106 protein-coding genes, 4 pseudogenes and 1 riboswitch (2 of these 111 only partly in view) are annotated in these 111,953 nt (G+C 72.7%); of the genes and pseudogenes, 53 read left to right on the top strand and 57 right to left on the bottom strand.

Features of this window, described 5'->3' with window-relative positions:
• On the top strand, window positions 1-475 hold the 3' portion of the coding sequence (locus DDP54_RS08720; protein WP_109130614.1) for an IS1380 family transposase. The gene continues 941 nt to the left of window position 1, outside the view; only the last 475 of its 1,416 coding nucleotides appear in the window; the start codon falls outside the window, past its left edge; its stop codon occupies window positions 473-475.
• A 524-nt stretch (window positions 476-999) separates the two neighbouring features.
• On the opposite strand, the gene DDP54_RS08715 is transcribed toward DDP54_RS08720, so the two are convergent.
• Complete coding sequence (locus DDP54_RS08715) at window positions 1,000-2,232, bottom strand: IS256 family transposase (protein ID WP_109130386.1); 1,233 nt, start codon at window positions 2,230-2,232, stop codon at window positions 1,000-1,002.
• A gap of 53 nt (window positions 2,233-2,285) precedes the next feature.
• Here DDP54_RS08715 and DDP54_RS18180 point away from each other — a divergent pair, with 53 nt between their 5' ends.
• Window positions 2,286-2,441: a hypothetical protein gene (locus DDP54_RS18180; RefSeq protein ID WP_158274494.1), complete on the top strand. Its 156-nt coding sequence runs from the start codon at window positions 2,286-2,288 to the stop codon at window positions 2,439-2,441.
• Between the two features lie 79 nt (window positions 2,442-2,520).
• Here the strand turns inward: DDP54_RS18180 and DDP54_RS08710 are convergent, their stop codons facing one another.
• Window positions 2,521-3,414, bottom strand: coding sequence for a helix-turn-helix transcriptional regulator (locus DDP54_RS08710; protein WP_197711350.1), 894 nt, complete (start codon window positions 3,412-3,414; stop codon window positions 2,521-2,523).
• 160 nt (window positions 3,415-3,574) lie between these two features.
• On the opposite strand from DDP54_RS08710, the gene DDP54_RS08705 reads away from it, so the two are divergent.
• A complete protein-coding gene (locus DDP54_RS08705) occupies window positions 3,575-4,669 on the top strand; it encodes a zinc-binding dehydrogenase (RefSeq protein WP_242448451.1) in 1,095 nt (364 codons plus the stop codon).
• A gap of 14 nt (window positions 4,670-4,683) precedes the next feature.
• On the opposite strand, the pseudogene DDP54_RS08700 reads toward DDP54_RS08705, so the two are convergent.
• Window positions 4,684-5,781 (bottom strand): annotated as a pseudogene (locus DDP54_RS08700) (IS110 family transposase); the annotation flags it as partial.
• 211 nt (window positions 5,782-5,992) lie between these two features.
• Here DDP54_RS08700 and DDP54_RS08695 point away from each other — a divergent pair.
• A pseudogene (locus tag DDP54_RS08695) lies at window positions 5,993-6,121 on the top strand (IMP dehydrogenase); the annotation flags it as partial.
• Between the two features lie 69 nt (window positions 6,122-6,190).
• Here the strand turns inward: DDP54_RS08695 and DDP54_RS08690 are convergent.
• Together DDP54_RS08690 and DDP54_RS08685 are read right to left on the bottom strand one after the other, a co-directional pair.
• Window positions 6,191-6,757 (bottom strand): GrpB family protein, encoded by a 567-nt coding sequence (locus DDP54_RS08690; protein ID WP_109131408.1) that lies wholly within the window; start codon window positions 6,755-6,757, stop codon window positions 6,191-6,193.
• A 32-nt stretch (window positions 6,758-6,789) separates the two neighbouring features.
• On the bottom strand, window positions 6,790-7,809 hold the full coding sequence (locus DDP54_RS08685; protein WP_109131407.1) for a patatin-like phospholipase family protein: 1,020 nt from the start codon (window positions 7,807-7,809) through the stop codon (window positions 6,790-6,792).
• A gap of 386 nt (window positions 7,810-8,195) precedes the next feature.
• Between DDP54_RS08685 and DDP54_RS08680 the strand changes: the two genes are divergently transcribed.
• Entirely contained in the window at window positions 8,196-10,010 is a 1,815-nt protein-coding gene (locus tag DDP54_RS08680) for an NAD-binding protein (RefSeq protein WP_158274493.1), read from the top strand.
• Window positions 10,011-10,050: 40 nt separating this feature from the next.
• Here DDP54_RS08680 and DDP54_RS08675 read toward each other — a convergent pair whose 3' ends face one another.
• Window positions 10,051-10,353 (bottom strand): helix-turn-helix transcriptional regulator, encoded by a 303-nt coding sequence (locus tag DDP54_RS08675; protein ID WP_109131405.1) that lies wholly within the window; start codon window positions 10,351-10,353, stop codon window positions 10,051-10,053.
• A 65-nt stretch (window positions 10,354-10,418) separates the two neighbouring features.
• On the opposite strand from DDP54_RS08675, the gene map reads away from it, so the two are divergent.
• A complete protein-coding gene (gene map / locus DDP54_RS08670; RefSeq protein WP_109131404.1) occupies window positions 10,419-11,201 on the top strand; it encodes a type I methionyl aminopeptidase in 783 nt (260 codons plus the stop codon).
• Between the two features lie 14 nt (window positions 11,202-11,215).
• On the opposite strand, the gene DDP54_RS08665 is transcribed toward map, so the two are convergent.
• Both DDP54_RS08665 and DDP54_RS08660 read right to left on the bottom strand, forming a co-directional pair.
• Window positions 11,216-11,788: a heme-binding protein gene (locus tag DDP54_RS08665; protein ID WP_109131403.1), complete on the bottom strand. Its 573-nt coding sequence runs from the start codon at window positions 11,786-11,788 to the stop codon at window positions 11,216-11,218.
• A 35-nt stretch (window positions 11,789-11,823) separates the two neighbouring features.
• A complete protein-coding gene (locus DDP54_RS08660) occupies window positions 11,824-12,975 on the bottom strand; it encodes an ROK family protein (protein ID WP_242448305.1) in 1,152 nt (383 codons plus the stop codon).
• Between DDP54_RS08660 and DDP54_RS08655 the strand changes: the two genes are divergently transcribed.
• The 3 genes from DDP54_RS08655 to DDP54_RS08645 all read left to right on the top strand — a co-directional run bounded on the left by DDP54_RS08655 (window position 12,950) and on the right by DDP54_RS08645 (window position 15,910).
• On the top strand, window positions 12,950-13,399 hold the full coding sequence (locus tag DDP54_RS08655; protein WP_158274492.1) for an ATP-binding protein: 450 nt from the start codon (window positions 12,950-12,952) through the stop codon (window positions 13,397-13,399). The genes DDP54_RS08660 and DDP54_RS08655 overlap by 26 nt on opposite strands.
• Window positions 13,300-15,582 (top strand): helix-turn-helix transcriptional regulator, encoded by a 2,283-nt coding sequence (locus DDP54_RS08650; RefSeq protein ID WP_109131400.1) that lies wholly within the window; start codon window positions 13,300-13,302, stop codon window positions 15,580-15,582. Before DDP54_RS08655 ends, DDP54_RS08650 begins: the two co-directional genes overlap by 100 nt.
• A 94-nt stretch (window positions 15,583-15,676) precedes the next feature.
• Window positions 15,677-15,910, top strand: coding sequence for a heavy metal-associated domain-containing protein (locus DDP54_RS08645; protein WP_109131399.1), 234 nt, complete (start codon window positions 15,677-15,679; stop codon window positions 15,908-15,910).
• Window positions 15,911-15,935: 25 nt separating this feature from the next.
• Here the strand turns inward: DDP54_RS08645 and DDP54_RS08640 are convergent, their stop codons facing one another.
• A complete protein-coding gene (locus tag DDP54_RS08640) occupies window positions 15,936-16,352 on the bottom strand; it encodes a DapH/DapD/GlmU-related protein (RefSeq protein ID WP_109131398.1) in 417 nt (138 codons plus the stop codon).
• A gap of 146 nt (window positions 16,353-16,498) precedes the next feature.
• On the opposite strand from DDP54_RS08640, the gene DDP54_RS08635 reads away from it, so the two are divergent.
• On the top strand, window positions 16,499-17,725 hold the full coding sequence (locus DDP54_RS08635; protein WP_109131397.1) for a glycoside hydrolase family 3 N-terminal domain-containing protein: 1,227 nt from the start codon (window positions 16,499-16,501) through the stop codon (window positions 17,723-17,725).
• Window positions 17,726-17,735: 10 nt separating this feature from the next.
• Here the strand turns inward: DDP54_RS08635 and DDP54_RS08630 are convergent, their stop codons facing one another.
• Complete coding sequence (locus DDP54_RS08630; RefSeq protein ID WP_109131396.1) at window positions 17,736-18,332, bottom strand: dihydrofolate reductase; 597 nt, start codon at window positions 18,330-18,332, stop codon at window positions 17,736-17,738.
• Between the two features lie 108 nt (window positions 18,333-18,440).
• On the opposite strand from DDP54_RS08630, the gene DDP54_RS08625 reads away from it, so the two are divergent.
• Window positions 18,441-18,911 carry a GatB/YqeY domain-containing protein gene (locus DDP54_RS08625; protein ID WP_109131395.1) on the top strand — a complete coding sequence of 157 codons (471 nt, stop codon included), beginning with the start codon at window positions 18,441-18,443 and terminating at the stop codon, window positions 18,909-18,911.
• Between the two features lie 41 nt (window positions 18,912-18,952).
• On the opposite strand, the gene DDP54_RS08620 is transcribed toward DDP54_RS08625, so the two are convergent.
• The 5 genes from DDP54_RS08620 to DDP54_RS08600 all read right to left on the bottom strand — a co-directional run bounded on the left by DDP54_RS08620 (window position 18,953) and on the right by DDP54_RS08600 (window position 24,376).
• Window positions 18,953-19,168, bottom strand: coding sequence for a PLDc N-terminal domain-containing protein (locus tag DDP54_RS08620; protein ID WP_158274491.1), 216 nt, complete (start codon window positions 19,166-19,168; stop codon window positions 18,953-18,955).
• 155 nt (window positions 19,169-19,323) lie between these two features.
• Window positions 19,324-20,334 carry an alcohol dehydrogenase AdhP gene (gene adhP / locus DDP54_RS08615; RefSeq protein ID WP_109132459.1) on the bottom strand — a complete coding sequence of 337 codons (1,011 nt, stop codon included), beginning with the start codon at window positions 20,332-20,334 and terminating at the stop codon, window positions 19,324-19,326.
• Window positions 20,335-20,420: 86 nt separating this feature from the next.
• The gene (locus DDP54_RS08610) at window positions 20,421-21,944 is read right to left on the bottom strand and encodes an aldehyde dehydrogenase family protein (protein WP_109131393.1); all 1,524 of its coding nucleotides are present in this window, start codon (window positions 21,942-21,944) and stop codon (window positions 20,421-20,423) included.
• Window positions 21,945-22,107: 163 nt separating this feature from the next.
• The gene (locus tag DDP54_RS08605; RefSeq protein ID WP_109131392.1) at window positions 22,108-23,508 is read right to left on the bottom strand and encodes a GAF domain-containing protein; all 1,401 of its coding nucleotides are present in this window, start codon (window positions 23,506-23,508) and stop codon (window positions 22,108-22,110) included.
• A gap of 124 nt (window positions 23,509-23,632) precedes the next feature.
• Entirely contained in the window at window positions 23,633-24,376 is a 744-nt protein-coding gene (locus DDP54_RS08600; protein ID WP_242448304.1) for a Clp protease N-terminal domain-containing protein, read from the bottom strand.
• 436 nt (window positions 24,377-24,812) lie between these two features.
• On the opposite strand from DDP54_RS08600, the gene DDP54_RS08595 reads away from it, so the two are divergent.
• Entirely contained in the window at window positions 24,813-25,307 is a 495-nt protein-coding gene (locus DDP54_RS08595) for an FBP domain-containing protein (RefSeq protein WP_109132457.1), read from the top strand.
• Between the two features lie 72 nt (window positions 25,308-25,379).
• On the opposite strand, the gene DDP54_RS08590 is transcribed toward DDP54_RS08595, so the two are convergent.
• The 3 genes from DDP54_RS08590 to DDP54_RS08580 are packed head-to-tail and all read right to left on the bottom strand — an operon-like array spanning window position 25,380 to window position 27,261.
• Window positions 25,380-26,003: a class I SAM-dependent methyltransferase gene (locus DDP54_RS08590; RefSeq protein ID WP_109131391.1), complete on the bottom strand. Its 624-nt coding sequence runs from the start codon at window positions 26,001-26,003 to the stop codon at window positions 25,380-25,382.
• Window positions 26,004-26,015: 12 nt separating this feature from the next.
• Window positions 26,016-26,396, bottom strand: a complete 381-nt coding sequence (locus DDP54_RS08585) for a hypothetical protein (RefSeq protein ID WP_109131390.1) — start codon at window positions 26,394-26,396, stop codon at window positions 26,016-26,018.
• A 10-nt stretch (window positions 26,397-26,406) separates the two neighbouring features.
• The gene (locus DDP54_RS08580) at window positions 26,407-27,261 is read right to left on the bottom strand and encodes a hypothetical protein (protein WP_146192400.1); all 855 of its coding nucleotides are present in this window, start codon (window positions 27,259-27,261) and stop codon (window positions 26,407-26,409) included.
• 173 nt (window positions 27,262-27,434) lie between these two features.
• Here DDP54_RS08580 and DDP54_RS08575 point away from each other — a divergent pair, with 173 nt between their 5' ends.
• The 5 genes from DDP54_RS08575 to DDP54_RS08555 all read left to right on the top strand — a co-directional run bounded on the left by DDP54_RS08575 (window position 27,435) and on the right by DDP54_RS08555 (window position 34,507).
• Window positions 27,435-28,451 carry an LLM class flavin-dependent oxidoreductase gene (locus tag DDP54_RS08575; protein WP_109131388.1) on the top strand — a complete coding sequence of 339 codons (1,017 nt, stop codon included), beginning with the start codon at window positions 27,435-27,437 and terminating at the stop codon, window positions 28,449-28,451.
• 106 nt (window positions 28,452-28,557) lie between these two features.
• On the top strand, window positions 28,558-29,007 hold the full coding sequence (locus DDP54_RS08570; protein ID WP_146192399.1) for a hypothetical protein: 450 nt from the start codon (window positions 28,558-28,560) through the stop codon (window positions 29,005-29,007).
• Window positions 28,971-30,734 (top strand): DUF5671 domain-containing protein, encoded by a 1,764-nt coding sequence (locus DDP54_RS08565; RefSeq protein ID WP_146192398.1) that lies wholly within the window; start codon window positions 28,971-28,973, stop codon window positions 30,732-30,734. The genes DDP54_RS08570 and DDP54_RS08565 overlap by 37 nt, the downstream gene beginning before the upstream one ends.
• Window positions 30,735-30,848: 114 nt before the next feature.
• The gene (locus DDP54_RS08560) at window positions 30,849-33,383 is read left to right on the top strand and encodes a circularly permuted type 2 ATP-grasp protein (RefSeq protein ID WP_109131385.1); all 2,535 of its coding nucleotides are present in this window, start codon (window positions 30,849-30,851) and stop codon (window positions 33,381-33,383) included.
• Complete coding sequence (locus tag DDP54_RS08555; RefSeq protein WP_109131384.1) at window positions 33,380-34,507, top strand: transglutaminase family protein; 1,128 nt, start codon at window positions 33,380-33,382, stop codon at window positions 34,505-34,507. Before DDP54_RS08560 ends, DDP54_RS08555 begins: the two co-directional genes overlap by 4 nt.
• Before the next feature lie 769 nt (window positions 34,508-35,276).
• Here the strand turns inward: DDP54_RS08555 and DDP54_RS08550 are convergent.
• Window positions 35,277-35,822 carry a DinB family protein gene (locus DDP54_RS08550; RefSeq protein ID WP_109132456.1) on the bottom strand — a complete coding sequence of 182 codons (546 nt, stop codon included), beginning with the start codon at window positions 35,820-35,822 and terminating at the stop codon, window positions 35,277-35,279.
• 47 nt (window positions 35,823-35,869) lie between these two features.
• Window positions 35,870-36,712, bottom strand: a complete 843-nt coding sequence (locus tag DDP54_RS08545; RefSeq protein WP_197711349.1) for a LysR family substrate-binding domain-containing protein — start codon at window positions 36,710-36,712, stop codon at window positions 35,870-35,872.
• A 58-nt stretch (window positions 36,713-36,770) separates the two neighbouring features.
• Here DDP54_RS08545 and DDP54_RS08540 point away from each other — a divergent pair, with 58 nt between their 5' ends.
• Window positions 36,771-37,166: a DUF5997 family protein gene (locus tag DDP54_RS08540; protein ID WP_109131382.1), complete on the top strand. Its 396-nt coding sequence runs from the start codon at window positions 36,771-36,773 to the stop codon at window positions 37,164-37,166.
• Between the two features lie 7 nt (window positions 37,167-37,173).
• Here the strand turns inward: DDP54_RS08540 and DDP54_RS08535 are convergent, their stop codons facing one another.
• Window positions 37,174-37,605, bottom strand: coding sequence for a VOC family protein (locus DDP54_RS08535; protein ID WP_109131381.1), 432 nt, complete (start codon window positions 37,603-37,605; stop codon window positions 37,174-37,176).
• A gap of 108 nt (window positions 37,606-37,713) precedes the next feature.
• Between DDP54_RS08535 and DDP54_RS08530 the strand changes: the two genes are divergently transcribed.
• The 3 genes from DDP54_RS08530 to DDP54_RS08520 all read left to right on the top strand — a co-directional run bounded on the left by DDP54_RS08530 (window position 37,714) and on the right by DDP54_RS08520 (window position 40,995).
• Window positions 37,714-38,319, top strand: coding sequence for a TetR/AcrR family transcriptional regulator (locus tag DDP54_RS08530; RefSeq protein WP_109131380.1), 606 nt, complete (start codon window positions 37,714-37,716; stop codon window positions 38,317-38,319).
• A gap of 74 nt (window positions 38,320-38,393) precedes the next feature.
• A complete protein-coding gene (locus DDP54_RS08525) occupies window positions 38,394-39,500 on the top strand; it encodes a methyltransferase (RefSeq protein ID WP_242448303.1) in 1,107 nt (368 codons plus the stop codon).
• Between the two features lie 88 nt (window positions 39,501-39,588).
• Entirely contained in the window at window positions 39,589-40,995 is a 1,407-nt protein-coding gene (locus tag DDP54_RS08520) for a sensor domain-containing diguanylate cyclase (RefSeq protein ID WP_158274490.1), read from the top strand.
• Between the two features lie 4 nt (window positions 40,996-40,999).
• On the opposite strand, the gene DDP54_RS08515 is transcribed toward DDP54_RS08520, so the two are convergent.
• A complete protein-coding gene (locus tag DDP54_RS08515; protein ID WP_109131378.1) occupies window positions 41,000-42,973 on the bottom strand; it encodes an NHL domain-containing thioredoxin family protein in 1,974 nt (657 codons plus the stop codon).
• A 117-nt stretch (window positions 42,974-43,090) separates the two neighbouring features.
• Between DDP54_RS08515 and DDP54_RS08510 the strand changes: the two genes are divergently transcribed.
• A complete protein-coding gene (locus DDP54_RS08510; protein ID WP_158274489.1) occupies window positions 43,091-43,459 on the top strand; it encodes a ribonuclease E inhibitor RraB in 369 nt (122 codons plus the stop codon).
• A 54-nt stretch (window positions 43,460-43,513) separates the two neighbouring features.
• On the opposite strand, the gene DDP54_RS08505 is transcribed toward DDP54_RS08510, so the two are convergent.
• Window positions 43,514-44,323, bottom strand: coding sequence for an MBL fold metallo-hydrolase (locus DDP54_RS08505; RefSeq protein WP_109131376.1), 810 nt, complete (start codon window positions 44,321-44,323; stop codon window positions 43,514-43,516).
• A gap of 172 nt (window positions 44,324-44,495) precedes the next feature.
• Here DDP54_RS08505 and DDP54_RS08500 point away from each other — a divergent pair, with 172 nt between their 5' ends.
• Window positions 44,496-45,215 (top strand): alpha/beta hydrolase, encoded by a 720-nt coding sequence (locus tag DDP54_RS08500; protein WP_109131375.1) that lies wholly within the window; start codon window positions 44,496-44,498, stop codon window positions 45,213-45,215.
• 12 nt (window positions 45,216-45,227) lie between these two features.
• On the opposite strand, the gene DDP54_RS08495 is transcribed toward DDP54_RS08500, so the two are convergent.
• The 4 genes from DDP54_RS08495 to DDP54_RS08480 all read right to left on the bottom strand — a co-directional run bounded on the left by DDP54_RS08495 (window position 45,228) and on the right by DDP54_RS08480 (window position 50,606).
• Window positions 45,228-45,458 (bottom strand): DUF6458 family protein, encoded by a 231-nt coding sequence (locus DDP54_RS08495; RefSeq protein WP_109131374.1) that lies wholly within the window; start codon window positions 45,456-45,458, stop codon window positions 45,228-45,230.
• Window positions 45,459-45,622: 164 nt separating this feature from the next.
• Entirely contained in the window at window positions 45,623-47,665 is a 2,043-nt protein-coding gene (locus DDP54_RS08490; RefSeq protein WP_242448450.1) for an alpha/beta fold hydrolase, read from the bottom strand.
• Between the two features lie 153 nt (window positions 47,666-47,818).
• Window positions 47,819-49,885 carry a cytochrome c oxidase assembly protein gene (locus DDP54_RS08485; protein ID WP_109132454.1) on the bottom strand — a complete coding sequence of 689 codons (2,067 nt, stop codon included), beginning with the start codon at window positions 49,883-49,885 and terminating at the stop codon, window positions 47,819-47,821.
• Between the two features lie 37 nt (window positions 49,886-49,922).
• Window positions 49,923-50,606, bottom strand: coding sequence for a copper resistance CopC family protein (locus DDP54_RS08480; RefSeq protein ID WP_158274488.1), 684 nt, complete (start codon window positions 50,604-50,606; stop codon window positions 49,923-49,925).
• 230 nt (window positions 50,607-50,836) lie between these two features.
• Here DDP54_RS08480 and DDP54_RS08475 point away from each other — a divergent pair, with 230 nt between their 5' ends.
• Complete coding sequence (locus DDP54_RS08475; protein WP_242448302.1) at window positions 50,837-52,555, top strand: MDR family MFS transporter; 1,719 nt, start codon at window positions 50,837-50,839, stop codon at window positions 52,553-52,555.
• A gap of 128 nt (window positions 52,556-52,683) precedes the next feature.
• Here DDP54_RS08475 and DDP54_RS08470 read toward each other — a convergent pair whose 3' ends face one another.
• The 4 genes from DDP54_RS08470 to hisC form a co-directional block, all read right to left on the bottom strand.
• Entirely contained in the window at window positions 52,684-54,144 is a 1,461-nt protein-coding gene (locus tag DDP54_RS08470) for a dihydrolipoamide acetyltransferase family protein (protein ID WP_109131370.1), read from the bottom strand.
• 31 nt (window positions 54,145-54,175) lie between these two features.
• Window positions 54,176-55,183 (bottom strand): alpha-ketoacid dehydrogenase subunit beta, encoded by a 1,008-nt coding sequence (locus DDP54_RS08465; RefSeq protein ID WP_109131369.1) that lies wholly within the window; start codon window positions 55,181-55,183, stop codon window positions 54,176-54,178.
• On the bottom strand, window positions 55,180-56,313 hold the full coding sequence (pdhA, locus tag DDP54_RS08460) for a pyruvate dehydrogenase (acetyl-transferring) E1 component subunit alpha (protein ID WP_109131368.1): 1,134 nt from the start codon (window positions 56,311-56,313) through the stop codon (window positions 55,180-55,182). Before pdhA ends, DDP54_RS08465 begins: the two co-directional genes overlap by 4 nt.
• Window positions 56,314-56,566: 253 nt before the next feature.
• Complete coding sequence (hisC, locus tag DDP54_RS08455; RefSeq protein WP_109131367.1) at window positions 56,567-57,631, bottom strand: histidinol-phosphate transaminase; 1,065 nt, start codon at window positions 57,629-57,631, stop codon at window positions 56,567-56,569.
• Window positions 57,632-57,698: 67 nt separating this feature from the next.
• Between hisC and DDP54_RS08450 the strand changes: the two genes are divergently transcribed.
• A complete protein-coding gene (locus tag DDP54_RS08450; protein WP_109131366.1) occupies window positions 57,699-58,082 on the top strand; it encodes a phage holin family protein in 384 nt (127 codons plus the stop codon).
• A gap of 33 nt (window positions 58,083-58,115) precedes the next feature.
• On the opposite strand, the gene DDP54_RS08445 is transcribed toward DDP54_RS08450, so the two are convergent.
• Both DDP54_RS08445 and DDP54_RS08440 read right to left on the bottom strand, forming a co-directional pair.
• The gene (locus DDP54_RS08445) at window positions 58,116-59,534 is read right to left on the bottom strand and encodes a hypothetical protein (protein WP_109131365.1); all 1,419 of its coding nucleotides are present in this window, start codon (window positions 59,532-59,534) and stop codon (window positions 58,116-58,118) included.
• Entirely contained in the window at window positions 59,531-59,806 is a 276-nt protein-coding gene (locus tag DDP54_RS08440) for a hypothetical protein (RefSeq protein ID WP_109131364.1), read from the bottom strand. Before DDP54_RS08440 ends, DDP54_RS08445 begins: the two co-directional genes overlap by 4 nt.
• A 158-nt stretch (window positions 59,807-59,964) precedes the next feature.
• On the opposite strand from DDP54_RS08440, the pseudogene purB reads away from it, so the two are divergent.
• Both purB and DDP54_RS08430 read left to right on the top strand, forming a co-directional pair.
• Window positions 59,965-61,400 (top strand): annotated as a pseudogene (gene purB / locus DDP54_RS08435) (adenylosuccinate lyase).
• Between the two features lie 294 nt (window positions 61,401-61,694).
• Window positions 61,695-62,537 (top strand): hypothetical protein, encoded by an 843-nt coding sequence (locus DDP54_RS08430; RefSeq protein ID WP_242448449.1) that lies wholly within the window; start codon window positions 61,695-61,697, stop codon window positions 62,535-62,537.
• A gap of 119 nt (window positions 62,538-62,656) precedes the next feature.
• Here DDP54_RS08430 and DDP54_RS08425 read toward each other — a convergent pair whose 3' ends face one another.
• Window positions 62,657-63,994 carry a glutamyl-tRNA reductase gene (locus DDP54_RS08425; protein WP_242448301.1) on the bottom strand — a complete coding sequence of 446 codons (1,338 nt, stop codon included), beginning with the start codon at window positions 63,992-63,994 and terminating at the stop codon, window positions 62,657-62,659.
• 45 nt (window positions 63,995-64,039) lie between these two features.
• Here DDP54_RS08425 and hemE point away from each other — a divergent pair, with 45 nt between their 5' ends.
• The 7 genes and pseudogenes from hemE to DDP54_RS18600 form a co-directional block, all read left to right on the top strand.
• A complete protein-coding gene (gene hemE, locus DDP54_RS08420) occupies window positions 64,040-65,104 on the top strand; it encodes a uroporphyrinogen decarboxylase (protein ID WP_109131362.1) in 1,065 nt (354 codons plus the stop codon).
• 16 nt (window positions 65,105-65,120) lie between these two features.
• Entirely contained in the window at window positions 65,121-66,734 is a 1,614-nt protein-coding gene (locus DDP54_RS08415; RefSeq protein ID WP_109131361.1) for an FAD-dependent oxidoreductase, read from the top strand.
• 184 nt (window positions 66,735-66,918) lie between these two features.
• A complete protein-coding gene (gene hemC, locus DDP54_RS08410) occupies window positions 66,919-67,896 on the top strand; it encodes a hydroxymethylbilane synthase (protein WP_109131360.1) in 978 nt (325 codons plus the stop codon).
• Window positions 67,893-68,762, top strand: a complete 870-nt coding sequence (locus DDP54_RS08405; protein WP_109131359.1) for a uroporphyrinogen-III synthase — start codon at window positions 67,893-67,895, stop codon at window positions 68,760-68,762. Before hemC ends, DDP54_RS08405 begins: the two co-directional genes overlap by 4 nt.
• Before the next feature lie 52 nt (window positions 68,763-68,814).
• Entirely contained in the window at window positions 68,815-69,816 is a 1,002-nt protein-coding gene (hemB, locus tag DDP54_RS08400) for a porphobilinogen synthase (protein WP_109132452.1), read from the top strand.
• Window positions 69,813-71,144, top strand: a complete 1,332-nt coding sequence (hemL, locus tag DDP54_RS08395) for a glutamate-1-semialdehyde 2,1-aminomutase (protein WP_109131358.1) — start codon at window positions 69,813-69,815, stop codon at window positions 71,142-71,144. The genes hemB and hemL overlap by 4 nt, the downstream gene beginning before the upstream one ends.
• 386 nt (window positions 71,145-71,530) lie before the next feature.
• Window positions 71,531-71,683, top strand: a pseudogene (locus tag DDP54_RS18600) (nickel-binding protein); the annotation flags it as partial.
• A 99-nt stretch (window positions 71,684-71,782) separates the two neighbouring features.
• Here DDP54_RS18600 and DDP54_RS08385 read toward each other — a convergent pair.
• A complete protein-coding gene (locus DDP54_RS08385; RefSeq protein ID WP_158274487.1) occupies window positions 71,783-74,632 on the bottom strand; it encodes a LuxR family transcriptional regulator in 2,850 nt (949 codons plus the stop codon).
• Between the two features lie 215 nt (window positions 74,633-74,847).
• Between DDP54_RS08385 and DDP54_RS08380 the strand changes: the two genes are divergently transcribed.
• Window positions 74,848-75,849, top strand: a complete 1,002-nt coding sequence (locus DDP54_RS08380; protein ID WP_109131356.1) for a ScyD/ScyE family protein — start codon at window positions 74,848-74,850, stop codon at window positions 75,847-75,849.
• 163 nt (window positions 75,850-76,012) lie between these two features.
• On the opposite strand, the gene DDP54_RS18175 is transcribed toward DDP54_RS08380, so the two are convergent.
• On the bottom strand, window positions 76,013-76,330 hold the full coding sequence (locus DDP54_RS18175; protein WP_158274486.1) for a YciI family protein: 318 nt from the start codon (window positions 76,328-76,330) through the stop codon (window positions 76,013-76,015).
• A 210-nt stretch (window positions 76,331-76,540) separates the two neighbouring features.
• Between DDP54_RS18175 and DDP54_RS18170 the strand changes: the two genes are divergently transcribed.
• On the top strand, window positions 76,541-76,930 hold the full coding sequence (locus DDP54_RS18170; protein WP_158274485.1) for a hypothetical protein: 390 nt from the start codon (window positions 76,541-76,543) through the stop codon (window positions 76,928-76,930).
• Window positions 76,931-77,004: 74 nt separating this feature from the next.
• A complete protein-coding gene (locus DDP54_RS18910; protein ID WP_109131354.1) occupies window positions 77,005-77,592 on the top strand; it encodes a hypothetical protein in 588 nt (195 codons plus the stop codon).
• Between the two features lie 12 nt (window positions 77,593-77,604).
• On the opposite strand, the gene DDP54_RS08365 is transcribed toward DDP54_RS18910, so the two are convergent.
• From DDP54_RS08365 to DDP54_RS08345, 5 genes are read right to left on the bottom strand one after another with little or no spacing between them, the layout of a single operon-like run.
• A complete protein-coding gene (locus DDP54_RS08365) occupies window positions 77,605-78,171 on the bottom strand; it encodes a dihydrofolate reductase family protein (protein WP_109131353.1) in 567 nt (188 codons plus the stop codon).
• A 48-nt stretch (window positions 78,172-78,219) separates the two neighbouring features.
• Entirely contained in the window at window positions 78,220-78,612 is a 393-nt protein-coding gene (locus DDP54_RS08360; protein ID WP_146192397.1) for a hypothetical protein, read from the bottom strand.
• Between the two features lie 12 nt (window positions 78,613-78,624).
• The gene (locus DDP54_RS08355) at window positions 78,625-79,521 is read right to left on the bottom strand and encodes an alpha-L-glutamate ligase (protein ID WP_109131351.1); all 897 of its coding nucleotides are present in this window, start codon (window positions 79,519-79,521) and stop codon (window positions 78,625-78,627) included.
• Complete coding sequence (locus DDP54_RS08350; RefSeq protein WP_109131350.1) at window positions 79,521-80,282, bottom strand: hypothetical protein; 762 nt, start codon at window positions 80,280-80,282, stop codon at window positions 79,521-79,523. The genes DDP54_RS08355 and DDP54_RS08350 overlap by 1 nt, the downstream gene beginning before the upstream one ends.
• A gap of 3 nt (window positions 80,283-80,285) precedes the next feature.
• Window positions 80,286-82,199, bottom strand: coding sequence for a M6 family metalloprotease domain-containing protein (locus DDP54_RS08345; protein ID WP_242448300.1), 1,914 nt, complete (start codon window positions 82,197-82,199; stop codon window positions 80,286-80,288).
• Between the two features lie 193 nt (window positions 82,200-82,392).
• Here DDP54_RS08345 and DDP54_RS08340 point away from each other — a divergent pair, with 193 nt between their 5' ends.
• From DDP54_RS08340 to DDP54_RS08320, 5 genes are read left to right on the top strand one after another with little or no spacing between them, the layout of a single operon-like run.
• On the top strand, window positions 82,393-82,674 hold the full coding sequence (locus tag DDP54_RS08340; protein ID WP_109131349.1) for a metal-sensitive transcriptional regulator: 282 nt from the start codon (window positions 82,393-82,395) through the stop codon (window positions 82,672-82,674).
• A gap of 47 nt (window positions 82,675-82,721) precedes the next feature.
• Window positions 82,722-82,955 carry a heavy-metal-associated domain-containing protein gene (locus DDP54_RS08335; RefSeq protein ID WP_109131348.1) on the top strand — a complete coding sequence of 78 codons (234 nt, stop codon included), beginning with the start codon at window positions 82,722-82,724 and terminating at the stop codon, window positions 82,953-82,955.
• Window positions 82,952-85,543, top strand: a complete 2,592-nt coding sequence (locus tag DDP54_RS08330) for a heavy metal translocating P-type ATPase (RefSeq protein ID WP_277949588.1) — start codon at window positions 82,952-82,954, stop codon at window positions 85,541-85,543. Before DDP54_RS08335 ends, DDP54_RS08330 begins: the two co-directional genes overlap by 4 nt.
• Before the next feature lie 50 nt (window positions 85,544-85,593).
• A complete protein-coding gene (locus tag DDP54_RS08325; protein WP_109131347.1) occupies window positions 85,594-86,379 on the top strand; it encodes a CPBP family intramembrane glutamic endopeptidase in 786 nt (261 codons plus the stop codon).
• Window positions 86,380-86,406: 27 nt separating this feature from the next.
• Entirely contained in the window at window positions 86,407-88,959 is a 2,553-nt protein-coding gene (locus DDP54_RS08320; protein WP_109131346.1) for a lysylphosphatidylglycerol synthase domain-containing protein, read from the top strand.
• On the opposite strand, the gene DDP54_RS08315 is transcribed toward DDP54_RS08320, so the two are convergent.
• Entirely contained in the window at window positions 88,868-89,350 is a 483-nt protein-coding gene (locus DDP54_RS08315) for a hypothetical protein (RefSeq protein WP_109131345.1), read from the bottom strand. The two genes, DDP54_RS08320 and DDP54_RS08315, sit on opposite strands and share 92 nt — an antisense overlap.
• A 132-nt stretch (window positions 89,351-89,482) precedes the next feature.
• Between DDP54_RS08315 and DDP54_RS08310 the strand changes: the two genes are divergently transcribed.
• Together DDP54_RS08310 and DDP54_RS08305 are read left to right on the top strand one after the other, a co-directional pair.
• Window positions 89,483-90,004 carry a sigma-70 family RNA polymerase sigma factor gene (locus DDP54_RS08310; RefSeq protein WP_242448299.1) on the top strand — a complete coding sequence of 174 codons (522 nt, stop codon included), beginning with the start codon at window positions 89,483-89,485 and terminating at the stop codon, window positions 90,002-90,004.
• Complete coding sequence (locus tag DDP54_RS08305) at window positions 90,001-90,711, top strand: zf-HC2 domain-containing protein (RefSeq protein ID WP_109131343.1); 711 nt, start codon at window positions 90,001-90,003, stop codon at window positions 90,709-90,711. Before DDP54_RS08310 ends, DDP54_RS08305 begins: the two co-directional genes overlap by 4 nt.
• A gap of 40 nt (window positions 90,712-90,751) precedes the next feature.
• On the opposite strand, the gene DDP54_RS08300 is transcribed toward DDP54_RS08305, so the two are convergent.
• The 3 genes from DDP54_RS08300 to DDP54_RS08295 all read right to left on the bottom strand — a co-directional run bounded on the left by DDP54_RS08300 (window position 90,752) and on the right by DDP54_RS08295 (window position 94,122).
• A complete protein-coding gene (locus DDP54_RS08300) occupies window positions 90,752-91,348 on the bottom strand; it encodes a Rieske (2Fe-2S) protein (RefSeq protein ID WP_242448298.1) in 597 nt (198 codons plus the stop codon).
• 172 nt (window positions 91,349-91,520) lie between these two features.
• Complete coding sequence (locus DDP54_RS18165) at window positions 91,521-91,691, bottom strand: hypothetical protein (RefSeq protein WP_158274484.1); 171 nt, start codon at window positions 91,689-91,691, stop codon at window positions 91,521-91,523.
• 16 nt (window positions 91,692-91,707) lie between these two features.
• Window positions 91,708-91,783, bottom strand: a riboswitch (cyclic di-GMP riboswitch).
• A gap of 371 nt (window positions 91,784-92,154) precedes the next feature.
• Complete coding sequence (locus DDP54_RS08295) at window positions 92,155-94,122, bottom strand: penicillin-binding transpeptidase domain-containing protein (protein WP_242448297.1); 1,968 nt, start codon at window positions 94,120-94,122, stop codon at window positions 92,155-92,157.
• Window positions 94,123-94,162: 40 nt separating this feature from the next.
• Between DDP54_RS08295 and DDP54_RS18390 the strand changes: the two genes are divergently transcribed.
• The gene (locus DDP54_RS18390; protein WP_197711453.1) at window positions 94,163-94,354 is read left to right on the top strand and encodes a hypothetical protein; all 192 of its coding nucleotides are present in this window, start codon (window positions 94,163-94,165) and stop codon (window positions 94,352-94,354) included.
• A gap of 49 nt (window positions 94,355-94,403) precedes the next feature.
• Here the strand turns inward: DDP54_RS18390 and DDP54_RS08290 are convergent, their stop codons facing one another.
• The 3 genes from DDP54_RS08290 to DDP54_RS08280 are packed head-to-tail and all read right to left on the bottom strand — an operon-like array spanning window position 94,404 to window position 96,818.
• The gene (locus DDP54_RS08290; RefSeq protein ID WP_109131342.1) at window positions 94,404-94,763 is read right to left on the bottom strand and encodes a cupin; all 360 of its coding nucleotides are present in this window, start codon (window positions 94,761-94,763) and stop codon (window positions 94,404-94,406) included.
• 45 nt (window positions 94,764-94,808) lie between these two features.
• Complete coding sequence (locus tag DDP54_RS08285) at window positions 94,809-95,852, bottom strand: alpha/beta hydrolase (RefSeq protein WP_109131341.1); 1,044 nt, start codon at window positions 95,850-95,852, stop codon at window positions 94,809-94,811.
• 48 nt (window positions 95,853-95,900) lie between these two features.
• Complete coding sequence (locus tag DDP54_RS08280; protein WP_109131340.1) at window positions 95,901-96,818, bottom strand: cation diffusion facilitator family transporter; 918 nt, start codon at window positions 96,816-96,818, stop codon at window positions 95,901-95,903.
• A 123-nt stretch (window positions 96,819-96,941) separates the two neighbouring features.
• Between DDP54_RS08280 and DDP54_RS08275 the strand changes: the two genes are divergently transcribed.
• Together DDP54_RS08275 and DDP54_RS08270 are read left to right on the top strand one after the other, a co-directional pair.
• Entirely contained in the window at window positions 96,942-97,715 is a 774-nt protein-coding gene (locus tag DDP54_RS08275; RefSeq protein WP_109131339.1) for a YciI family protein, read from the top strand.
• Window positions 97,703-98,953: a sigma-70 family RNA polymerase sigma factor gene (locus DDP54_RS08270; RefSeq protein WP_242448296.1), complete on the top strand. Its 1,251-nt coding sequence runs from the start codon at window positions 97,703-97,705 to the stop codon at window positions 98,951-98,953. The genes DDP54_RS08275 and DDP54_RS08270 overlap by 13 nt, the downstream gene beginning before the upstream one ends.
• On the opposite strand, the gene DDP54_RS08265 is transcribed toward DDP54_RS08270, so the two are convergent.
• The 3 genes from DDP54_RS08265 to DDP54_RS08255 are packed head-to-tail and all read right to left on the bottom strand — an operon-like array spanning window position 98,931 to window position 101,544.
• Window positions 98,931-100,667: a GMC family oxidoreductase gene (locus DDP54_RS08265; RefSeq protein ID WP_109131338.1), complete on the bottom strand. Its 1,737-nt coding sequence runs from the start codon at window positions 100,665-100,667 to the stop codon at window positions 98,931-98,933. The genes DDP54_RS08270 and DDP54_RS08265 overlap by 23 nt on opposite strands.
• 59 nt (window positions 100,668-100,726) lie before the next feature.
• Entirely contained in the window at window positions 100,727-101,191 is a 465-nt protein-coding gene (locus DDP54_RS08260; RefSeq protein ID WP_109131337.1) for an SRPBCC domain-containing protein, read from the bottom strand.
• The gene (locus tag DDP54_RS08255; RefSeq protein WP_242448295.1) at window positions 101,188-101,544 is read right to left on the bottom strand and encodes a metalloregulator ArsR/SmtB family transcription factor; all 357 of its coding nucleotides are present in this window, start codon (window positions 101,542-101,544) and stop codon (window positions 101,188-101,190) included. The genes DDP54_RS08260 and DDP54_RS08255 overlap by 4 nt, the downstream gene beginning before the upstream one ends.
• A 95-nt stretch (window positions 101,545-101,639) precedes the next feature.
• Here DDP54_RS08255 and arsM point away from each other — a divergent pair, with 95 nt between their 5' ends.
• On the top strand, window positions 101,640-102,383 hold the full coding sequence (gene arsM / locus DDP54_RS08250; RefSeq protein WP_109131336.1) for an arsenite methyltransferase: 744 nt from the start codon (window positions 101,640-101,642) through the stop codon (window positions 102,381-102,383).
• 70 nt (window positions 102,384-102,453) lie between these two features.
• On the opposite strand, the gene DDP54_RS08245 is transcribed toward arsM, so the two are convergent.
• Window positions 102,454-103,767 carry a TrpB-like pyridoxal phosphate-dependent enzyme gene (locus DDP54_RS08245; protein ID WP_109131335.1) on the bottom strand — a complete coding sequence of 438 codons (1,314 nt, stop codon included), beginning with the start codon at window positions 103,765-103,767 and terminating at the stop codon, window positions 102,454-102,456.
• Window positions 103,768-103,892: 125 nt separating this feature from the next.
• On the bottom strand, window positions 103,893-104,318 hold the full coding sequence (locus tag DDP54_RS08240; protein WP_109131334.1) for a DUF1232 domain-containing protein: 426 nt from the start codon (window positions 104,316-104,318) through the stop codon (window positions 103,893-103,895).
• A gap of 113 nt (window positions 104,319-104,431) precedes the next feature.
• Between DDP54_RS08240 and DDP54_RS08235 the strand changes: the two genes are divergently transcribed.
• Window positions 104,432-105,052 (top strand): GNAT family N-acetyltransferase, encoded by a 621-nt coding sequence (locus DDP54_RS08235; protein ID WP_109131333.1) that lies wholly within the window; start codon window positions 104,432-104,434, stop codon window positions 105,050-105,052.
• Between the two features lie 11 nt (window positions 105,053-105,063).
• Here DDP54_RS08235 and DDP54_RS08230 read toward each other — a convergent pair whose 3' ends face one another.
• Together DDP54_RS08230 and DDP54_RS08225 are read right to left on the bottom strand one after the other, a co-directional pair.
• A complete protein-coding gene (locus tag DDP54_RS08230; protein WP_197711348.1) occupies window positions 105,064-105,648 on the bottom strand; it encodes a 1-acyl-sn-glycerol-3-phosphate acyltransferase in 585 nt (194 codons plus the stop codon).
• A gap of 7 nt (window positions 105,649-105,655) precedes the next feature.
• Complete coding sequence (locus DDP54_RS08225; protein ID WP_109131332.1) at window positions 105,656-107,149, bottom strand: sensor domain-containing diguanylate cyclase; 1,494 nt, start codon at window positions 107,147-107,149, stop codon at window positions 105,656-105,658.
• Between the two features lie 279 nt (window positions 107,150-107,428).
• Between DDP54_RS08225 and DDP54_RS08220 the strand changes: the two genes are divergently transcribed.
• The 3 genes from DDP54_RS08220 (at window position 107,429) to DDP54_RS08210 (ending at window position 109,189) form a co-directional block, all read left to right on the top strand.
• Window positions 107,429-107,671 (top strand): hypothetical protein, encoded by a 243-nt coding sequence (locus DDP54_RS08220; RefSeq protein WP_158274483.1) that lies wholly within the window; start codon window positions 107,429-107,431, stop codon window positions 107,669-107,671.
• Window positions 107,668-107,937 (top strand): acylphosphatase, encoded by a 270-nt coding sequence (locus tag DDP54_RS08215; protein WP_109131330.1) that lies wholly within the window; start codon window positions 107,668-107,670, stop codon window positions 107,935-107,937. The genes DDP54_RS08220 and DDP54_RS08215 overlap by 4 nt, the downstream gene beginning before the upstream one ends.
• Window positions 107,938-108,064: 127 nt before the next feature.
• Complete coding sequence (locus tag DDP54_RS08210; protein ID WP_109131329.1) at window positions 108,065-109,189, top strand: PD40 domain-containing protein; 1,125 nt, start codon at window positions 108,065-108,067, stop codon at window positions 109,187-109,189.
• Between the two features lie 48 nt (window positions 109,190-109,237).
• On the opposite strand, the gene DDP54_RS08205 is transcribed toward DDP54_RS08210, so the two are convergent.
• The gene (locus tag DDP54_RS08205) at window positions 109,238-109,693 is read right to left on the bottom strand and encodes a YdeI/OmpD-associated family protein (RefSeq protein WP_109131328.1); all 456 of its coding nucleotides are present in this window, start codon (window positions 109,691-109,693) and stop codon (window positions 109,238-109,240) included.
• Window positions 109,694-110,103: 410 nt separating this feature from the next.
• Here DDP54_RS08205 and DDP54_RS08200 point away from each other — a divergent pair, with 410 nt between their 5' ends.
• Complete coding sequence (locus tag DDP54_RS08200) at window positions 110,104-110,634, top strand: hypothetical protein (protein ID WP_146192396.1); 531 nt, start codon at window positions 110,104-110,106, stop codon at window positions 110,632-110,634.
• 70 nt (window positions 110,635-110,704) lie between these two features.
• On the opposite strand, the gene dnaB is transcribed toward DDP54_RS08200, so the two are convergent.
• Window positions 110,705-111,953: the final stretch of a replicative DNA helicase gene (gene dnaB / locus DDP54_RS08195; RefSeq protein ID WP_109132444.1), read on the bottom strand. The gene runs 1,319 nt beyond the window's last position; 1,249 of the gene's 2,568 nt are visible here — the last part of the coding sequence; its start codon lies beyond the right edge, outside the window; it ends in the stop codon at window positions 110,705-110,707.

Below are 111,953 nucleotides of genomic sequence, written 5' to 3'. Positions count from 1 at the left end.
GCGCGTGATCGTGCGCCGCGAACGACCCCACCCCGGAGCCGGGGTGTCCCAGGGGCGCCTGGACGACGCGGGCGGCTACCGGCTGACCGCGTTCGTCACGAACACCACGACCGGGCAGCTGCAGGACCTGGAGCTGCGGCACCGCCGCCGCGCCCGCTGCGAGGACCGGATCCGCGCCGCCAAAGACACAGGACTGCGGAACCTGCCGCTGAAGAACTTCGGCGCCAACCAGATCTGGTGCGCGATCGTGGCACTGGCCTCGGACCTGACGGCCTGGACCCAGCTGCTCGCGTTCGCCACCACCGCGGCCCGCCGCTGGGAACCCAAACGCCTACGAACCCGGCTCCTGCACGTGCCCGCGACGCTGGCCCGGCACGCCCGCACCCTGATCCTGCACGTCAAGGACACCCACCCCTGGGCCGAGGTCCTGACCACCGGTCACCAACGACTGACCGCCCTACCCGCCCCGCCCTGAGCCGTCGACCTCGTCTCTGACCGCCACCAGCACCCGCACGACCGGCCGGAACCGGCGCCCACCGCGACGACACGCGGCCCTTCGTCGCACCCCGATGCCACAATCAGCACCGAACGCCGACAACGACGCCGCGCTCCAGACCGACCGAGCTCCATGAAAGATCCGGGCTAGTCCAGCAGGTCTCCGAGCTTGGGCGATAGGCCAATCGCATCTCGAACCTGCGGATTCAGCGCCTTATGGCATGCCATAACGTGCCATAAGGGGGTTCCGCAGGGTACATTGTGGTTCATCACCACGAACCCCCGCAAGCGTGTGACCTGCACTTTTACGATCTGACCAGGGCCCAGAACCCATTCGAGTTGGCTTCCCAAGCTGATAGCGCGAGTTCGATTCTCGTCACCCGCTCCATATTCTCCGCAGGTCACGGACCTGCAAGGTGCGCCGCACCACGACCGAGGCCGACACGGCGGTGACGTCCCGCTGAGTGGTGGAGTTTCTCGACACCGTGCGGGTCAGTGCTCAGATCATGCCGTGAGGAGTTCGGTGTGGTCCACCTCCTGGGTCGTCAGGGTCATGGTGGCGAGTTGGGCCATGGAGTTCTCGGATAGGTAGCGGCGGTCGGTGGCGGCCCATTCGTCGTGGGCCTCGACCAGGACGGCGCCGGCCAGGCGCAGCAGGGCGGCGGGGTTGGGGAAGACCCCCACGACGTCGGTGCGGCGTTTGACCTCCTTGTTCAGTCGTTCCAGGGGGTTGGTCGACCAGATCTTCTTCCAGTGGCTGGCGGGGAACGCGGTGAAGGCGAGCAGGTCCTCGCGGGCGTCGGTGAGCATGTGCCCGACCTTCGGGTGGGAGCGGGTCAGCATGGTCGCGATGACTTCGAACTGCTCGGCGACGTGGGCGGCGTCGGGTTGGGCGAAGATCGTGCGGATCGCGGCGGCGACCATCTCGGCGTTCGTCTTGGACACCGCGTCGAGGACGTTGCGGGTGAAGTGGACCCGGCAGCGTTGCCAGGACGAGCCGAGCAGGACCGAGGCGATCGCGGTCTTCAGGCCCTCGTGGGCGTCGGAGATGACCAGCGCCACACCGCCCAGCCCGCGGGCCTTGAGCGAGCGCAGGAAGCTGGTCCAGAAGGCGCCGTTCTCGGAGTCTCCGACGTCGAAGCCGAGGACCTCACGGTGCCCGTCGGCGCGGACCCCGGTGGCGATGACCACGGCCTGGGACACCACCCGGCGCCCGACCCTGGCCTTGCAGTACGTCGCGTCCAGGAACACGTAGGGGAACCCCGCGTCGGCCAGGGACCGGTCACGGAACGCCGAGACCTCCTCGTCCAGGCCCGCGCAGATCCGGGAGACCTCACTCTTGGAGATCCCGGTGTCGGCCCCCAGGGCCCTGACCAGGTCGTCGACCTTCCTGGTGCTGACCCCGTGCAGGTAGGCCTCCATCACGACCGCGAACAGTGCCTGGTCGACCCGGCGGCGCCGCTCGAGCAAGGACGGGAAGAACGACCCGGTGCGCAGCTTGGGGATCCGCAGGTCCAGGTCCCCGGCCGTGGTCGTCAACACCCGGTCCCGCGACCCGTTGCGCAACGCCGTGCGGGCCTGCGTGCGCTGCCAGGGGCCGGCGCCGATCACCGCGGTCGCCTCGGCGTCGATCAGCTCTTGATACAGGTGCTCGGTCGCGGTCCGGATCCGGTCGCTGACGTCGGTGTCCTTCAATGCGGCGAGCAGGTCGAGCAGGGCAGACTGGTCCATAGCCATCGTGCGATGTCCTTCCGTGAGTTCCCTAGTCCGGTCTCACCGACCATCGCACGATGGCCTTCTCCGTCGTGGTCACCACGACGAAGAAGATCGAGAACTACACCACCTCACGGGACGCCACCGACACGGCCCTGGCCCACGAGACCTCCCGGATGTCCCTCGGCACCTGGCACGACTCCTACCGCGGCCAGGAGCAGCTCGGGGCCTGACTCCGGGACTGGATCACCGGGCGGGTGCCTCGTGTCACGACCGCGTGTCGCGCGATCCGTCTCGTCCGAGTGACGGGGGCTACGTCGTGAGATCGCTGGGGACACCCGCGGAAGCGGCCGTCGCGGACCAGCTGGCGAGGAGTTTGAGCTTGTCCTCGGAGGTGCTCCCGGGCTCCGCGATGTACGCGGTCAGGGTGTGAGCCGCCCCCAGCGACGTGGCGAGGTCCAGCGGATGGTAGGTGAGTTCCAGGGCTCCGACCGCGCCGTGCTGGAACCGCTTCACACCCCCGTGGTGCAACCGCACATTGTGCTCGGCCCACCGCGTGCGGAACTCGGGACTGATCGTGGACAGCTCGCCGACCAGCTCACGCAGCGCCAGGTCGTGCGGGTACCGCCCAGCCTCGGCGCGCAGGAGCGCGACAGTCGTGTCGGCTGCTGCCGACCAGTCTGAGTAGAAGTCACGTGCCCCTGAGTCGAGGAATGCGTACCTGGCGAGGTTGGCGTTCCCGGTGGCCCCGGCGGTCGGACCGGTCAGCATCCCTGAGTACAGGGCGCGGCCGAGCGCGTTGGCCGCCACCATGTCGAGGCGGCCATTGCTGACGAACGCGGCGGACATCGTCATGGAATCAAGCAACCACTGCACGCTCGCCGGCACCTCGACCGCCCGGCGCCGCCTCGCGGGACTCTTCGGCCGAGCGGCCCGCGCCAGGTCGAGCAGGTAGACGCGCTCCTCCTCATCGAGCCGCAACGCCCGCGCGACCGCGTGCAGCACGTCATCGGAGACGCCGTCGATGTGCCCCTTCTCCAGGCGCGTGTACCACTCGGCGCTCACGCCCGCGAGCACGGCGACCTCTTCTCGGCGCAGGCCGGCGACACGGCGCCGCCCGCCGCCCGCAGATAGCCCCACCTGCTCTGGGGTGAGCCGGGCACGGCGGGTGGCGAGGAAGTCGCGGATGTCGGCTCGGTTGTCCACTCGCCAACGGTAGGCCCCGCCACCAGGGGAAGGGAGGTTGAGCTCGTCCCCCCCATACGTTCGGCCTCCCTCGCACACACGACCGCGCGTTTCACTAGGGGAGGCCGGACCTCGCAGTGGCCGGTTCCAGCTCAAGCACCTTCTAGCGATGGAGTACTTCATGCGCGGAGTAGTCATGCACGCGCCCGGTGACGTCCGGGTCGAGCAGCGCGCGGACCCGCAGATTCTCGAACCGACCGACGCGATCATCCGGACAGCTGCCGTCTGCATCTGCGGGTCGGACCTGTGGCCCTACCGCGGCATCGAGAAGCTCGACGGACCCACGCCCATGGGGCACGAGTACGTCGGCGTCGTGGAGCAGATCGGTGACTCGGTCAAGAACGTCAAGATCGGCGACTTCGTGGTCGGCTCGTTCTTCGCATCGGACAACACCTGCGAGATCTGCCAGGCCGGCTACCAGTCCCGGCGCGTGCACAACATCGGCATGGGTTCGATGGGCACGCAGGCCGAGCTCGTGCGCATCCCCCTCGCCGACGGCACCTTGGTCGCGACGCCTGGAATGCCCGACCCAGAGCTGATCCCGTCGCTGCTCGCAGCTTCTGATGTGCTGGGCACGGGCTGGTTCGCGGCCGTGGCTGCCAAGGTCGGTCCGGCGAAGACCGTCGCGGTCGTCGGTGACGGCGCGGTCGGCCTGCTCGGAATTCTCGCTGCCAAGCATCTCGGCGCCGACCGGATCATCGCGATGTCGCGCCACAGCGATCGGCAGGCGCTGGCCCGTGAGTTCGGCGCGACCGACATCGTCGAGGAGCGCGGTGACGCCGGCGTGGCCAGGATCAAGGAACTGACTGGCGGCCTGGGCGCGCACAGCGTCATCGAGGCGGTCGGTACCCAAGAATCCATGGAGCAGGCCATCCGGTCCACGCGACCTGGAGGTCACGTCGGATACGTCGGGGTGGCCTACGGGGTCGAGCTCAACGGCATGGACCTGTTCTTCTCCGGCGTGCACCTGCACGGCGGTCCAGCCCCGGTTCGCCGGTTCCTGCCCGAGCTGATTCAACTGACCCGAGAATGTCCGGAAGCGGGCGCGCGACCGCTCCGGGCGGAGCCCGGATGGTCGTTGATGGGGAGGGGCTGTCAGGCGACGGGGTCGAGGACGACGGTGTGGCCGAGGGCCTCGAGCTGGTTGACCAGGCGGCGGGTGCGGGCTTGTTCGGCCGCGTGGTCGGTGAGCCAGCCCGGTCCGAGGTCGACGTAGGTCTGGTCACGGACCAGCATCCAGTAAGCCGAGACGAGGATGGAGTGCGCGACCGCGACCGCGGCACGGTTGTGCCCGCGCCGAGAGGTCAGGTGCGCGAACTGGCTGGCGAGATAGGTGTCCTTCGTGTGGGAGGCAGACTGCGCGGCCTCGACGAGCATCGAGGTCAAGAACCTGTTCCCGTGCCGGGTGCCGACCGGTTGGCGACGCCCGGCGGACTCGTGCATCGCGGGTGCGACCCCCGCCCAGGAAGCCAGGTGTCCGGGGCTGGGGAACCGAGACATGTCCCCACCGGTCTCGGCGATGACCGTCCAGGCGACCAACCGCCCGACCCCCGGGATGGTGGTCAGCAGGTCGATCTCGTGCGCCCAGGGAGCCATCGCGACCTCCAGGTGCAAATCCAGGTCGGCGAGGGCTTGCTCGGTCGCGGCGATCCGGGCCAGCAGCTGACCGACGATCAGTGCGTGGTGGTCATCGAAGTGCCCGGTCAGGGCCTCGACCAGGTCGGGGATCTTGCGGCGCAGCTTGGTGCGCGCCAGGTCGGCCATCACCACCGGATCGCGCTGCCCGTCGACCAACGCGGACAGCATCGCCCGTGAGGACGTCCCGGTGATGTTCGACGCGACCGCGGAGATCTTGATCGAGGCGTCCTCCAACAACTTCTCCAGCCGGCCGGCATCACGGGTCCGGTCGCTTTGCAGCTGCAACCGGTAGCGGGTCAGGTTCCGCAGCCGGCGCACCGGGGCCTCGGGGACGAACGACGGGGCGACCAGGCCATGCTCGAGGAGCTGGGCGATCCACTCCGCGTCCCGCACGTCGGACTTGCGTCCCGGCACGGCCTTGATGTGCGCCGCGTTCAGCAGCCAGGTCGTCATCCGCTCTTCGAGGCAGTACAGCACCGGCTTCCAGTACGTCGAGGTCGACTCCATCGCCGCCAGCTCGACCCCGCACTCGACCAGCCAGTCGGCCATCAACCCCAGCGACCGGGTCATCGTGCGGAACGTGCGCGTCTCGGAGACCCGCCTGCCCCCGGGCCCGGGCATGCGCACACAGACCACGACGATCTTCTTGCCGATGTCCAGACCAGCGACCCGCTCAACCAGCACTTCCATCACGACCACCTCCGAGAGCTCGGCGACAGGCGCCGCCCGGAGGGGCCCTTGCGGTCGGAGACAGACCCGCGTGCTCAACGGCAACAATGCGACACACCCCGAGCCCCCGCGTCGTACTCATCTGCGGGCTCAACCGCACCAGAGTCATGCGACGTCGCCGGGCGACCCCACCATTCTCATCTCACCGACCGAACGACCAAGCCCGTGCCCCTTACTCATCTGGGACCGGGTGATCGACCCTGGCAAGGTCTTCGACCTCGCGCTCCCGCTCGACCGGGCGGCCAAGGGCTACACGGCTATGGACGAGCGTCGCGCCATCAAGGTCCTCCTGGAGGTCTGACCAGCCCCGCAGCTGCTGCCAGGCTGAGTGGGAACCACCCGCGCGGCCAGGACGAGTTCGGAGCCCCCCTCACAGTCCGCGAGCTGCTCTCGCTCGTGCCTTGATCGCAAGGATGACGTCGGTCTTGGCGTCGGCATAGTCGTTCATGTCGTCCCACCGCTTGCTGAGCAGGGCTCTCTTGGTGTCCTCGTAGAGGGCACGGTCTCTCGCATCGGAACGCAGGCGATCGCGAAGGAGAAGGTATTCGTCCACGGCAGGATCGTCTCGTTCGAAAAGGTGCACATGAACGTCGCGCGCTGGTGTGCGCACAAGGCGATGCCTCGGCTCGCGGACCCGCAGCTCGTATCCGGCGGCCAGGAGCGCATCGAGGTAGTCCTCTTCGGCGGTGATGTCGTCGACCGTGACCACGATGTCGATGATCGGCTTGGCTGCCAGCCCGGGAACTGACGTGGAACCGATGTGCTCCATCTCGACATCCGATGCTGCGAGAGCATCCCGGATCCGCCGCTGGTGATCGAGGTAGATGTCTGCCCACCGGTCGTCATAGCTGTGCAGCTCGACCGCGAGTGCCTCGACACCCCCCACCAGCTCGACCGTCGTGACGTCCGGTCGGCGCGGCTCGCGGTTCTTCCTCACGCGAACATCGTCGCATTGCGGGCTTCGGGCCGTCAGCGCCAGAAGTCGGCGAGCTGTTCGGCGAGGGCTCTGCCTTGCTCGTATCCGGCTCGAGCGGCAGGCGGACGCTGCGACAGATCCATCGCGTTGGCGCCGAACATGTGCTCGGAGGCGCTGTCCGGGAAGATCGTCTCGACTCTGCTGCCGCGTGCGCGCAGCTCGGCGAGCTGTGTTGCGAGATGCATGCCCCAGTCCACCGGAGTCAGTGACCTGCCGCCGAACGGTGACAGCACGAGCACCCGTGCGTATCCGGCTGCCAGATCGGCGTTCTCGGCGTTGGATCGGTAGCCGCCGTCGATGTAGCGGTGGTCCCCGATCCGGTAGGGAAGGCCACTGGCGCAGCTGGCGGCAACGGCGTCCGCCAGGTCGACCCCGCTGTGCCGGTCGAACACGACCGGTTCACCGGTCTGGGCATCGACGGCCGTGATGAGCACTGTTCGTCGCGGCCAGCGCTGACTGGGCAGCCGCGCGGCGACCGTGGCGCGCCACTGCGCTTGCCATGAGCCGTCCGACGCCGCATCCACGTCGAGTGCCGACGCGCCCAGCCGGGGGCGCAGGTCCGCCGCGTCCTCGGCGGCGGCGATGATCGCGCCGAGCCTCTCCAGATGGTTCGCCACGGCCCTGACCGGAGCCCGACCTCCGTCGGACCCGGCCGGACGGGACCGTTGCTGGGGGGCAGGGGCGAGAGTCGCCGCGAGCAGCTCGGTCGGCGTCGCGCCAGCGATCTGGGCCGCGGCCGTCGAGCCGGCCGACGTCCCGATGGTCAGGTCGGCTGTGGTCACGTCGAGCCCGGCGTCGAACAGGCCGGCGACGACCCCGATCAGCCACGCGTTGCCTGTCGATCCGCCGCCACCGAGGACCAACGCTCGATCGCCCTCGGCGCGCAGCCGCTGGGTGGCGTCGACCTCCGGCTGATCCTGGTCGGACCTCGACTGGTCGCCGTGCCGCGGCACGGCGCCGATGTCGGACGTCGTCGGGGCGGGGTGCGGAGCTGACGACGGTGTGGTGTTCATGGGGACGCGCCTTTCGCGGATGCGTGGGGTGGCGCTCCCGGCGGCGACTACCTCAGTCGCGCGATCGTGGACGGCTGGGGAGCGCCCACTGTGGTCACTGCGTTCATGGGTCTCACCTCCTGCCGACGGATCACGATCGCGGCGACGCTAGTACGCACGCGGAGCGGTGCGCAACGGGAATCATGCCGAGGCCATGTCGCGGTCGAACGCGCCGCAGACCGCTACACCCTCAGCTGCCGACGGCCCGCTGAACAGATCCGCGGCCGGTGGAACCGCTGCTCACGGTCTCCCCCAAGGGAGCGCGTGCTGTCGGGGGCGCAGGATGCCGCCACCAACAGTGCGCGGAGCCGGCCGCCTGCACCGGCGACATGCGGGATCATGCGGACATGAACCACCGCGTGGCGAGGCCTCCGGGACACGTGATCGTGCATGGGCTCGAGGGCCTCGGCCTCCGCGTCATCGAGCATCTCGTCGCCCTCGGCCTGGAGGTCGTCGCGGTGGACGACGGCGCCCGACCCGGCGCGGTCCAGGCCGCGTCCGCCATGGGCGCGACCGTCGTCCCGCACCACGACGGAGCAGCCGCCGCGCTCGGTGCCGCGGGCCTTCGCGACGCTCGTGCGGTCGTCTGCCTGTCTTCGACGGACCTCGGAGCGCTGGAGACCGCGCTGCTCGCCCGTCGGCTCCGACCCGAGCTGACCGTCGTGGCCCAGATCCGCAACCAGGCGGTCGCGCGCGCGGTACGGGCCGACGTCGGCATCCTCGTGCTCGACGTCGCGACGATCGCCTCGCCCGCGATCGTCGAGGCGTGTCTCGGCGAGCAGGGGCACGGGTTGCGGATCGCCGACGAGGTGGCACAGGTACGCACCGTGGCGGCGCCACGCGACGGCCTGCTGCGGGACCTGTTCGGTGAGGTCCTCGTCCCGTTGTGCGTGCAGCGGCTCGACGGCGCGGCGGAGTCGGTGGTCTGCCCTGGACGTGATCTCGAGGTGCACGCGGGGGACGCCGTGAGCATGCTCGGACCCGCGGCCGTCTGGGACGAGGTGGCCCCGTCGACCCGCTCGGCGGTCCAGTCCGCGACCGTTCGACCCTCCGGCCAGGCTCACGGCGAGCGCGAGGAGTCGGGCGCCGTGCGCCGGTGGGGCCGGGCCGTCGCCCAGGCCACCGACTTCCGGCTGCGCCGTGCTCTCGTGACGCTTCTCGGGCTGGCGCTGTTCTCGATCGCCGTGCTGATGATCGGCTACCGCGAGGCGGACGGCACGCGCATGACGCCGCTCGACGCCCTCTACTTCACCGCGGAGACCATCGGCACGATCGGCTACGGCGACTTCAGCTTCCGGGCGCAGCCGAGCTGGCTCCGCGCCTATGCGGTGCTGCTCATGGTGGCCGGGGCGGTTCTCGTGACCCTGGTCTACGCGCTGCTGACCAACCTGCTCGTCTCACAACGACTGCAGGAGGCGCTCGGCCACGGGCAGGTCACCGACCTGCGCGGGCACGTGATCGTCGTGGGGCTCGGCTCGGTCGGGGCGCGCGTGGTCGAGTCGGTCCTCGCTACGGGGACGCCGGTGGTCGTCGTGGAGACCGACGAGACGAACCGGTACCTGGCCCAGGTGCGAGGTCTGGGCGCCAAGGTCGTCCTCGGGGACGCCACGCTCGCCCGCACGCTGCAGCTCGTGAACCTCGACCGCGCCAAGGCCGTGGCCGTGCTCACCTCCGACGACCTGACGAACCTCGAGGTCGCCCTCGCGGTGCGTGACTGGCTCGGTGAGCGCACCGACGTCCCGGTCGCGATCCGGCTCGCCGACCGTCGCCTCGCGTCGACCGTGCGGCAGGCGTTCGGGTTCACGCACGTGCGGTCCACCGACGAGCTCGCTGCTCCGTGGTTCGTCGGCGCCGCTCTCGGGCTCGAGGTGCTGGGGACGTTCTTCGCGGGCGACGTCCCGTTGCTGTACGCACGGGTGCAGGTCACACCTGGCGGCGGTCTCGACGGCGCGCGCCTCGACGCGTTGACCGGGCGGAGCCGCGTGCTGTCGGTGCGCCACCGTGGTGAGCAGGAGGTGCACCGTGTCGCTCGACGGTGGACCACGCTCGAGGCGCACGACGAGGCGTTCGTGGTCGGTCCGCACGAGGAGCTGCTCGGGCTGCTGCGGCAGGACGCGCTGCCGTTGACCGCCCGACACCCCGGGCCGGCGACGAGCTCCTGAGCCCCGGTCGGTCGCTCCAGCGCGGCTGCGGGATCGGGACCTACGAGGCCAACCGCTCCCCCGTGTCGTGACCCGAACCGGCCGGTTCGGCACCGCGTTCGGGCTGGTTGATCTCGGCCCACACCGCATCGAGGGAGAGGTCGAGGACCGCGGCGATCGCGGCGATCGTCGGGAAGGCTGGAGTGGGCACGCGACCCGTCTCGATCTTCCGGAGGGTCTCCGGCGAGACGCAGGCGTCGAGCGCGGTCTCAAGCATCGAGCGCTCTCCCCTGGCGCGACGCAGGAGGGCGCCGAGGCGCTGACCGCGCTCCACCTCGGCGGGAGTGAGCGGCAGCCTGACCATCGTCCCATTCTAGTACCGGGATAGTATGGCCGGTATAGTTATTGGTCGAATGAGAAGGGCGCCGCATGATCGAGATCCTGAACCCCACCGAGCTGGCCCGAGCACGAGAGACAGGCGCGCTGGTCGCTGACATCCTGCAGACGCTGAAGAGTCGAACCCGGGTCGGCACGAGCCTCCTGGACATCGACCGGTGGGCGAAGGCCATGATCATCGAGGCCGGAGCGCAGTCCTGCTACGTCGACTACGCGCCGTCCTTCGGGCGCGGGCCGTTCGGCCACTACATCTGCACGTCCGTCAACGACGCCGTGCTCCACGGACTGCCCTTCGACTACAGGCTTGCCGACGGCGATCTGCTGACGCTCGACCTTGCCGTCTCCCTGAGCGGAGTCGCTGCCGACTCGGCCATCAGCTTCGTCGTGGGCGGCTCACGGCCCCCGGAGAGCGTCGCGATGATCAGCGCAACCGAACGCGCCTTGAGCGCAGGGATAGCCGCTGCCGGGCCCGGTGCCCGCATCGGCGACATCTCCCATGCCATCGGCTCGGTCCTCAGCGCGGCGGGGTATCCGATCAACGTCGAGTTCGGAGGTCACGGCATCGGATCGACGATGCACCAGGACCCGCACGTCTCCAACACCGGTCGGCCCGGCCGCGGGTACACGCTGCGCCCTGGGTTGCTGCTCGCACTGGAGCCGTGGGTCATGGCGGACACCGACGAGCTCGTCACCGATGCCGACGGGTGGACGCTCCGCAGCGCGACAGGCTGCCGGACAGCGCACAGCGAGCACACGATCGCCATCACCGACGACGGAGCCGAGATCCTCACCCTGCCGAGGCGCGCGCACTCGTGAGGTGACTCGCGGGCTCAGGCGCCGTCCGGCCAACGCACGTCCTGCACGACCTCGTTGCGCCGCAAGAACCACGGCTTGTACGGCGGGTCGAACCTCGCGAACCTCGGAGGACCCACGGGGAGCAGTCCCGCCAGCGCGATCTCGGCCTCGAGGTCGGCGAGGTGCCGGCGGTAGGCGGACTCGGCCCATCGGCCCGAGAAGCGCAGGGCCGCTGCCAGGCGCTCAGGCAGCGCTCGGACGCGCACCTGCGGGTTGGAGGGGACGGGCGCCGTCGCGGCCGTCAGCGTCGCGGGCAGCACGAAGGCGATGAGGAACTCGCCCTCGGCCGTCTCGGTCTGGACGACCGGCGCGGTCATCGCGACCCGCTCGGACCCGGCCATCTCCTGGACGACCGGCGCGGTCATGGCGACGGAACGCGCTGACTCGTTCTGCCCCGAGATGTAGCCGAACAGGACGCGGAACGCCTGGTTGCCCGCGCTCTCGAAGGACCCACGGACAGCGACCTCGGCCACGACGTGGGAAGGGTAGCGCCGCAGCTCGAACGCGGGGTACCGCTCGACGAGCTCGTACGGCTGTTGCTCCGTCACGCGTCCGACACTACGCACGTCGGGGCGGGCCTTCCTCAGGAGGCGGGCGGGTCGAGCTGGAGCCGGTCGACGGCATCCTGGATGGCGACGGCGGCCGCTCCCCTGGCCCAGGCTGTGAAGCCCGACTCGTCGACGTAGAGGTTGACGTCGTCGGCGCGGGGGTCGCGGTGCGCCGCGATCGCGGACCGGACGCGGTCCTCGGCGATGCCGAACAGCGCGATGCCTTCACCGGCGAGCACCGCTGCGGGCTGCATCGTCAGATTGGTGGCGAGGGCGACGAGCAGCCCCAGAGCGTCTGCTGCGGCATGGACCACGGCCGTCGCGGCAGGGTCTGCTGCCCGCGCCAGGTCAAGCACCTCGTCATAGTCGACAGGGCGCTGCAGAGCGGCCGAGACCTGAGCCGCGATCGATCCGGCCGTCAGCATCGCCTGTGCGCACCCGCGATGCCCCTCGGCGCACAGGGGTCCGGTGGCGCTCAACGGGATGTGGCCGCCGAGGCCCACACCGGCCTCGCGTGACCGCACGACCTCTCCGTGCACAACGAGGCCGTACCCGATGCCGGCCCCGATCGTGATGACGACGAAGCCAGGGATGTCCCGGCCGAGGCCGAACCACCGCTCCGCCTCGGCCAGGGCGACGAGGTCGTTCTCGAGGACCACCGGAACGCCCATCCGGTCCTCGACGAGCTGGGCGAACGGCACGTCGGTCCAGCCCAGGAAGGGTGCGAACTCGACACGCCCGTTGCTGACCGCGCCGCCCAGGGCGATGCCGACCGCCGTGACAGGTTCCACCTGGGCGGCACGCACAGCGGCGGCCACCGCGCTCGCGACGTCCTCGGGCCGGTGGCTCCGCAAGGTGTGCTCCCCGCTCGCGACCAGCCCGGCCCGCACATCCGTCACGGCCACGTACACGGTGTCAGCGGTGAGCTTCACCCCCGCGACGTGGGCGAGCCCCGGCGACACGTCCAGCGGTCGGACGGGCCGTCCGACGGACTTCGTCGACCGGTCGTCCACCTCGACGAGCAGGCCCCGCTCGAGGAACGGCTTCACGAGCCGGGTGAGGCTGGAGGACGACAGGCCGAGCATGCCGGCGAGCTCGACCCGCGCGATCGGCCCGTGGATGAGCACGGCCTGCGCGAGTGCCTTCTCGCTGGTGGTCGTCGTGCGCGGAGGGCCTGGCGTCGGCAAGACGGCCCTGCTCGACGACCTGCTCGCGGGTGTCACCGGCGTGACGGTGCTGCGGACCCAGGGGCTGGAGTCCGAGTCACCGCTCGCCTTCGGCGCCCTGCACCGCCTGCTGCGTCCGCTCCTGCCGAGACTCGACGAGCTGCCCCGCCCACAGGCTCGCACTCTCGGAACCGCATTCGGCCAGGACGACGACGCGCGGGTCGACCCGTTCGTCGTGGCGATCGCGACGCTGTCCCTCCTGACCGTCGCCGCCGAGGAGCAGCCGGTTCTCGTCGTGGTCGACGATGCGCACTGGCTGGACGCGGCGTCGGCCGACGCTCTCTGGTGGCCGCCCGGCGCCTGCAGGCGGATCGCGTCGCGGTCGTCTTCTCCGCGCGCGACGGGACGACGCCGCCGTTCCGTCACGACGGCGTGCCCTCCCTGACCCTGGGTCCGCTCGATGCCGCCTCGGCGCGGGCGTTGCTGGACGAGCGCACGACGAGCCCCATCCATCCAGACGTCGCCCACCAGCTGCTCGAGCAGACAGCGGCCAACGCGCTGGCCCTGGTCGAGCTGGCACCGACCCTGAGCCCCGCCCAGCTGGCCGGCGACTCGCCGCTGGGCAGCCACCTGCCCATGACGCCGGACATGGAGCGGGTCTTCCTCGATCGGGCCCGACGACTCCCGGAGCAGGTCCAGTCCTACCTGCTGCTCGTGGCAGCCGACGACTCCGGCCAGCTCCGCTCCATCGCGCGCGCCGCCGCGATCCTGGGACTGGATGAGGCGACGGCCGGGGCAGCCGAGGCGTCGGGCCTGGTCACGACGGACGACGACACGCTCCGCGTGAGACACCCGTTGGTCCGCTCGGCGCTCTACCAGGCGGCGAGCTCCCGCGAGCGTCGTGCCGCGCATCGTGCACTCGCCGCAGCGCTCGACGGCCAGGACCCCGATCGTCAGGCGTGGCACCGAGCGGCCGCCGCGGAAGGTCCCGACGAGACGCTGGCGAGCGCCCTGGATGCAGCGGGGACCAGGGCCGAGAACCGGGGTGGCTACGCCGCCGCATCGCGTGCCTACGAACGAGCAGCCGAGCTGACGGCAGGAGCCGCGCGCCGCGCCGAACGGTACTTCGCGGCGGCGCGCAACGCCTGGGACGGTGGAGAGCTTGCGCGCGCGCGGGCGCTGACGGCAACGGCGCGGAACGAGACCGACGACCCCGTGCTCCGGGCAGACATCGACCGGCTCCGTGGGCGCGTCGAGGTCAACGTCGGCTCGAGCTCGGCTGCCCATCGCATCTACGTCAACGCTGCCGCCGCGGTCGCGAGGCACGACCCGGACAGGGCCGTCGACCTCGCCGTCGCGGCGCGCGGCCTTGCGGCGTACGGCGGAGACAGTGGCGTGGCGCTCGCTCCCGAGACGCTGAGCACGCAGCCGATCCCGGGCGAGAGTGCGCGAACGAGGTCGCTGAGACAGCTCCTGAAGGCCATGACCGCCGCGTCCGAGGGCCGGTGGTCCGACGGCCTCGACCTGTTTCGGGAGTGCCTGGCGGACGGAGTCACCGACGCACACCCCGACGTCCTGGCCCATTTCGGTCAGGCGGCGCTCTACCTGGGCGACGACGAGGCCGCGGAACGGTGCTTCGAGACGATGCTCGGCGGTGCCCGCGAGAAGGGCGCCGGCATGACGGCGCTGTACGCGCTTCCGCGGCTCGCGTTCCCGCTCTTCGTGACAGGTCAGTGGTCACGGGTTGAGCGTTGCGCGCACGAAGCCCGCTCCCTGGCTGCCAGCACCGGACAGCCCGCCCTGTCGGCCACACCACTGGCGTGGCTGGCCCTGCTCGCTGCCGTGCGGGGCCACGAGCTCCCCGCCGTCGACGCGGCAGACCTCGACGAGGTGGTGGAGCACCGCGCGCTCGGGATCCTCGCCGGGCCCACCGCCGACCTCCGTCGATGGTCCGCGGGCGTCCGCGACGCGCACGCGGGGTCGCTCGCAGGGGCCCATCACCACCTGAGCCGGATGCGGCTCCCCGCGCTCACCCGCCTGGCAGCTCTCGACCGCATCGGCGCAGCCGCGCGCGCAGGCGAGGTGGAGTGGGCCCGGGCACAGATCGATGATTTGGTGCCGTTCGCCGAGGCGACCCGGTGGCCGTGGGCACTGGGCGCCGTGCACCACGGCAGGGCCCTCCTGGCAACCGCGGAGGACGCGCCTCACCTGTTCGAGGCCTCGTTGGTGCACTACTCGACGGCGCGTCGGCCCTACGACCTCGCCCGGACGCACCTCGCCTTCGGTGAGCACCTGCGACGTGCCCAGCAGCGCGTCGAGGCCCGGGCGCACCTGCGCCGTGCACTGGAGATCTTCGACGACCTGAACGCCGGGCCGGCCGCCACGCGGGCAGCGAACGAGCTGCGGGCATCGGGCGAGACGGCACGCAAGCGGGACGTCTCCACTCAGCTCGCCCTCACGCCGATGGAGCTGCAGGTAGCCCGGCTCGTCGCCCAGGGTCTGTCGAACAAGGACGTCGCCGCGCAGTGCTGGATCTCGCCGCGCACCGTCGCGTTCCATCTGCGCAACTGCTTCGCCAAGACGGGCGTCTCCTCCCGAGGCGAGCTGGCCCAGGTCGTCCTCTCCTAGCCGTCGCCTGAACCCGGCCATCTCGCCGGGGCGACCAGGGTGGGGCGACGAGACGCTTCAGGGACACCAGTCGCCCACCGCAGGAGCCAGTCCCGTGCTGCACAACACCCCGCGCACCTTCATCGGTGCGACGACCTTGCAGATCCTCGGCATGGGCTCCAGTGCGTGCGCGGCCGCCGTCGTGAACGAGGTCCGAGCGGTCCAGGGCGTGGCCCACGTCACCGCGGACATCATCACCTGCACGATCACCGTCCGGGCGAGCGAACCAGTCGACCGCGCGGACATCGAAGAGGCAGTTCGCCGGGTCGGCCTCGCGGTCACCGACTAGCTGCCTGCAGGCCCCCCGGGACGCACTACGCCGCGATGCCGAAGTCCGACCGGCCAGACCGGGCGCTACGGCGCACGACGGTTCCGTCCGCGACGATCGCGTCGGCGGGCAACCGAGCACCAGGCCCGATGACGACGTCAGACCCGATCCGCGCCCCGGCACCGATCCGGGCCCCGTCATGCACGCGCGTGCGCGGCCCGAGGTGGACGTTCCTGTCGACGACGACGTCCTCCCCCACGATCACGCCACGGTCCAGCCAGCTGCCCTCGCCGATCCGCGAGCGGTCACCCACCCGCGCGCCGGTCTCGACGTAGGCCGTCGGCGCGACCGATGCTCCGTCGTGCACGCGTGCGCCGGGCGAGACCAACCCACCGCCGTTGACGTGGCGCACGTAGCGCACCACCTGTCCGTCATCCGCCTCGAACTCAACCTTCGCTGCCATGTGGCCCCTCTCCCGTGTCGTCTGGCTGACATAACGTGAGGCCGTCAGCGGAGATTCCACGCCGCCTCATCGGCTGGGACGGGCATCTGCGTGATCAGTGGCGATCCGTAGCGCGTTCCAGCGCCCGACGTGGGCATGATGCGACGGTGCGCTCTTGCCGGCTCGGCCTCGTCCTGCTGGTGCTGGCCGGCGCCCTCGCGGCGTGCTCCACGGGCACCGGGCCGTCGCCGAGGGGCACCCCCGCGCCGTCGAGCACGGGCGGCTCAGGCGGCCCGAGCGGCTCGCCGACCGGTCCGGCGCCCTCCCCGAGCGTTCCCTCGACGGTGACGCCGTCGGCCACGCCGGCCGCTGACCCGCTGGCCGGCTGGACGCTCGAGGAGGAGGTGGGCCAGATCGTGATGGTCGGCGTCAAGACCTCGGCACCGCAGCAGCCCAGCCACGACCTCGTCGCCTCGGCGCATGTCGGCAACGTGTTCCTGCAGGGGCGCACCTCAGCCGGACGCGCCAAGGTCGAGGCCCTGGTGCACTGGTTCACGGACCAGGTGGCCACGGGTGCGACGCACGGTGCCCCGATGATCGTCGCGACCGACCAGGAGGGCGGCCTGGTGCAGACCTTGTCGGGCGACGGGTTCAGCACGATCCCGTCGGCGCTCGACCAGGGTGGCATGACCTCCGTGGCGCTTCGGACTGCGGCGAGCAGCTGGGGAGCTGAGCTGGCCGCCGTCGGGGTGACTCTCGACCTGGCCCCGGTGGTCGACGTGCCGACGTCATCGGGCGCAGCGGACAACGCGCCGATCGGTCGGTTGGACCGGGCCTACGGCTTCACGGCCGCGGACGTCCTGGCCCACGCCGACGCGTTCACGGACGGTCTGGCGACGGCCGGTGTGGCGGTCGCGCCGAAGCACTTCCCCGGGCTCGGCCGGGTGACCGGCAACACCGACGCGACCGCCGGTGTGGTCGACGAGGTGACCGACGCGTCGTCGGACCAGGTCACGGTGTTCCGCCAGGAGGTCGCCCGGGGGGCGCAGTTCGTCATGGTGGGCACCGCGGAGTACGCACGGCTGGACCCGGGGACGCCGGCGGCGTTCTCGTCGAAGATCGTCGACGGCCTGCTCCGCGGGGAGCTCGGCTTCAGGGGCGTCGTGATCACCGACGACCTGTCCGCGGCCGCTCAGGTCGCGGCGTGGACCCCCGGTGAACGGGCCGTCATGGCGGTCGAGGCCGGCTGCGACGTCGTGCTCGCGTCGAAGGACCCGACCGTGCTGCCGGCCATGGTGCAGGCGCTGCTCGACAAAGCCCGCGCCGACCCGGCGTTCGCCGCCGTCGTCGAGCAGGCTGCCCGCCGGGTGCTCGCGGCCAAGGGTGTGAGCTGACCTCGGCGCGTCAGCGTCGCACCGGGTAACGCAGATGGAGCACCCGGTCGCCCTGGATGACGACGTCGGGGTCCTCCAGCATCAGGCGGCCGTGGGCGAGCCGCCCGAAGTACGGCTTCCCCTGGCCGAAGACGACCGGCACGAGGTCGATCGCCACATGGTCGATGAGGCCCAGCGACAGCGCCTGACCGCCGACCTCACCTGCGGCCACCCCGATCTCCCCCTCGCCGGCGAGCTCCTGTGCGCGCGCCATCCCTTCCTCCACCGAGGTGGCGAAGTGGTACGACGACTCCGGGTGCCAGCCGGTCGGCCGCGGTCGGTGCGACACGACCACGACGTGGTCGCTCGCCGGCGGGTGCCCGTCCCACCCGTCGGTCAGGTCGAAGAGGTGTCGGCCGATGACCAGCACCTTCTGACGCGACCACATGCCACGCACGTAGTCGGCCGAGGCCGCTGAGACCCGGAACGGCAGACCGTGACCCTGGGCGTCGCCGACGAGAGGATGGTCGCCGTTGAAGTACCAGTCGTGGAGCGGCCCGACGTCGTCGTGCTCGTCGGCGATGTAGCCGTCCAAGGAGGCCACTGCGTGCATGTACGTGGTACCCATCCCGACTCCTCCCGCCGACAACGGTCGTCCCCAGGTTCCCGGCAAACGAACCGACCGGCAAGCACCTGCCACGGGAGCGAGCGGCCGTCGGTGGAGGACGATGGAGCCATGACCACACTGGAGCGTCTGACCGCCGACCTGACCGCCTCGATGAAGGCCCGTACGCCGTTCCAGACGAACACCCTGCGCCAGATGATTGCCGCGGTGCGCGCGGCGGAGAAGGCCGGGACCGTCGCCCGTGAGCTCACCGAGGACCAGGTCCAGGCCGTCCTGAGCACCGAGGTGAAGAAGCGTCGGGAGAGCGCACAGATCTACACGACCGCGGGCGCCGGCGAGCGTGCCGCGACCGAGACCTCCGAGGCGGACCTCATCGAGTCCTACCTGCCCCCGGCGGTCAGCTCGGAGCAGCTGGACGCGATCGTCGCCGACGCCATCGCCGCGACCGGCGCCACCACCCTCAAGGACATGGGCACGGTGATGAAGGTCGCGACCGCCGCCGCGACCGGCGTGGGCCGGCTCGACGGCAAGGCGCTGTCAGACCGGGTGCGCAGCGCCCTGACCGGCGCTGCCCGGGCCTGACCGGCCGGTACCACGCGGGTGCGGAGTCACGTCAGCCCCCGCTACCTCGACCCCGGGTCTGGTGGCCGTCCTGCGGCGAGCCACAGCAACCCGCCGACGACGCTTCCGAAGACCAGGAGCACCGTCCACACCGGCTTGGTGAACGTGCGGACCTCTCGCTCGTCCGTCCGGGTGAGGTCGAGGAGGCAGTACCCCCAGAAGACGAGGGCCAGGACGAAGACAAGAAACGGCAGCCACACCGTGGCGGTCGCGCTCATGTGCACCATCGTCTCGCACCTGCGTGCGGCCGGCCCGGTCGGCACCCTGACGAGCCGGATCGAGATCGCCACCGGCGCGACGGGTCGAGCCTCGACGGCGGCGCGCCCGCGGACGTCGACATCGTCCGCGGGCGCGCCTCCAGAACGATCAGGGCTCAGTACCGGATGACGACCCGACCGTCGATCTTGCCGTGCTTCATCTCGTCGAAGATCGTGTTGATCTCGTCGAGCCGACGGGTGGACACCGTCGGGTGGATGAGTCCGCGAGCGTAGAAGTCCAGGGCCTCCTCGAGGTCCTGCCGGGTGCCGACGATCGAGCCTCGGACGGTGAGCCCCTTGAGGACGATCTCGAAGATCGACGCGGGGAAGTCCCCCGGCGGGAGCCCGTTGAAGACGATCGTGCCGCCGCGCCGAGCCATGCCGATCGCCTGCCCGAACGCCGACGGGTGCACGGCCGTCACGAGGACGCCGTGCGCGCCCCCGGTCTCCCGCTGGATGACCTCGGCCGGGTCGTGCTCGAGGGCGTTGACGACCAGCTCGGCGCCGTGCTTCGTGGCCAGCGCGAGCTTGTCGTCCGCGATGTCGACGGCGGCCACGCGCAGGCCCATCGCCTTGGCGTACTGCACGGCGATGTGCCCGAGGCCGCCGATGCCCGAGATGACGACCCACTCGCCGGGCCGGGCCTCGGTCATCTTCAGCCCCTTGTAGACGGTGACGCCCGCGCACAGCACGGGCGACACCTCCTCGAGGTCGGCACCCGCCGGGATCCGCGCGGCGAAGCGCGAGTCCACGAGCATGTACTCGCCGAACGAGCCGTCGACGCTGTACCCCCCGTTCTGCTGCTGCTCGCAGAGCGTCTCCCAGCCGGTGCGGCAGTACTGGCAGGTCCCGCACGCGGACCAGAGCCACGCGTTCCCGACGAGCTGGCCGATCTCGAGGTCCGTCACGCCCTCGCCGAGCGCGACGACCGTGCCGACACCCTCGTGCCCCGGGATGAACGGAGGGCTAGGCTTCACCGGCCAGTCCCCCTGCACGGCGTGCAGGTCCGTGTGGCACACCCCGGTGCTGATGAGCTTGACGAGCGCCTGCCCGGGGCCAGGCGTGGGGACGACGACGTCCTCGATCGCGAGGTCGTTCCCGAACTCCCTGACAACTGCTGCCTTCATGGTCGGCATCGTGCTCTCCTGGTTGTTGGTGACTCTGACGTTGTCAGGTGCGCCGTCCGCACCCCGAGCTGTCGGCGCGTGCGGGCTCAGAAGAAGCCGAGCTTCTGGGCCGAGTACGACACCAGCAGGTTCTTGGTCTGCTGGTAGTGGTCGAGCATCATCTTGTGGTTCTCGCGACCGATGCCCGAGCCCTTGTAGCCGCCGAACGCGGCCGCGGCCGGGTACGCGTGGTAGCAGTTCGTCCAGACCCGACCCGCCTGGATGTCGCGCCCTGCCCGGTACGCGATGTTGCTCTCGCGCGTCCAGACCCCGGCGCCGAGACCGTAGAGCGTGTCGTTCGCGATGCTGATGGCGTCGTCGTAGTCGTCGAACCGGGTCACCGCCAGCACGGGGCCGAAGATCTCCTCCTGGAAGATCCGCATCGAGTTCTTGCCCTCGAAGATGGTCGGCTGCACGTAGAAGCCGCCGGCGAGGTCACCGTCCAGCTCGACCCGCTCGCCGCCGGTGAGCAGCGTGGCGCCCTCGGCCTTGCCGATGTCGATGTAGCTGAGGATCTTGGCCAGCTGGTCGCTCGACGCCTGCGCTCCCATCATCGTGTCGGTGTCGAGGGGGTTGCCCTGCTTGATGGCACGCGTCCGCGCGACCGCGTCGGTGAGGAACGGGTCGTAGATCGAGTCCTGGATGAGCGCTCGGGACGGCGCGGTGCACACCTCGCCCTGGTTGAAGGCGAACATCGTGAAGCCTTCGAGCGCCTTGTCGTAGTAGTCGTCCTGGGCGCGTCCGACGTCCCCGAAGAAGATGTTGGGGCTCTTGCCACCGAGCTCGAGGGTGACCGGGATGAGGTTCTGGCTCGCGTACTGCATGATCAGCCGGCCGGTCGTGGTCTCCCCGGTGAACGCGATCTTGCGGATGCGCGGGGACGACGCGAGCGGCTTGCCCGCCTCGAGGCCGAACCCGTTGACGACGTTCACCACGCCCGGCGGCAGGATGTCCGCGAGCAGCTCCATCAGGACGAGGATCGACGCCGGCGTCTGCTCGGCCGGCTTGAGCACGATGCAGTTGCCGGCCGCGAGCGCCGGGGCGAGCTTCCACACCGCCATGAGCAGGGGGAAGTTCCACGGGATGATCTGGCCGACGACCCCGAGCGGCTCGTGGAAGTGGTAGGCGATCGTGTCCTCGTCGATCTGCGAGATCGACCCCTCTTCGGCGCGGATCGCACCGGCGAAGTAGCGGAAGTGGTCCACAGCGAGCGGGATGTCCGCGCCGAGGGTCTCGCGGATCGCCTTGCCGTTGTCCCAGGTCTCCGCGACGGCCAGCATCTCGAGGTTCGCCTCGATGCGGTCCGCGATCTTGTTGAGGATCACGGCCCTGGTCGTCGCTGTGGTGCGGCCCCAGCTGCGTGCCGCGCCGTGCGCCGCGTCGAGGGCGCGGTCGATGTCGGCGGCGTCGCCGCGCGCGATCTCGGTGAACGCTCGTCCCGTGACCGGCGAGCGGTTCTCGAAGTACCTTCCCGACGCCGGGGCGACGTACTCGCCGCCGATCCAGTGGTCGTACCGCTCGCGGAAGGTTGCGAGGCTGCCGGGTTGGCCGGGGGCTGCGTAGATCGTCATGACGGACCTCCATGCACAGGGCTGGGTCGCCGCGACATCGTCGGCGACCCAGAGGAGCCGCGTCGTTGCGACCCTCAACGTGCAGGACGTTAGGCCTAGGTACGTTGCACGACCGTTGCACTGCCGGGTGCCGGTGGCGGGCGGCGGCGGACGACGACAGGCGTCAGGCGAGCCGGCCGCCGACGCGCAGCAGTCCCGCACTGCGGGAGGCCCGGTGGGCGATCGGTTGCGGTGCCCGCAGCTCGCGGTCGAGCGCCTCCGCGTGCGCGCGGGCGCGGATCGATGCGGGGCTCCCCGCCGGCAGCAGGGCGAGCAGCCGTCCCCACGCCGCCCAGTCGGCCGAGCCGTCGTCGCGCCGCGTCCACTCCTCGAGGACGCGCGAGTCCTGAGTGCGGATCACCGCGGCATGCACCTCGCCCGCCAGCTCGTCCCGGAGCGCGACGACGGCGGGCGCCTCCGAGCGCGGCAGGACAGGCCCGGGGTAGGCGTGGAGCGCCGCGAGGACGTCGCCACGCGCGAGGTGCTCGCGCACGTCGTCGATGTCGGTGCGGAGCGGGTCGGCGAGCCGGTAGGGCCGCGACTCGGTCAGCATCGTGCCGACGCAGCGCCGCAGACGCGAGATCTCGGCACGCACCGTCACGGACGACGCGGCGCCGTCGTACAGCAGCGCGGCGATCTCCTCGCCCGTCAGCCCTGAGGGGTGCCCGCCCAGGAGCAGCAGCAGCTCGGCGTGACGCAGCGTGACCGTCTGCTGCGTGCCAGCACTCGTCAGCACGGGCGTCGACGTCCCCAGCACCTCGAGCCGGCATCCGGGGTGCGGTCGTGGCGTCGTCGACCGGCGTGGCGTGACGTGCGCCCGCAGGTCCCGGACCGTGAGCGCGGACTCCATTGCGGCCACCGTGGCCCGGACGAGCGACAGCATCAGGGGCGACGCCGCGGGCGCCCGACCCGTGATGTCCAGCACACCGAGCACCCGGCCCGTTCTCGGGTCGTGCACGGGCGCCGCCGTGCAGCTCCACGGGTGGACGGCCCTGGTGAAGTGCTCCGCGGCGAAGATCTGCATCTCGTGACCGGTCGCGAGCGCCATGCCGGGCGCGTTGGTGCCCGTGTCCTGCTCGGCCCAGCGAGCCCCCTCGACGAACCCGATGCGCTCGACCTCGCGCCGGACGACGTGGTCGCCCTCGACCCACAGCAGGTGGCCGGAGTCGTCCGTGAGGGCCACGATCATGCCGTCGGAGACCGTGCCGTCGATCAGGAGGCGTCGCACGATCGGCATGAGCGGAGCGAGCACGTGCTCTCTCCGGTACGCCCGCAGGTCGCTCGTGCTGAAGTCGGTGGGTGGAAGACTCCGCTCCGGGTCGACGCCGCCGGACCTGCTGCGCATCCAGGAGTCCATGACCTCCCGGCGAACCGACCCATGACGCTCCTGGACGACCTCTCCGAGGGGATCGGCGACGAGGTCCCGCACCATGAAGTCCTCGTGCGCGGCGCGCAGGCGCGACGCGAGCTCGTCGGGGTCTGCTCCCGCGGGCCAGGCAGCCCGCGCGCGGTCTCTGGTGGTCACCCGGACTGCCCCCTTGACGGCGCTGTCAACTGGTCGGTGCGCGGCGAGGACGCACGCCCACGTGGGCAGGATAGACCCGGAAGATGCCGGTTCAGGTCGGCGGCCGAGGATGCCCACCGCCAACCTAGCCCGCGGCGCCCCCCGCAGCGAGGTCCACGATGGTCGCCTCGAGGGCGGCCGGATCAACGCCGGCCAGAGCACCCGTCCCGTCGGCGACCTCCAGCAGGGCGATGAGGATGTGCTCGGTGCCGATGGCGGCACTCTCCATCCGCAGCGCGACCCGGAACGTGAGCTCGAGCGCCTTGCGCGCGTGCGCGTCGAACGGCACCAGCTCGGGCACGGTGTCGGTCCGCGGCGGCAGTGTGGCGACGGTGTCCGCGCGCAGCTGCTCCAGGTCGAGGCCCTGGGCGACGAGCGCCCGGGCTGCGACGGCGTCGGGCAGAGCGAGCAGGCCGAGCAGGAGGTGCGCCGGCTCGATCTCGACGTTGCCGGCGGCCTGCGCCTCGTTCTGCGCAGACACGACGACGCTGCGGGCGTCGTCCGTGAAGCGCGCGAAGCCCTGGCTCGGGTCGAGGGCCGGCTGATCCGCGGGACGGTTGACGGAGAACCGCTTCTGGACCGCCTGCTTGGTGACGCCCATGCTGCGGCCGATGTCGGTCCACGACGCACCCGACCGGCGTGCCTGGTCGACGAAGTGGCCGATGAGGTGATCGGCGACTTCGTCGATGTGCTCGGCGAGCAGCACGGCGTTGCTCAGCTGGTCGAGGGGGTCGGTGTAGCCCTTCTTGATCCCGGCGATGAGCTCGTCGAGGCGGACGGGGTTGGCCATCCGGACGGTGCGGTCGGTCGCCTTCACTGGTTCGCTCATGCGACAACCTTAGGTTGACGCTGGAGTGGCGTCAACCTCAGGTAGACGCTCACGATCCGGCGCGGACGGTGCGTGGGGCCGCACCGTCCGCGCCGATCCCGTTTGCCCTGCCGAGCCGTCCGATCGCATCATGGGGACCGTACTGAGCCGTCGGACGAGCCGATGGCCACCCGAGCGCGGAGCTCACAACGATGCAGCAGGGAAGCGGGGCGGCCGTCCAGGCCTGCCCAGGCGTGGCCCGGACGCCCGCCCAGAACGCCTGACGCCTCACGGCGACACGCCCGTCGGACCCCACGGTCCGACGGATGATCGGCATACCTCGGCGGGCGCTGACCGTCCCCGCGCCACCATTCGCTCGCATCCGCGCTGTCGACCTCGGTCGAGGCCCCCGATGCGACGGCGACTGGCGGTTCCGATCGCACGAGAGCCGATGACCATGAACCCCCTGACCGAGAAGCAGATCCGCACGTCCTTCGTGAACTGTTCGAAGGGTGAGGCGTCCCAGCTCAGCCTCCCGCTGGACCTGAGCGACCTCCGCTGGGACCGCCTCGACTACCTCGGATGGATCGACCGCAAGGCGCCGCTGCGCGCCTATGTGGTCCTGACCGTCGACGACAGGCTCGTCGGCCTGACGCTCCGCACCCCTGAGGTCCAGGCGGCGCGCCGTCGGGCCATGTGCGCGTGGTGCGAGGACGTGAACGCGACGAACGACGCGTCGATGTACGTGGCACGCCGTGCCGGGGCGTCGGGACGCAACGGCGACACGATCGGCACGCTGATCTGCACGAGCTTCGAGTGCTCACGCAACGTGCGGCGGACGCCGACGATCGTCGAGGCGGGCCTGGACCCCGCCGGACTGGTGCAACGCCGGATCGAGGGGCTGCGCGAGCGGTCGCAGTGGTTCGCCCGGTCGGTCCTCCAGGAGGTCTGAGCGGGACGGCGCGGCGATGCCGGAGACCAGCCATCGCCGCGCTCCGTCACTCGCCCCGCACGGGTGCGCGGGTCACGCGGCAGCGGGCTTGCGTGCGTGGACGCGTTCGATCGCGCCGTGCGTCAGCCGCTCGGTGTCGACGATCGTCAGGCCCAGGTCCCGGACGATGGTGAGGGGACGTCGGGTGTAGTGCTCACCCTGCAGCGGGATCGTCACCAGCTCCACCAGGTGCTCCAGCGCACGGAGCGCCAGGTTGGACGCCACGACGTGGTCGGCGAGCAGCAGGCTGCCGCCGGGTCTGAGCACCCGGATCGCTTCCGTGAGGGCCGCCCGGTCGTCGGGGATGCAGCACAACGCGAACGTGCAGAGGACGGTGTCGAACCGTCCGTCGGCGAAGGGCAGAGCCATGGCGTCCGCCGTCGTCAGGGCGATCGGTCGCAGCAACCTGCCGGTGTGCCGCTCGGCGGCCTGCACCATCTGCGGGCTCCAGTCGACCCCGGTGAGGCTGACGTGGTCGGGGTAGTACGGGAAGTTCAGGCCGGTGCCCACGGCCAGCTCGAGGGTCGACCCGGTGGCCCGCTGACACACCCAGCGCCGGCTGTCAGCGAGGTAGCGACGCTCGACCGAGGCCGTCATCGCCTCGTAGCGCGAGGACTCGTCGTCCCAGTAGTCGATGAGCCGTTCACGTCGTCCCACGACGACACCCCGTCATCGAGCCGCCGTGCGAGATCTCGCCCTGGCGAGGCTGACATCGAACGCGGCCACGCCACGGAAGTCGAGATAGGTGTCGCTCGGCAGGCCCTGACGCTGAGCGACGATCGACGCGGCGCCTCGGAACTCGCGGGTTCGACGGAAGATCAGGAACGTCCCGATGCTCGTCGCGACGACGGGCACGGCCATGGCCGCGATCATCCGACCGTTGTCGAGCCTGCCGGTCAGGAGGATCGCGAAGGCCGCGGCGAAGTTGACCACGACGACCCACACGATGCGCCGGGTCCACCCCGCGGCTCGGACCAGGTACTCCTGCGCGTCCCGGTCCGCACGCCCGTCCCAGCGCTGCGCAATGCGTTCGGCTGCCGTCGCACTCATGGCTGCGAACCTACCGCCGGCGCAGCAGCGCGACCAGGACGCCGACCCCGACTGCCGTGATCACCCCGACCGGACCCATGACCGCCCACTGCGGCCCCCCGCCGCGCGCCGCGGTGACGAACGGGGTGACGAGGATCGGCAGGCCGGTCATCACGAGGAAGACGACAGCGGCCGGCGCCAGCATGAGGCCGGCCGGCCGGCGCAGCAGCACCAGGCGCCCGATGGCGATCACGGCGGGCAGGAAGATCGCCAGGTCCAGCACGTGCACGGGGTTCGACGGCAGGGCGAGGTCCAGGGCACCCGCCGGGATGCGGCCCTCGATCATCGCGGGCACCACGTCCGAGAGCCACAGCAGCGTGAACACCGCGGCGACGACGACGAGATACCAGCCGACGACGCGGCGCGGCGCTGGGGCCAGGTCCGCGGCCACGACCGTCGGTCGCAGGGCCCGCAGCCCGCCGACGAGCGACCAGAACGTCAGCCCGAGCACTGCCACCCACGCCAGGAACAGCGGCCCGACGTGGATCGACATCGTGTAGATCGCGTAGTTGTACGCGGTGAAGGTCAGCACACCGGTCCACAGGAGCCCTGCCCGCATCGAACCCCGCCAGGCGAGCCACGCGAGCAGAAGCGTCGCGGGGGCGGCGATGGCCACGTTGACGACGTCCTGGGCGATCGCCTGGTCGATGAACGACGCGGTCTCCCGCCCGTAGATCCCGTCGACGTCGGCGAGCCCGATCACGCTCGCGACCCATGCGACGGCAGCCGCCGCCGCGGACGTGACCCACCACGTCGTCGCATGTCGGGGGCCACCGGGCGTCGTCACGCGTGCGAGGGCTTCGGAGGATGTCGATGGGGTCGTCATACGCCCAGACTGTCGGCGTCTGACGCCCGCACAGGGTGCAAAGGTCCCATACCCCTCCCCAGACCGCCGACCGCTGCGACCCGGCCAGGTGCTGCTCCGCCTCGCCGCGCGGGGCTTCGGGGGCGGCTCACCCGTGGTTCGATGGACGACGTCCGGCGACCGAGGAGCAGCAGATGAAGAAGATCGGGTTTCTCTCGTTCGGCCACTGGACGCCGTCGCCGCAGTCGCAGGTGCGTTCGGCGTCCGACGCGCTCCTGCAGTCCATCGACCTGGCCGTCGCCGTCGAGGAGCTCGGGGGCGACGGCGCGTACTTCCGCGTCCACCACTTCGCCCGGCAGCTCGGCTCGCCGTTCCCGCTGCTCGCGGCGATCGGCGCCCGGACCAGCCGGATCGAGATCGGCACCGGCGTCATCGACATGCGCTACGAGAACCCGCTGTACATGGCCGAGGACGCCGGCGCGGCGGACCTCATCGCGGGCGGGCGGCTCCAGCTGGGGATCAGCCGGGGGTCACCGGAGCAGGTGGTCGACGGGTTCCGGTACTTCGGCCACGTGCCCGCCGACGGCGACCACGCCGCGATGGCCCGGGAGCACACCCGGGCGTTCCTGGACGCGATCACGGGTCAAGGGTTCGCCCAGCCCAGCCGACGGCCGATGTTCCCCAACCCGCCCGGGCTGCTGCGCATCGAGCCGCACTCCCCCGGGCTCTCCGACCGGATCTGGTGGGGCGCCGGGTCGCGCGCCACGGCCGAGTGGACGGCCCAGCAGGGCATGAACCTGATGAGCTCGACGCTCCTCACCGAGGACACCGGGGTCCCGTTCCACCAGCTCCAGGCCGAGCAGATCCAGCGGTTCCGGGACGCCTGGACAGCCGCCGGCCATCCGCGCGAGCCGCGGGTCTCGGTCAGCCGGAGCATCTTCCCGATCGTCAGCGACCTGGACCGTGCGTACTTCGGCGGCGCGACCGACAGCCAGGACCAGGTCGGGCACCTCGAGGGTGGCTCCGCACGGTTCGGCCGAACCTATGCCGGGGAGCCCGACGAGCTGGTCGCGGCGCTGGCCGAGGACGAGGCGATCGCTGCCGCCGACACGCTCCTGCTGACGATCCCCAACCAGCTCGGCGTGGACTTCAACGCGCAGCTCGTCGACAGCGTCCTGCGGTACGTGGCGCCGGAGCTCGGCTGGCGCTGACGGGGAGCCGGCGCCGACCGGTCGGATGTCCGGTGACCTGCGTGATCACCCGCTCGCAGCACCGCGAGACCGCGCACGAAGCATGACGAACCACCACACTGGTGTCATGGCCAGCGGACCGAATCGTGTCCTCGCCGCAGTTGTGGGCGTCGTCGTCGTTCTCGCCGCGATCGCCGGGGTGGTGGCGGCACGACGCACGGCTCCGACGCTGGACCCGAACACCCCGCAGGGAGTCGTTCAGGAGTACCTGAGGGCCGTGCTCGCCGGCGACTACCCGGCCGCCACGAAGCTGCTCTCGTCGAGCTCCGGCTGCACGCTCTCGGACGTCTCGTCCGTCACCGTCTCCGGGTCGGCGCGCATCGTGCTCAAGGACGCCGTCGTCGACGGCGACGCGGCAGTCGTGACGGTCGACGTCACCGAGGGCGCCGACAGCGGTCCCTTCGGAGACTCCGGGTACACCCACACCGAGCGCATCACCGCTGAGCGCGACGGTGGGGTCTGGAAGATCAGCGGGTCACCGTGGCTGCTGTACCCCTGCGGTTCCACGAAGGGCTGATCATGATGATCTTCGGGATCCTGTCCGCACTGCTCTCGATCGCCCTCCCGATCGTCCTGGTCGTGTGGGCCGTGCGTCATTTCGGCAACCGGACCGGCGGCCAGCGGAACGACGCCCGCAGCGTCCGGCGGTTCTTCCAGTACCTGCTGCTGTTCGGTCTGCTGATCGTCGCCACCGTGGGCCTCTCGGAGCTCCTCGGACTGCCGTTCCAGGAGGCCGCGCTGGCCGGGGACGACCGCAGCGCCCTGGCCCGGGCGCTGACCTTCTCGTTGTTCGGCATCCCGATGTTCCTGCTGCTCGCCGCGTGGTCGAGGCGACACCTGACGCGGGACCCGGACGAGGTGGACTCCATCGGCTGGGGCTTCTACCTCACGGTCGCACCCCTGACGGCCCTGGTCGTGGCGATGTTCGCGCTGCACGACGTCGTCGCGTCGGTCCTGACGGGCGACACGTTCGACTGGCCGGCGACGGCTCGTTTCGTCGTGTGGGCCGCGGTCTGGCTCGTGCACTGGACCGTGTCGCACCGGATGCTCGACGCCGTCCGCCGGCAGGCCCAGCTCGTGATCGGGTCGCTCATCGGCCTGGGCACGAGCGTGGCGGGTCTCGTCGCGCTGCTGGGTTCCTCCGTCGTCGCCCTCGTCGGGACCGACACGACCAACCTCCTCGTCGAACCGCAGCACCCCATCGCGCAGGCGGCAGCGACGGTCGTCGTCGGCGTGCCGGTCTGGATCGTGTACTGGCTGCGGACCTGGTCCACGGCCGACCGGACGGCGCTGTGGTTCGCCTACGTGCTCCCGGTCGGCGTCGGCGGCTCTCTGGTCCTGGCCGTGGTGGGAGCCAGCATCGCGGTGTACCAGCTGCTCGTGTGGCTCCTCGGCGACCCGTCGTCCACCCAGGCCGTGCAGCACTTCGAGGGCACGCCGACCGCGGTCGCCTGCGTCGTCGTCGGTGTCGTCAGCTGGTGGTACCACCGGGAGGTGCTCGCCGGCGCGGCCCTCGGACGCACCGAGGTCACCCGCGTCTACGAGTACCTGATGGCGGGGATCGCCCTGCTGGCCGCCGCGGTCGGGGTGACCCTCGTGGTCGTCGCGCTCGTCGAGTCGCTGATCCCGGTCGCCGAGGTCGAGCTCGGCACCTCGGTGGTCAACTCGCTGCTGTCCGGCGTGACCCTCCTCCTCGTCGGCGGCCCGCTGTGGTGGGTGTTCTGGAGGCGCATCGAGCGGGTCGCGCACGCGGACGGCCCGGAGGAGCTCGGTTCGCCGACCCGGCGGATCTACCTCTTCGTGCTCTTCGGCCTCGGCGGGATCGCTGCCGTCGTCGCCGTCCTGGTCGCGGCGTTCTTCGGGATCCAGGGCGCGCTGCAGGGCGGCTTCGACGCGCAGGTCGTGCGCGACATGCGCATCCCCGTCGCGATCCTGCTGGCCACGGGCGCGATCTCCGGCTACCACTGGGCCGTCTACCGCGACGACCGCTCGCGGCTCCCTGCACCCGAGGCTCGGCTCGGCGCACGCTACGTGCTGCTCGTCGGCGCCCCCGACCCTGCGCTCGTCGGCGCGGTCGAGCACCGCACGGGCGCCCGGGTCGACCTGTGGACCCGGGCGGACGGCCAGGCCGGGCCGTGGGTGGTCGACGACGTGGTCGCCGCGGTGCAGGCCTCCCCGACCCCCGCGCTCACGGTCGTGGCCGGACCGGCGGGGCTCGAGACGGTCGGGATGCTGCGTCCGTAGCCGCGTGCGGTGCCCGACACGTGGTCGGTGCATCAGGTCCGGTCCCCGGCGTGATGGGGTAGGCGTCTCGGAGCGCGCCACCCGGCGCGGGCCACGGCGCCGGAGGAGGGCCGCGTGACGGACCTGCTGTCCTCGCCGCGTCCCGGAACGGTCGACGAGATCGCGCTCACCGGCCCCGAGCTCACCCGGAGCCGGGCCGAGACGGACGTGCTGCTCGCCGACCACGGCGTCACCTACGGCACCGACGACGCGACCCCGGGCGCCCCGGGCTGGCACCTCGACCCGGTCCCGGTGGTCATCGACGAGCTCGAGTGGACCACGCTCGACGCGGCTCTCGTCGAGCGTGCCCAGGTGCTCGACGAGGTCCTCGTCGACCTGTACGGCCCGCGTCGGCTGCTCACGGACGCGCTGCTGCCCCCGGAGATCGTCCTGGCGCACCCCGGGTTCCTGCGGGCCGTCGACGGGCTGCGGCTGCCCACGGAACGCGAGCTCGTCCTGACGGCCACCGACCTCACGCGGGACGCGTCGGGCGGCTGGGTCGCGATCGCCGACCGCACGCAGGCACCCTCGGGCGCCGGGTACGCGATGGAGGACCGGCGTGTCGTCGCGCGCGTCCGGTCCGGCGTCTACCGCCAGGCGTCCATCCAGCGGCTCGGGCCGTTCTTCCACGCGCTCAAGCTCGCGCTGCAGGACGCCGCCCCCGCGGGCGCCACGAGTCCGCGCGTCGTGCTGCTCACGTCCGGCCCGCACAGCGAGACCGCGTTCGACCAGTCGTACCTCGCCGCGATGCTCGGCCTGCCCATGGTCGAGGGCAGCGACCTGCTGGTGCGCGAGGGTCGCGTGTGGATGCAGGGGCTCGACGCGCTCGAGCCGGTCGACGTGATCCTGCGACGCGTCGACGCCGACTACTGCGACCCGCTCGAGCTGCGGTCCGACTCGCGGCTCGGGGTGCCGGGGCTCGTGCGCGCGCTGCGGGCCGGTGCGGTCAGCGTCGTCAACCCGCTCGGGAGCTCGGTCCTCGAGAACCCGGCACTGCTCGCCCACCTGCCCCGGCTCGCGCGCGTCGTCCTCGGTCGCGACCTCGCGCTGCCGACGCCACCGACGTACTGGTGCGGCGACGACATCGCGCGCACCCACGTCCTGGCTTACCTCGACCGGCTCGTGCTCAAGCCGACCGCGCGCGGTTCCCGGAGCACGACCGTGCGCGGCTGGACGCTCGACCGTGCCGCGCGCGACGCCCTGGCCGCGCGGATCGCCGCGGACCCGAGCAGCTGGGTCGGCCAGGAGCCGGTCGGCGAGCCGTGGGCGACGGACACCGCGGCGGCCGTGCTGCGGACCTTCGCCGTCGCGCACGACGGCTCGTACCGGGTCATGGCGGGCGGTCTGGCGCGGGTCGCCCCCGACCCGTCGCAGCAGCTCGTCTCAGGGGCGCTCGGCGCGGTCGCGAGGGACGTCTGGGTGCTGTCGTCCGAGACGGGCACGCTCCCCGACCCGTGGCTCAACGGTCCGGGCGACGCGGGACCGCAGCGGGCCGTGTCGGGCATCTCGCCGCGCACCGCGGAGAACATGTTCTGGCTGGGCCGGTACGCCGAACGGGCCGGCGACACGGTCCGCCACCTGCGCGCGCTCGTCGACCGGTGGAACGACTACCACCACTCGCCGCGCTCGGTCGGCGGCCGCGCGCTGGGTGCACTCCTCGCAGCGGCCGACGTCGCGACCCCGGCGACCTGGCCCGGGGCGACGACCCGCTCCGCTCCCCTCGACCTGCGCTCGCTGCTGCTCGACCGGTCCGCCCCCCGGTCGGTCGCCCGGTCCGTCCGGTCGCTCATCGACGCCTCGTCGGCCGTGCGTGACCAGCTCTCGGGGGACAGCTGGCTGCCGCTCGCGAGCATGGAGCGTGCGCTGACCGGAGCGCGCACCGAGGCCCCGCCGGCGCCCGACCAGCTCGCGGCGCAGGTGTCGGCCGAGACCGCCGGGCTGCAGCCCGTCCTCGACCGGCTCCTCGAGGCCCTGCTCGCGCTTGCGGGCATCGGCGCCGAGAGCATGGTCCGGGACGCGGGCTGGCGGCTCCTCGATGCCGGCCGACGCCTCGAACGGGCCCAGCACCTCGTGGAGTCCCTCGCCGCGACCCTCACGGACGTGCGACCCGCCGCGGTCGACGCCTTGGTCATCGAGTCGGTCCTCATCACGCACGAGTCCGTCCTGACCTACCGGCGCCGCAACCAAGGGCCGGCGAGCGTCGCCGGCGTCCTCGACCTGCTGCTCGTCGACCCGTCGAACCCTCGCTCGCTCACCTTCCAGCTCGACCGGCTGCGCGACGACCTCGCGGACGTCCCCACGGCGCTGCGGGCCCCTGACCTGCGCGACCGGCTGCTGCAGGACGTCACCGACGTCCTCACCGAGCTCGACCCGGTCGCCGTCGCGGCCCTCGTCACCGACGACGGCCACCGCCGGCACCTCGCCGAGACCCTGGACTCGATGCGGTGGCGGCTGCGTGCCCTGGCCGACGAGATCGCACTGGTCCACTTCGCCCAGCCCGTGCCGAGCCGCACGCTCGACGACACGTGGGGCGTGGAGAGCACGGACGACTCCGACGACACGGACGACACGGACGACGCGGGCGACCCGGACCGGGAGGCGGGTGCATGAGCGAGCCCACCGCCGTCGAGCCGCGGACGTACGCCCTGGTGCACCGCACGACCTACGCGTACGCCCAGCCCGTCACGAGCTCCTACGGCCGCACGGCCCTGACCCCGCGCGAGCTGCCCGACCAGACGTGCCACAGCTCGACCCTCACGGTCCGCCCGGCACCCACCGACACCGACGCGCACATCGACTACTTCGGCAACCGATCGACGTACTTCGCCGTCGAGACCGATCATCGCAAGCTCGTCGTGACGGCGCGGTCGACCATCACCGTCACCCGCCGGCAGGCGGACGTCGCCGACCTTCCGGTCGTCGCGTGGGAGGACGTGGCCCGGGCCGCCCGCACCGGCCGCGCGCCCGCGTCGACGGAGGAGTGGGACGGCGTCGTGCACGACGACGTGCCCGACGAGCCCCTGGCCGGCTCGCCCGACCCCGACCGGCCCGATCGCGAGCTCGACGGCATCGGGCTGGTCGCGCTGCGCGAGGCCACGCTCGCGTCCCGCCACGTGGCGCTCACCGCCGAGGTCCGTGACTGGGCCGCGCCGTCGTTCACCGCGCGCCGCCCCGTCGCCGAGCTGCTCGCCGACCTTGCGCACCGCATCCGCACCGAGCTCACGTACCGCTCCGGGTCGACCACCGTCCACACCACCCAGTCGGAGCTGCTCGCGCAGCGCACCGGGGTCTGCCAGGACTTCGCGCACCTCATGATCGCTGCCCTGCGGGTGCACGGGCTGCCGGCCCGGTACGCGAGCGGCTACCTCGAGACGATGCCGCCGCCGGGTCGCGAGAAGCTGCGCGGCGCCGACGCCTCGCACGCCTGGGTGTCCGCGTGGGTGCCCGGCGCCGGGTGGGTCGAGATCGACCCGACGAACGACAAGTTCATCGACAGCCGGTACGTGATCCTCGGGTGGGGTCGCGACTACTCCGACGTGCCGCCGCTGCGGGGGGTCATCTTCACCGAGGGGCCGGGCGCGAAGCCGTCGGTCTCGGTGGACCTCGTGCCCACGTCGCCGCCGCGCGCCGCCCGCGAGCCTTCACCGTCAGCAGGGCCGGAATCCTCCCCGGGCAACCACGCCTCGCCCGACATCGAAGCCTCCCCGGACAACAGCGAGGGCCCCTCGAAGTAAGCGTCCGAGGGGCCCTGCTGGACCGCGGGTTCCCGTCGGCGAACCGACGGCTTTCACTGCCGATGACTCGGCGGCTCCGCCGCGACGATGATCCTCCGGTTGCCCGGTCTCTCGGTGTCGCAACGTCCTGCGGTCGGTCTCCCGGTCCCTGCGAGCCTTCTGCGTCGTCATCCGCAGCTCCCCGGGTTTCCCCGCGAAGACGGTCCGCCGTTCTCCGTTCGACCCCGGCCTCACGGTCTCCGTGGTCCTCGGCCGGTGTCCCCCTTGCGGGAGTCCTGTCCGCTGGATCTCGGTCCTTCGAGGTCGTTGGCTCAGGTCTAGTCCTGCCGCACCGGGCCCGCAAGTGCTCCTGCGATCTTTCTTTGTCCACCGGTCGGTGCACACGTCTGTCCACAGGTTGGCCTGCATGAACACGCTGTCGTCACAGGCCTGTGGACAACATCTGTGGACGACACGCAGGACGCGCCACGCCGGTGCCTCTCGAGGCGTCGCCGCTCGTCTGCCGACAGGATCGACACCCGACGTTTCCCTGTCCGCCGCGCGTCGCTCACCGGGGCTCGACACAGCCTCACGTACCCTGGAACCCAGCGAAGGCCCCTCGGAGTAAGCGTCGAGGGGCCTTGCTGCGTCTCAGGGCCTGGTCGAGGCCACATTCGCGGGGCGCCCCGCGGGGACCATACCCAGGACCAGCAGCCCGTGTCCTGGGACCTGTGGACGCATCTGTGGACAGGGGCTGTGGACAAGGGCCCCTCGAAGTCGTGCTAAGGGGTCAGGCGCCCACGTCGTGCAGGTGGTGGATCACGTCGTGCAGGAAGTACTGGCCGAGCGTGCGGACGGTGAAGACCGACCCGTTGGACCGTCGTCCGGACCTGTCCCACGCCTCGCCCGTCACGCCGTCGAACTCGTCGGCCAGCGCGTCGGCGGCGTCGACGAGCTCGGTCGCCACGACGGCCGGGGACTGCAGGTCGTAGCGGTCGGCCAGGGCTGCTGCGTCCTGGTCCCAGTTCTCGAACAGGGGGTCGTCGTGCTCGAGCATGGCCACGAGCCTCCGCCCGAACACGAGGTGCACGTCCCGGACGTGCGCTCCGTACTCGAGCACCGACCAGACCGAGGGCTCCGGCCGCTGTCGGGCGTCGCTGCGGCTCAGGGCGCCGACCCACCGCGGCGCGAGCGTGCGGACGGTCGCGCCGATGTCCGTCGGCTCGACGTCAGGCGCGGCGAACCCGCACTCGGGGCACCGCTGGTCCAGGACCCACGTCCAGTCCTTGGTGTCCGGCTCGATCTCGGGCGGGGCGTCCTGCGGTTCCGACGTCATGCCCACCACGCTATCGACCAGGCCCGTCGCTGGACACCCCGGCGGGGTCAGCGCGACCCGCGCGGACCCGGCTTGCCGCGCCGGGCCGCCGGCTTCGCGCGACCGCCGGAGGCCCCCCGCGGGCTGCGCGCACGCTCGTCGCCCGGGACCCGCGGCGTCGGCTTGCGCCGGTCGCCGCTCTTGACACCGCCGGCCTTCGAACCCGCGGCGCCCTTCGCACCGCCCTTCGCGCCTGCGGTCCCCTGGGCGACCTCGGGCTCCGGCGGCCGCGGCACCCGACCGCGTGAGCTGCGGGCCGTCCGCCCCCGGACGATGCCGACGAGCTCCTCGACGAGGTCGGTCGTCCGCTCCTCGACCCACGCGAGGGCGACCTGCGACCCCGGACCGTCCGTGAGCGGCCGGTACGTCACGTCGCGGCGGTGGTGCAGCCGCGCGAGGGACTGCGGGACGACGAGCACGCCGATGCCGGCCGCGACCAGCTCGACGGCGTCCCCGGTCGTGGCGGGCCGCTCGGCCGCGGGCTTCCCCGGCAGCCGGTCCCAGCCGAGCAGGTCGTCGAGCGGGTGCAGCACGATCTCGTCGGCCAGGTCGGCGACGGCGACGTCGGCGAAGGCCGTGATCTCGTGGTCCGCCGGCACGACGACGACCGGTACCTCGGTGTATAGCGGGATGATGGAGAGCTCCGCGCGGTCGACCGGCAGCCGCACGAGCCCCGCGTCGGCGGCTCCGGAGCGCAGGATGTCACCGCCGTCGAGCGCGGTCACGTGGACCAGCTCGAGGGCGACGTCGGGCAGGCGCTCGCGCCACGTCCCGACCCACTTGCCCGGTGTCACCCCGGGAACGATGGCGAGCCGGAAGACCTGGGGGGCGGGGACGACGGGCTCTGGCACACGGTCACGCTACCGGGACCGGTGCACGGCGGCCTGCGGCGGTCGATACCCTGGGACCATGAGCGCCAAGAAGAGCACCCAGTCGATGAAGCCCGCCACGGCGGCCAAGAAGCTGGGTGTGTACCTGCCGGCGACCCCCGCGGAGTTCCAGGAGCAGGACCACACGACCGACGAGGTCGACGCCCTCCAGGAGAACCCGCCCGAGTGGCTTGTCGAGCTGCGCCAGAACGGGCCGCACCCGCGCCCGGTCATCGCGACCCGGCTCGGGGTGTCGATCGCCGGTCTCGCGCGCGGCGGCGTGACCGACGCGCTGACGACCGAGCAGATCAACGACCTGCGGGACGAACGGCCGAACTGGCTCGTGCGCGAGCGCGAGATCCAGGAGCAGGTCCGCAAGGAAGAGGAGCGGGTCGCCGCTCGCGACGCGCAGCGGGCTGCGAAGCCCCAGCGCTGACAGGCCTCTAGCCCACAGGTCCCAGCGTGACCGTGCCGTCGGGTGCGACGACGAGTCCCGGGTTGTGCGCGACCTCCCACCGGTACCCGTCGGGGTCCGCGAAGTAGCCGCTGAACCCGCCCCACTCGCGGACCTGCCCGGGCTGCACGAGCGTCCCGCCCGCTGCGACGGCCTCGTCGAGGACCCGCGTCACCGCAGCGGGGTCGGACACGTTGTGGGCGAGCGTGATCGACGCCGTCGCGGGGTCGCCGACCGTCCCGACCTCCGCGCGCATGGCCTCCAGGTCCCACAGCGAGAGCACCAGGCCGGGCTCGACCTGGACCATCACGATGTCGTCGGCCACGAGCACAGCGGGCCAGCCGAGCGCATCGACGTAGAACCGTCGCGAGCGCGCGACGTCGCGCACGCCCAGGGTCAGCAGGGTCAGCCGGGGTTCCACGTGCGTCTCCTCCGTCGGGTGGGCCCACGGTAGGACGGTGCCGCTGCGCTGCCTAGGGAGGGCCGGTCGGCGGACAGGGGAAGTGACAGATCGTGCGAGGATGTCAGCATGCCCAAGATCATCGGCGGGTCGCTGCACGAGCACCGCGAGCAGACCCGGCGGCGACTCTTCGCGGCGCTGTCCGCGCTCATGACGGACCGCGGCTTCGACGTCATCACGCTCGCGGACGTCGCTGCGGCCGCGGGGATCGGCCGGACAGCCGTGTACAACCACTTCCCTGACAAGGAGTCGCTCCTCGTCGGGCTCATCACCGACGAGACCGAGCGGTACGTCGAGACGCTCGAGCGTTCGCTCGCGGACGTCGAGGACCCCACCGAGCAGCTCAGCGCGTACGTGCGCGCCCAGGCCAGGCTGAAGCGGGTCTACCACCTCGCCCCCGGGCCGGACCTGCGCGCGCTCCTGTCGCCCGCGACGCAGCAACGGGTGCGCGCGCACGTCGTCCTCGTCGAGCGGGTCCTGCGGCGCATCCTCACTGAGGGGATCGCGTCGGGCGCGTTCCCCGAGCAGGACGTCGACACCACCGTCCCGCTCGTGAACGCGTGCCTGTCGAGCCGCCGCGTGCCCGACGGCGGCCCCGCACGCGACGCGGCCGTCGAGGCCACCGTCACGTTCGTCCTGCGGGCCGTCGGCGCACGCGTCCCCGTCGGCGTCTGACCGCGGTGACGCCTCCTCACGCATCCCAGCGCCCCTCGGCGCGCGGCCCTGCCCGGTCGACGGGTCGTGCCCCGTTGCGCGGACCCGCGCGCGCGGCCTACCGGCCCGTCACGCAGCGGCTCGAGGTGACCTTCCTGCCGGGCCTCGGCGAGATCGTCGCCGAGGAGATCACCGAGCGCCTCGCGCCGCCGCGCCCGCCCCGCCCGGTGCCGGGTCGCGAGGACGCGCTGCTCGTCGACCACGTCGGTCGGCTCGAGCGTGCCCTGTCCCTGCGCACCGCGGTCGCCGTGTTCCTCGTGCTGACGTTCGACGTGCCGCGACCCAAGTCGCTGACGAGCGGCGAGCACCTGCCGCGCATCGCCGACGCGATGGCGACCTCCGTGCGGCTCGGGGCGGCGCGCACGTTCCGGTTCGAGGCGGCCGGCCACGACTCGACGGTGTTCCAGCGGCTCGCCGCGGAGCTCGCCCGCGCCACGGGCCTGGTGCACGACGACGCGGAGGGCGAGGTCGTCGTCCGCTTCCGCCGCACCCCACGGAACGACCAGCCCGGTGCGACGCGTGCGCCGGCGGACGTGGCCGGCTGGGACGTGCTCGTGCGGCTCGGCGGACGGCCGCTGTCCGCGCGCCCGTGGCGGGTCGCAGACTTCCCGGGCGCGGTCAACGCGACCATCGCGGCCGCGATCGTCCGGATCGTGGGGGCCCAGGCGGACGACCGTGTCGCCAACCTCATGTGCGGGTCGGGGACCCTGCTCGTCGAGCGCCTGCTCGCGGGACCCGCCGCGGCCGCGGTGGGCGTCGACATCGACCCCGCCGCGATCGGCGCGACCCAGGAGAACCTCGCGGCGGCGGGACTTGCCGACCGGGCCCAGGTGGTCCGCGCGGACGTGACAGCGGCGGGTGGCTCCTGGCGCGACGCCGGCCCGTTCGACCTCGTGCTCGCCGACCCGCCCTGGGGCGCGCTGCACGGCTCGCACGTCACGAACCCCGCCCTGCACTCCGACCTGCTCCGGGTGGCGCACGAGGTCAGCGCCCCGGGCGCCCACCTCGTCGTGCTCACGCACGAGATCAAGGTCATGGAGCGGTGCATCCGCGAGGCCGACGCGCACTGGCGGGTCCGCGCCGAGCTGCGCGTGTTCGCCAAGGGGCACCACCCGCGGATCTACGTCCTCGAGCACGTCTGACCTCGCGTGCGCGCACGTCCGGGCGACGTGCGCCCCTGATCAGGTGATGACGGCTCACGTGACCCCCGCCGTGCAGCATGATGACTGCGTGGAACGTGCCAGCGAGGCAGCCCGAGGGCGACGGTCGGCGACCCCTGCCATGACCGGCGTGCGTGGGCTCGCGCTCGCGGCGCACCGGCTCGACCGCGCGGAGAAGATCAGTGAGCTCGTCGACGCCGCCGCGGCGCTCGCGCACGAGCTGCTCGGCGCCCAGTCGGTCTCCGTGTCCCGCATCGAGCAGGACACGTGCCGCACCCTGTCCGTGTACCCGCCGCCCGCCGAGCCCGTCACGGTCAGCAGCGCCACCGGCTCGACCCGGGTCACCGTCCGCTCCGCCGACCGGCCCGCGCTGCGCACCCTCATCCGGGAGCACAGCAGCTGGGTCGCGCACGCGCCGGACGAGTCGGGGGTCGACTGGGGCGACGCGGTCGAGTGCGAGGCGCTCCGGGCGTCCGGTCAGGTCACCGGGCTCGGCTCCCCCATCATCGTCAACGGCCACGTGTGGGGCCAGATCCTCGCGACGCGCGACGTCGGGCAGCCGCTGTTCGAGGTCGACGACGTCGCCACCGCCGAGGTGGTCTCGGCGCTGACCGCCGGGGCCCTGGCCCGCGTCGACCTGGACGAGCAGGTGCGGCACCTCGTCGCCGACGACCCTCTGACCGGTCTCGGCAACCGCCGCGTCGCCGACCACGCCGCCGAGATCGCCCTCATGTCCGACCTCGAGATGTGCGTCGTCATGTGCGACGTCGACGGCCTCAAGCGCGTCAACGACGAGTTCGGCCACGACGCGGGCGACGACCTCCTGCGCTCCGTCGCGGACGTGCTGCGGCGCGCCCAGGACCAGCTGCCCGGGACGACGGTGGCCCGGCTCGGCGGCGACGAGTTCTGCCTCGTGACCATCGGGCTCCCGCGCGACGAGGTCAAGCGGACCCTCGCCCGGACCATCCGCAAGTACCCCCTCGTGAACGGCGCCGCGATCTCCTGGGGCGTCGCGTCGACCGCCGACGGCCGCCCTGAGCACGCGCGCACGCTGTTCCGTCGCGCGGACGCCGCGCAGTACCAGGCCAAGCGTCGTCGGGCCCGGGCGGTCCGTGCCGAGGCGTCGAGCGCGTCGGCCGCGGCCGTGACCGTCGACAAGGTCATCGCCGCGGGGGTCGGCGCGATCCTCAACGCGCAGTCGGGCCTCGTGCCGCGGCTGTGCGCGCTCGCAGCGTCCGCGACGGGCGCGATGGGCGGCGCGTCGTGGTCGGTGCTGCGCGACGCGGAGGACGGCGGCGTGGTGGCGGTCGCCCGCGGCGGGATGCCCTCCGACGACCCCGGTCAGGTGCGCACGCTGGCCGTCGCGAGCGACCCGTGGGTCGTCGAGGTCGAGACGACGGCACCCGAGGAGAGCTCGGCGCCGTTCGCCGAGGCGCTGCTGCTCCTGCTCGACCTGGCGGTCCAGGGCGCGAGCTGACGCCTCAGCCGTGCAGCGGCAGCGTGAGCTCGGACGCCGCACCCGCGACGACCCGGACCGGCACACCCCAGTCCTGCGCGTTGAGGTGGCAGGCGGGGTACTCGACGGACGGGTCGGCGTCGCAGCTCGCGGCGTGCGCAGTCACGTGCAGCACCCCCTCGGTCACGGCGGGGTCGAGGCGCAGCACCCGGGTCAGCGCGACGTCGTCGCCCGCGCCGTCGAGCAGCAGCCCGGGCGGCGTCGCCGACACCTGCAGGCGCGTCGAGGGACCGTACCGGTCGTCGTACTTCTGCCCGACGGCGGGCGTGAACACCACGTCGAGCCGCACCTCGCCCGGCGCCAGGTCGGTCACAGGTCGCTGCGTGCGGTGCGCGCCCGAGTCGAGGAGCTCGCCCGCGAGCGCCGCGGGCAGCCCGATGCGCGTCAGCCGGTGCGCGCCGGACTCGACGACGACGAGCCGGATGGCGTCGCCGGCGACCTCCACGACGACCCCGCTCGGCTCGGCGAGACCGGTCGCGAGCGTCGTCACCTCGCCCACGCTGCCCTCGGGGGCGTCCGGGGCCGGGGACGCGTAGCGGCGGATCGCGCCGTTGTACGTGTCGGCGACCGCGATCGAGCCGTCGGGCAGCACTGCGACGCCGAGGGGGTGCTGGAGGAGGGCCTGGTCCGCAGGGCCGTCGCGGTGGCCGAAGTCGAACAGCCCGGCCCCGACGGCCGTGCCGACGGTGGCGGACGCCCCGGCGGTCGCCGTCGCCGGTGCCGCTGGTCCGCCGCCGTCGAGGAACCGCAGCGCGGACACCTCCGAGTCGGCCAGCCACAGCCGCCCGGCCGTGTCGACTGCGAGCCCTGAGGTCTGGGCGAACCAGGCATCGGCGGCCGGGCCGTCGACCAGCCCCTCGTTCATCGTGCCGGCGAGCCGCGTGATCCGGCCGAGCACCGGGTCGAACGCCCACAGCGTGTGGTTGCCGGCCATGGCGATGACGAACGCGCCCACGACGGGCGACCAGACGACGTCCCACGGGGACGAGAGCCGGACGTCGAGAGCGGGCCCGTCGTACCCGACGCCCGAGCGGTCGGTGCCCGAGTCGTCACCGGGCCGCGCCACGACGTTGTCCGCGCCGCCGACCATGTACTGCTCGCCCGTCCCAGCCACCGTCGTGACCGTGCCGTCCGCGAGCCGCACGCCGCGCAGCGCGTGGTTGACCGTGTCGGCGACGAGCACGTCGTAGCCGACCTCCGCCCGCAGCTCGTCGGGCACGAGGCACAGTCCGTTGGGCTCGCTGAACCGCGCGTCGTCGGGCCCGCCGTCAGCCGGTCCGCGCATCCCGGAGCCGATCCGCCGCACGAGGGTCTCGCCGTCGGGCGCGAGCTCGGCGAGGCTGTGGTGCCCGGCGTCGGCCACGAGGAAGGTGCCGCCCGCGAGCGCGATCGCCTTCGCGGGGAAGCGCAACGTGCCCGACGTCGGCTCGGGCGGCACGTACGGGCCGTCGCCGCGGTGCAGCGTCCCAGCGGCCTCGTGCGCGCGCACGAGCTCCGCGACCAGGACCTCGAGGTTGTGCAGGTGACCCTCGCCCGCCATGTGAGCGACGACGTACCCCTCGGGGTCGATCACGACGAGCGTCGGCCAGGCCCGCGCCGTGTACGCCGACCAGGTCGTCAGGTCCGGGTCGTCGAGGACGGGATGGCGCACCTCGTAGCGGTCGACCGCGGCCGCGAGCGCGACCGGGTCCGCCTCGTGCAGGAACTTCGGGGAGTGCACCCCGACGATGACCAGCACGTCGCGGTACTGCTCCTCGAGCGTGCGCAGCTCGTCGAGGACGTGCAGGCAGTTGATGCAGCAGAAGGTCCAGAAGTCCAGCACGACGACCTTGCCGCGCAGGTCCGCCAGCGTGACGTCGCGGCCGCCGGTGTTGAGCCAGCCGCGTCCGACGAGCTCGGAGGCACGGACGCGGGGCAGGCGCAGGGCACGTTCGGTCACGGGCACAGTCAACACGACAGAAGCCGGGGCTTCGACGGCGTGCGACTGCCGCACCACCCCGGCTAGGACGTACCACCACCGATCGAGGTCGGGGCCGTGTGCCCTAGATTGAGGCCCGTGGACCTGGAGTCGCTCGTCGATCAGCAGAGGCAGAAGACCGCCGAGACGTGGTCCGTGCTTCTCGACCACGGGCTCCGAGAGGGATCACCCCTCGACGTCGAGACCTTCTTCTTCGCCGACGACGAAGCTGCCGCCGTCTCGCTCGTCGAGGCACTCGCGGCCGAGGGGACGACCGCCACGACGGAGTCGTTCCAGGCCAAGGCCGGGCTCTTCCGGAAGAAGACGGTGTGGGCCGTGCAGGCCGACTCGGCCCTCCCTGTCGCCTCTCTCGCGGTGCTGGCTGATCTGACGGAGGCCATGGTCCGGCAGGCCGCCCGCGCCGGAGCCGTCTACGACGGTTGGGGCGCCCAGATCCCTGAGTCGTAGGGCGAACGAGCTCCGCCCCGACTCCTCGGGTCGCACCCGAACTGCGCGGGCCCGTCAGTCCGTCGCTGCGAGCCCGGCGAAGGCCCGCAGCCGGGCCGCCGTTCGGGCATCGGTCATGGGCGCGCCGTGGCCGCCGGCGAGCACGGTGGGCGCGAGGCCTGCGAGCGTGCGGATCGACTCCCGGGCGGCGCGTTGGCTCCACGTCGTGTACCAGGGCGGCCCCGAGAGGCCCGGCTGCTGCAGCAGCAGCCCCGGCACGGTGTTGACCTTGAGGGTCATGACGGCGTCACCGCTGATCAGGACCCGGTCAGCGGGTCGGAAGTAGGAGACGTGCCCGGGCGTGTGACCCGGCGTCGGGATGCACTCCCAGCCCGGCAGGCCGGGGACCTCGGCGCCGGGTTCGAACGTGCGGGCGACCTCGCCGAGGCTCGACCGGGCGAGCACCGCCTCGCGTCGGCGCGTGCCCATCGCCCGCATCAGCGGTAGCACCACGAGCCGATCGAGCGGCCCCGCGAACGCTCGCATGCCGGCGAAGTCACCGGTCGCGAACGGCAGCTCGGCCGGATGCATCCAGACGGCACAGCCCCAGGCGCGTGCCAGCTCGCGGGCAGCACCGGCGTGGTCCGGGTGGCAGTGGGTCAGCAGGATCGCGGACGGCCTCGTGCCGGGGCCGAGCAGCAACTCGGCGGCCCGCTCGATCCGAGGGCCGTCCTGCGCCCAGCCGGCGTCGATCAGCACCCACGACGAGCCGGACCGCACGAGGTAGACGTCGTTCTGCACGCGTCCCCACGGCCCGAGGCAGTGCACGTCCGGGGCGATCTCCCGCGCGACGACGCCGGCGGTCTCGTGGCGCGACCCGCTCATCGGGGCCGCCTGTCCGTGCGCGCTGCCACGTGCGCCCCCTCGCTGTTGTCGGTCCGCGTCACAGTCCTAGCGCCCGCCGCGACACGCGTCCAGCCCCGCCGAGCGACCCCGCCGAGCAGCCCCGCCAAAGGCCGGCGAGGCTCGTGTCGGAGGGTCGGTGCAGTCTCGGTACATGGCGAACTTCGGGAACCCTCATGTCGTGCTCGTCCCCGGCTTCTGGCTCGGCGCCTGGGCCTGGGACGACGTCGTCGGGCCCCTGCGCGACGCGGGGCTCGAACCCCACGCCGTGACGCTGCCAGGGCTGGAGTCGGTGGAGGCCGACCGGTCGGCCGTCACGCGCGAGGACCACGTGGGCAGCGTCGTCCGGCTCGTCGAGTCGCTCCCGCCCGGGGTGCTGCTCGTGGGGCACAGCGGTGGCGGTGCGCTCGTCGGCGAGGTCGTCGACCGGGTGCCCGAGCGCGTGCGCCGCGCGGTCTACGTCGACAGCGGCCCACTCGCGGACGGCGCGGCCATCTCCCCCGACCTACCGTCGGATGCCGTGGAGATACCGCTGCCGTCGTGGGCGTCCCTCGAGGCTGTCGGGACGAGCGCCGAGGGGCTGGACGACGCCATGCGAGCCGCATTCCGGGCGCGTGACGTGCCGCACCCCGCGGGCCCGGCGCGCGAGCCCGTGCGGGTCAGCGACCCACGGCGCCTCGCCGTGCCGGTCACGGTGATCTGCTCGAGCCTGCCGTCCGAGGTGCTGCGCACCCTCGCGCACTCCGGCCCGCCGCTCCACACCGAGCTGGGCGACCTCGATGTCACCTACGTCGACGTGCCGACCGGCCACTGGCCGATGCTGTCACGACCCGCGGAGCTCGCCGCCGCGATCATCGCGTCGGCGAGCTCCTGAGATCCGCAGCGGTCAGACGACGGGCGGCGGCAGCCTCGTGTCGTCGTGCCGCTCGATGACCTCGCGGTGGGTCGTGTTCGCGCGCTGTGCGTTGAGCACCAGGCTCAGGATCAGCGCGAGAGCACCCCCGGCGATGCAGATGTAGCCGATCATCGTGAGGTCGACACCGCTGACGTTGTCGCGCACCGCGAACGCCAGGATGGCGCCGATGATCATCAGGCCGATTCCGCCACCGATACCCATGTGTGCTCCTCACCTGTGTGCGGGCCATGCGCCCGCTGCGGTTCCGAGTCTCGCAAGAACCCCCCGAACCCGCGCGCTGAGCGGACACACCTCACCCGGTGCGGTGCTGGCGGCCGGGGCATCGGACCAGGCAGTCAGCGGGGTGGACCGCCCACCGGAGCGCGTCAGCCGAGCAGCTCCGGCAGGCCGGGCGCCTCGTCCCCCAGCACGTGCTGAGCCAGGAACGCCTCGACGACCTGGTACCAGATGATCGCGTGCTGCGGCGAGAGGACCCAGTGGTTCTCGTCGGGGAAGTACAGGAACCGGTGCGGCGTCACGCCGTCGTCGTCGGCTGCGAGGCCCGACCGCGACACGAGGTCGTACCAGAGCCGCAGGCCCTCGCCGATCGGCACGCGGTAGTCCTTGTCGCCGTGCACGACGAGCATCGGCGTGACGATCTTGCCGACGTGGAGGTGCGGCGAGTTGTCGTCGGCCATCTCGGCGGTCATCTCGCGCTGCCAGTAGTACGACGCGTCGGTCGTCGGGCCGAACTGGTCGAGCGCCCACAGGCTCGCGTGCGTGACGATCGCGCGGAACCGGTCGGTGTGCCCCGCGACCCAGTTCGCCATGTACCCGCCGAACGAGCCGCCCATCGCGGCCGTCCGGGTCGCGTCGATGTCCGGGCGCGCGACCGCCGCGTCGGTCGCGGCCATGAGGTCGGTGAACGGCGCGCCGCCCCACGACCCCCAGCCGCGCTGGACGAACTCCTGCCCGTACCCGGTCGACAGGGCCGGGTCGGGGAGCAGCACCGCATACCCCTGGGCGACGAGCAGCCACGGGTTCCACCGCCACGACCACGCGTTCCACGACCCGAGCGGGCCGCCGTGGATCCAGAGCAGGAGTGGGGCGGGGGTGGTCGGCGACGCGTCGTCGGGCAGTGCGAGCCAGGCGCGCACGCGGGAGCCGTCGTCGGCGGTGGTCTCGATCTCGGTGAGGCGGCCGGGAAGCACGGGCAAGGGGGCGGGGGCCGGCAGCGGGGTTGCTGCGACGGGCGCACCTGACGACGTGGCGACGGCGAGGTCGATCCGCACCGGGTGCGCGGGCGCGAGGTACGACGCGCGCAAGGCGTACAGCGCGGACCCGTCCGGGCTGACCTGAAGGTCGCTGAAGACCGCGTCGTCGCAGGTCAGGCGCGTGACCGACCCCTCCCGCAGGTCGACCCGGAACACCGGGCCGCGGCCGTCGTCGTCCGCGAGCACCAGGAGCGAGGCCGAGTCCGGGGCCCAGATCGCACCGTGGGGCCACCGGTCCCAGCCGGCGGCGAGCTGCCGAGTGCCCGAGCCGTCGAGACCCACGACCCACAGCTCGACGCGCGGTGCACTGTCCGGCGCCGCGAGGGTCTCGCGGCTGTATGCGACCCAGCGGCCGTCCGGCGACACGACCGGAGACCCGAGCTCGGCATCCGGGTCGTCGACGAGGACGCGGCGCTCGCTGGTCGCGACGTCGATCGCCACGAGCCGGCTGCGCAGCTCCCCGCGCGCGAGCGGGACCGACCAACCTGAGACGACCGTGCGGCCGTCGGGCGAGAGCGCTGCGGCCTGCTCCGTGAGGGCCTGCCCGACGAGGGGAGTGACGTCCCGGAGCTCGAGCCGCGGGTCCGGGTCGCCCGCGCGCGTCGCGGTGAGGTCGGCGCGGACCGTGGCCGCGAACAGGTGCGGCTCGGCCGGGCCCAGGTCGTGGTCCCAATACCGCACGGGGTACCCGGTGTGCAGGATCGCGCCGACCTTCTTGTCCTTGCGGGCCTTGCGCAGCCTGTCGTCGTCCGCGTCGTCGAGGGCGCGCGGCAGGACGTCCGAGCCGAGCAGCACCACGCCGGCGTCGTTGGCGACATGGACGCTTGCGAACCCCGCCGCACGGTCCGCGACGACGCGCGCCTCGGCGCCGTCCGCGGGCAGCAGCCAGAGGGCCGGTACGGGCTCCTCGGTGGCGCCGTCGCGCGGCTCGGGGTCGGGACGCGCCGACGTGAACAGCAGGTCGCCCGACGGCGTGAACGCCGCGCTGGACTCGCCCTTCGCGCTGCGGGTCACGCGTCGTGCAGGCCGTTCGCCCGACGGGTCGACCTCCCACAGCGCCGTGACGTACGCGGTGCGCTTCGCGTCGAGGGTCGAGACGGCCGTGACGAGCCGGCGGCCGTCCTTCGAGAGCGTGAGCCCCGACAGTCTGGGCAGCGCGACGTACTCGTCAAGGTCGTGGAAGGGCCGCGGCGCTGCGTTCGGCTCGGGGGTCGGCGCTGCTGGAGGAGCTGCGGTCGGCTCAGGTGTCGTGGCGGTCACGAGCTACGTCCTACCACGGCCCTGTGTGCTCAGGGTGTCGGGAGTGCGTCATTCGTCGTCATGGCGAGCCATCCGCGCGAGCATCGCGTTGTACTCGTCGAGCTCGACGTCACCCTCGCGGTCGACCTGGCGGTCGCGTCGGCGAGCGGTCCGGTCGTCGGCGCGCGACCAGGACACCGCGACCGCGACGGCCAGCGCGAGGGTCGGCAGCTCGCCGATCCCCCACGCGATGCCACCGCCGGTCTGCTGGTCCGCGAGCGCCGTCGGCCCCCACGGCCGTCCGAGCAGACCGAACCAGTCGGCCGCGAGCAGCGCGTCCCCGGACATGAGGGTCACCCCGAAGAACGCATGGAACCCCATCGTTGCGAACAGCAGGAGCAGCCGCTGCGGGTACGCAGGCCGCGTCGGGCCGGGGTCGACGCCGATGAGCGCGTTGACGAAGAGGTAGCCGACGAGCGAGAAGTGGACGGCCATCGCGAGGTGCCCGACGGGGCTGCGCAGCGTCCACTCGAAGATGCCCGTGTAGTAGAAGGCGATCATCGAGCCGGCGAAGTTGGCGGCGGCGACCAGCGGGTGTGCGAAGAGCTGCCCCCACCGGCTGTGCACCAGCACGAGGATCCACTCGCGAGGACCGCGCGAGGCGTCGCCGCGGACGACCGTCTGGCGCACGGGCAGGGCGCGCAGCGCGAGCGTGACCGGGGCGGCGAGCGCCAGGAAGATGGGGATGACGGTCGCGAGGACCATGTGCTCGAGCATGTGGGCACTGAACAGCACGTGCCCGTAGACCGCCGGTCCGCCGTTCGTCGTCCAGAAGAACAGCACCATCCCGACGACCCAGGAGATCGTCCGTGACACCGGCCAGGCGTCGCCGCGACGGTGCAGCCGCCACGCCCACCGCACGTAGACGACGAGGCCCGCGACCGCGAGCGCCACGAGCACGACGTCCCAGCGCCACAGCGTGAGCCAGCGCAGCGTGGTCGGCTCGGGCGGCAGGGGGTGGCCCGTGACGATGACGGCGGGCGTGCGCGCGACGACGGCCGTCTGCGGCACCGGCGGGGCCGACGACGCGAGCGCGACCGCGACGCCCGAGACGGCACCCATGACCGCGAGCTCGACGAGCACGAGGCGCCAGAACAGCCAGCCCGCACCTTCCGCGGCGGTCAGGCGCGGGATCGCGGCGCGCCGGTGCGCCAGGCCCAGCGCGCCGAGCACGACGAGCAGCAGGGCTTTGACCAGCACGAGGACGCCGTACCGCGTCGCGAGCCCGTCGAACCCGCCCAGCCGGATGACGGCGTTGACGAGCCCGGACACCCCGACCGCCGCGAGGCACCAGCCGGCGACCACGGAGTACCGCGCGGCCGCCGGCCCGACGTCGCGACCCAGCCATCGGGCCAGGACGGCGAGCACCCCGAGGGCCCCGACCCACACGGCAGCGCCGACGAGGTGCAGGAACATGGCCGACGTCGCGACCTCGTGGCTCGCGGTCCCCGCCGCGTGACCCGTCTGCCCCTGCTGCCACAGCGCGACGACGACGAGAACCGTGGCCCATGCCGCGCCGGTCGGGGTCGCGACGACGAGCGCGAGCGCCGCGACGACCGCCGCGAGGACGACGACCTCGAGCTGGGCGCGGCCGAGGTCGAAGCTCGACACGTAGTCGCCGATCTCCTGGCCGAACGTCGGTGCGTCGAGCGGCAGCCCGGCGACGTTCGCGTACGTCAGGACGAGCGTCGCGAGGCTCAGCACCGTCCAGGCCGCGGCCGCGACCCCCGCGACGAGCAGCGCACGCGGGTAGGCGTCGCCGAGCCCAGGCGGTGGGGTCGCGGACCGGTCGGCGGGATCGCCCGGGTGACGGGCGGGCGCGCGACGCGGCAGGATCCCGACCGCGAGGACCAGGGCGCCGAGGGTCAGCGCCCCGGCGAGCTCGCTCAGGATCGTGGCGACGGGCAGACCCCACCGGACGAGCGCACCCGGGTCGCGCAGCACGGTCGGGAGCGCTGCGCCGGAGAACCAGACCCCGATGAGCGCGGCCGTGAGGCCGGCGGCGGCCAGCACCGCGACACGCACGGCGGGCGTGGCGCCGCGGTGGTCGGGCGGCGTCGAAGCGATCGCCGGCACGGGCGCGGCAGGGGCAGGCGAGCGGGCCGTCACGGGGTCACGACCGGGCGGAGCGCGAACGCAGCGCGCGCGCACGACGGTGGCGGACGAGAACCGTTCCGGCGACGACGAGGACGAGGACGACAGCAGCGACGGCCGCGACGACGACGCCACTGAGGGTCCCGTCGTCGTCGGCGTCCTGGTCGGTGACGAGGGGCCCGATCTCGGCCCCGCCCGCCGGCGCCACCGGCGCGATCGAGGCGGTGGCGGCCGGTGCCGTGGTCGACGGGGTCGGCGTGGGTGTGGACGTGGGTGTGGGGCTCGGCGTGGGCGTCACGGCAGCGGCGCCGCCGACGGTCGTGGCCCCGGTTGCCGTGAACGAGAGGACACCCTCGAGCGGGTGCCCGTCGGCCGAGGTGACCCGCCACGTCACGGTGTAGGCCCCCGCGGGCAGCGCGCCCGACAGGTCCTGGCTCACGGCGGCACCGTCCACGACCGGGTCACCGGTGCTGACAGTCGTCCCGTCGGGCGCCGTCACGACGACCTCGGTGCCCAGCGACCGCGCGGGCTCGTTGAACGTCAGCGTCACGCGCGGGGGCGCCACCGCGACGGTCGAACCGTCGACGGGATCGGTCGAGACGAGCGTGTTGTGGGCCTGCGCGGCGCCGGCGCCGACGAGCGCGGCGACGGCTGCCAGCGCGAGGACGACGACGGCTCGGCGACTTGCGGTGGCTGCACTCACGGGCACCATCATCACGCGTTCGGGGGGCCGAGCGGACCCGATCGAGGACCGCACGGGTGCCCAGATCGGCGACCGGGCCGTGTCGGAGGCTCGGAATAGTGTCGCGGCACACGAGGTTGTGGACCTTCACTGGGAAGGGGCGCGTCATGCGCCCGCCACGCTCGCCGGAGCCCGAGGGCTCCACCCCGGCCTCGACGCCGTCCGTGACCGCACACCCCCGAGAGGTACCCGTGTCCCAGACCTCCCGCTCGCCGATCCCCCCGGTCGACGCCGCAGCCCCCGTTCCCGCGCGCCCGAGCGTCGCGCCCACGCACCGCCAGATCCTCACGATCCTCGGCGGGCTCATGATCGGGATGTTCCTCGGCGCCCTCGACCAGACCATCGTGGCCACGTCGATCCGCACCATCGGCGACGACCTCAACGGTCTCTCGCTCCAGGCGTGGGTCACGACGGCCTACCTGATGACGTCGACGATCGCGACGCCGCTGTACGGCAAGCTCTCCGACATCTACGGGCGCAAGCCGTTCTACCTCGGCGCGATCGCCCTGTTCGTCTTCGGTTCGGTGCTCTCCGGCACGGCGAGCTCGATGTACCAGCTGGCCGCGTTCCGCGGGATCCAGGGGCTCGGCGCGGGCGGGCTCATGTCCCTCGCGTTCACGATCCTCGGCGACCTCGTGCCGCCCCGCGAGCGCGCCCGGTACCAGGGCATGTTCCTCGCGGTGTTCGGCACGTCGTCCGTCCTCGGCCCGGTCGTGGGCGGGTTCTTCGCGGGCGCCGACTCCATCTTCGGCATCACCGGCTGGCGCTGGGTCTTCCTCATCAACGTGCCGATCGGGCTCATCGGGCTGCTCGTGATCTGGCGGGTGCTCCACCTGCCGCCCATCACCCGCGTCGACCACCGCATCGACTGGCCGGGCGCCCTCGCGCTGGTCGTCGGCCTCGTGCCGCTGCTGCTCATCGCGGAGCAGGGCCGCGAGTGGGGCTGGGGTTCGGGCCGTGCGCTGCTCTGCTACGCGATCGGGCTCGTCGGGATCGGGCTGTTCCTGCTCGCCGAGGTCGTCGCACGCGACGACGCGCTCCTGCCGCTGCACCTGTTCCGTAACCGCACGTTCGCAGTGAGCTCGGGCGCGAACGTCGTCATCGGTCTCGGGATGTTCGGTGGGCTCGCGACCCTGCCGCTGTACCTCCAGATCGTCAAGGGCATGACCCCGACCGCCGCCGGGCTCACGCTCATCCCGTTCACCGTCGGGATCATGTCCGGATCGATCCTGACCGGTCAGCTCACCGCACGGACAGGGCGCTACAAGATCTTCCCGGTGATCGGCACGGTGCTCATGGGCATCGGCGCGCTGCTGTTCTCGCGGCTCTCGGTCGACACCCCGCTGCTCGTCATCTTCGCCGACTCGCTGGTCTTCGGGCTCGGGCTCGGGTTCACGATGCAGCCGCTCGTCCTCGCCGTGCAGAACGCCGTCCACGTCAAGGACATGGGTGTCGCGACGGCCTCGGCACTGTTCTTCCGGCAGGTCGGCGGGACGCTCGGCACGGCCGTCTTCCTGTCCATCCTGTTCTCGACCGTCGGCGGCAACATCGCGAGCGCGTTCGCCCGGCTCGCGCCGACCGCAGGGTTCCAGGCCGCACTCGCCGACCCGGCGGTACGGGCCGACCCGGCGAACGCCCCGGTGCTCGCCATGATCGGCGGGCACGGCGGCGTCGGGACGGTGCCGTCGATCAACGACTCGTCGTTCATCAACGCGCTCGACCCGCGCCTCGCCCGGCCGTTCCTCGACGGGTTCGCGCAGTCGATCGACCTCGTGCTGCTCATCGCCGCGGCGATCATGGTGCTGGGCTTCGTCCTGACCGTGCTCCTGCCCGAGCTGCCGCTGCGCAACGTGTCGGGCATCCAGGGCCGGATCGACAACGAGGCCGAGGCGGCCGCGAAGGCGGTGTAGCGCGAACCGTTCGTCGACCGACGCACGACAGTGCGGGTCCGCCGTCAGGGCGGGCCCGCACTTCGTGCGTCAGGCGTGACCGTCAGGCCCGGCGTCAGGGGCCGGTCGGCATGCCGCGGGGTCGGGCGTCAGCCCCAGACGAGTCCGTGCGCCGGCTCCATCAGCACCTTGGCGATGTCGGCCAGGACGCGGGCCCCGAGCTCGCCGTCCACGAGCCGGTGGTCGACGGACAGCGCGAGCTGGGTCACATTGCGGATCCGGATCTTGCCCTTGTGCACCCACGGCTGCTCGCGGATCGCCCCGAACGCGAGGATCGCCGCCTCGCCCGGGTTGAGGATCGGCGTGCCGGTGTCGATGCCGAAGACGCCCACGTTCGTGACCGTGATCGTCCCGTCGGACATGTCCTTCGGGCTGACCCGTCCAGAGCGCGCCGTCGCCGTGAGCGCCGCCAGCTCGACCGCGAGCTCCTTGAGACCGAGCCGGTGCGCGTCCTTGATGTTCGGCACGACGAGCCCACGGGGGGTCGCGGCCGCGATGCCGAGGTTGACGTAGTGCTTGTAGACGATCTCCTGGGCCGCGTCGTCCCAGCTCGCGTTGATCTCAGGGTGCCGGTCGACGGCGAGCAGGAGCGCCTTGAGGGCGATGAGCAGCGGCGTCACGCGCACGTCGGCGAACTCGCGGTCCTCTCGCAGCCGGGCGACGAGCTTCATCGTCTTCGTGACGTCGACCGTGTGGAACACCGTGACGTGCGGGGCACTGAACGCGCTCGTCACCATCGCCTCGGCCGTGCGCTTGCGGACCGACTTGACCGGGACGCGCGTCTGGCGACCGTCCGGGGACACGACGCCCTGCGAGAGCCAGCCCGCGTCGTCCGGGTAGGTCGCGAGCGCACGCACCTGGGCGTTGTTCGAGTGCGCCAGCAGGTCCTCGCGCGTGACGATCCCGCCCGGACCCGTCGGGTTCACCGAGTCGAGGTCGACGCCGAGGTCCCGCGCGAGCTTGCGGACGGGCGGCTTGGCGAGGGCGTGCGCATGGTGCGGCTCGGCAGTGGCGGCGGCCGGGGTGGCGGCTCGCGCGGTAGCCGCCGGAGCCGGCGTCGGGGTGGGTGCGGGTGCGGGCGCAGCGGCCGACGGGGTCGCTGCGCTCACTCCGGACGTCACCGCACCGCTCGGCTGCGGCGCACGGGCGCGACGTGCGGACGCCTGCTCGCCGACCCCGTACCCGACGAGCACGGCCTCCTTGGCCGGAGCCGCACCGGCAGCCGGACCGTCGACGGCGCCCGCGTCGTCCGCCACAGGCGCGCTCGCCTGCCCGGCGTCGGGCGCGGGCGCTGCCGCCCCGCCCGGATCGGTGTCGATGATGATGATGGGTACCCCGACGTCGACCGTCGTGCCGACCTCGACGAGGATCTGCGTCACGACGCCCGCATACGGGCTCGGGAGCTCGACGAGCGACTTCGCGGTCTCGATGTCGACGATCGCCTGGTTGACCGCGACGGTGTCGCCGACGGCGACGTGCCACTCGACGATCTCCGCCTCGGTCAGTCCCTCGCCGGCGTCGGGAAGCCGGAACGACTCAAACGTAGGCACGGTGGCCTCCTCAATCTCGCCGTCGGCGGGGTCAGAACGTGAGCGTGCGGTCGATCGCCTCGAGGATCCTGTCCAGGTTCGGCAGGTAGTCGTGCTCGATCTTCGACACCGGGTACGGCACGTGGAAGCCACCCACCCGCAGCACGGGTGCCTGCAGGTGGAAGAAGCACTGCTCGGTGATGCGGGCCGCGATCTCGGCACCCGTCCCGTAGAGGACCGGCGCCTCGTGCGCGACGACGCACCGACCGGTCTTGCGGACCGAGGCCACGAGGGTCTCGGTGTCGAGCGGGGAGATCGTGCGCAGGTCGATGACCTCGACGCTCGTGCCCTCGGCCGCCGCGGTGGCCGCGGCCTTGAGCGCCGGCGCGACCGACGGGCCGTAGGCGATGAGCGTGACGTCGGTGCCCTCGCGCAGCACCCGGGCCCGGTCGAGGCCGGTGGGGGCCGCGTCGGTGTGCGGGGCCTGAGCCGGCGTCTCGAGGTCGACGTCGGCCTTGTCCCAGTACCGGACCTTGGGCTCGAAGAACAGCACCGGGTCGGGTGAGGCGATGGCCTGCTGGATCATCGCGTAGGCGTCGGCCGGGTTCGACGGGCTGACGACGCGCAGCCCGGGCGTGTGGGCGAACAGCGCCTCGGGCGACTCGCTGTGGTGCTCGATCGCGCCGATCCCGCCGCCGTACGGCACGCGGATGACCACGGGCAGCGTGAGCCGACCCTGCGACCGGTAGTGCATCTTGGCGAGCTGGGTCGTGATCTGGTCGAACGCCGGGAAGATGAACCCGTCGAACTGGATCTCGCAGACCGGTCGGTACCCGCGCAGCGCGAGGCCGATCGCGGTGCCGACGATGCCGGACTCCGCGAGCGGCGTGTCGACGACCCGGTCCGGGCCGAAGTCCTTCTGGAGCCCGTCGGTGACCCGGAACACCCCGCCGAGCGCCCCGATGTCCTCGCCCATGAGGAGGACCTTCGGGTCCTGCTCGAGCGCACGGCGCAGGCCGGTGTTGATCGCCTTGGCGAACGTGATGCGCTCGGCGGTCATCGAGCACCTCCCTGCGTCGGGGCGAACGTCGTCTCGTAGGACTCGAACCACTCCCGCTCGCCCTCGACGACCGAGTTCGGGGTCGCGTAGACGTGGTCGAACATCGATGCGGGCGGCGGCGGACCCCACGAGCGGACCGTCGTGCGGATGCGCTCGCCGAGCGCGACCGCCTCGGACTCCAGGTCGGCGGCGAACGCGGCGGGCAGCTCGCCCGTCTGCTCGAGGTGCAGGCGCAGGCGGTCGATCGGGTCGCGCTGGCGCCAGTACTCCTCCTCGGCGGCCGACCGGTACCGGGTCGGGTCGTCCGAGGTGGTGTGCGCACCCATCCGGTACGTGAACGCCTCGATGAGCGTCGGCCCGCCGCCCGAGCGTGCGCGCTCGAGCGCCTCGGCCGTCACGGCGTACGACGCGATGACGTCGTTGCCGTCGACCCGAACGCTCGGAACCCCGAAGCCGAGACCGCGGTCAGCGAGCGGCACTCGGGTCTGACGCGTCGTCGGCTCGGAGATGGCCCACTGGTTGTTCTGGCAGAACAGGACGAGCGGCGCGTTGTTGACCGCCGCGAAGACGAGGGCCTCGTTGACGTCACCCTGGGAGGTCGCGCCGTCCCCGAAGTAGGTGACGACGGCGGTGTCCCGGGTCGGGTCGCCCGTGCCGACCAGGCCGTCGCGCTGGACCCCCATCGCGTACCCGGTCGCGTGCAGCGTGTGCGAGCCGATGACGAGCGTGTACAGGTGGAAGTTGTGCGCCGTCGGGTCCCACCCGCCGTGGTCGATGCCACGGAACAGGCGCAGCAGGTTCGCAAGGTCGACGCCGCGGGTCTGGGCCACGCCGTGCTCGCGGTAGGACGGGAAGACGTAGTCCTGCGGGGCGAGCGCGTGCCCGGAGCCGATCTGCGCACCCTCCTGGCCGAGGCTCTGCGCCCAGAGCCCGAGCTCACCCTGCCGCTGCAGCGAGGTGGCCTCGTTGTCGAAGCGCCGGACGAGCACCATGTCGCGGTACATCGCGCGCAGGGCGTCGCCGTCGAGGTGTGCGACGAGCGGGCTGTAGACGGCATGGTCGACGCGCTCGCCCGCGGGCGTGAGCAGCTGGACGAGTCCGGCGTCGGTGAGTGGTCCGTTGGGGCTCACGCGGTGTCTCCTTCGCGTGCAGAGTGTCGAGTGCAGGGTGACGCGTGCAGGTCGGGGTGCTGATCGAGGTGCTGGTCAGCGTGCCCGTCCCGGTGCGACGGAGCGCTCCAGGTCGAACCTACGTCAGCGTAGGCTACGACACCGTAGGTTGTCTGAGTGCTCGTCGGACAACCTGCGCTGTGGTGACTTGTCGGGTCTCCACAGCACCGCACGCGCATCGCGCAGGACACTCCAGGGTGCACCCGACCGCGCCTCAGTGCCGGAACGTCGCCGCGAACTCGAGCAGCACGTCGGTCGCCTCGGTCTCCCCCACGCTCACGCGCACGCCGTCGCCCGCGAACGGTCGCACGATGACGCCGGCCTCGGTCGCCGCGGTGGCGAACGACACCGCCCGGTCGCCGAGGGGCAGCCACACGAAGTTGGCCTGGCTGTCCGGCACCGACCAGCCCTGCCCCCGCAGGCCGGCGAGCATCCGGCCACGCTCGGCCACGATCGCGTCGACCCGCGCCAGCAGCTCGTCGGCCGCGCGCAGCGAGGCGATGGCCGCGAGCTGCGCGACGTGCGAGACCCCGAACGGTGTCGAGGTCGCGCGGATCCCCGAGGCGAGGCGCGGGCGGGCGATCGCGAAGCCGACGCGCAGTCCCGCGAGCCCGTACGCCTTGGAGAACGTCCGCAGCACGACGACGTTCGGCTGGCCCGCGAACACCGCGAGCGCGTCGGCAGCCAGCGGGTCCCGGACGAACTCGACGTAGGCCTCGTCGAGCACCACGAGCACGTCCCGTGGGACCGCAGCGAGGAAGTCGGACAGCTCGTCGGCGTGCACCGCCGGTCCGGTCGGGTTGTTCGGGGTGCACACGAGGACCACCCGGGTCCGCGGCGTGACCGCAGCGGCCATGGCAACCAGGTCGAGCCGGCCGTCGTCGGTCACGGGCACCGGCACCCCGATGCCGCCCGCGACGGCGACCGCGATCGGGTACGCGTCGAACGAGCGCCACGGGTACACGACCTCGTCGCCCGCATCGACGACCGCGGCCAGCACGTGCCCGAGCACGGCGATCGAGCCGTTGCCCACGACGAGGCTCGCGGCCGGCACGCCCCACCGGCTCGCGATCGCCTCGGTCAGCTCGGTCGCGTACATGTCGGGGTAGCGGTTGACGTCCATCGCACCGTCGATGATCGCGGCGACGACCGACGGCAGCGGTGGGAACGGGTTCTCGTTCGAGGACAGCTTGAACGCCGCCGCACCGACCGGGGACCGACCACCCGGGACGTACGCGGGGAGAGCAGCGACAGCCGGCCGGAGGGGTACCTGGGTCACCCGACCAGCATGCCATCGCCCGACGATTCCCCAGGTGAGCCCGGGCTGCGACTGGCAGGATCAGCACATGGGCTTCCTCATGCGAGTCATCATCAACGGCGTCGCGATCTGGCTCGCGACCGTCCTCCTGTCGGGTCTGCAGATCGTCGGCGCCGACTCGACCGGCCAGAAGATCGGCATCATCGCGCTGATCGCGCTGATCTTCGGTCTGGTCAACGCGATCGTGAAGCCGCTCGTGAAGCTCCTGTCGCTCCCGCTGTACATCCTCACGCTCGGGCTGTTCACGCTCGTGGTCAACGCGCTCATGCTCATGCTGACCGCGTGGATCACGGGCCACACCGACTGGGGCCTGCGGATCGACACCTTCGGCACCGCGGTGCTCGGGGCACTCATCATCTCGATCGTCAGCTTCGTCCTCAGCGTCGCGCTGCCGGGCGGCCGCAAGCGCTGACCTCTCGGCCGCCACTGGCTCCCGCGCCCCCGTTCACCGGCTCGCGGGCGAGAGGGTCGGGACCTCGACGCCGGCGATCCCCGCGTACCGGGTCACGACGGCGGTCGTGCCCTGCGGGCCGAACACGGTCGACCCGACCGACTCCTCCCACGCGTCGATCGACGCGTCGTGGTCCGCTGCGGCGTCGACCAGGTCGAGGGTGCGGCCGTAGAGCTTGACGTCGTGAGACTCGAGGAGCGAGTGCCGAGCGACGCGATCGGCCGGGTCGTCGGCGACCGACAGGTCCCGCCGGACGGTCGTCCGGTCGCGCGTGTCCGGGTTCGCTCGGCCGTCGAGTACGGGGATCGCGTCGGTCGTGTGCTCGACGTTGAGGACCTGGACGCCGGGTTGCGTGCTCATCCCGGCAACCGGCGATCCGGCCGTGAGCACGTGGGTGATCGCGAACCGAGCCGTCACCGTGGCGGAGCCGGCGAGCGCCATGGCCGTCATGCCGCCCTGGCTGTGGCCAGCGAGCATGACGGGCTCCCCCGGCTCGATTCCCGCCTGCTCCATCGCGGCGACCGTCAGCTCGCTCGCGGCCGCGGACTGCCCGGCGAGCAGCTCGAGGTTGCTCTGCATGTCGAACGGGTTGGGCCCGCCGACCGACCCCTCCTGGGTCCCCGGCACCGCGACGAGCCACGAGCGGGAGCCGTCCGGGTGGTCGAGCCGCGTCACCTCGACCGCGCCGGGCGTCGCGTAGCCGGCGCTGACCGACCGCATCGCATCGCCGTCGGACGCCGGGACGTCCGCGCCGGTCAGGGTGCGGGTGCTGCCGAAGACCGGGACGACGAGCAGGGGACGCCTCGGCAGGAGCGTCCCGATCGGAGCGACCGCCGGACCGACGGGCGCGCCGACAAGCCGCTGGACCCCGGGCTGCAGCCCGCGCAGGAACGTCCCGACGCCGTAGAGCAGCGTCTCGGCCGCGCCGCTGCTGACCAGGTCCGACAGCTCGGGGCGACGGCCCGTCCTGGCCCAGCCCAGCACGGCCCCGGCCTCGACCGCGAAGGGTGCCATCAACGTGGCACCGAGGCCGACGAGGGGTGCCCAGGGGCTCTGCCCGAAGTTCGAGGCCGTGACACCCACGAACGCCCGCACCGCGAGCTCGACCGTCCCCTCGGCCCGCTCGTACGTCCCAGCAGCCTCGACCAGCGCCCGCGCGAGCCGCCGCAGGTTCTCCGCCGTCCGCGCCGGGGACGACGGGCTCCGCAGCACCTGGTCGAGCGCCGCCCGTGCGGACGCACCGGCACCGAACGCGTCACCGGTGAAGGTGGCGCGCTGGGCGACCCCCAGCATCTCGTCGGCCTGGTCGAGGGAGTCGGCGGCCTGGCGCAGCGCGGCCGCCGCACGGTGCAGGTCTTCGAGCCGGGCGGACGTGCCGCCGTAGCCACCCGTGACATGGAGCCCGTCGCTCACCGGGCACCGCCGAGCAGCCGCTGCGCGACGGACGTGCAGGCGCCCGCATGCGCGTCCTGGCCGGCGGCGTCGAGCACCGCGAGCGCGTGGTGGGCAGTGTCGATGAGGGCGCTCGCACGCAGCACCGCCAGCTGACCCTCGGTGAGCGCCGCCTGGTAGCGGTCGGCGGCGTCCGACACCCAGTCGACCTGGCGCGCGCGCGCGAGCGTGCGGCCCGCCTCGTCGACGAGGCCCCGGGCACGCGCCGCCAACGGGGCGATCGCGGCGCTCACCCTCGACCTGCTGTTGTGCCGACTCGATTGACCATGCGCGGGACGCTAGGGCCGGGTCATGACCGTCGACCGCGCCGTGGACGCGGGCGGTGCGGGCCGGCGTCTCACGCCCGCCTGTGGGCGGGCGCCTGCCGTGCGCGTTCTGGGAGGATGACCCCATGGGTCAACCGCGCGTCGTTCTTGCTCAGGTCGAACCGGCCATCGCGCTCGGGCCGCTCGACGGCCGGTACCGGGGGCTGTGGCGCCGCTCGTCGACCACCTGTCCGAGGCTGCGCTCAACCGCGAGCGCGTGCACGTCGAGGTCGAGTGGCTCATCCACCTCACCGCGCACCACGTGGTGCCGGGCGCACCCGTGCTGTCCGCCCGGGAGCAGGAGTACCTGCGCGACGTCGTCGCGACGTTCGGGGCGGCCGAGATCGCCGAGCTCGGGGCGATCGAGAAGAAGACCGTCCACGACGTCAAGGCGGTCGAGTACTTCCTCAAGGACCGCCTCGCCGCGGCGCCGTCCGTGCTGGGCGCCTCGACGGTGCTCCCGTCGGTCGGCGAGCTCGTGCATTTCGCGTGCACCAGCGAGGACATCAACAACCTGTCGTACGCGCTCATGGTGCGCGGCGCCGTCGAGCAGGTGTGGCTGCCCGCCGCACGCGCGCTCGTCGCTGACCTCACGGCGCTCGCCCGCGAGCACGCGAGCGTCCCGCTGCTCGCGCTCACGCACGGTCAGCCCGCGACGCCGACGACGCTGGGCAAGGAGGTCGCTGTCCTCGCGCACCGCCTGGGCCGTCAGCTGCGCCGGATCGAGCACGCCGAGTACCTGGGCAAGCTCAACGGTGCGACGGGCACGTTCGGCGCGCACGTCGTCGCCGTGCCGGGTGCGGACTGGCCCGAGGTGAGCCGGACGTTCGTCGAGCACCTCGGCCTGACGTGGAACCCGCTCACGACGCAGATCGAGTCGCACGACTGGCAGGCCGAGCTGTACGCCGACGTCGCGCGCTTCAACCGCGTGCTGCACAACCTGGCCACGGACTTCTGGACGTACATCTCGAACGGGGTCTTCATCCAGATCCCCGTCGCGGGGGCCACCGGCTCGTCGACGATGCCGCACAAGGTCAACCCGATCCGGTTCGAGAACGCCGAGGCGAACCTCGAGATCTCAAGCGCGCTGCTCGACACGCTCGCGTCGACCCTCATCACGTCCCGCCTGCAGCGCGACCTCACGGACTCCACGACGCAGCGCAACATCGGCATCGCGTTCGGCCACTCGCTGCTCGCGATCGACAACGTGCGCCGCGGCCTCGGCGGGCTCTCCGTGGACCGCTCGGCCCTCGAGCGCGAGCTCGACGCGAACTGGGAGGTGCTGGGCGAGCCCGTGCAGTCCGCGATGCGCGCAGCCTCCGTCGCCGGGGTCACCGGGATGGAGAACCCGTACGAGCGCCTCAAGGAGCTCACGCGCGGGCGCCGGCTGACCGCCGAGGACATGCGCGGGTTCATCGCCGGGCTGGGTCTGCCCGACGACGTGGCCGCCCGGCTGGCCGCCCTGACGCCCGCGACGTACACGGGCCTTGCTGCCGAGCTCGTCGGGTACCTCGAGGACTGACCAGCCGTCGGGTCCCCTGGCAGTGCCAGGGTCGTCCCGTCCGGCCGGGTGAGCTTTCCCAGCGCCACGAACGGCCCCGGTTGGTCACGCTCTCATCACACCCTCATCGAGCGGTGCGTGGCACGTTCTTGCAGGTCAGCAGCCTGCGAACGCCGCTCACCTGGACCTGGAGGCGGGCGCGGCCCTGCCACGAACGGGTGGCTCCTGGACACGCGCCCTGTTGGACCTGCACAATCGGTCCCGATCCGGCTTGTCCGGTACACCCCATTTGGCGAGGAAGCCACCGTGACCCTCATGCAGAAGGCGATCACACCGGCGTTGACCCGAGCACACATGACGCTGGGGCACGACCGCATCGCCGGCTACGCAGTGCGCGCTGAGGACGTCTCGTTCGCCACGACACCCGCGCAGCTGTTCGAGGTCCACGGTCTCGGCTACCCCGGAACCCCCTTCAGCCCGTACGCGCAGTCGATCGACATCCTGCGGTTCGAGTCGTCCTCGCACCTGCAGTACCGCGACGTGCCCGGGTACATCGTGCCGCTGTGGTGGCTGCGCCACTCGCGCATCCCCCCGGGCGCCGAGCTCGTCCGGGTCTTCGCGGACGGCACCTTGATCCTGCTCGCCCGGTACGGCCACGTCGGCACGGGGTGGAGCGTGACGCAGCCCGGCGCCCACCGCCCGTCCCTCGCATCGCTGTCCCGCTGCGTGGGGCCGGTCGCCAAGTGGCACGGTGCGTACCTCGAGGCCGACGTCATCGACGACGACCACAGCGTCATCCTCGCGCTCGCCAACCCGCCGCTCTCGGAGACGGGCTTCCGGCAGGCCCCGTCCGGCCGCTGGTACCGGCAGGTCAGGCGCGACGACGTCAGCGAGCTGTTCGAGCTGGACCTCACCGCGCGCTGGAACGGGCTCGACGTGCGCGTTGTCGACCAGTGGCAGGACTCGCAGCGGTACGTCGTCGCGCGGATCTCCCACCTCGGCGACGACGTCGAGCGGGCCGAGCGGCTGCGCCTCGACCGCATCGAGGCGGGCGTCTACGAGTCGATCGTCTACGCCGCCGAGCTGACGGACATCCAGACCAACCAGGTCGTGCCGCACACCTGGGCCGCCGGTCCGGCCCAGCGGGCCTGGGCGTGAGAGGGCACCTGCCGGCGGAGTAGACCGCCCCCCAGACGCGCGCCGGGCCTGACTCCCCCCCGTTCAGGCCCGGCGCGCACCTCTTTGGCGTCGACCCGGTCTGCGCAGTGGACCGGCCGTCAGCTGACAGCGGCCCCCGCCAGGCCAGTCACCGAGCCGGCCGCGACGCCCGTCGCACCGTCCGTCACCGCCGCCGCGTCCGTCGCAGCCGCCACGCCCGACGCGTCGGGCACCGGGATCGCCGCGAGCTCGGCCACCGCGGCGGCGTACCCGGCCTCGTCGCCCGCGCGGGCGGCATCCCGCGCGCGCACCGTCGGACCGTGCAGCGCCCGACGGGTCCGACGCCGCAGGGCACGCACCGCGCGCTCGTCGGTCGACCCGAGCTCCGCGATCGCCGCCTCGAGACCAGTCAGCACGCGCGTGCGCTCCGCGACGATCCCGGGGTTGCGCAGGCGCATCCGCCGGTCGGCCTGGAAGTCGGCGGCGGTGCGGGCGACGATCTCGTGGGCCAGCTCGACCGGCGCGGAGTGCTCGTCGGGCGCGTTCTCGCTCACGGTCGTCAGGCTCACGAGCCGCACGCCGGGCAGCTCGCGGACGCCCGGGTCGACGTCGTGCCGCAGCGCGAGGTCGACGACAGCGAGGGGACGATCGACGCCGATGCGGGCGGCGGCCAGCGCCTCGACCTCGAGAACGGCACCCGGGGCGCCCGAGCACGCCACCACGAGATCGACGTCCGTGAGCTCGGCGTGCAGGTCGGAACCGGTGATCGCCCGGGCCCCGCGTGCGGTGGCGAACGCGTGCGCCCGACCGCTCGGCGAGAACACCCGGATGTCGGAGCAGCCGCGCGACCGCAGCGCCGCGAGGCTCGCCCCGGCATAGGAGCCGGTCCCGATGAGCACGCAGCGGACGTCGGGCCAGGCGGGCAGGTCCTCCTGGACGAGGTCGAGCGCCACGGCGACCACCGAGCGCCCCGCGCCACCGAGCCCCGTGCTCGAGCCGACCGTGCGCGAGGTCCGGGACGCGGCCTGGAACAGCGCCTCGAGGTCCGACGTCGTCGTCCCGTCGCGGCGTGCGGCGCTCAGGGCGCGGCGGACCTGACCGGAGATCTCCCGCTCGCCGACCACCATCGAGTCGAGCCCGGCCGCCACGGAGAACAGGTGCTCGGCGACCTCGACCCCGGTTCCGAGATGCAGCTCGGTCTCGACCCGGTCGGCGTCGTAGCCCGAGCGGGCGGAGACGACCGCAACCGCCCCGGCGCGCGCGTCGGCCACGTGCTCGGGGCCGTCGACTTCCAGGTACAGCTCGAACCGGTTGCACGTCGCAAGGACGACGGCCCCGGTCACGGGCGCACAGCCGGCCACGATCTCGTGTCCGACGGCGTGCGTGTCGGCGGAGAGCCGCTCCAGCACTGCGAGGTCGAGGTCGTGGTGGCTGGCGATCAGACTCAGCAGCACCACGGGGCCGATTGAATCACTCCGAGGAATGTCCGGCACAATCGACGCGTGAGCCTTCCCCCCACGCATCCGCTCGTCGACGGTCGCACAACTCATTCCGCGCTCGTGACGGCGTATTCCGGCGGACGCCCGGCGCGTCGCCCGGTGTGGTTCATGCGGCAGGCCGGTCGGTCGCTGCCCGAGTACCGCGCGGCGCGGGCCGGGACCGCGATGCTCGACGCGTGCCTGACCCCCGAGCTCGCCTCGGAGCTCACGCTGCAGCCCGTGCGCCGCCACGACGTCGACGCGGGCATCTTCTTCTCCGACATCGTCGTGCCGCTGCGGCTCGCGGGGGTCGACGTCGTCATCGAGCCCGGCGTCGGGCCCGTGCTGGGCTCCGCGGTGCGCACCGCCGACGACGTCGCGCGTCTCCACGACGCCGGGCCGCTCACTGCCGAGGCGCTCGCACCGATCACCGAGGCGGTCGGCCTCACGGTCGCCGCCCTCGGCTCGACGCCGCTCATCGGGTTCGCCGGCGCCCCGTTCACGCTCGCGGCCTACCTCGTCGAGGGCCGACCGTCGCGCGACCACCTGGCTGCGCGGACGCTCATGCACGCGGACCCCGACACGTGGGCGGCGCTCATGGCGTGGGCGGCCGACGTCACGGGTGAGTTCCTGCGTGCGCAGGTGCTCGCCGGGGCGAGCGCGGCCCAGCTGTTCGACTCGTGGGCCGGGTCGTTGTCGCTCGCGGACTACGAGACGCATGCGGCGCCGTGGTCGGCGCGCGCGTTCCGGCACGTCAGTGACCTGGACGTCCGGACCGTGCACTTCGGGACCGGCACGAGCGAGCTGCTCGTCGCGATGCGGGACGTGGGTGCGGACGTCGTCGGCGTCGACTACCGGCTCCCGCTCGACGAGGCGAACCGTCGGCTCGGCGGGCGCACGCCGCTGCAGGGCAACATCGACCCCGCGCTGCTGGCCGCTCCGTGGCCGGTGCTCGAGGCCCACGTCCGCGACGTCATCGCGCGCGGCGCGCACGCCCCCGGGCACGTCGTGAACCTCGGGCACGGCGTGCCGCCCGAGACCGACCCGGACGTGCTCACGCGGGTCGCCGCGCTCGTGCACGAGGCGTAGGGCGCGGGGCGCAGGGGTGGAGTCCTGGGACGCTGTCGTCGTCGGGGCCGGCGTCGGCGGGCTCGTCGCGGCGCGTGACCTCGCCGCGGGCGGGCTGCGGGTGCTCGTGGTCGAGCAGCGCGCGACGCCGGGCGGCTCGGTCGGGCGGCACGAGGTCGCCGGGCTGACCCTCGACTCCGGAGCCGAGTCGTTCGCGACGCGGGGCGGGGCGGTCGCGGCGCTGGCCGACGAGCTCGGTCTCGGGGCCCGGATCGTCGCGCCGAACCCCCGCGGGGCGTGGGTGCAGCTCGCGTCGGGCGCCGGACCGCTGCCACGCACCGGGCTGCTCGGCATCCCGGCAGACCCGTGGTCGCGCGACGTGCGCCAGACGATCGGGCTGGTCGGGGCTCTGCGTGCGGTTCTCGACCGGGTGCTGCCCGCCCGGGTCGGCACGGGTGCGGGGTCGGCGGGGAGCGGCACGACGCTCGGGGCGCTCGTGCGGGCACGCATGGGTCGGCGCGTGCTGGACCGGCTCGTGCGGCCGGTCGTCGCGGGCGTCCACGCTGCGGACCCCGACGACCTCGCGGTCGACGCCGTCTCCCCCGGACTCCTGGCAGCTCTGGCCGCGCACGGGTCGCTCGGCTCCGCCGTCGGGCACCTGCGCGCGCTGGCACCGGCCGGGGCCGCCGTGGCGGGGCTCGACGGCGGGATGCACGTGCTCGTCGACGCGCTCGTCACGGACCTGGCCGAGCGGGGTGTGCCGGTCAGGACGGGCGTGCGGGTCGAGGCAGTCCAGCGGATCGGGGCAGCTCAGCGGGTCGAGGCCGAGCCGGGCGGGACGACCGCCCCGACGTTCGAGATCACGCTCGGGGCCGTTCCCGGGGCAGCGCCGACCGCCCCGACGTTCGAGATCACGCTCGGGGCCGTTCCCGGGGCAGCGCCGACCGCCCGGCCGATCGGACGCGCCGAGGCTCCGCCCGAGCTGGTGGTCCGCGCCGACCGGCTCGTGCTCACGACGGCCGAGGCCGCCGGGCTGCTGCCCGCCGTCGTGCCCGGGCTCGGCGACCTGCACCCCGACCCCGGTGCCGACGTCGTCCTCGTCACGCTCGTCCTCGACGCCCCCGAGCTCGACGCGGCGCCGCGCGGCACGGGTGTCCTGGTCGCGCCGGGGGTGCACCGCGTGCGGGCGAAGGCGCTCACGCACGGGACCGCCAAGTGGGCGTGGCTCGCCCGGGACGCGGGGCCCGGCCGTCACGTCGTCCGCCTGTCCTACGGCGTCGCCGGGTCGCCGGCCGTCGGCACCTACGCCACCCCGGAGGGCACCGAGCCGGCCGACCCGCGCGCTCTGGGCGACGGCGCCCTCGCGGCCCTCGCGCTGCGGGACGCCTCGACCCTGCTCGGGGTCACCCTGTCCGCCGACCAGCTGGTGGCCTCCGCGCGGGTCGCGTGGTCGCAGGCGCTGCCCCGCCCGAGCGCCGCCCACAGCGCCACGGTCGCCCGGGTCCGGGCGGCGGTCGCAGGCGTGCGTGGGTTGGCCGTGTGCGGCGCCTGGGTCGCCGGCAACGGGCTGGCCTCGGTCGTCCCGGATGCTCGTCGGGCCGCCGACGCACTCCTCCAGGAGGACCGCGACGGCGCACCGTCCGCGCTCTGACGGTCTGCCTCACGCCTCTCGACATTGCTGTGGAAATGCTGTGGGGTGGGATTGTTCGGTTCCCGGCCTTCGCAGGATTTCCTGTTGATTCTGACAATGCGTCAGCAAATTGTGCGCAGCGGGCCCGGCCCCCGGCGCATCGGCCGCTTTCGACATCGACCCGATCGTGCACGAGACTGGCGCCATGCCCTCGACCGTCCGTATCGGCACACGTGCGAGCACACTGGCCCTCACCCAGACCGGTCACGTGGCCGACGCGCTGACCCGCTCGGGCGCCGGGGACATCGAGCTCGTCGAGGTCCGCACGGACGGGGACCGGCTCACGGGCTCGCTCGCGTCGCTCGGCGGCACCGGGGTCTTCGTCACCGCGCTGCGGGACGCGCTGCTCGACGGCCGGTGCGACGTCGCCGTCCACTCGCTCAAGGACCTGCCCACCGGCCCCGCCGAGGGTCTGGTCATCGGCGCGGTCCCGGTCCGCGAGGACCCGCGCGACGCACTGTGCGCCCGGCACTCCTGGACGCTCGAGTCGCTGCCCGAGGGCGCACGCGTCGGGACCGGCTCCCCGCGCCGCGCCGCCCAGCTGCTTGCCGTCCGCCCCGACCTCGACATCGTGGACATCCGCGGCAACGTCGACACGCGCCTGCGCCGGGTCGCGCGCGACGACCTCGACGCGGTCGTCCTCGCGTGCGCGGGCCTGGCACGGCTCGGCCGGCTCGAGGCCATCACGCAGGCGCTCGACCCGGCGGTCATGACGCCGGCGCCCGGGCAGGGCGCGCTCGCGGTCGAGGTCCGCGCCGATCTCGACCCCGAGTCCCCGCTGCATCGTGCCCTCGCGGCGCTCGACCACCCGGCGACCCGGCTCGCGGTCGTCGCCGAGCGTGCGCTCCTGGCCCGCCTCGAGGCCGGGTGCGCCGCACCCGTCGGCGCGCTCGCGTGGCTCTCGCCCACAGGCGACGTCCTGACGCTCGACTCGGTCGTGACCGGCCCCGACGGACGCCGACAGCTGCGCCGGTCGGCGTCGACCGCGATGCCGGGGGCCCCGGCAGAGCCCGGGGTCGCCGACGGCCACCGCGCCCGCACCGCTGTCGACCTCGGCAACCGGCTCGCCGACGAGCTGCTCGCCTCCGGCGCCGCCGAGCTCGCCGACCTGGGACCGCGATGACCGCCACGGTCCGCGGCGCCACCACCGAACCCCCCGGCGGGCACGGTCCGCTCGACGGGCTGCGCGTCCTGGTCCCCCGCGCGACCGACGGACCCGACCCGCTCGTCATCGCGCTCACCGCCAACGGCGCCGAGCCGGTGACCGTCCCGCTCATCCAGACCGTCCCGCCCGAGGACCCGACCGAGCTCGACGACGTGCTGCTCGCGCTCGGCATCGGGTACTACGGGTGGCTCGCGGTGACGAGCGGCGCGGCGGTCCCCGTGCTGGCGGACCGCGCGGTCGAGATCGGCACGACCCTCGCCGAGCTCGTCGAGGACCTGCACGTCGCCGCCGTCGGGCCCGCGACCGAACGCGCGCTCCGGGACGCAGGCGTGCGCGTCGACCTCGTGCCCCGTGGCGCGTCGTCGGCGATCCACCTGCTCACCGCGTGGCCCCCGCTGCCCGCCGCCTCGGCGCCGGCTGAGGAGGGCTCGGCCGCGTCACGGGTCCTCGTCCCACGCGGCGACCTCGCCGCCCCCACCCTCGCGGCCGGCCTGCGCGGGCGCGGCTGGTCGGTCGACGAGATCGTCGCCTACCGCACGGTCCCCGGCCCCGCGCCCGACGACGTGACCCGCGCCGACTGGTCCGAGGGCCGCATCGGCGCCGTGGTGCTCACGTCCGGCAGCTCGGCGCGCAACCTCGTCGAGCTGCTCGGTCCCCCGCCGCCCGGCACGCTCGTCGTGTGCCTCGGCCCGAGCACCGCGGCCGTTGCTGAGCGCATCGGCCTCGACGTCGGGACCGTCGCGACCGAGCAGACGCCCACCGGTCTCGTCGCGGCGCTCGTCGACGCACTCGCTGCTACCCACCCACCACGACAGTCGAGGTGACACCGTGACCGGACCCCAGCGCACACCACGCCGCCGCGAGCGCTCGCGTGACATGCCGAGCGACCTGCCCTCGCCCGGCCGCATCCGCCCCCGGCGCACGCGCACGACGCCGGCCATGCGCCGCCTCGTCGCGCAGACCCACCTCGACCCGGCCCAGCTCGTGCTCCCGCTGTTCGTCCGGGAGGGCCTGACCGAGCCGCGGCCGATCAGCTCGATGCCGGGCGTCGTCCAGCACTCGCGCGAGTCGCTGCGCCGGGCCGTCACCGAGGCCGCGACGGCCGGGCTCGGCGGAGTCATGCTCTTCGGCATCCCTGAGCACCGGGACGCGACCGGCACGCAGGCGACTCACCCGGACGGCATCCTCAACGTGGCCCTCGCGGACACCGTCACCGAGGTCGGGGAGGCGCTCGTCATCCAGGCCGACCTGTGCCTCGACGAGTTCACCGACCACGGCCACTGCGGGGTCCTCACACCGTCCGGTGCGGTCGACAACGACGCGACCCTCGTGCGGTACGCCGACATGGCCCTCGCGCAGGCCCGGGCGGGTGCCCACCTCGTCGGGCTCAGCGGCATGATGGACGGCCAGGTCGGCGTCGTCCGAGACGCGCTGGACGGGGCGGGGTACCTCGACGTGGCGGTCCTGGCCTACGCCGCGAAGTACGCGTCGGCGTTCTACGGCCCGTTCCGCGAAGCTGTCGAGTCGACGCTCGTGGGCGACCGCCGCACCTACCAGATGGACCCCGCGAACCGCCGCGAGGCGATCCGCGAGGTCGCGATCGACATCGCCGAGGGCGCCGACATCATCATGGTGAAGCCCGCACTGGCCTACCTCGACGTGCTGGCGGACGTGGCCGCGACCTCGACCGTGCCCGTCGCGGCGTACCAGGTGTCCGGGGAGTACGCGATGATCGAGGCCGCCGCGGCGAACGGCTGGATCGACCGCCGCCGCGCGGTGATGGAATCGGTGCTGAGCATCCGACGGGCCGGCGCGGACCACGTGCTGACCTACTGGGCCGTCGAGCTGGCCGGATGGCTGGACGAGGAGATCGCATGACCGGGTTGGACGCCACGTCGGCGGCGTACTTCGAGCGGACGCAGGCGGTCATCCCCGGCGGGGTCAACTCGCCGGTGCGCGCGTACGGGTCGGTCGGCGGCACGCCGCGGTTCCTGGCGTCGGCACGCGGCGCCTACGTGACCGACGTCGACGGGCGCGAGTACGTCGACCTCGTCGGCTCGTGGGGCCCGGCGCTCCTGGGCCACGCGCACCCGGCCGTCGTCGAGGCGGTCCAGCAGGCCGCCGCACGCGGGCTGTCGTTCGGCGCGCCCACGCTCACCGAGGTCGAGCTCGCGGAGGAGATCCGGTCCCGCGTCCCGGCGGCCGAGCGGCTCCGGCTCGTCTCGACCGGCACCGAGGCCACCATGACCGCCGTGCGGCTCGCCCGCGGGGTGACGGGCCGCGACCGCATCATCAAGTTCGCCGGCTGCTACCACGGACACGTCGACTCGCTCCTGGCCGCCGCCGGCTCGGGCGTCGCGACGCTCGCGCTTCCCGGGTCGGCCGGGGTCACCGCCGCGGTCGCCGCCGAGACGATCGTGCTGCCCTACAACGACCTCGCCGCGGTCGAGGCCGCGTTCGCCGAGCACGGCAGCACGATCGCCGCCGTCATCACCGAGGCCGCCGCGGCGAACATGGGTGTCGTCCCGCCGCGGCCCGGGTTCAACGCGGCGCTGGCCCGCATCGCCCACGCGCACGGCGCCCTGCTCATCCAGGACGAGGTGCTGACGGGGTTCCGCGTCGGGCCCGGCGGGTGGTGGGGCCTCGAGGGTGCCGTCGAGGGCTGGGCCCCCGACCTGCTCACGTTCGGCAAGGTCATCGGCGGCGGCCTGCCCGTCGCGGCGGTGGGTGGCCGGGCGGACGTCCTGGGCGCTCTCGCGCCGCTTGGGCCTGTCTACCAGGCCGGCACCTTGTCCGGGAATCCCGTCGCGACCGCCGCCGGGCTCGCGACCCTGCGCGCCGCCGACGCCGGGGTCTACGCGCGCGTCGACGCCGTCGCCGCGACGCTGCGGGGCGCACTCACGTCGGCACTCGACGCGGCGGGCGTCGCGCACGTGGTCCAGTCGGCCGGCAGCCTCTTCAGCGTCGTCTTCGGAGCAGCCGCCGCCGAGCGCGGTGCCCACGACTACACCGACATGCTGGCCAGCGAGTCGTGGCGGTACGCGCCGTTCTTCCACGCGCTGCTCGACGCGGGCGTGTACGCGCCGCCGTCGGGCTTCGAGGCGTGGTTCGTCTCGGCCGCGCACGACGACGCCGCGGTCGAGCGGATCGTCGCCGCGCTGCCGGCCGCCGCACGGGCCGCCGCGGCGGCGACTGCACCCGCCTGACCGAACCAACGCGCGGGTCCAACTTCTGGCGAGGCGCGCGACGACAGCGGAGCAGCGCCGAACAACTCGGACGACGCGGGTCGATCGGGGCCTCGTGCGTCGGAGTGAGATACGCCGCGGGTCTCGCCGGGCCACGACGCTCCGGACCAGCACGCCCTCCTGGGCATCCGTCCGACCTGCGGATACGCACCGCCTGTCCCCAGACGGGGCCAGTTCGGGCCGCCCACACGCCACGGTGATTCCCGAACGCGGCCCCCCACGGCGTCGTGGATCGGTCTCCGCCCGGTCCACGGCTCTTTCCAGCTGCCACGAGACCGACATACGCTGCCCGGACCTGCCTCCGCCGGTCGCAGGACGCCGAGGGGGTGCCGAGAGTGCCGGTGTTCATGATCGAGCGCAAGTACTCGGAGCTGATGCAGCCCTCCCCGGAGGCGGCGCGGGCGATCAACGAGATCAACGCCGACGAGGACGTCCGTTGGGTCGTCTCGTTCCTGTCCGCCGATCGGCGCAAGTCCTACTGCCTGTACGAGGCCGAGGCGGCCGAGGCGCTGATCAGGGCAGCCGAGCGAGCCGGCCTACCAGCCGACGTCATCACCGAGCTCGGCCACGGGTGCTGCCGGACGGGACGCTGTCGGACGTCATCGGCAGAGCTCCGGGGGCCGGAGCATCGCCGCCTGCGTGCGGTTGGACGAGTGCGTCTTCATCAGGATGTTGCGCACGTGGTTGGCGGCCGTGTGCTCGCTGATCACGAGCGTCCGGGCGATCCCGCGGTTGCTCAACCCGAGCCGGAGGAGCCCCAGCACCTCGTCCTCCCGGGCCGTGAGACCCCACGGTGTCCGCCGTCGGTCGGCTAGCTCGTCCAGGTCACGCCGGACGCGTACCAGTCCGTGGTCCTCGGCCAGCACCCGGGCCCGTGCCGACAGCGCCTCGGCGTTGACGTCGGGAGCTGGGTGCGTGCTCAGGTGGCGCGCGTACGCGACAAGCGTGTGAGCAATGTGCAAGGTGGCGCCCATCCGTTCGTTCATCGCCAGCGCGCTCTCGAAGTGCGCGCGGGCCTCGGGCCGGCCGAGCAACGACTCGAGCATCGCCAGTGGCAGGTCCGCGCTGCCGAGCGGGTGCAAGAACTCCGACCCGAGCAGGTTGAAGCCCTCGTACCGGGCGACCAGGGGAACCAGGCGCTCGGCCACGGCGGCATCACCGAGCCAGACCGCGGCGTCCACCAGGTACCCGAGGGCCGCCGGCCACGACGCCGATGCTTGCAGATGACCCAGGTCACCTGACATCACGTGCTGCAGCCACCCCCGGCAGGTCTCGGCGTCGCGCACCTCGGCCGCCAACGCCAGCGCTGCTGGTGGCCACACGCCGACGTCGCCGGGGCGGGGCAGGAGGCCCGCCGCACCCACCGGTAGTCCGGACTCACGTCGGAGGGCGAAGGTCATCAGCCCGTCCGTGCCAGAGACGGCGTGCCCGACGACTTCAGAATCGCGGATCGCCTGAGCGAGCACCGTCTCGGCGCGATCGAGCTCCGCGTGGGCCAGAGCCAGCCCGAAGGCGACCGCGTCACTGACCCAGCGCCAGAACGGCTGCCGCGCCCGGTCGGCCACCCACTCCAGATCACGGGCCGCCGCCGTCAGCTCGCTCGGCTCACCCTTGACGTAGTGCGAGGCACACCGGTGGTAGTGGGCGCGGCCCAGCCGGACCTGCATCGTGGTCCCTTGGGCGAGTGTCATGAGTTCCCGGGTGCGCTCGAGCGTCTGGTCGATCTGCTCGAAGCTGCTGCCGTCATTGAGGGAGATGGACAGCACCCGCGCCAAGACCTCCGGATCGCCGAGCTCGTGCGCACGGGCGATCGCGCTGCTGCCGAGCAGTCGCCCGGTAGCCGCGTCGCCGCTCCAGGCGTGCGCCCGGGCGAGGCAGACGGTGGCGACGACGCGCAGGTCGGCGGGGCTGTCGTCGGGAGCCAGAAGGGCGTCGGCCAGGAGCCGGCGGGCGGTCGCGACCTCCTGGCCGTCGTGCCAGCTCGCCGACGAGTACCCGATCGCCGCACGGAGGCGGAGCTCCGGATCGGGGCTCCCCGCCACCACCTCATCGAGCGAACGCGCCCGCTGGCACTGCCAGCCGAGCAGCGCGCTACGTGCGGCGGAGAGCCTCAGCTCGTCACGGGTCCGCGTGCCCTGGGCGAACCTCGCCGCCCTCTCGTAGTAGTCGGCCGCCTCGGCGTGCGCCGACGCAGCGTTGGTCAGGTCGCCCGCCTCGGCGAGGTAGGTCGATGCCTGCGCCTCGAAGCCGAGGACGGCGGCGCCGGCGTAGTGTGCCGCGAGCCGGATCGTGCGCCGGCGTGCCGACGGCCGATCCTCCAGGGTGAGCGCGACGGCAGCGTGGCTCTGAGCCTGCTCCAGGTCGCTCAGGGTCTCGATCACGGCCTGGCGCGCCAGGGCATGCGGGAACCGGGCCGCAGCGTCCTCCAAGGCGGTCGCGTCGAGCAGCCCGGCAACCTTGGCGAGCTCGAGCGCGGCCACTGTCTCGGCCCGGGAGACCCGCTCCCCCACCAGTCGCTCCATCGCGGCACTCAGTTCGCCCACGTCGACCTCCTCGCCCATCACTGCCGCGAGGCGGATGACGTCTCGCCCGTGGCCGGGAAGCGCCCCAATTCGTTCGGCCACCAGCGCGGCGAAGGCGCCCGGTGCGGAGATGGGCGCAGGGCGGCCGGCGAGGAGGGCCTCCTTGTCGAGCTGACGGCAGACCTCGCGCAGCAGGAAGGGGTTTCCACCGGTGGAGTCACGCATGGCAGCAGCCGCCTGACGGGCGTGGACGCTTCCGACGATCGAGTTCCGCACGAGGTAGGTGGTGATGTCTGCGACGTCGAGCCCGGCGAGGTCGAGCCGGAGGACACCATCAGCAGCGAAGAGGTTGCTGATCACGGCGCTGAGCTCGGTCGACACCGACGGGCCGGGGCTCCGCAGCGTGGCGAGCACGAGCAGCGGCAGGTCGACGCATCGGCGGACGACGTACTTGAGCACCTCGAGGGCAGCCGGCCCGGCCCAGTGCAGGTCTTCCAGGACGAGCACCACCGGGCGAACGGTGGTCGCCCACTGGAGGATGTCAGCGACAGCGCGGCACAGGTCCTCGATCCGGATCCCGTCCGCCGGTTGCGCGACGCGGGTGCCGGTGAGGGCTCCCAACCGCTGGACGGCGAGCGGGTCCGGGCCAGGCCCGTCGCCGTCCGGGTACACCGCCCCCAGCAGCGTGCCGAGCGGCTCGACGAAGGGGTCGTAGGCCATTCCCATCTCGGCGACGCAGCCGCCCCAGAGCACCCCGGCGCCTTCGCCGTGCAGGGCGAGCGCCGACTCGACCACGAACCGAGACTTGCCGCCGCCGGCCTCGGCCCCGAGGAAGACCACCCGGCGCACCCCGGCCGAGACGTCCTGCCAGACCCGCTCCATGACGCCGAACTCTGTCCCACGTCCGACGAAGGCGGGCTGCGTCATCCGCAACCAGCGCGTCGGCGGATCCATTCGTCGCCACGAGGGCATCTTGCCACGATAGGCGCATTAAGCCCGGCGGATGTAGTGAGAAATGCCCAGTCGCGGTGACCGGTGCACATGGTCAGCTCCGGTCATGTGCCCGACGGAACCGCAGAACAAGGTCGACCCATGACGGTGCTCGCCCGGGTGCCGCCCGACCTTCCGAAGGGACGAGTCGCATGCGTTCACTCCCGCGGTACCGAGGTCTGGCACTCCTCGCGTCCGTCTCTGTCGTCCTGCTCCTCGCCGCCAGCAGCGCGTCGGCGCACGACGCTCCACCTCACGACGACGCGGTACGGGTGGTCGCCTCCGGGCCCGGCCTGACGGTCGGCAGCGCCGTCGGACCAGACGGCGCGCTGTATGTCACCGACGCGTCAGCCGGGACCCTCGTCCGGGTCGACCCCCGCACCGGTCGATCCCTTGTCGTCGCCGACGGTCTGCCCGTCCAGGGTGCGCCGGGGGTCGGCGGTCCGATGGACGTCGCGTTCCTCGACGGCACCGCGTACGTGCTGGTGACGTTCGTCGGCCCGGACGTCGGTGGCACCGGGATCAACGGCATCTACAGGATCGACGGGCACGGGGCGACCCCGATCGCCGACATCGGTGCCTTCGCAACGGCGAACCCGCCCGCGACGGACTACGTCGTGCCGAGCGGCCTCCAGTTCGCCTTCATCGCGTACCGCGGCGCCTTCTTGGTGACGGACGGGCACCACAACCGGGTGTACCGGGTCACGACCAGCGGCGAGGTGTCGGTGGCTGCCGCCTTCGCGGACGACGTGCCGACCGGCATCACGAGCCGCGGCCGGACCGTGTGGATGACCTTCGCGGGCCCGGTCCCCCACCTGCCGGAGAGCGGCAGGGTGGTCCGGCTCGACCTCGCCTCGCAGTCGGCGGTCCCGATCGCATCAGGCGCTCGCCTGGCGGTGGACGTCGCGGTCAAGGGCTCCGACTTGTACGTGCTGTCGCAGGGCCAGCTGCCGGCCGGCGCCGAGCCAGGAACGCCCGCTCTGCCTGGCACCGGTGCCCTGTACCGCGTCGCGGGCGACGGCACGATGCGGCTGGTCGTCGACGGCCTCGACCGGCCCACGTCGCTGCAGATCATCGGTCGCACCGCGTACATCGTCACGCTGGACGGCGAGATCGACGCGGTGTCGCTCGCCCGCCACGGCGGGTCGCACTAGGACCTCGCCGCGGGAGGCGTGGCGTCATGCAGCCACCAGAGCCGCGACCCGCTTGTCCAAGGTCGCGGCTCTGGTGGCTGTCTCAACGACCGTCCGGATCGGGCCGCCGGTCACTCACCATGCTGCGAGGCCCTGCCTGAGAGCTCGGAGCCGGCCGCGGCGACTACATGCCGGGCATCGCCAGCAGCTCCAGCACCTCGATGGTCCCGCCCGACTCCAGGTGGGGGTGCCCTTCGAGAACCGTCTGGATCTCGTCCGCGGAGTCGGCCTGCATGATCGAGTAGCCGCCGACGAAGCTCTGACCGTCTGGCGCCCCCGCGACCGACTGGGTGGGCATACCGAAGTCGACGACCGCGTCTCCGGCCTTCTGCGCCCACGTCATCCAGGCCTGCATGCTGGCCTCGGCCGCGGCGGGGTCCTGCCCGGCCAGCTGCTCGGCGGCACTGTTCTGCGACCGGTACAGGATCAGGTACTTGCTCATGACGGCTCCTCGGGCGCCGCGCCACGACTCGTTCGTGGCGACAAAGGTCAACCTGACTCCGGCCCGCTGTTCGTGCCTGCCGTGCGCTTGCGCACCGAGGCGTGCCAGCAGCCGCGGGACCGCCTCGACCGACCCCGGTCGCGTGGCACGCCGCGGAGTAGCGGTTGCGGCCGTGACCTGGGACGCTGTCGCCACAGGGGAAGAGGTGCGATGAACAAGTGGCGCTGGGTCTTCGTCGGCGCGGGCCTGGCAGGCTTCGTGGTGCTGGCCGTGCTGATCTCCACGGAGAGCCCGTACGCGGCGTGGTTCGGCAACGCGTTCTGGGCGTTCGTCGTCCTCGGCGCGATCGCCCAGATGATCCGCTCGCAGCGCAGCACCGGCCACGCGGCGCCGGCGGTGCGCCCCGGCTTCCAGGGGCTCGGCGAGGTCCAGGACATCGCCCTCGGACGCACCCCGATGCCGCCCGTGACCTACGGGTCGGACGACGGCGTCGTCCCGACGGAGGTCAGCACACGCACTGACCCGCTCGACGACCCGGTGTGGACGGTCGGGCCCGCCTCGCCGAGCGCCGGGCCCACCTCGCCGGGCGACAGGTCCTGATCCCACCATCTCGGTCACACCCGGCCACCTCCTGCCGATAGGGACACCGAACCCCTCCAGGAGGCAACGGATCGATGGACGGCATCGCGGCGATCACCAGTCGGATCGCGGAGATCCAGAGCACCGTCGGCGCGTTCAGCCCGCAGCCGACGACGACGTCGTCGGCCGGTGCGTTCGACTCGGTGCTGGCCACCGAGGTGAGGAAGCAGTCCGGCAGCACGACCGCGGTCGACCCCACCACGCTGCGCGTCCAGCAGGTCGGCGCGTACGGCGCTGAGCAGCTCACGAACGCCGCCGCGATCATCAAGGCCGGCCAGGCGCTCGGGCTGTCGCTCCGCGACCAGACCATCGGCGTCATGACCGCGATCGGCGAGTCGTCGCTGCGTGTGGTTGACCACGGCGACGCCGCCGGCCCGGACAGCCGCGGGCTCTTCCAGCAGCGCGCGAACGGTGCGTGGGGCAGCTACGCGGACCGCATGAACCCGACGGTCAGCGCGACGAGCTTCTTCACGGCGCTGGCCGGCATCCAGGGCCGCGACTCGGTGGCGCCGACGATCGTCGCGCACACCGTGCAGCGCAACGCCGACCCGCAGTACTACGCGAAGTACTGGGACGACGCCGTCGCGATCGTCTCCGGTCTGACCGGCACCCACAGGTCCTGAGGCACACCGAGCTCAGCTCCGTGCTCGCCCATACCGCAGCATGACGACGCCGTTCCCGAACGTCCGGGTCTCGATCAGGTTCAGGCTGGTTCGCTGGTCCGCGTCCCGGAACAGCGGTTTGCCCCGGCCGAGCAGGACCGGCTGGACGTACAGCCGGTACTCGTCGATGAGGTCCAGCCGGCGGAACGTCTCGGCCAGGTCAGGGCCACCGATCGTCATGTCGCCGCCCGGCTCGGCCTGCAGCGCCCGGATCTCCTCGGGGACGACGTCGCGCCGGAGCGTCGCATTCGGTCCGGCGTGCTCCAGGGTCCGGGAGAACACGACCTTCGGGGTGTCCCGCCAGATGCCCGCGAAGTCGCGAATGGGTGCGGGTGCGTCGGGGTCGGCGTCGGCCGTCGGCCAGTAGTCCTCCATCAGCTCGTAGGTCACGCGGCCGCCGAGGAACGCGCTCATCTTCCGCAGCTCGTCGTTGAAGTAGGTGTGCAGCTCCTCGTCGACCAGGTGCCAGCTGATGTCCCGGTCGGGGCCTTCGAAGAAGCCGTCGATCGACACCCCGATCCACAGCACGATCTTCCGCATCGGCGTCCTCGCTTCAGTCGGGGGGGGAGACGACCGCCCGTTCGGACCTCAGAGCTCGATGAGCGGCCGGGGCGGCTCGTCGTCCGGCCGCCTCCGGTCCTGCGGTGGGCGGCCGGGCGGATCGTGGTCGCCGGGGTCCCCCTCCGGCGGCTCGAGCTCGGGCGCCGGGTCGGTCGTGACGAGCCGGAGCACCCCCGGTCCCGCCATCGCGGCGCAGCCGTGCACGCGCCACCCCGTGAGGTCCTCGGCGGGCAGCTCGTCGCGGTGCACCAGCAGGACCCACGGCTCCTCGGCCGGCTGGTTGGCCGTCAGCATGTCGGGGTACCCCTCGACCGGCCCCGAGCGCCTGACCTGGACGACGAGCTCGAGGCGGCTGTCGTCGTCCCCGACCGACGACACCGACTGCACGACACCGTCGATCTCGGTGCGGTTCTCCCTCACAGCGACCATGGTTCAGTCCGCCTTCCCGGCGAGGTGACGCACCAGCGCTGCCGCGATGGGCTGCCCCGTGTGCGACTCGTAAAAACTGTAGCCCGGCATGGGGTTGACCTCGAAGCAGACCCAGTCCCCCACCGGGGTGCGGCGCAGGTCGATGCCCGCGAGCGGGAGCTCGAGCGTCGCGGCGAGGCGGACGCAACGGTCGGCGATCTCGTCGGGCAGGGTCGTGGCCGTGAGCGCGGCAGTCAGCCCGTCGCGACCCGCGTACCGGTAGTCGACCGCGTCGGACCCGATCTCGGTCGCGAAGACCTCGTGGCCGACGACGTGCACCCGCACGTCCGTCCCGGGCACGAGCGCCTGGAACTGGGTCGGCAGCGACCGGACGCGTTCGAGCCGGCCGAGCGCCGACCCCTCGAGCACCCGGACGATCGACCGGATCCCCGAGATCGACTTGAACACCACGGCCCCCTGCGCCGCGGCGAACGCCCGGACCTCGTCGGGGTCGTCGGTGACGATCGTCTCGGGGACGGCGAACCCCGCGGCCGCGATGAGCTGCGCCTGGTACGGCTTCGAGGCGTTCGAGTGCATCGCCGACGGGCGCGACGCGACCCGGCACGGGGCCACGTCCATCCAGCCGAGCAGCAGCTCGACGAGCAGGCGGCCGCGCTCGCTCTCGCGCGGGTCCGTGCCGGGGACCGGGGAGAGCGGCCTCGCGTAGACCCCGTCCACGTCCCCGAGCAGCGTGCGCGCGCCACCGCTCTCGAGGAAGCCGCTGCCGTCGGCATCGAGGCGCAGGTCCGCGACCGGGTGGGACTGCTGGTCGACGAGCACGTGCTCGACACCGAGGTCCCCCGCCGCCTCGACGACGCGACGCACGGCCGGGTCGTCCCCGTACCCGATGACCAGGATCATCACGCCACCTCCGCGAGGAACGTGCCCGCGAGCGCGATCTCGTCGGGGCTGATGACCGGGGCGAGTGGCTGGGCGTCCACGACCCCGCCCGCGGCGTCGAACCCGACGGACAGGATGCGGCAGCGGGCCGCCTCGGCGAGCGCGCAGCAGCCCCGCGCCTCGGCGACTCCCGACGCGCCGACAGCCCGCCGTCCGGCCACGAGCACTCGCCGGACGACCTCGGGCGTGGTGTCGTGCGGACGACGTGCGTCCCACGCGCTGCCCGACCATCCCGGCACGAGCCGCGCGGACGTCGCGGCGACCCCGTCGGTCACGCGCAGGCCGGCCGTGCTCGCCTCGGCCCGCCACCGCGCACCCGACCAGGCCGGCCCCGTCGGTCCGTCGCCGGTCACCGCGTTGACCACCCGGTCACCGAGCGCGGCGAGCCAGCTGACCGCGAGCGCCTGGGTCTCCGCGGCTGCGTAGTCGCGGTCCGCCGCCGAGGCACCTCGCAGCGCCGACGGCACGCTCGTCGCGGTCCGGAACCAGACGAGCGCGAGGTCGTCGTCGTCCACGGGCTCGCCGAACCCTGCCGGGAAGGTGAGCCGGGTCGAGGCCCGGCCCGTGGACGTGACCCGGTGGGTCCAGCGCGTGCGGTCCCACGCGTAGCCGGGCACCCAGCGCACGTCGACCTCGGGGCGGGCCCGGGCGGCGACGCGCGCCGCCGCCCGAGCCCCGAGGTCCGCGGCGTCGGCCACGACGAGCACGACGGACGCGGTCATCTCCTACCGCACCGGGGTGTCGAACTCGTGCTTCGCGGTCGGGTCGCCCTCGGCCATCCGGGCCGCGAGCTCGGCGTCGCCGGTCGCCGCACCCGGCGCACCGATCAGGTCCGGTCGCAGCGTCTGGTCGATGAACGGTCCGGTGCCGGCGTCCGCGCCGCCACCGCCGGCGCCGTAGTCGCCGCCGGCCTCGGACTCGCCGTAGACGACGGACTCGAGCGCCGCGAGGCGGTCCTCGAGGGCAGACCCCTGCGCCGGGCTGCCACCGAACCCGCCACCCCCGAACCCGCCACCGCCGGCGCCTCCGCCGAGCGGGTCACCGCCACCACCGGGCCGGTTCCAGCCCGGCCACTCGACGACGTTCTTGTACTCACGCTGGTCCTTGATGTCCTTGAAGGCCTCCTTGACGTCCTTCACGGTGTCCTTGCGGAACTCCTTGACCTCCTTGAAGACCTCCTTGCGGATCTCCTTGCGCTGGTCCTTGAGGCTGTCCTTCTTCAGCTCCTTGCGCGCGTCCTTGAGGTCCTTGAGGACCGACTTGCAGGTCACGCGGACGTTCGCGGTCATGACCGCGCCCGACGGCGAGATGGAGGAGAGCGCGACGCACGTGTCGGCGCCCGCGTAGGACTTGGTGCCGGGCGTCGTCGTGCCGTCGATCGTGACGACGGTGGCCGAGCCGGGGAACGGGTCGCCCGCGTCGCCGCGGTTGTGGTCGAGCTCGAGGTCCCGCTTCCCGTCGGCCTGGATGAGCGCCACCTTGTAGTGGTTCTCGTCGGTGTTGCCGGGCTGGGTCTCGTCGATGTGCCAGAGCAGCGCGCCCGGGCCGGGCAGTGCGGCGTCGTAGCCGATCGGCTGACGGTTCTCGAGCAGGAAGTACTCGGAACCGCTTGCGCCGTCCTTCCACAGCCGGAACACGGTGTGCGACGACTCGACCGCCGGGATCGTCAGGGTGCCGTTGGTCGTGACCACCGTCGTCGTGACCCACCCCTGGTTGACCTTGCACCAGGCGCTCGGGTGCGCGGGCTGCGCGCCGCCGCCGTTCCACGAGCCGCCCGACATGAGGCACCAGTTGCCGATGCCCTCGGACGAGTAGTCCGTGTCGTACAGGTCGGGGAAGCCGAACAGCAGGTGGCCGAGCTCATGCGCGCTGACGCCGATCTTGGCGTCCTCGGGGATCGTCAGGTAGCCGTAGATCTTGGTGCTGTCGACGGCGAGCGCGCTCGCGAGGACCGACTTGTGCGACCAGATGTCGCCCTTCGAGCCCGTGACCTCGGCGCCCTGCCCGGCGTGGACCACGATGAACGCGTCCACGAACCCGTTGCCGTCGTTGTCGTACGGCGTGAAGTCCACGGCCGCGTTCGCGGCGTTGGCGGCGTCGAGCGCGAGCTGCGGGGAGCGGAACGCGGTGCCGTTCAGACCGATCCCGGAGCCGTTGTTCGCGTACCACGCGAGCGTGTGCGGCATCCGATACGGCCCGACGACCGTGCCTGCGAGCGTGACGAGGCCGTTCGTGACCTCGGAGTAGTACTCCTTGACGCTCCCGTGCGGGAGGGCGCCCGTCGAGAAGAACAGCTCGTCGAAGTGCGCGGTGGTGGCCGTCATCGTCTTGTCCGAGAAGTCCACGAGGACGACCGCCACGTTCACCGTTCCGCGCAGGGGCGCACGGTCGGCGGCCGTCGCCCGGATCGCCGCGAACGGGGTGCCCGCGGGGAACTCCTCCGGCGGCACGATGACGCCGTCGTTGAAGCCCAGCGGGTGCGGTTCGCGGGCGAGCCGCAGCGCCGGTGCGGCGTCGCGACTCTTGTTGACGGACGCAAGGTCCTTGCGCCACTTGTCTCGCAGCTCCGGGCTCGGCGGGACCGTGCACGTCTGGGTGCGCTGGTCCTGGGTCCCGAACGTCATGACGTCGTCCCTCATCGCACTGACCTCTCCGCATGGACCGCGCACCGGCGCGCGGTCGATACAGGTGAGGAGGGGACGAACCGGCGCAGATACGGCAGCGGGCCACGGATGCGGGACTTTTGTCCCCGCGCGTGGAATACCCCTGGGGGGTACCTTCGTTGGAGCGGGTGAGGCACGACGACCGCGCCCGACGGACCACGGAGGAGCCATGCACGGCTACACCGACAACAAGGACGACTACCTCAAGCGGCTGAGCCGCATCGAGGGCCAGGTCCGCGGCATCGCCCGCATGGTCGACGAGGACGTCTACTGCATCGACATCCTCACGCAGGTCTCCGCCGTCACGAAGGCGCTGCAGGCCGTGAGCATCGGCCTCGTCGAGGACCACCTCGGTCACTGCGTCGTCGACGCCGCCCGGACGTCCCCCGAGGCCGGCGCCGAGAAGGTCCGCGAGGCCGCCGACGCCATCGCCCGGCTCGTCCGCAGCTGACCCAGCACGCTCGCACGCACACCAGAACACCTCGAGAGGAACTCACCATGAGCCAGACCACGACCTTCTCCGTCGACGGCATGACGTGCGGCCACTGCGTCCAGCACGTCACGACCGAGCTCACCGCGATCCCCGGCGTCCGCGACGTGTCGATCGAGCTCGTCAACGGCGGCTCCTCGCCCGTCACCGTCGTCTCCGACGAGCCCTTGACCGACGCCGCCATCGCCGCCGCGATCGACGAGGCGGGCTACGCGCTCACCCCGAAGGGATCGCTGCTGTGACCGAGGGCGTCGTCCGCACCGAGGGCAACCTGCCCGTCGCCACCGTCGACCTCGCGATCGAGGGGATGACGTGCGCGTCGTGCGTCATGCACGTCGAGAAGCGTCTCAACCGGGTCCCGGGCGTCACGGCGACCGTCAACCTCGCGCTCGAGACGGCTCACGTCGAGCTGCTCGCGGACGACGCCGGCACCCCCGCGGACGACGACACCCTCGTCGCCGCGGTCCGCAAGGCCGGGTACGACGCGCGGGTCCTGTCCCGGCGGTCGCTCACGGCCGCCCCAACCACCACCGACGCGCCCGCGGACCCCCACACCGAGCACGCGGACCCGCACACCGCTCACGACGCGACACCGGGTGGGCACGACGCCATGCCCGGCATGCACGACGACATGCCCGGCATGCACGACGACATGGGCATGGACCCCATCGAGCACGCGCTCTCGGGCCACTCGATGCCCGCGGGCCACGAGATGGAGCCCGACGAGGACACCTCGGCCCCGACCGACCAGCGCGGCACTGACCTGCGCCGGCGGCTGCGGGGGGCGGCGGTCCTCACCGTGCCCGTCCTCGCCGTCTCGATGATCCCGGCCCTGCAGTTCCCGGGGTGGCAGTGGGTCGTCGCGGTGCTCGCGCTGCCCGTCTCGACGTGGGCTGCCTGGCCGTTCCACAAGGCGGCCGTGCGCGCCGGACGGCACGGAGCCTCGACGATGGACACGCTCGTGTCGATCGGCATCATCGCGGCGACCGCGTGGTCGCTGTGGGCGCTCGTGCTCGGCGGCGCGGGCGAGATCGGCCTGCGCATGACGCCGACCCTCTTCCCGGCCCGGGACGCCGGGATGGGCATGACCGTCCCCGAGCTGTACTTCGAGACGGCCGCGGTCGTCACCACGTTCCTGCTCGCGGGCCGGTACGCCGAGCACCGGTCGCGTCGTCGGGCCGGTGACGCGCTCCGTGCGCTCCTCGACCTCGGCGCCAAGGACGTCGCGCTGCTGGTCATCGGGCCCGACGGGCGCCGCACCGAGCAGCGCGTGCCGATCTCCCGGCTGCACGTCGGCGACGAGTTCGCGGTGCGACCCGGCGAGAAGGTCGCGACGGACGGCGTCGTGGTGTCCGGGACGAGCGCGGTCGACACCTCGCTGCTCACGGGCGAGCCGGTCCCCGTCGACGTCGGGCCGGGTGACGAGCTCACGGGCGCGACGATCAACTCCTCCGGTCACCTCGTGGTCCGCGCGACGCGCGTCGGCGAGGAGACCCGGCTCGCGCAGATCGGGCGGCTCGTCGCGGCCGCGCAGACCGGCAAGGCACCGGTGCAGCGACTCGCGGACCGCATCTCGGCGGTCTTCGTCCCCGTCGTGCTCGTGCTCGCGACCATCACGTTCGTCGTGTGGCTCGTCTCCGGCGGCGGCACGCAGGCGGCGTTCACCGCGGCGGTCGCGGTGCTGATCATCGCCTGCCCGTGCGCCCTGGGTCTCGCCACGCCGACCGCCCTGCTGGTCGGGACGGGTCGCGGCGCGCAGCTCGGCATCCTCATCAAGGGCCCGGAGATCCTCGAGCAGACCCGCCAGATCGATACCGTGGTGCTCGACAAGACCGGCACGGTGACCCAGGGCCGCATGTCGCTCGTCGACATCCTGGTCCCCGCCGGCGTCCGGTCCGCCGACGCCGCGCAGGCCGAGGTGCTCCGGTACGCCGGCGCGGTCGAGGCACTGTCCGAGCACCCCATCGCGCAGGCCGTCGCCGAGGTCGCGGCCGCAGCCGGACCGAGCGCGGGCGACGCGTCGTCCGTCGGTGAGGACGGCGTCGTCATCGGCTCCGACCAGGTGCTCGACTTCCGCAACGAGCCGGGCCGCGGCGTCGCCGGCGTGGTCCGCACCGCCCACTCGGGTCTCGGCATGGCGCGCCGGGTGCTCGTCGGACGACCGACCTGGCTCGCGGAGCAGCAGATCCGCACCGACGAGCTCGACGGTCCGTTCGCGGCAGCTGAGGCCGACGGCGCGACCGCGGTCATGGTCGCGTGGGACGGCTCGGCGCGCGGGGTGCTGGTCCTGCGCGACCCGGTCAAGGCCACGTCCGGCGAGGCCATCGCGCAGCTGCGCGCCCTCGGGCTGCGCCCCGTCCTGCTCACGGGCGACAACGTTGGCGCCGCGCGGGCCGCAGCCCGGGCCGTCGGCATCGACCCCGACGACGTGTTCGCCCAGGTGCTGCCCGCCGACAAGGTCGACGTCGTCCGCCGCCTGCAGGCCGACGGCGCGCGCGTCGCGATGGTCGGCGACGGCGTGAACGACGCCGCGGCCCTCGCGAGCGCCGACCTCGGGCTCGCGATGGGCACCGGGACCGACGTCGCGATCGAGGCGTCGGACGTGACGCTCGTGCGCGGTGACCTCCGCTCGGCCGCGCAGGCCATCCGGCTGTCGCGGACGACCCTGCGGGTCATCAAGCAGAACCTGTTCTGGGCGTTCGGCTACAACGTCGCGGCGATCCCGCTGGCGGCGCTCGGGCTGCTCAACCCGATGATCGCGGGCGCGGCCATGGCGTTCTCGTCGGTGCTCGTCGTGAGCAACTCGCTGCGGCTGCGCCGCTTCTCGTGACCGGGCGGCGCCGGTTGGGGTGACCGGGCGGCGCCGCCTAGGCTCTGCGCATGACCGGCACGCCGCAACCCGACCAGCACGCGATCGGGCGGCGGCTCACCGTCGAGATCTGGATCGTGCTCGGGCTCTCGCTCGGCCGGTCGGCGGTCTACGCGCTCGTCGACATCGCGGCCCGGCTCACCGCGGGCCCGCCGCTCGCGCAGCAGACCGCGACGCTCAACGCGAGCCAGTCGCCGCGCCCGTACCTCGACCTCACCTACCAGCTGCTGTCGATCGGGTTCGCGCTCGTGCCGGTCGCGCTGGCGCTGTTCCTGCTGTCGGGTCAGGGGCGCAGCGCGGTCCGGCGGATCGGGCTCGACGCGGTGCGACCGTGGCGGGACGTCGGGATCGGCGTCGGCCTCGCGGCCGTCATCGGGATCCCCGGGCTCGGGCTGTACGCGCTCGGGCGGCTCCTCGGGATCACGGTGCAGGTGCAGGCGTCGGCGCTCAACGCGGCCTGGTGGACCATCCCCGTGCTCGTCCTCGCCGCGCTGCAGAACGCGCTGGTCGAGGAGGTCGTCGCGGTCGCGTACCTGATGGAGCGGCTGCGCGACCTGCGCTGGCGCACGCCGCTCATCCTCGCCGCGAGCGCGCTGCTGCGGGGCTCGTACCACCTGTACCAGGGGCTCGGGCCGTTCATCGGCAACGCCGTGATGGGCCTGCTGTTCGCGGAGTACTACCGCCGACGGCGCCGGGTCCTCCCCCTCGTCGTCGCGCACATGCTCCTCGACGTGGTCGCGTTCGTCGGCTACGCGCTCGTCCCGGCCGCGTGGCGGTCCGCACTGGGCCTCTCCTGAGCCGTGCGGCTGCCTACACTCGCGGGTATGCCCGACTCGCCGACGCCCGAACGGCTCGGCCCAGACACCCCGCCGGGACCCTCCGCGGGGATGGTCGAGTCGGGCCGCATCCAGGTCGGTCGCGTGCGCGACGTCGAGATCCTCGACACCCCGGCCGTCCGCGTGCACCACCCCAGCGACCTCGTCGGGGTCGTGGTGTCGGCGATCGCCACGGTGCTCGTCCTGGTCCTCGCGACCTACGCGCAGAACACGACGACGGGCGTCGCCGAGGACGTCCAGGGGTTCGCGTCGATCCTCCGGCAGATCCTCAACGTGCCGGTCGCGGTGCTCGAGGGTGCCGTGACGATCCTCGTGCCCGTCGCGGTGCTCATGGAGCTCGCGTTCCGCCGCCTCGGTCGGCAGCTCGTCGAGTCGCTCGTCGCGGCCGTCGGGGCGATCCTGCTCTGCACGGCCGTCGGCTGGGCCGTCGCGACGTTCGGGTCCACCGAGCTCGTCGGCGGCCTGTCCGTCCGCCTGGCCGGCGAGTCGGTGCTGACCATCCCCGGGTTCATGGGGCTGATCTCCGGCCTGCTGACCGCCACCGGCCCGCGCGCCCGGCGTCGGACCGTCGTGTGGTCGTGGAACCTGCTGTGGGTCGCGGTCGGCGTCGTGGTCGTGACCGCCCAGGTCTCCCTCCCGGGCGTCGGCGTCGCCATCCTGCTGGGACGGGTCGCGGGCCTCGGGGTGCGGTACCTGTCCGGGGTCCAGTCCGAGCGTGCGTACGGCACCGGTCTCGTCGACGGCGTCCGACGTGCCGGGTTCGACCCGGTCCGGCTGGTCCGGGTGCCGGACGACCTGCTCGAGAGCGACTCACCGGACGACGCGCCGGCCACGACGGCGGCCGCGATGCAGCCCGCGACCCGCGCCCTGACCCGCTACTCCGACCACCGCGTCTACGAGCTCACGACCGTGGAGGGCGAGCAGCTCGACGTCGTCGTCCTCGACGGCGACCGTCAGGTGCTCGGCGTGCTGTCCCGGCTGTGGCGCTCGCTGCGCCTGCGGGGCATCGACCGTCGTTCGGTCGTGTCGCTGCGCCAGGCGACCGAACGTGCCGCGCTGCTGTCCTACGCCGCGCGCGCCGCCGGGGTGCGCACCCCCAAGCTCCTGAGCGTCGCTGAGGCCGAGGACTCGATGCTGCTCGTCCAGGAGGAGGTGCGGGGCGCCGTGCCGCTCTCGTCGGTCCCCCGCGCGCACATCACCGATGCGCTGCTGCGGGAGATCTGGGCGCAGCTACAGCTCGCGCATGACGCCGGCATCGCCCACCGCGCGCTGACCAGCGACGTCATCCTGGTCCAGGAGCTGCTCGGCCAGCCCGTCGTCTGGCTCGTCGGCTGGGACCAGGGCGACGTCGCGTCGTCCGAGCTGGCCCGGCGCATGGACGTGACCGCGCTCGTCGCGCTGCTGGCCCTGCGCGTCGGCGCGACCCGCGCGCTCGCGTCCGCGGGCGCCGTGCTGCCCGACGACGACATCGCCGCCGTCGGCCCGCTGCTGCAGACGATCGGGCTCCCCCGACGCACGCGCGACGAGATGCGCACCCACAAGGAGGTGCTGGCCGAGCTGCGGTCGGCGCTGGTCGAGCGGCTGCCCGAGGCCGACATCGAGCCCGAGCGCCTCGTGCGGTTCGGCGCCCGGACGCTGCTGACGATCCTCATCACGCTCGGCGCGCTGGTCGTCGTGCTCACGACGATCAACGTCCGCCAGATCACCGAGGCGCTCCAGCAGAGCGACTTGCGCTGGAGCGTGGTGTCGTTCGGCCTCGGGCTCGTGACCCTCGTCGGTGCGTCGCTCGCCCTCGTCGCGTTCGCGCCCGTGAAGATCCCGGTGTGGCGCGCGACCCTCACGCAGTCGGCCGCCACGTTCGTCGCCCTCGCCGCGCCGGCCGGGATCGGCCCCGCCGCGCTCAACCTGCGGCTGCTCACCCGACGCGGGGTGTCCGCGTCGCTCGCCGCGGCGACGGTCGCGCTCGTCCAGGTCTCCCAGTTCATCGTCACCGTCGCGCTGCTGATCGTGCTCTCGATCGCGTCGGGCACCAACGAGGCGACCAAGTTCACCGTCACCCCCACGATGCTCTTCGCGATCGGCCTGGTCGCCGCGCTCGTGGCTGCCGCGATGCTCGTCCCGCCGGTCCGCAAGTGGATCTCGCGCAAGACGCTGCCGATGCTCCGGCAGACGTGGCCGCGGCTCATCGAGGTCGTCGGGCAGCCGCGGCGGCTCCTGCTCGCCCTCGGCGGCAACGTCCTGATGACGATGGGCTACGTGCTCGCGTTCCAGGCGAGCCTGCTCGCGTTCGACCAGCACCTGTCGATCGTGCAGGTCGCGCTCATCTACCTCGCGGGCAACTCGATCGGCGCGATCGTCCCGATTCCCGGCGGAGTCGGCACGATCGAGGCAACGCTCATCGCGCTGCTGTCGAGCATCGGCGCGGTCAACCCCGGTATCGCGGCGTCGGTCACGATCCTGTTCCGCGTGCTGACCTACTGGCTGCGGATCCCGATCGGCTGGTTGTCCATGCGGTTCCTGCAGCGCCAGGGCGAGCTGTAGCGCGACGCTCGACCAGCAGCGCCGCACCGGCGAGCAGGATCGCGCCGACCTCGGACACCGCCGCGAGCAGCGCGGGCGCCCACGTCCACGTCTCGTGCACCCCGAACAGCCCGGACGGCAGCGTGGAGACCACGAACGCCCCGAGGGTCGCGATCCCGAAGCCCGCAGCGAGCAGCAACGGCTCCGGGCGCGCGAAGATGAGGACAGCGAGCCCGATCACGACGCCGGCGACGACGTTGACGAGGAAGGCGGGTCCGATGACCGACAACGACCGCATGCCCCCGACCCAGAGGTCGAGGTGCACGACGGCGGAGAGCAGCACGCACGCCGCGACGAGCCCGCGCAGCACCTGCGACCGCGTCCCTGTCCCGACTGCCACCTGTCGCGTCATCGCGCACCTCCCCCAGCCTCGTCGTCCGTACCCTCTCCACGCGCGGGCGGGTCGCCCGGTTCAGCCCCACCCGCCCGGATCGTGCTCAGCACCATGGTGAACCGCAGACCGCGTCCGCACGTGGTGACAGGTGTGGGTCGCACCCGGTTGGAAGCCGACACGCTGCGGGAGCTGCACGACGCGCACGCTGCGGCGCTGCTCGCGTTCGCGACCCGGCTGTGCGACGGAGATCGGGGGCGGGCTCAGGACGTGGTCCAGGAGACGCTGCTGCGCGCGTGGCAGCACCCGGAAGCGCTCGACCCGGACCGGGGTCCCGCCCGGGCGTGGCTTTTCACGGTCGCGCGCAACCTCGCGATCGACTCGCGGCGGGCGAGGGCGTCACGACCCCTCGAGGTCGGTGACGCGCCACTCGCCCTCGTGCCGACGTCCGGCGACGACATCGACCGGGCGCTCGACTCGTGGCTCGTCGCCGACGCGCTCGGCGCCCTGACCGCCGCGCACCGCGAGGTGCTCCTCGAGACGTTCTACCGGGGACGGTCGGTCGCCGAGGCCGCCGCCGTCCTCGGCGTGCCGCCCGGCACGGTGAAGTCGCGTGCCTACTACGCGCTGCGCGCCTTGCGCGTCGCCCTGGCAGAACGGGGGGTCGAGCCGTGAACGCCTTCGACGGCCGCGACGCGGCAGGCACGACGCACGTCCGGCTCGAGCTGGGCGCCCTGGTGCTGGGCGCCCTGGACGCCGACGAGCGCGCGCGCGTCGAGGCCCACCTGGCCGGCTGCGACGAGTGCTGCGCCGAGCTCGCCGAGCTCGCTCCGCTCCCAGGGCTGCTGCATCGCGTGTCCGAGGCCGACGTGCTCCGCGCGTTCGACGGGTCGACCGGTGCCGCCGAGCCCGACGTCGACCTCGTCCCCGCGGTGATCGCGCTCGCCGACCGGGAGGCGCGGGTGCACCGGGCGACCCGGCGTCGGCGGTGGGCGGTCGTCGGTGCCGCCGCGACCGTGCTCGGCGGGGTGGCGATCGCCACCGGTGCTCTGCAGTCCGACACGCCCGTGCCCAGCGCCGAGCCCACCCCCGTCGTCGTCCAGGCGACGGACCTGGCCACCGGCGTGCGCGCCCAGGTGACCTTGACGTCGTCGCCCGTCGGCACGGACCTCGCCCTGCGGCTCACGGGAGTCCCGGCCGGCGAGGAGTGCCGCCTCGTGGCGACCTCGGGCGACCAGCGCGACGTGACCGCGTCCTGGGATGCGACCTACACCGGCGAGGCGACGTTCACCGGCAGCACGCACTTCGCGGTCGACGAGATCGACATGCTGGTCATCGAGACCCCCGCGGGGCGCACGCTGCTGACGATGCCGGTCGACTGACCGGCGTGGTCGGCAGCGGTCAGGCGGCGAACGGCAACGGTCAGGCGGCGAAGATCGAGTCGCCCTCGACCCGCACGGCGACGGCGGGCAACGGCTTGGGGGCAGGTCCGGACACGTTCGACCCGTCGGCGGCCCTGTAGATCGAGCCGTGGCACGGGCACACGAGCTCGGACCCGTCGGGCGCGACGGTGCACCCCGCATGCGTGCAGACCGCGGACATGCCCACGACCGTGCCCGCCACGGGCTGCGACAGGATGATCGGCGTGCCGTCGGCCCCTTGCACGCCGAGAGCGCCGCCGACCGGGACGTCGGCGAGCTTCGCGAGCGCCACAGCGCCGCCCGCGGCCGTGCTTCCCCCCGAGGTCGCCGCGGCACCCGTCGACCCCGCGCCCGCGGTGGACGATCCGCTCGTGCTCGGTGCGCACGCGGCGAGCAGTGTCGCGGCCGCACCCAGCGTCACGGCCCCGGCTCCGCGCAGCACCGTTCTGCGCGAGTACGCGGCGCACGCCCCCGAACAGCCGTCGTGCGCCGCGACGCCCGCGTCGTTCCCGGGCGTCGCGTCACGGTCGGCGTCGTCGGGCGCGGAGTGGTCGAGAGGTGCGGGGGCGGACGCGGTCATCGGGGAAAGCTCGAACATGGGTGAGCTCCTATTGGCGGGGTCGTCGTCGCACCCTCACCACGCAGCCGGCGCCGCGACGGTTCAGGGTGAAGCCTGTGAGTCCGCCGGCCCCAGCGCATCCCCGGGCCGTGACAGCACTCGAGGCAGGACGCGTGTGCGTCCTGCCTCGAGATCTGATCGTGGTGTGCGCTCAGGCTGCGCCGGCGTACTCCCGCTGGGCGGGGACGTAACCGACCCTGGCGTCCCGGTTGGCGGCGACCTGGGCCCACGACTTCACCCGTGCGACGGGGATGCGGGGCTTGGGGTGACCGGACTCGGCCTGCGGCGACTCGTAGGAGCCGGCTGTTCCGCGTTGGTCCATCTCGACACTTCCTTCGTTCGGCAGCCCGGCTGACCGTCGAGGGTCCCGTGGCTTTGCGTCGCCTCCTTGCGGAGGGTTTGCTCTTTCGCTGACGTGGATGACATTAGACGACGATGAGAGTCGGGTGTAAGGCCTCGGTCCCGTACAGATCGGACATTCGCGAATTTCACCCGCTCGGGCTGCTCGCGAGGCGATGTCGATGCAGGTGAGGGGCCTGGCCCACATCCCCTGGTCGTGACGGGGTGACGACACTCCGGCGAAGGTGTGAGATATCTCACATCTGCCAGGGGTGATTCTGTGCCGATGCGGGACATTTCCTCATGACGGCGCTGTACGCACGCACCTGTGTGCCGCCTGGGCGCTGCATGCCCAGGCATGACATGGCCGTCACGCGGAGCGGGGTGCGGACGGCTCGCAGGGGGAGTCGTCCGCGCCACGCGCCCCTCGTCGGGCCGCAGCGCGCTCAGGACGCGGCAGCCAGCAGGAACCGCTTGAGCAGCGGACCCGACGTGGTCGAGCCGAAGTCGCCCTCGTCGACGAACACCGCGACCGCGAGGTCGCCCTGGATCGCCAGCATCCACACGTGGTTCTTCAGGTCACCGTCCGCCCCGAACTGCGCGGTACCGCTCTTCGCGAGCACGGGGGCGCCCGGCACGTCGAGGAGCAGCGCACCGGAACCCTCGGTGACGACCGCGCGCATCATGTCGCGCAGGGCGCTGGCCTCGGCCGCGGTCAGCGGCGCACCGGGCACCGACGTCGCCTCCGGTGCCGCCGCGGTCGCGTCGCCGGTCGCGGCAGCCGTCGACCCATCGCTCGCAACGTTCGTCGCCGCATCGCTCGCGGCCGCCACCCCGGCCGCCGTGCCGCTCGCCGCCGGGACGACGAGCCGAGGCGTCACGAGGGAGCCCTGGGCGATCGACGCCGCGACCCGCGCCATCGCGAGCGGCGAGGCCTCGACCCTGCCTTGCCCGATCATCGACGCGGCATGGTCGGTGCCCTCGGCGCTCGCCGGGACCGAGCCCAGGTACGCCGGGAACCCGGTGGTGCCGCCGACGCCGAGACCGAGCGACGCCGCGGCGTCCGCGAGCGCGGCCTGGGGTGCCGTGTCCCGGGCCCCGATGAACGCGGTGTTGCAGGAGTTGGCGAGCGCCGAGAGGAGCGTGATGTCTCCCAGCCGGTTCGTCGGGTAGCCGGGGTAGTTGGAGAACTCCCGGCCGTCGACCGTGACGGTCTCGGGACAGGTCACGGACGTGTCCGGCGTCATCCCCGACCGCAGCAGCGCCAGGGCGCTCGCGAGCTTGAACGTCGACCCCGGGGCGTACTTGCCCATCGTCGCGGTCGACAGGCCGTCGCCGCCGGGTCCGCTCGCCGCGACGAGCACGTCGCCGGTCGACGGCTTGATCGCGACGATCGCGCTCGCGGGGACGACGTCCGCGAGGATCTGCTCGGCGGCGTCCTGGAGCGTCGTGTCGAGCGTCAGGACGAGCGGGGTGCCGGGCGTCGGGTCGGAGTGGAACAGCTCCCGCGCGGCGCCGCTGATCGTCGAGGTCGCGGCGATCGTCAGGCCGGGCAGTCCCCGCAGCTGGGCGTCGAACTCCCGCTGCAGACCGCTGAGCCCCGTCAGGTCGCCGGCCTTGATGGCGCCGTTCGACGCGTCGACGATCTCGGCCGTCGCCTCCCCGACCGTCCCGAGGATCGGCCGTGCGAACCGTCGGGAGGGCGCCAGCGGGAGCGAGTCCTTCACGAGGTTCACGCCCGCGAGCTTCCCGATCGCGGTCAGGTCGTAGGACGCGTCGGTCGACCGCACGACGAGAGCCTCGACGAACGCCTTCTCCCCCGCGGCAGCGACGCGTGCCGCGTAGGCGTCGGCGTCCATGCCGAGCGCCGTGGCGAGGCCCCGCGCCGCGGCGTCCTGAGCGGACGCGTCGACGTGCGTCTTGTCGACGCCGACCCGCACGACGTCCCGGTCGGTCACGATCGGCTCGCCGCTCTCGGAGACCACGCCCGCACGCTCGGCGGCGATCCGCTCGGCGCCCAGCACCTCACCGGCGACGAGATCGGGGGCGAGCACGAAGGGGCTCCAGGCCGCCTGCCAAGTGTCCTCGACGCGGGCGAGCGTGGCGGTCGTCGTGTAGGTCCAGTCGGTGTCGCTCGCGTCGACGTCCCACGTGAACGTCAGCGTGGCGGTCGCCGCGTCGGGCGCGTCCTTCGTGGTAGCGACGTCCGTCACCTCGACGCGCGGATCCCAGGGCTTGAGGCCCTCGTACGCCGTCGTGCGCTCGGTGGCCGCCTCCGTGGCCGTGGCGCCGCTCAACGCGACCGTCGTGAAGTCGCCCGTGGCGATCGCGGTCGCGAGCGCCTTCGCGGTGCCCTCGGGTCCCGGCTTGGACGCCGTGCAGGCCGCGAGGCCCGCGACCGCGACTGCCGCCACGAGTGCGACCCTGGTCGCGCGACGCCACCCCGGCCCCGCCGTGCCGCGCGCGCACGCGCTGCCCGCGATCCTGCTGCCTGCCACCCTGCCGCTGACCACCGTGCTGCTTGCCACCGTGCTGCTGACCACCGTGCTGCCCCTTGCCGACCGCCCGGACGCCTCGCGAGTGCGTGCGCCGGCCCGCGCGGAGGCGGGCGACGACCATCCTGCCCGACGACGCGCGCCGGCATGAGGGGATTAGCGGATCGGTTCGATCCCTGCGCGATCAGCGTCCGTCGAGGTCAGTGCCCTGCGTCCGGTCTCGGGGTCGGCTCCGACGTCGGAGACGCGGTCACGGTCGTCAGCAGGAACACCGAGTCCTCGAGCGCGAGCACCGCGTGGCGCTCGTGCGTCAGGAGGTGGAGCGCGCCCGTCCCGAGCTCGTCGTCGCCGCTCGGGGACGTCACCCGGACCCGACCGTGCAGCACCTGCAGGGTCGCGGCGTGCGGGGCGTTGTGCTCACCGAGCTCGGTGCCGGCCGCGAGGCCGACGACGGTCTGGCGCAGGTCGCCGTCGTGCACGATCCGGCCCGCGCTGCGACCGTTCGGCGCGGTCTTGGCCTCTTGCAGGTGGGACCACGTGAGACTGAGCAGGTCGGGCATGGCACGCTCCCTCGGCTAGACGACGATGTCCACGGCTGACGCTTCTCAGCCCGCGCTGCTCACACTCTGCCAGGGCTCCTCGCCGTTCGCCCGGGCCGCCGTCGGCCCTGCCGCCGACTCCTCCCCGACCAGCACATGGCTCTCGAGCCAGCTGAAGACCACCTCGAAGTACTCCTCGCGCGCCGGCCGCGCCGACAGGGCCAGGTCGTGGATCCCGTCGGGGATGGGCACGTAGGTGACGTCCGGGCCGAGCAGGTGCGCCCGCATCGCGATCTGGCGGACGTCGAGGACGGTGTCGGACCGGCGCAGGTCGGGGTTGTCCTCGGTGTTGGGACCGCTGCGCTGGGCCGAGCACACCAGCACGGGCACCGCGATCGCGAGCCCCCGCGACAACCGGGCGTGGCCGTGCCGCGCGGCCCGCACCCAGCCCGCGCGTCCGGGGAACCCCTCGGGCGGCTTGAGGGTGAGGTCGTAGTCCCACTCGCCGCCGTGCGCGACGTGCAGGCTGCGCGAGTACGCCGACGGCCCGTGGGAGACGACGCGCATCGGGTCGATCGAGCCGAGCGCCTCGAGGACCTGCGTCTCGACGATGCGGCGGAACCAGGGCGCCTTGAGATCGAACCACGGGCTGTTGAGCACGACGGCGTCGACCACTCCCGTCCCCCGCATGCTGTGCGCCCACAGGCTCGCGGTCAGCCCGCCGGTCGAGTGCGCGTGCACCACGAGCGCGTCGTGACCGAGCTCGTCGCGCACGATCCGGGCGGCCGTCGTGATCTCCTCGGCGTACTGACGGAGGTCGGTCACGTAGTGCGGCGTCTGCCACGGGCGGATCGAACGGCCGCACTTGCGCAGGTCGAGCGCGTAGAAGTCGAACCCGCGGAACTCCCACTCCTCGGCCAGGTGGGTCTGGAAGAAGTAGTCGTTGAAGCCGTGCAGGTACAGGACGGCGCGGCGGTGACCCGGCCCACGAGTGGTCGTGGGCTCGCGCCGCACGAGGGTCGCGACGACCGGGCCTTCGGCGTCGTCGGGCAGCGGGAGAGTGCGCGCCTGCCAACCCGGACCCAGGAGGTCGGAGCGCCACTCGTCCATACGCTCATCGTGCACCGGAACGGGTGCGGCCGCCGGGCCGCGAGGGGCTCAGTCGTGGCGCGCGTGCTCGTGCTCGGCGTGCGACGCCGGTTCCAGCTGGAACGTCGAGTGCTCGATCGACACCGGGAAGTGCTCCGCGACGCAGGCCTGCAGGTCGTCGAGCAGCCGGGCGGCGTGACCGTCCAGGAAGCACGCGTCGTCGATGACGACGTGCGCGGTGAGGACCGGCAGGTCGGAGGCGATCCGGCTGGCGTGGAGGTCGTGGACCTCGACGACGTGCGGGACGTCGAGCAGGTGCGCGCGGACGTCGTCGAGGTCGAGACCCCGCGGCGTCGACTCCAGGAGGACGTCGATCGTCTCGCGCAGCAGGGCCAGCGTGCGGGGCAGGATGAGGACACCGATGAGCAGGCCGGCGACGGCGTCGGCGCGCGTCCAGCCCGTGAGCTCGATGACGACGGCCGCCACGATGACCGCGACGGAGCCGAGCGCGTCGTTGACTACCTCGAGGAACGCGGCGCGCCGGTTGAGCGTCCCCGACCGGCCCGGCGCCAGCACGATGATCGCCGCGACGTTGCCGAGCAGCCCGACGATCCCGAACACCAGGAGCTGGGGGCCGACCACGTCGGTCGGCGTGATCAGCCGCCGGACGCCCTCGACCAGCACGTACACGCCGACGACCAGCAGAACCGCCGCCTGGGCGGTCGCGGCGAGGACCTCCGCGCGGCGCAGCCCCCACGTGCGGTGGGCCGTCGTCGGGCGCGCGACGAGCGAGGCCGCGACCAGCGCGACGAGCAGGCCGCCGACGTCGGTGAGCACGTGCGCCGAGTCGACGAGCAGCGCGAGGCTGCCTGTCAGCAGCGCGCCGACGACCTGCACGACGAGGATGCCGGCCGTGATCCCGAACGCGACCGCGAGGCGCGAGCGGTCCTGGCCGGACCCGTGGTCGTGCGCGTGACCGGTGGACATGACACGACCCTATGGCGGTCGTGGCCGACGAGCGCGACGCTGGTGTCCTCGCCGGGCACCCCCGTTCGTCGTGCTTGTGCACCGTCCGATCGGCGCACCCCGACACACCCCGTGGAGGACACCATGAAGTACCTGCAGCTCATCCGGGTCGCCCCCGGAGTCCAGCCCGAGCCCGCCGACACCGACCCCCAGCCCTGGGTCGACGACACGACCGCACACGGCACCCGGGTCACGGGCGACCGGCTGCGACCCGCGCAGGACGCCACGACCGTGCGCAGCCGTGGCCACGAGACGATCGTCACCGACGGACCGTTCGCCGAGGCACGCGAGCAGATCGGTGGGTTCGACATCCTCGAGGCGCCGGACATGGACGCGGCGGTCGCGGTCGCGGCGGCCCATCCGGTCGCACGGTTCGGCTCGATCGAGCTCCGTGAGACGTGGCCGTTCGACTTTGGCGACCTCGACGCGTCAGCCCCCGGCGACGTCCTCGCCGACGAGCCGCCGGCCGGCTGGCACCGCTACCTGATGATCTTCGGGGCGGACGCCGAGACCGAGCGCATCCTCGCCGGCGCCGCGAGCGAGGGCGACGACGGCTCCGGGCCCGACGGCGGCGCGATGGACTGGCAAGGAGCCCTGGCGGCGTGGATCGAGGACGGCGCCCGCCGCGGCACCGACCTCGACGGCGCGCGGCTGCGCCCGCCCGAGGAGACGAAGACCGTCCGGGTGCGCGAGGGCAAGCTGCTCGTCGTCGACGGGCCGTTCGCGGAGGCGCGCGAGCACGTCGCCGGCTACAACATCATCCAGGCGCCGAGCCTCGACGAGGCGATCGAGATCGCCGCGGCGCACCCCGGCAGCCACATCGGTCCGATCGAGCTCAGGCCGCTGTGGCCGATGTGACCGTCGACGCGGCCCTGACCCTCGCGTTCAGCGAGGAGTGGGGCCGCGTCGTCGCGACGCTCATCCGGGTCACGGGCGACTGGGCGCTGGCCGAGGAGTGCGCGCAGGACGCCTTCGAGGCGGCGGCCGTGCACTGGCCGGTGGACGGTGTGCCGCGCAGCCCGGGCGCCTGGCTGACGACGACGGCCCGCAACCGCGCGCTCGACCGGCTGCGCCGCTCCACCACCGAGGCGCGCAAGCTGCGGGAGGTCGCGATGCTGCCGCTCGACGAGCCGGGTCCGACCGAGGACGACGAGATCCCCGACGACCGGCTCCGGCTGATCTTCACGTGCTGCCACCCGGCCCTCGCCATGGACGCGCGCGTGGCGCTCGCGCTGCGGACGCTCTGCGGGCTGAGCGTCGAGGAGATCGGGCGCGCGTTCGGGGTCACCGAGCCTGCGATGCAGAAGCGGCTCGTCCGGGCCCGCGGCAAGATCCGCCACGCGGGCATCCCCTACCGCGTGCCGCCGGCTCACCTGCTACCTGAGCGGCTCACGGGCGTCCTCGCGGTGCTGTACCTGATGTTCACGGAGGGCTACGCCGCGACGTCGGGACAGGCTCTGCTGCGCGAGCCGGTGTCGGGCGAGGCGATCCGGCTCACGCGCGTGCTCATGACCCTCATGCCCGACGAGCCCGAAGCGCTCGGCCTGCTCGCGCTCGAGCTGCTGCACGACTCGCGCCGGACGGCCCGCGTCGACGAGGCCGGCGACCTCGTGCCGCTCGAGGAGCAGGACCGCAGCCGGTGGGACGCCGACCGGATCGCGGAGGGGCTGTGGGTGCTCGGGACGGCCGCGCGCCGGGACGTCGTCGGGCCGTACCAGCTGCAGGCCGCGATCGCCGCGTGCCACGCGACAGCCGCGGCGTCGTCGGACACCGACTGGCACCACATCGCCCGGCTCTACGGCGGGCTGGCCCGAATCGCGCCCTCGCCGTACGTCGAGCTGGGCAGAGCGATCGCGGTCGCGATGGCCGACGGGCCGGACGCCGGGCTCGTCCTCCTCGACGCGCTGGCTGCCACCGCCGAGCTCGACGGCTACCACCTGCTGCCCGCAGCCCGGGCCGACCTGCACCGGCGGGCGGGCCGGCCGGTCGACGCTGCGGCCGCCTACCGCGACGCCCTCGGGCTCGTCCGGAACGACGCCGAGCGGCGCTATCTGACCCGGCGCCTCACCGAGGTCACGTCCGGTCTTCACCCCTGACGCGCAGCGCGGCCGGAGCGCCCGCGGGCACGGCCGGGCTGGTCGGCGGTACCGGGTCGAGACGCCGGTATGGCTCGGACTGCGCCGGGCGCGGGTCCGGCTCGCCGCGGTTCGGCCACAGCGAGACGGCCCGCTCGGCCTGCGCCGTGATGGTCAGCGACGGGTTCACGCCGAGGTTCGCGGTCACCGCGGCGCCGTCGAGCACGTGCAGCGTCGGGTAGCCGTGGACGCGCTGGTACGGGTCGAGGACGCCGTCCGCCGCGGTCGCGCCGATCGCGCAGCCACCCAGGAAGTGCGCCGTCATCGGCATGTTCACGAGGTCGCCCAGCTGACCGCCCGCGACCCCGCCGAGCTCGTCGGCCATGAGGGTCGCGGCCCGGTGGCCCGACGGGATCCACGTCGGGTTCGGCTCGCCGCTGCCCTGCCGGCTCGTCATCCGGCGCAGGCGGGCGGGCACCGGGATCCCGAGGCGACGCGGGGCGAGCGACGTGGTCAGGGAGTTGTCGAGCGCCTGCATGACGAGCGCGATCGTCGTGCGCTCGCTCCACCGGTACGGCGCGAATGCCCGCAGGGTCGCGACCGGCCGGCGCCGCAGGTCACGCGCGTACGAGCCGAGCACCGACGACCAGCGCCGCCAGGTCGGGGCGCCCTCCGTGAGCGCGATCTGGAGCAGCGCCATCGCGTTCGAGCCCTTGCCGTAGCGGACCGGCTCGACGTGGGTCGTGTCGTCGGTGAAGAACGACGACGTGATCGCGACCCCCCGCGAGAGGTCGCGCGCCGGGTCGACGCGCGGGGCGCTCGCGCCGAGCAGCGCCTCGGAGTTGGTGCGGGTCAGCTCGCCGAGCCGCGGCGAGAGGCCGGGCAGGCTGCCGGTCGCCTTCATCCGGTGCAGCAGCGACTGCGTGCCGTAGGTGCCGGCCGCAAGGACCACCTGGTCGGCGTGCCACGTCGTGCGACCGCGGACGACGCCGGGCACCGCGGGTCCGGTGCGCCGCGACGTGATGGTCCACCCGCCGTCGGGCCCGGGCGTGAGGTCGGTGACGGTGGTCATCGGCTCGACGTGCACGCCGACCCGCTCGGCGAGGTGCAGGTAGTTCTTCGTCAGGGTGTTCTTCGCGCCGACCCGGCAGCCCGTCATGCACTCCCCGCACTCCGTGCAGCCCGTGCGCGTCGGCCCGGCTCCCCCGAAGAACGGGTCCGAGACGTCCCGGCCGGGCTCGCCGAACAGGACCCCGACGTCGGTCGGGTGGAACGTGTGCTCGCGGCCCATGCGCGTCGCGACCTGCAGCAGCAGCCGGTCGGCGGGGGTCGTGGACGGGTTGCGGGTGACGCCGAGCATGCGTGCCGCCTGGTCGTAGTGCGGCGCGAGCTCGGACTCCCAGTCGGTGATGCCCGCCCACTGCGGGTCCGTGAAGAACTCGCGCAGCGGCCGGTACAGCGTCGTGCCGTAGACGAGCGACCCTCCCCCGACCCCGGCGCCCGCGAGGATGAGCGAGTCCTTCAGGACGTGGATCCGCTGGATGCCGTAGCAGCCGATCACGGGCGCCCACAGGAACGTGCGCAGGTGCCACGACGTGCGGAAGTCCTCGTCGGCGAACCGGCGCCCGGCCTCGAGCACCGCGACCCGGTACCCCTTCTCGGCCAGGCGCAGCGCGGCGACCGAGCCTCCGAAGCCCGAACCGACGACCACGACGTCGTACCGCTGGTCCTCCATCCGGGCATCGTGACACACGCCGGCGCGGGCGGCCCACGGCGGACGCGCGCCCGGGTGGTTCAGTGCGCGGCGAGCAGCTCAGCGAGCTTGTCGAACGAGCTCGCCCAGCCCTGTTCGACCCCGACGTGCTCCGGTCGGGAGTCGGCATCCGCGCAGTGGAAGGTCATCTCCGTCCCACCGTCCGCCTCGGCGAACGTCACGGTCATCACCGTCTCGCGACCGTCGAGCCGACCGGGTTCGCGCTCCATGAGGATGATCCGCTCGGGCGGGTCGACCGCGCTGTACGTCAGGCTGCGCGGGTAGGGCAGCCCGGTCGCGTCGTCGACCGTCGTCACGTTCCACCGGCCGCCGGGGCGCGGGTCGTTCGTGATCGTCTCGAGCGGCGCCCGGGACCCGCGCGGACCGAACCAGGCGGAGAGGCTGACGGGGTCGACCCAGGCATCGAAGACGGTGTCACGCGAGGCGGCGAACGGCCGGACGATCGTGAACTCGCGCGGTGCGACCTTCGGGACGAAGTGGCTCATGGCCGGTCCTCGCGGAGCAGCCCGCCGAGCGCGCCGAGCGCCCCGGGGACGACGCGGTACCACGCCCACACGCCGCGCTTCTCCCGCACGAGGATCCCCGCGTCGACGAGCACCTTGAGGTGGTGGGACACAGTCGGCTGCGCGAGCCCGACGACGTCGTTGAGGTCGCACGCGCACACCTCGCCGCGGGACGACGCGATGTGGGACACGAGCTGCAGCCGGGCCGGGTCGGCGAGGGCCTTGAGCACGCGGGCCAGCGCCTCGGCATCGGTGCGTGCGAGCGGCTCGCTGTCGAGCGGCGCGCAGCAGGCCGTGACGTCGACGACCGGGAGCAGGACGGGAGAGGTCGGCACGGAACCAGTGTCGTCTAGATATTGACATCTGTCGATCCGTGGAGCATTCTCCACGGATCGACATCTGTCAATGTCTAGACACCCAGGAGTCAGCCATGACCGACGACCTCGTCGCCCAGGTCCGCAGCACCTACGCCCGAGCAGCCCTCGCCGTCACCGACGTCTCGCCGGCAGCCTGCTGCAGCACCCCGACGGCGCTCGACGGTGGCGAGCAGTTCGGCGGGTCGCTCTACGACGCCGCCGACGTGGCCGCGCTGCCCGACACCGCCTACCTCGCGAGCCTCGGCTGCGGCAACCCCACCGCCGTCGCCGACCTGCTGCCCGGCGAGACCGTCCTCGACCTCGGCTCGGGCGGCGGCATCGACGTCCTGCTCTCGGCGCGGCGCGTCGGGCCGACCGGGTTCGCCTACGGCGTCGACATGACCCCGGAGATGCTCGCGCTCGCCCGCTCCAACGCCACCAAGGCCGGGGCCACGAACGTCGAGTTCCTCGAGGGGCGGATCGAGGCGGTCCCGCTGCCCGACGCGAGCATCGACGTGATCATCTCCAACTGCGTCATCAACCTGTCGGTCGACAAGCCCGCTGTCCTCGCCGAGATGTACCGGCTGCTCGTCCCGGGCGGACGGCTCGGCGTGTCCGACGTCGTCGCCGAGGACCACGTCACCTCGGGCGAGCGAGCCGAGCGCGGCAGCTTCGTCGGCTGCGTCGCGGGTGCGCTGTCCCGGTCCGAGTACCTCGAGGGCCTCGCGGCTGCGGGCTTCGCGGACGCGACCGTCGCGTTCACGCACGAGGTCGCCCCGGGCATGCACGGCGCGATCGTCCGGGCCACGAAGGCCTGAGCGCACTGCGGGCGACGACCGGCGGAGGGGCCGGTCGTCGCCCGCGGACGTCACACGGTCGCGATCGGTCTCACACGTACGACGAGTACGCCGGCAGGTCGAGCACGCCGTTGCCGGACAGCCCGATGAGGATGACCTCGGGCTCCGTCACCGTCCGCGCGTAGGCCAGCGCCGCGGCCACCGCGTGCGTCGACTCGGGCGCCGGGATGATCCCCTCGGCCCGGGCGAACTCGATCCCGGCAGCGAACGCGACGTCCTGCTCGATCGCGACGGCGTCCATGAGCCCGAGGTTCACGGCGTGCGACACCATCGGCGACATGCCGTGGTACCGCAGCCCACCCGCATGGATCGCGGGCGGGACGAAGTCCTTGCCGAGCGTGTACATCTTCAGCAGCGGGGTCAGCCCGGCGACGTCGCCGAAGTCGTACCGGTACTCCCCCTGCGTCAGCGACGGGCACGCGGCGGGCTCGCACGCGACGGACCGCGTCGTCGTCCCCTCGCGCAAGTTCTGCCCGATGAGCGGGAACGTCAGGCCCGCGAGGTTCGAGCCGCCGCCCGCGCACGCGAACGCGACGTCGGCCTGGACCTCACCCGCCGCGGCGAGCTGCACGAGCGCCTCCTGGCCGATGACCGTCTGGTGCAGCATCACGTGGTTGAGCACGCTGCCGAGCGCGTAGTGCGCACCCGGGTCCTTCGCGGCGACCTCGACGGCCTCGCTGATCGCCATGCCGAGCGAACCGGTCGTGTCGGGCAGCTCCGCGAGGATCGCGCGGCCGGCCTCCGTGAGGTCGGACGGCGAGGGGTGGCACACGCTCCCGTACGTCTCCATCTGGAACCGGCGGTACGGCTTGGAGTCGTACGACGCGCGGACCTGCCACACCTCGCACGTCAGGCCGAGCAGCGAGCACGCCATCGCGAGCGACGCGCCCCACTGACCGGCGCCCGTCTCGGTCGTCAGGCGCGTGATGCCCTCGACCGCGTTGTAGTACGCCTGCGCGACGGCGGTGTTGGGCTTGTGCGAGCCGACCGGGCTCACGCCCTCGTACTTGTAGTAGATCCGGGCCTTCGTGCCGATCGCGCGCTCCAGCCGGGCAGCCCGGATCAGCGGCGACGGCCGCCACAGCGCGTAGATCTCCCGGATGGCCTGCGGGATCTCGATGTACCGCTCGGTCGCGACCTCCTGCTCGATGAGCGCCATCGGGAACAGCGGGGCGAGGTCCGGCGGGGTCAGCGGCTCGCGCGTCCCGGGGTGCAGGTGCGGCGGGACGGGCTCGGGGAAGTCGGCGTTGAGGTTGTACCAGTGCGTCGGGACGGTCGACGGGATCGCCGTCCCGAGCGGCTCGGTGAAGCGGTTCGTGCGGGGGGTCTCGTCGGTGAGCGCCATCATCGTCCGTCTCTCGCGGGGCCTCGAGGGGCCCGGTCCCGGTCTACGAGCGCGAGCGTAGCGCCGCGGTGCCGGGTGCGGGGGCACGGCCCCGGACGATGAGATCGCGCGGAGGGCTGTCCGCGTCACGCCCCGGACGGTGCCGCGATCCCGGCCAGCCGAGCGACGACGGCGAGCCCCTGCGGCGTCCCCGACCAGTGCCGGGCGAGCGCGTCGGGCCCCGCGGCCCTGACCACCGCGCGCAGGACGAGCGCGACCACGACGACGTCGTCGGCGTACCCGATGACCGGGATCATGTCCGGGACCAGGTCGAACGGCATGAGCAGGTAGGCGAGCAGCAGGACGAGCCCGACGCGGGAGCGCCGCGGGACGGTGGGGTCGGCGGCGAGCGAGCGCAGCAGTCGCAGCAGGTCAGGGATGAGCCGCAAGGCGTCGCGCGCCTGCACGGTGTCCGGGTGCGTGCGGGCGTACTGCCACAGCAGCCCCAGCAGCACGACGTACACGAGCAGGAGCCCGCCCACGACGCCGAGCGCGACCTGCCACCAGTCCACCGGTTCCCCCTCCTCGGCCGCCGCCGTGGGCACCTTCTCCCAGCACGGTACGCCGGCCCCTCCCGGGACTTCGGTCGGTGGACTGCCGTCCAGGAGCACGCCACCCTTGACCGGTGAACCTCGACGCGCCGACGATCCTGGAATCGGAGTACGCCGATGCGGCCGCGCACGTCCTGACGGCAGCGCTGCGCGACGACCCCGGCTTCACCCACGTCCTGCCCGACGCCCGGGTCCGGAACGAGACCCTCCAGGCGTTCTACGGCTACATCGTCCGCGACGCCATCCGGTTCGGCACGGTCCTCGCGGTGCGCGACGCCGCCGGGATCGCGGGCGTCGCGATCTCCTACCCGCCGGGCGCGCACCCTCTCCCGGTGAGCCGCAAGCTCGCCGCGATCCCGTCGATGGCCCGGGTCCTGGCCCGCTCGCCGCGCCAGGTCCTGGCGTTCGCCCAGCTCGGGTCCGCGATCGACGCCGCGTTCCCCCGGGACCCGCTGACCTACATCGAGGCGCTCGGCGTCCGCCCCGACGCCCAGCACCGCGGGCACGGCCGACGCCTCATGGGGCGGGTTCTCCGGGACGCCGACCACGGGAGCGCCGACTGCTACCTCGAGACCTCACGTGCGGTGAACGTCCCGTACTACGAGTCGATGGGGTTCGCGTCGCTCGGCGCGTTCGCACCGCTGCGGCGCGGTGGGCCGCCCGAGGCCCGGATGCGGCGCACCCGACCCGTCTGAACAGCGCGTCGTCAGACGGGGCCGGCTGCGGAGTCTTCCTCGTGGAGCAGCGGCGGCGTCCAGCCCTCCGGGTTGATCCCGACCTTGTCGGCGTAGAACGCCCGGATCTTGTCCATGTCGGCGTGCACGTCGCCCGTGAGCCGCAACGTCACCCCGAGCCCGGCGGTCTTCGTGGAGCGGTCGACGAACCCGAGCGTAACCGGCAGGTCGGCCTCGCGCGCGATGCGGTAGAACCCGGACTTCCAGTACGGCCGCCTGCTGCGCGTGCCCTCCGGGGTGATGACGAGGAAGAAGTGCTCGCCGGCACGCACACGGGCCACGAGGCCGTCGACGAGCCCCGTCGGGTTGCTCCGGTCGACCGGGATGCCGCCGAGGCCGCGCGCCAGGGGTCCGAGCGGCCCGCGGAACAGCGAGTCCTTGCCGAGGAACCGCGCCTGGACACCGTGGCTCCAGGTGATCGCGAGCATGAACAGGAAGTCCCAGTTCGACGTGTGCGGAGCCCCGATGAGGATGCCGCCGCCACCCTCGGGCGGCTGCGAGCGCAGGGTCCACCCGGACGTGGCCCAGAACAGCCGGGCGAAGAGACGGCGCATCATCGGGTCATCACCCGAGCGAGGGTACGTCAGACACCGACGTCGGGCTGGGGAGGGCGCCGACCTGGTTGCGACCCGCGCCCTTCGCCGCGTAGAGCGCACGGTCGGAGCGCCCGACGATGGACCGTGGGGTGTCGTCGATGCCCGCCTCGGTGACGCCGATGCTCATCGTCTGGCCGCGCGGGACGACACCGAGCAGCCGCGACGCGATCTCCCGGCCGTGGTCGAGGTCGCACGCGGGCATCGCGACGGCGAACTCCTCGCCGCCCCAGCGGGCCACGATGTCTCCGGTGCGCAGCTCGGCGCGCAGGGCCGTCACCAGGTCCCGCAGGAGCTCGTCCCCGGCGGTGTGGCCGTACGTGTCGTTGTAGGCCTTGAACCGGTCCATGTCGATCAGCGCGACGGTCAGGGGCTCGCCGCTGCGCCGGGCGCGGGCCAGCTCGCGGTCCAGCTCCTCGTCCCAGCTGCGCCGGTTCGCCGCACCGGTGAGGGGATCGGTGCGCGCCTGCGCAGCCATCCGGGCGACGAGCTCGTCGCGGTCCAGCGCGGCCGCGATCTCGGCGGCGACGAGCTCGACCATGTACAGGGCGTGCTCGGGGAGCCGGGCCCGGGACTCGGAGAAGCCGACGACGAGGAGCGCGGTCCTCCGCCCGTCGAGGGTGACCGGCTCGAACAGCACGGCCCGGGATCCCGTGAGCTCGGCGAGTCGCGGTGACACCCGTGGGTCACGGGCCACGTCCGCGACGTAGATGCGGTCGCCCGTGCGCCACGCCTCGACCGTCGCGGAGATCTCGACCCGCGCGGGAATGCGCAGCTGGCTCAGGTCGAGCCCGCGGGTGCCCGCCGTCGCGACGTACTCACCGTCGGCGTTCCGCTCGACGATGAGCGCGTATCGCGCTCCGGTGACGAGGCGAGCGGCCGCGCACAGCTCGGACCGGGGGTCGGTCCCGGCCGTGAGCGAGCGGGTGATGGCCCCCAGTGCCGCGACGTCGGCGGTGCGCTGGCGTGACTGCTCGACGAACATCTGGATCGACGGACCGGCGAACATCCCGACGGCCACGGACACGGCCGTCGTGGTCCACGCGGACGCGGGGTACAGCGGCGACCCGACCAGGAGCATCGGCCCGACGAGGATCCCCGTCATCGCAGCGACCGCGACCAAGAGCTGACGGCGGGTTCCGTACATCGCCAGCCAGATGACGGGCAGCATCACCAGCGGCGTGTAGCCCGCCGCCGCACCACCCCGCGCCTGCCGCATGAGTGCGACCACGACGAAGAACCCGAGCGGGAGCACCGCCTCGCACCAGGCAGGCAGTCGTCCCCACGGGACGATCACCGCCGCGAGCGGCACGACGCACATCGACACGCCCGCGGCCACGAGCACGAGCCGGCTCGCCGACTCGGTGACGGTCGCCAGCTCCAGCAGCACCGCGACGAGCGCGACGGCGACGAACGGCGCGCCGCGACGGAGCGCTCCGGGGTCACTCAGCGGGCGAGGCGTCATGGCGCCCCGCACAGTCGCTGGCTCGTCCCGCTGCGTCACCGGCCCTCGCCCTCGTCACGGTTGCCGGACGCGGCACTGCCGCGGGCCCGGAACCTTCAGGTTCAACATAGGCGCCGCACCGACCAGCACCGTCCTCACTTCATCGGCGCAGCAGGGGGACTTGTGAAGTGTCGTGACGAGCCGGCTCGACGCGGGTCGTCGCCGCCCAGGTCAGGGGCTCGTCGTGCGGACGACAGTCACGGCACCCGGACGGCCTTGCCCCGCGCGCTGTCCTCGTGCGTGCACGCCGGCATCGACGCGTTCGGGGTCGCGGCGTCGTCCAGCAGCGACAACGCCGCGAGCTTCGTGACCTACCGGCTGCGTGGGCTGCCGGCGGCGGGCCGCGCGGCCGCCGACGCCGTGACCGCACGGGTCCCGGTCCGCCTCGGCCCGTACGAGCCGGCGCTGGACGACGCGGTGGCGGCGGGACGAGAGGGACGAGAGGGACGAGAAGCGTCGCCGCCGCGCACACTGGAGGGGTGATTCGCCGCAGGGTCGTCGTCCACGGCGACGTCCAGGGTGTCGGGTTCCGGTGGTCGTGCGCCCGTGAGGCCGACCGCCTCGGCGTGCGCGGGTGGGTGCTCAACCGGGCCGACGGTGCCGTCGAGGTCGTCGCCGAAGGCGAGGCTGCCGCCGTGGACGAGCTCGTGACCTGGGCGCGCCACGGTCCGCGGCACGCCGTCGTGTCGTGGGCCGAGGTCACCGAGGAGGCACCGCAGGGTCTGCAGGACTTCGAGATCGCGGGCTGACCTCGCCCCCGGCACCTGCCTGACGTCGCGTCGCCGCCCGAGCGCGTCGCGCACCGGACCGGTGCGGACGCCTCAAGTCCGGTGGGTAGAGGCCCGATATGCCCGTCATGACCCGGGACAGCACGGCGTGAACGCACGAGACGGCGTCAACGTCGGTGTGACGACCCTCGTCGTGGCCGGCGTCCTGGTGGCGAGCTTCCTCAGGACCGGCTGGGGCAAGGACCCGTCGGCGGCCTCGACCCCGTTGCCGACTCCGCCTGCCGCCTCGGTCCCGCCGGGCGCGGGGTCGACGCCGTCGACCGCTCTGCGGCTGGTCGGCGGCTCGATCGACCCGGCCACCGTCCCGGTTCGGTCCGTCGACCAAGCACTCTTCGTGGCTGAGGTCATCGGCGGGGAGGGCAGCGGTCTCCTCGTGGTCGACGCGGCGACGGGCGAATGGGCACGGTCGGACCTCGTCTCGACGATGGACGGGCCGCTGCTGCTCTCGCCGGACGGGCGCAGCCTCGTCCGCGCCGTGTGGTCGCCGTCGAGCGGCGAGGTCGGCGTCGAGACCGTCGAGCTCGGCACCGGCACGGTGCACCAGGTCGCGGTGCCCGAGCCGCCTGACTGCAGCGTTGACGCTGTGGCGTGGGCGCCCGACGGCCGTCATCTCGGCGTGGTGTCGGTGTGCGCGACCCCGAACGTCTACCCGAAGGACCCGAAGGACCCGACGTACGCGACCGTCGTCCAGGAGGTCGAGCTCGCGACGGGCAGGACCTTCGACATCGAGCGGGTGCCCGGCAGGACTCCCAGCGAGACCTACCCGAGCTACTCGCCCGACGGCCGACTGTTCGCCTACGGCATCAGCGGGGGGACCGAGTTCGAGGACGGCGAGAGCTGGGGGGCGGTGCGCGTCACCCCGGTTCACGGAGGTGACGCGCACGACTGGGACGACGTCCACCTCGTCTACGGCGACCCGTGGCGCGACGCGACCACCCTGCTCGTCTGGGACGAGCTCGCGGACGTGCTGGGCCCCGACTCGCATGCGCTGCTCGACACCACGACCAGCACACGGTCGCCCTACGGGATCGACCAGCTGACGAACCTCGACGGCTTCGTAGCCGGGACGCTGCTCGCCGAGCAGGCCGACCCCTGCCCCGTCACCCTCTGCTCGGTGGACCTGAGCACCGGGGCCGTCGCGCCGTGGCTGACGCTGCCGACCGGGATGCAGGTCGTGTCGGTGAGCGCGGCGCGGTCCCTGCTCGCCGACTGACCCGCGTCCCACTGGCTCCGCGGGTCTTCCGCGCGGCTCGCGCGCCGATCAGAAGCTCTGGGCCTGCCGAGTCGAGTCCAGCTCGGCGACCACTGCACCGATCCGCCGCTCGCGGGTCTCGGTGCGGGCCGTGGTCACGGCGAGGACGTGGCGGCGCTGGTTCGAGTACGACAGCGCCGCGAAGGCCGCCCGGATGGCCGGGTCGTCGTCGAGCGCCGCCTGGAGGTCGTCCGGAACCTCGACGGTGCGGGGCGCGTCGTCGCGGACCACGTCGACCTCGATGGTGTCCCCCGCCTCGATGCCCGCCGCGGTCCGGATCTCGGCGCTGACGGGGATGCGGGTCTGGCCCTTCATCGTCGCGATGGTGCTGGCGTACTCGACGCCGTTGATGCCCACCCGCACCGGGATGCGTCCGCCGCCGCCGAGCGCCTCGACCACGTCGGGCGGGACGACCACGCCGGTCGCTGTCTTGCCGTCGAGCAAGAGCTCTGTCGTGTACTTCATCGCGCCTCCTCGTGCGTCATCTCCACGGCAGTGTGGAACGGCTGGCTGCTCAGACGCCAGTCCCCGCGCACTCGACGCCTGGCACGATGGCGACATGGTCCTGCCCGTCGAGAGGTGCGACACCCGACCAGGGAGCGAATGATGACGACCGCTGACACACCTCCACCCGCACTCACGTGGGGGCTCCGGGCGCTGCCGGTCGTCGCGTTCGTGGCCGCGGGACTCGTCACCCGATCGACGCTCGCGGCGCTGGTCGCGCTCGCTCTCGGATGGGTTGCTGCTGTCGTCCTCACAAGGCTGTGGGGGCCACACGGCCCGTCGCCCCCAGTGCTGCACTCCCGCTCGAGCCCGCGCCGTCGGCGACGGCGGCACCGACGCCTGCCGAGGTTGAGACGACCGAGCCCGCCACCATGGAACCCCCCGCGGCCATGGACGTGCCGCTCGCGGTAGCCGAGACCCCGATGCCCCCAGCCCGCCAGGCACCGTTGCCCGTCGAGCTCGAGCGAGCTGAACGCGCGGCTCGCGCCGACAGCGGCTTCCTCGCCGGCTACTACGCGCTCATCGGTGACACCCTCGAACGTGTCAGGTGGCGACCACGGGGCACGGAAGACGCCATCGTGCTCGTCCGCCCGGACGACGCCCACGAGCAGGACGAGCTCCAGCACGGCCACTGGATGCGAACCGTGCCGCAACAGGAGGTGACCGTCTTCCGCCACTACGAGGCGCGTGGGCGCCACGTCGCCGGAGCGCTCCTGAACCTGCGCCGCTTCGAGGACGGCCGCATCTACGCCGAGTGGCACCAGATCCAAGACGCCGAACCGAACCACTTCACGACGATCCCCCCGGGGTTCACCTGGGAGAAGAACGACAACTACGAACACGGCTGGGTCGAACCAGGTGACCTTGTCGACGTGTGGGACTTCGAGAGCGGCCGTGTCTGAGGGCTGCGAAGCCCGCTCGTCCGGCAGCCGCTGCCCCAGCTCAGCGGCGCATCGGCGGCCGCCGTCGGCGTCACGCCTGCATGTCGACGAATCGTGAGTAGTGCCCCTGGAACGCCACGGTGATCGTGTCGGTCGGACCGTTGCGGTGCTTGGCCACGATCAGGTCAGCCTCACCGGCGCGCGGTGACTCCTTCTCGTAGGCATCCTCACGGTGCAGAAGAATGACCATGTCGGCATCCTGCTCGATCGAGCCAGACTCGCGAAGGTCGCTCATCATCGGGCGCTTGTCGGTGCGCTGCTCCGGGCCACGGTTCAGCTGAGAGATCGCGATGACCGGGACCTCGAGCTCCTTGGCGAGCAGCTTGAGCGCACGCGAGAACTCCGAGACCTCCTGCTGGCGGGACTCGACGCGCTTGCCCGACGACATCAGCTGCAGGTAGTCGATGACCACGAGCTCCAGGTTGTGCCGCTGCTTGAGCCGCCGGCACTTCGCCCGGATCTCCATCAGCGACATGTTCGGGGAGTCGTCGATGAACAGCGGCGCCTCGGAGATCCGACCCATCGTGGCTGCGAGCTTCTGCCAGTCGTCCTCGCCCATCTGACCGGTGCGCATCTTCTGCAGGTGGATCTTCGCCTCGGCCGACAGCAGACGCATTGTGATCTCGTTGCGGCTCATCTCGAGCGAGAACACAACGGATGTCTTTCCGTGCTTGATCGACGCCGACCGCACGATGTCGATACCGAGAGTCGAGTTGTGGGTCGGCACCATGGCTCGGCTCGCGAGATACAGGTGCTCGGGGTGGTCGACCTCGACGCACCTGACGGGGATGCTGTCGATCGGCTCGACGGCCACGACGTACCGCTGGCGGATTCGGGGTGTCGAGGGTCGGCGCCGTTCCTTGTGGACCAGGCGCTTCCGCTCGAGCGCGAACACGTCGTCGTCGGTCGTGAAAGTCAGGGTGTAGGCGACCGAGGTCTCGTCGGTGCGGCCCCGGACGATGCGTGTCGACGCCCCCGCGCGGTACCCGAGCGAATGGACGAGCTCACGTACGTCCTCCGCCAGGCGCCTGCTCGTCAGGGTGATCTGCGGGCTGCCTGCCGGGTTGACGGTGCCGTCGGTGTCGAGAAGCCCTGCCAACAGCTCTCGCCGCTGGGCCTCGCTCGCCCTGAGGTACTGGGTCGGGATGTGCTTGTTGTTCATCACCCCGAGCGAACGCAGGATTCCCGCGACCGTGCCGTGGTGGTCGCGGCACGCCTGGCACTGACGCAGGCCCGTGCTCGGCAGGCCGCAGTCGGGGCACGTCGGGGCCGCGACTGGC

Source organism: Cellulomonas sp. WB94, from assembly GCF_003115775.1.
GTDB lineage: Bacteria > Actinomycetota > Actinomycetes > Actinomycetales > Cellulomonadaceae > Cellulomonas_A.
This window is presented reverse-complemented; position numbering and strand designations above follow the sequence as displayed.

What these genes read in the sequence shown, in the direction of transcription:
- DDP54_RS08715 (WP_109130386.1), bottom strand. Translation starts at nt 2,232, where the DNA reads ATGGCTATGGACCAGTCTGCCCTGCTCGACCTGCTCGCCGCATTGAAG.
- DDP54_RS18180 (WP_158274494.1), top strand. Translation starts at nt 2,286, where the DNA reads ATGGCCTTCTCCGTCGTGGTCACCACGACGAAGAAGATCGAGAACTAC.
- DDP54_RS08705 (WP_242448451.1), top strand. Translation starts at nt 3,575, where the DNA reads ATGCGCGGAGTAGTCATGCACGCGCCCGGTGACGTCCGGGTCGAGCAG.
- DDP54_RS08685 (WP_109131407.1), bottom strand. Translation starts at nt 7,809, where the DNA reads ATGAACACCACACCGTCGTCAGCTCCGCACCCCGCCCCGACGACGTCC.
- DDP54_RS08680 (WP_158274493.1), top strand. Translation starts at nt 8,196, where the DNA reads ATGAACCACCGCGTGGCGAGGCCTCCGGGACACGTGATCGTGCATGGG.
- DDP54_RS08675 (WP_109131405.1), bottom strand. Translation starts at nt 10,353, where the DNA reads ATGGTCAGGCTGCCGCTCACTCCCGCCGAGGTGGAGCGCGGTCAGCGC.
- map (WP_109131404.1), top strand. Translation starts at nt 10,419, where the DNA reads ATGATCGAGATCCTGAACCCCACCGAGCTGGCCCGAGCACGAGAGACA.
- DDP54_RS08640 (WP_109131398.1), bottom strand. Translation starts at nt 16,352, where the DNA reads ATGGCAGCGAAGGTTGAGTTCGAGGCGGATGACGGACAGGTGGTGCGC.
- DDP54_RS08630 (WP_109131396.1), bottom strand. Translation starts at nt 18,332, where the DNA reads ATGGGTACCACGTACATGCACGCAGTGGCCTCCTTGGACGGCTACATC.
- DDP54_RS08625 (WP_109131395.1), top strand. Translation starts at nt 18,441, where the DNA reads ATGACCACACTGGAGCGTCTGACCGCCGACCTGACCGCCTCGATGAAG.
- DDP54_RS08620 (WP_158274491.1), bottom strand. Translation starts at nt 19,168, where the DNA reads ATGAGCGCGACCGCCACGGTGTGGCTGCCGTTTCTTGTCTTCGTCCTG.
- adhP (WP_109132459.1), bottom strand. Translation starts at nt 20,334, where the DNA reads ATGAAGGCAGCAGTTGTCAGGGAGTTCGGGAACGACCTCGCGATCGAG.
- DDP54_RS08610 (WP_109131393.1), bottom strand. Translation starts at nt 21,944, where the DNA reads ATGACGATCTACGCAGCCCCCGGCCAACCCGGCAGCCTCGCAACCTTC.
- DDP54_RS08600 (WP_242448304.1), bottom strand. Translation starts at nt 24,376, where the DNA reads ATGAGCGAACCAGTGAAGGCGACCGACCGCACCGTCCGGATGGCCAAC.
- DDP54_RS08595 (WP_109132457.1), top strand. Translation starts at nt 24,813, where the DNA reads ATGAACCCCCTGACCGAGAAGCAGATCCGCACGTCCTTCGTGAACTGT.
- DDP54_RS08585 (WP_109131390.1), bottom strand. Translation starts at nt 26,396, where the DNA reads ATGAGTGCGACGGCAGCCGAACGCATTGCGCAGCGCTGGGACGGGCGT.
- DDP54_RS08580 (WP_146192400.1), bottom strand. Translation starts at nt 27,261, where the DNA reads ATGACGACCCCATCGACATCCTCCGAAGCCCTCGCACGCGTGACGACG.
- DDP54_RS08575 (WP_109131388.1), top strand. Translation starts at nt 27,435, where the DNA reads ATGAAGAAGATCGGGTTTCTCTCGTTCGGCCACTGGACGCCGTCGCCG.
- DDP54_RS08570 (WP_146192399.1), top strand. Translation starts at nt 28,558, where the DNA reads ATGGCCAGCGGACCGAATCGTGTCCTCGCCGCAGTTGTGGGCGTCGTC.
- DDP54_RS08555 (WP_109131384.1), top strand. Translation starts at nt 33,380, where the DNA reads ATGAGCGAGCCCACCGCCGTCGAGCCGCGGACGTACGCCCTGGTGCAC.
- DDP54_RS08550 (WP_109132456.1), bottom strand. Translation starts at nt 35,822, where the DNA reads ATGACGTCGGAACCGCAGGACGCCCCGCCCGAGATCGAGCCGGACACC.
- DDP54_RS08540 (WP_109131382.1), top strand. Translation starts at nt 36,771, where the DNA reads ATGAGCGCCAAGAAGAGCACCCAGTCGATGAAGCCCGCCACGGCGGCC.
- DDP54_RS08530 (WP_109131380.1), top strand. Translation starts at nt 37,714, where the DNA reads ATGCCCAAGATCATCGGCGGGTCGCTGCACGAGCACCGCGAGCAGACC.
- DDP54_RS08505 (WP_109131376.1), bottom strand. Translation starts at nt 44,323, where the DNA reads ATGAGCGGGTCGCGCCACGAGACCGCCGGCGTCGTCGCGCGGGAGATC.
- DDP54_RS08500 (WP_109131375.1), top strand. Translation starts at nt 44,496, where the DNA reads ATGGCGAACTTCGGGAACCCTCATGTCGTGCTCGTCCCCGGCTTCTGG.
- DDP54_RS08495 (WP_109131374.1), bottom strand. Translation starts at nt 45,458, where the DNA reads ATGGGTATCGGTGGCGGAATCGGCCTGATGATCATCGGCGCCATCCTG.
- DDP54_RS08465 (WP_109131369.1), bottom strand. Translation starts at nt 55,183, where the DNA reads ATGACCGCCGAGCGCATCACGTTCGCCAAGGCGATCAACACCGGCCTG.
- DDP54_RS08450 (WP_109131366.1), top strand. Translation starts at nt 57,699, where the DNA reads ATGGGCTTCCTCATGCGAGTCATCATCAACGGCGTCGCGATCTGGCTC.
- DDP54_RS08430 (WP_242448449.1), top strand. Translation starts at nt 61,695, where the DNA reads ATGCAGAAGGCGATCACACCGGCGTTGACCCGAGCACACATGACGCTG.
- hemC (WP_109131360.1), top strand. Translation starts at nt 66,919, where the DNA reads ATGCCCTCGACCGTCCGTATCGGCACACGTGCGAGCACACTGGCCCTC.
- DDP54_RS08405 (WP_109131359.1), top strand. Translation starts at nt 67,893, where the DNA reads ATGACCGCCACGGTCCGCGGCGCCACCACCGAACCCCCCGGCGGGCAC.
- hemB (WP_109132452.1), top strand. Translation starts at nt 68,815, where the DNA reads ATGCCGAGCGACCTGCCCTCGCCCGGCCGCATCCGCCCCCGGCGCACG.
- hemL (WP_109131358.1), top strand. Translation starts at nt 69,813, where the DNA reads ATGACCGGGTTGGACGCCACGTCGGCGGCGTACTTCGAGCGGACGCAG.
- DDP54_RS08385 (WP_158274487.1), bottom strand. Translation starts at nt 74,632, where the DNA reads ATGACGCAGCCCGCCTTCGTCGGACGTGGGACAGAGTTCGGCGTCATG.
- DDP54_RS08380 (WP_109131356.1), top strand. Translation starts at nt 74,848, where the DNA reads ATGCGTTCACTCCCGCGGTACCGAGGTCTGGCACTCCTCGCGTCCGTC.
- DDP54_RS18175 (WP_158274486.1), bottom strand. Translation starts at nt 76,330, where the DNA reads ATGAGCAAGTACCTGATCCTGTACCGGTCGCAGAACAGTGCCGCCGAG.
- DDP54_RS18170 (WP_158274485.1), top strand. Translation starts at nt 76,541, where the DNA reads ATGAACAAGTGGCGCTGGGTCTTCGTCGGCGCGGGCCTGGCAGGCTTC.
- DDP54_RS18910 (WP_109131354.1), top strand. Translation starts at nt 77,005, where the DNA reads ATGGACGGCATCGCGGCGATCACCAGTCGGATCGCGGAGATCCAGAGC.
- DDP54_RS08365 (WP_109131353.1), bottom strand. Translation starts at nt 78,171, where the DNA reads ATGCGGAAGATCGTGCTGTGGATCGGGGTGTCGATCGACGGCTTCTTC.
- DDP54_RS08355 (WP_109131351.1), bottom strand. Translation starts at nt 79,521, where the DNA reads ATGATCCTGGTCATCGGGTACGGGGACGACCCGGCCGTGCGTCGCGTC.
- DDP54_RS08350 (WP_109131350.1), bottom strand. Translation starts at nt 80,282, where the DNA reads ATGACCGCGTCCGTCGTGCTCGTCGTGGCCGACGCCGCGGACCTCGGG.
- DDP54_RS08345 (WP_242448300.1), bottom strand. Translation starts at nt 82,199, where the DNA reads ATGAGGGACGACGTCATGACGTTCGGGACCCAGGACCAGCGCACCCAG.
- DDP54_RS08340 (WP_109131349.1), top strand. Translation starts at nt 82,393, where the DNA reads ATGCACGGCTACACCGACAACAAGGACGACTACCTCAAGCGGCTGAGC.
- DDP54_RS08335 (WP_109131348.1), top strand. Translation starts at nt 82,722, where the DNA reads ATGAGCCAGACCACGACCTTCTCCGTCGACGGCATGACGTGCGGCCAC.
- DDP54_RS08325 (WP_109131347.1), top strand. Translation starts at nt 85,594, where the DNA reads ATGACCGGCACGCCGCAACCCGACCAGCACGCGATCGGGCGGCGGCTC.
- DDP54_RS08320 (WP_109131346.1), top strand. Translation starts at nt 86,407, where the DNA reads ATGCCCGACTCGCCGACGCCCGAACGGCTCGGCCCAGACACCCCGCCG.
- DDP54_RS08315 (WP_109131345.1), bottom strand. Translation starts at nt 89,350, where the DNA reads ATGACGCGACAGGTGGCAGTCGGGACAGGGACGCGGTCGCAGGTGCTG.
- DDP54_RS08300 (WP_242448298.1), bottom strand. Translation starts at nt 91,348, where the DNA reads ATGTTCGAGCTTTCCCCGATGACCGCGTCCGCCCCCGCACCTCTCGAC.
- DDP54_RS18165 (WP_158274484.1), bottom strand. Translation starts at nt 91,691, where the DNA reads ATGGACCAACGCGGAACAGCCGGCTCCTACGAGTCGCCGCAGGCCGAG.
- DDP54_RS08290 (WP_109131342.1), bottom strand. Translation starts at nt 94,763, where the DNA reads ATGCCCGACCTGCTCAGTCTCACGTGGTCCCACCTGCAAGAGGCCAAG.
- DDP54_RS08285 (WP_109131341.1), bottom strand. Translation starts at nt 95,852, where the DNA reads ATGGACGAGTGGCGCTCCGACCTCCTGGGTCCGGGTTGGCAGGCGCGC.
- DDP54_RS08280 (WP_109131340.1), bottom strand. Translation starts at nt 96,818, where the DNA reads ATGTCCACCGGTCACGCGCACGACCACGGGTCCGGCCAGGACCGCTCG.
- DDP54_RS08275 (WP_109131339.1), top strand. Translation starts at nt 96,942, where the DNA reads ATGAAGTACCTGCAGCTCATCCGGGTCGCCCCCGGAGTCCAGCCCGAG.
- DDP54_RS08265 (WP_109131338.1), bottom strand. Translation starts at nt 100,667, where the DNA reads ATGGAGGACCAGCGGTACGACGTCGTGGTCGTCGGTTCGGGCTTCGGA.
- DDP54_RS08260 (WP_109131337.1), bottom strand. Translation starts at nt 101,191, where the DNA reads ATGAGCCACTTCGTCCCGAAGGTCGCACCGCGCGAGTTCACGATCGTC.
- arsM (WP_109131336.1), top strand. Translation starts at nt 101,640, where the DNA reads ATGACCGACGACCTCGTCGCCCAGGTCCGCAGCACCTACGCCCGAGCA.
- DDP54_RS08245 (WP_109131335.1), bottom strand. Translation starts at nt 103,767, where the DNA reads ATGGCGCTCACCGACGAGACCCCCCGCACGAACCGCTTCACCGAGCCG.
- DDP54_RS08230 (WP_197711348.1), bottom strand. Translation starts at nt 105,648, where the DNA reads ATGATGCGCCGTCTCTTCGCCCGGCTGTTCTGGGCCACGTCCGGGTGG.
- DDP54_RS08225 (WP_109131332.1), bottom strand. Translation starts at nt 107,149, where the DNA reads ATGACGCCTCGCCCGCTGAGTGACCCCGGAGCGCTCCGTCGCGGCGCG.
- DDP54_RS08205 (WP_109131328.1), bottom strand. Translation starts at nt 109,693, where the DNA reads ATGAAGTACACGACAGAGCTCTTGCTCGACGGCAAGACAGCGACCGGC.
- DDP54_RS08200 (WP_146192396.1), top strand. Translation starts at nt 110,104, where the DNA reads ATGGAACCCCCCGCGGCCATGGACGTGCCGCTCGCGGTAGCCGAGACC.